Origin of the sequence: Mesorhizobium sp. C277A, from assembly GCF_040324395.1 — a bacterium.
Classification (GTDB): Bacteria; Pseudomonadota; Alphaproteobacteria; order Rhizobiales; family Rhizobiaceae; genus Mesorhizobium.
In genome coordinates, this window is the sequence record NZ_JAMYVW010000002.1 from 3,429,222 (window position 1) to 3,541,168 (window position 111,947).

The 111,947-nt window shown below is 62.8% G+C and carries 110 protein-coding genes and 1 pseudogene (2 of these 111 cut by a window edge); 65 read left to right on the top strand and 46 right to left on the bottom strand.

The window, feature by feature from the left end; translation table 11 throughout:
• Both NKK52_RS16970 and NKK52_RS16975 read left to right on the top strand, forming a co-directional pair.
• Positions 1-317, top strand: partial view of a hypothetical protein gene (locus NKK52_RS16970; RefSeq protein ID WP_348524866.1) — the 3' portion only. It extends 7 nt beyond the left edge of the window; the window shows 317 of its 324 coding nt (coding positions 8-324); its start codon lies beyond the left edge, outside the window; it ends in the stop codon at positions 315-317.
• 339 nt (positions 318-656) lie between these two features.
• Positions 657-1,628, top strand: a complete 972-nt coding sequence (locus NKK52_RS16975; protein WP_023683714.1) for a Bug family tripartite tricarboxylate transporter substrate binding protein — start codon at positions 657-659, stop codon at positions 1,626-1,628.
• A gap of 35 nt (positions 1,629-1,663) precedes the next feature.
• Here NKK52_RS16975 and NKK52_RS16980 read toward each other — a convergent pair whose 3' ends face one another.
• On the bottom strand, positions 1,664-2,536 hold the full coding sequence (locus tag NKK52_RS16980; protein WP_023683713.1) for an AraC family transcriptional regulator: 873 nt from the start codon (positions 2,534-2,536) through the stop codon (positions 1,664-1,666).
• 203 nt (positions 2,537-2,739) lie between these two features.
• Here NKK52_RS16980 and NKK52_RS16985 point away from each other — a divergent pair, with 203 nt between their 5' ends.
• Both NKK52_RS16985 and NKK52_RS16990 read left to right on the top strand, forming a co-directional pair.
• Positions 2,740-3,984: an MFS transporter gene (locus NKK52_RS16985; RefSeq protein WP_023683712.1), complete on the top strand. Its 1,245-nt coding sequence runs from the start codon at positions 2,740-2,742 to the stop codon at positions 3,982-3,984.
• Positions 3,985-4,124: 140 nt separating this feature from the next.
• A complete protein-coding gene (locus NKK52_RS16990; RefSeq protein WP_023683711.1) occupies positions 4,125-5,039 on the top strand; it encodes an alpha/beta fold hydrolase in 915 nt (304 codons plus the stop codon).
• Between the two features lie 98 nt (positions 5,040-5,137).
• Here NKK52_RS16990 and NKK52_RS16995 read toward each other — a convergent pair whose 3' ends face one another.
• Positions 5,138-5,980: an alpha/beta fold hydrolase gene (locus NKK52_RS16995; RefSeq protein WP_155924133.1), complete on the bottom strand. Its 843-nt coding sequence runs from the start codon at positions 5,978-5,980 to the stop codon at positions 5,138-5,140.
• A 151-nt stretch (positions 5,981-6,131) separates the two neighbouring features.
• Here NKK52_RS16995 and NKK52_RS17000 point away from each other — a divergent pair, with 151 nt between their 5' ends.
• Positions 6,132-6,563, top strand: a complete 432-nt coding sequence (locus NKK52_RS17000; RefSeq protein ID WP_023670043.1) for a MarR family winged helix-turn-helix transcriptional regulator — start codon at positions 6,132-6,134, stop codon at positions 6,561-6,563.
• 22 nt (positions 6,564-6,585) lie between these two features.
• Here the strand turns inward: NKK52_RS17000 and NKK52_RS17005 are convergent, their stop codons facing one another.
• The 4 genes from NKK52_RS17005 to NKK52_RS17020 form a co-directional block, all read right to left on the bottom strand.
• Entirely contained in the window at positions 6,586-7,347 is a 762-nt protein-coding gene (locus NKK52_RS17005) for a glutamine amidotransferase (protein ID WP_023683709.1), read from the bottom strand.
• Between the two features lie 79 nt (positions 7,348-7,426).
• Positions 7,427-8,428 carry a rhamnose ABC transporter substrate-binding protein gene (locus NKK52_RS17010; protein WP_031192988.1) on the bottom strand — a complete coding sequence of 334 codons (1,002 nt, stop codon included), beginning with the start codon at positions 8,426-8,428 and terminating at the stop codon, positions 7,427-7,429.
• Between the two features lie 46 nt (positions 8,429-8,474).
• Positions 8,475-9,464 (bottom strand): ABC transporter permease, encoded by a 990-nt coding sequence (locus NKK52_RS17015; RefSeq protein WP_023683707.1) that lies wholly within the window; start codon positions 9,462-9,464, stop codon positions 8,475-8,477.
• Complete coding sequence (locus NKK52_RS17020; protein WP_023683706.1) at positions 9,461-12,022, bottom strand: ATP-binding cassette domain-containing protein; 2,562 nt, start codon at positions 12,020-12,022, stop codon at positions 9,461-9,463. The genes NKK52_RS17015 and NKK52_RS17020 overlap by 4 nt, the downstream gene beginning before the upstream one ends.
• Positions 12,023-12,264: 242 nt before the next feature.
• Here NKK52_RS17020 and NKK52_RS17025 point away from each other — a divergent pair, with 242 nt between their 5' ends.
• From NKK52_RS17025 to NKK52_RS17045, 5 genes are all read left to right on the top strand, one after another.
• Positions 12,265-13,497: an ROK family transcriptional regulator gene (locus tag NKK52_RS17025; RefSeq protein ID WP_245263094.1), complete on the top strand. Its 1,233-nt coding sequence runs from the start codon at positions 12,265-12,267 to the stop codon at positions 13,495-13,497.
• Positions 13,498-13,760: 263 nt separating this feature from the next.
• The gene (locus NKK52_RS17030) at positions 13,761-14,405 is read left to right on the top strand and encodes a 50S ribosomal protein L25/general stress protein Ctc (protein WP_023683704.1); all 645 of its coding nucleotides are present in this window, start codon (positions 13,761-13,763) and stop codon (positions 14,403-14,405) included.
• 21 nt (positions 14,406-14,426) lie between these two features.
• Positions 14,427-15,167 carry an aminoacyl-tRNA hydrolase gene (gene pth, locus NKK52_RS17035; protein ID WP_023683703.1) on the top strand — a complete coding sequence of 247 codons (741 nt, stop codon included), beginning with the start codon at positions 14,427-14,429 and terminating at the stop codon, positions 15,165-15,167.
• Between the two features lie 95 nt (positions 15,168-15,262).
• Positions 15,263-16,366, top strand: coding sequence for a redox-regulated ATPase YchF (ychF, locus tag NKK52_RS17040; RefSeq protein WP_023683702.1), 1,104 nt, complete (start codon positions 15,263-15,265; stop codon positions 16,364-16,366).
• Positions 16,367-16,605: 239 nt separating this feature from the next.
• A complete protein-coding gene (locus tag NKK52_RS17045) occupies positions 16,606-17,532 on the top strand; it encodes a three-Cys-motif partner protein TcmP (protein WP_084627161.1) in 927 nt (308 codons plus the stop codon).
• On the opposite strand, the gene NKK52_RS17050 is transcribed toward NKK52_RS17045, so the two are convergent.
• Positions 17,487-18,239: a DUF5131 family protein gene (locus NKK52_RS17050; RefSeq protein WP_023683701.1), complete on the bottom strand. Its 753-nt coding sequence runs from the start codon at positions 18,237-18,239 to the stop codon at positions 17,487-17,489. The genes NKK52_RS17045 and NKK52_RS17050 overlap by 46 nt on opposite strands.
• Before the next feature lie 340 nt (positions 18,240-18,579).
• On the opposite strand from NKK52_RS17050, the gene corA reads away from it, so the two are divergent.
• The 3 genes from corA to NKK52_RS17065 all read left to right on the top strand — a co-directional run bounded on the left by corA (position 18,580) and on the right by NKK52_RS17065 (position 20,555).
• Positions 18,580-19,554 carry a magnesium/cobalt transporter CorA gene (corA, locus tag NKK52_RS17055; protein WP_023683700.1) on the top strand — a complete coding sequence of 325 codons (975 nt, stop codon included), beginning with the start codon at positions 18,580-18,582 and terminating at the stop codon, positions 19,552-19,554.
• A 78-nt stretch (positions 19,555-19,632) separates the two neighbouring features.
• Positions 19,633-20,094, top strand: coding sequence for a MaoC family dehydratase (locus NKK52_RS17060; protein WP_023683699.1), 462 nt, complete (start codon positions 19,633-19,635; stop codon positions 20,092-20,094).
• Positions 20,091-20,555, top strand: a complete 465-nt coding sequence (locus NKK52_RS17065) for a MaoC family dehydratase (protein ID WP_023683698.1) — start codon at positions 20,091-20,093, stop codon at positions 20,553-20,555. Before NKK52_RS17060 ends, NKK52_RS17065 begins: the two co-directional genes overlap by 4 nt.
• Positions 20,556-20,708: 153 nt before the next feature.
• Here the strand turns inward: NKK52_RS17065 and NKK52_RS17070 are convergent, their stop codons facing one another.
• The 5 genes from NKK52_RS17070 to petA form a co-directional block, all read right to left on the bottom strand.
• A complete protein-coding gene (locus tag NKK52_RS17070) occupies positions 20,709-21,254 on the bottom strand; it encodes an adenine phosphoribosyltransferase (RefSeq protein WP_013529989.1) in 546 nt (181 codons plus the stop codon).
• A 9-nt stretch (positions 21,255-21,263) separates the two neighbouring features.
• Positions 21,264-22,409 carry an alpha-hydroxy acid oxidase gene (locus tag NKK52_RS17075; protein ID WP_023670030.1) on the bottom strand — a complete coding sequence of 382 codons (1,146 nt, stop codon included), beginning with the start codon at positions 22,407-22,409 and terminating at the stop codon, positions 21,264-21,266.
• Between the two features lie 186 nt (positions 22,410-22,595).
• The gene (locus NKK52_RS17080) at positions 22,596-23,468 is read right to left on the bottom strand and encodes a cytochrome c1 (protein WP_023670029.1); all 873 of its coding nucleotides are present in this window, start codon (positions 23,466-23,468) and stop codon (positions 22,596-22,598) included.
• A gap of 23 nt (positions 23,469-23,491) precedes the next feature.
• A complete protein-coding gene (locus NKK52_RS17085; protein ID WP_023683697.1) occupies positions 23,492-24,835 on the bottom strand; it encodes a cytochrome b in 1,344 nt (447 codons plus the stop codon).
• A 16-nt stretch (positions 24,836-24,851) separates the two neighbouring features.
• On the bottom strand, positions 24,852-25,412 hold the full coding sequence (gene petA / locus NKK52_RS17090; protein ID WP_023670027.1) for a ubiquinol-cytochrome c reductase iron-sulfur subunit: 561 nt from the start codon (positions 25,410-25,412) through the stop codon (positions 24,852-24,854).
• A 259-nt stretch (positions 25,413-25,671) separates the two neighbouring features.
• On the opposite strand from petA, the gene NKK52_RS17095 reads away from it, so the two are divergent.
• Genes NKK52_RS17095 through NKK52_RS17105 form a run of 3 tightly spaced genes read left to right on the top strand, consistent with a single transcriptional unit; the run spans position 25,672 to position 26,720 of the window.
• Positions 25,672-25,947 carry a type II toxin-antitoxin system Phd/YefM family antitoxin gene (locus NKK52_RS17095; protein WP_023701566.1) on the top strand — a complete coding sequence of 92 codons (276 nt, stop codon included), beginning with the start codon at positions 25,672-25,674 and terminating at the stop codon, positions 25,945-25,947.
• The gene (locus NKK52_RS17100) at positions 25,948-26,370 is read left to right on the top strand and encodes a type II toxin-antitoxin system VapC family toxin (protein WP_023670025.1); all 423 of its coding nucleotides are present in this window, start codon (positions 25,948-25,950) and stop codon (positions 26,368-26,370) included.
• Positions 26,371-26,375: 5 nt separating this feature from the next.
• On the top strand, positions 26,376-26,720 hold the full coding sequence (locus NKK52_RS17105; protein WP_023683696.1) for a cupin domain-containing protein: 345 nt from the start codon (positions 26,376-26,378) through the stop codon (positions 26,718-26,720).
• 20 nt (positions 26,721-26,740) lie between these two features.
• Here NKK52_RS17105 and NKK52_RS17110 read toward each other — a convergent pair whose 3' ends face one another.
• The 5 genes from NKK52_RS17110 to NKK52_RS17130 are packed head-to-tail and all read right to left on the bottom strand — an operon-like array spanning position 26,741 to position 31,755.
• Positions 26,741-27,049, bottom strand: a complete 309-nt coding sequence (locus NKK52_RS17110; RefSeq protein ID WP_023683695.1) for a DUF6665 family protein — start codon at positions 27,047-27,049, stop codon at positions 26,741-26,743.
• A 1-nt stretch (position 27,050) separates the two neighbouring features.
• Complete coding sequence (locus tag NKK52_RS17115; protein ID WP_023683694.1) at positions 27,051-27,527, bottom strand: GNAT family N-acetyltransferase; 477 nt, start codon at positions 27,525-27,527, stop codon at positions 27,051-27,053.
• Between the two features lie 3 nt (positions 27,528-27,530).
• Positions 27,531-29,414, bottom strand: a complete 1,884-nt coding sequence (locus tag NKK52_RS17120; RefSeq protein ID WP_023683693.1) for an ABC transporter ATP-binding protein — start codon at positions 29,412-29,414, stop codon at positions 27,531-27,533.
• A gap of 10 nt (positions 29,415-29,424) precedes the next feature.
• The gene (locus tag NKK52_RS17125; protein WP_023683692.1) at positions 29,425-31,320 is read right to left on the bottom strand and encodes an ABC transporter ATP-binding protein; all 1,896 of its coding nucleotides are present in this window, start codon (positions 31,318-31,320) and stop codon (positions 29,425-29,427) included.
• A 27-nt stretch (positions 31,321-31,347) separates the two neighbouring features.
• Positions 31,348-31,755 (bottom strand): hypothetical protein, encoded by a 408-nt coding sequence (locus NKK52_RS17130; protein ID WP_023683691.1) that lies wholly within the window; start codon positions 31,753-31,755, stop codon positions 31,348-31,350.
• Positions 31,756-32,200: 445 nt separating this feature from the next.
• On the opposite strand from NKK52_RS17130, the gene NKK52_RS17135 reads away from it, so the two are divergent.
• Positions 32,201-32,659 (top strand): tRNA (cytidine(34)-2'-O)-methyltransferase, encoded by a 459-nt coding sequence (locus NKK52_RS17135; protein ID WP_023683690.1) that lies wholly within the window; start codon positions 32,201-32,203, stop codon positions 32,657-32,659.
• A gap of 146 nt (positions 32,660-32,805) precedes the next feature.
• Positions 32,806-33,252 (top strand): redox-sensitive transcriptional activator SoxR, encoded by a 447-nt coding sequence (soxR, locus tag NKK52_RS17140; RefSeq protein ID WP_023683689.1) that lies wholly within the window; start codon positions 32,806-32,808, stop codon positions 33,250-33,252.
• Here soxR and NKK52_RS17145 read toward each other — a convergent pair.
• Positions 33,249-33,506, bottom strand: coding sequence for a hypothetical protein (locus NKK52_RS17145; RefSeq protein ID WP_023683688.1), 258 nt, complete (start codon positions 33,504-33,506; stop codon positions 33,249-33,251). The two genes, soxR and NKK52_RS17145, sit on opposite strands and share 4 nt — an antisense overlap.
• Before the next feature lie 275 nt (positions 33,507-33,781).
• Between NKK52_RS17145 and hemF the strand changes: the two genes are divergently transcribed.
• The 3 genes from hemF to NKK52_RS17160 all read left to right on the top strand — a co-directional run bounded on the left by hemF (position 33,782) and on the right by NKK52_RS17160 (position 35,629).
• Positions 33,782-34,696: an oxygen-dependent coproporphyrinogen oxidase gene (gene hemF / locus NKK52_RS17150; protein WP_023683687.1), complete on the top strand. Its 915-nt coding sequence runs from the start codon at positions 33,782-33,784 to the stop codon at positions 34,694-34,696.
• A gap of 255 nt (positions 34,697-34,951) precedes the next feature.
• Entirely contained in the window at positions 34,952-35,212 is a 261-nt protein-coding gene (locus NKK52_RS17155; RefSeq protein WP_023683686.1) for a DUF1344 domain-containing protein, read from the top strand.
• Positions 35,213-35,443: 231 nt separating this feature from the next.
• Positions 35,444-35,629, top strand: coding sequence for a DUF1059 domain-containing protein (locus NKK52_RS17160; protein ID WP_023670013.1), 186 nt, complete (start codon positions 35,444-35,446; stop codon positions 35,627-35,629).
• A gap of 6 nt (positions 35,630-35,635) precedes the next feature.
• On the opposite strand, the gene NKK52_RS17165 is transcribed toward NKK52_RS17160, so the two are convergent.
• The 3 genes from NKK52_RS17165 to NKK52_RS17175 are packed head-to-tail and all read right to left on the bottom strand — an operon-like array spanning position 35,636 to position 38,165.
• Positions 35,636-36,907 carry a CCA tRNA nucleotidyltransferase gene (locus NKK52_RS17165; RefSeq protein ID WP_031197570.1) on the bottom strand — a complete coding sequence of 424 codons (1,272 nt, stop codon included), beginning with the start codon at positions 36,905-36,907 and terminating at the stop codon, positions 35,636-35,638.
• Positions 36,904-37,536, bottom strand: a complete 633-nt coding sequence (locus NKK52_RS17170) for a CoA pyrophosphatase (protein WP_023683684.1) — start codon at positions 37,534-37,536, stop codon at positions 36,904-36,906. Before NKK52_RS17170 ends, NKK52_RS17165 begins: the two co-directional genes overlap by 4 nt.
• The gene (locus NKK52_RS17175; protein WP_023670010.1) at positions 37,536-38,165 is read right to left on the bottom strand and encodes a DUF1285 domain-containing protein; all 630 of its coding nucleotides are present in this window, start codon (positions 38,163-38,165) and stop codon (positions 37,536-37,538) included. The genes NKK52_RS17170 and NKK52_RS17175 overlap by 1 nt, the downstream gene beginning before the upstream one ends.
• A gap of 144 nt (positions 38,166-38,309) precedes the next feature.
• Between NKK52_RS17175 and NKK52_RS17180 the strand changes: the two genes are divergently transcribed.
• The 4 genes from NKK52_RS17180 to NKK52_RS17195 all read left to right on the top strand — a co-directional run bounded on the left by NKK52_RS17180 (position 38,310) and on the right by NKK52_RS17195 (position 45,343).
• Positions 38,310-39,314: an AAA family ATPase gene (locus NKK52_RS17180; RefSeq protein WP_023670009.1), complete on the top strand. Its 1,005-nt coding sequence runs from the start codon at positions 38,310-38,312 to the stop codon at positions 39,312-39,314.
• Positions 39,314-40,228, top strand: a complete 915-nt coding sequence (locus tag NKK52_RS17185; protein WP_023683683.1) for a DUF58 domain-containing protein — start codon at positions 39,314-39,316, stop codon at positions 40,226-40,228. The genes NKK52_RS17180 and NKK52_RS17185 overlap by 1 nt, the downstream gene beginning before the upstream one ends.
• Entirely contained in the window at positions 40,225-43,050 is a 2,826-nt protein-coding gene (locus tag NKK52_RS17190; RefSeq protein ID WP_023683682.1) for a DUF4159 domain-containing protein, read from the top strand. Before NKK52_RS17185 ends, NKK52_RS17190 begins: the two co-directional genes overlap by 4 nt.
• A 211-nt stretch (positions 43,051-43,261) precedes the next feature.
• A complete protein-coding gene (locus NKK52_RS17195; RefSeq protein ID WP_023683681.1) occupies positions 43,262-45,343 on the top strand; it encodes a membrane protein in 2,082 nt (693 codons plus the stop codon).
• A 63-nt stretch (positions 45,344-45,406) separates the two neighbouring features.
• Here the strand turns inward: NKK52_RS17195 and NKK52_RS17200 are convergent, their stop codons facing one another.
• The 5 genes from NKK52_RS17200 to NKK52_RS17220 all read right to left on the bottom strand — a co-directional run bounded on the left by NKK52_RS17200 (position 45,407) and on the right by NKK52_RS17220 (position 48,237).
• Entirely contained in the window at positions 45,407-46,597 is a 1,191-nt protein-coding gene (locus NKK52_RS17200) for an integrase core domain-containing protein (RefSeq protein WP_023683680.1), read from the bottom strand.
• Positions 46,598-46,720: 123 nt separating this feature from the next.
• On the bottom strand, positions 46,721-47,026 hold the full coding sequence (clpS, locus tag NKK52_RS17205; RefSeq protein ID WP_023683679.1) for an ATP-dependent Clp protease adapter ClpS: 306 nt from the start codon (positions 47,024-47,026) through the stop codon (positions 46,721-46,723).
• Positions 47,027-47,159: 133 nt separating this feature from the next.
• A complete protein-coding gene (locus NKK52_RS17210) occupies positions 47,160-47,507 on the bottom strand; it encodes a hypothetical protein (protein ID WP_023683678.1) in 348 nt (115 codons plus the stop codon).
• 157 nt (positions 47,508-47,664) lie between these two features.
• Positions 47,665-47,895, bottom strand: a complete 231-nt coding sequence (locus NKK52_RS17215; RefSeq protein WP_023670004.1) for a hypothetical protein — start codon at positions 47,893-47,895, stop codon at positions 47,665-47,667.
• Positions 47,896-47,934: 39 nt separating this feature from the next.
• The gene (locus tag NKK52_RS17220; protein WP_023683677.1) at positions 47,935-48,237 is read right to left on the bottom strand and encodes a hypothetical protein; all 303 of its coding nucleotides are present in this window, start codon (positions 48,235-48,237) and stop codon (positions 47,935-47,937) included.
• 258 nt (positions 48,238-48,495) lie between these two features.
• Between NKK52_RS17220 and NKK52_RS17225 the strand changes: the two genes are divergently transcribed.
• From NKK52_RS17225 to NKK52_RS17235, 3 genes are all read left to right on the top strand, one after another.
• Positions 48,496-49,212 (top strand): response regulator, encoded by a 717-nt coding sequence (locus NKK52_RS17225; protein WP_023670002.1) that lies wholly within the window; start codon positions 48,496-48,498, stop codon positions 49,210-49,212.
• Positions 49,209-50,618, top strand: a complete 1,410-nt coding sequence (locus NKK52_RS17230) for an ATP-binding protein (protein WP_023683676.1) — start codon at positions 49,209-49,211, stop codon at positions 50,616-50,618. Before NKK52_RS17225 ends, NKK52_RS17230 begins: the two co-directional genes overlap by 4 nt.
• A gap of 93 nt (positions 50,619-50,711) precedes the next feature.
• Positions 50,712-51,116 carry a YciI family protein gene (locus NKK52_RS17235; protein ID WP_023683675.1) on the top strand — a complete coding sequence of 135 codons (405 nt, stop codon included), beginning with the start codon at positions 50,712-50,714 and terminating at the stop codon, positions 51,114-51,116.
• Positions 51,117-51,143: 27 nt separating this feature from the next.
• On the opposite strand, the gene NKK52_RS17240 is transcribed toward NKK52_RS17235, so the two are convergent.
• The gene (locus NKK52_RS17240; RefSeq protein WP_023683674.1) at positions 51,144-52,619 is read right to left on the bottom strand and encodes a pyridoxal phosphate-dependent decarboxylase family protein; all 1,476 of its coding nucleotides are present in this window, start codon (positions 52,617-52,619) and stop codon (positions 51,144-51,146) included.
• 19 nt (positions 52,620-52,638) lie between these two features.
• Complete coding sequence (locus NKK52_RS17245; protein WP_023683673.1) at positions 52,639-53,724, bottom strand: PLP-dependent cysteine synthase family protein; 1,086 nt, start codon at positions 53,722-53,724, stop codon at positions 52,639-52,641.
• A 202-nt stretch (positions 53,725-53,926) separates the two neighbouring features.
• Between NKK52_RS17245 and NKK52_RS17250 the strand changes: the two genes are divergently transcribed.
• Positions 53,927-55,957, top strand: a complete 2,031-nt coding sequence (locus NKK52_RS17250; protein ID WP_050591982.1) for a transcriptional regulator — start codon at positions 53,927-53,929, stop codon at positions 55,955-55,957.
• A gap of 97 nt (positions 55,958-56,054) precedes the next feature.
• On the opposite strand, the gene choV is transcribed toward NKK52_RS17250, so the two are convergent.
• The 3 genes from choV to NKK52_RS17265 form a co-directional block, all read right to left on the bottom strand.
• The gene (gene choV, locus NKK52_RS17255) at positions 56,055-57,236 is read right to left on the bottom strand and encodes a choline ABC transporter ATP-binding protein (RefSeq protein ID WP_023683671.1); all 1,182 of its coding nucleotides are present in this window, start codon (positions 57,234-57,236) and stop codon (positions 56,055-56,057) included.
• Positions 57,233-58,087 carry a choline ABC transporter permease subunit gene (gene choW, locus NKK52_RS17260; RefSeq protein WP_023669995.1) on the bottom strand — a complete coding sequence of 285 codons (855 nt, stop codon included), beginning with the start codon at positions 58,085-58,087 and terminating at the stop codon, positions 57,233-57,235. Before choW ends, choV begins: the two co-directional genes overlap by 4 nt.
• Positions 58,088-58,224: 137 nt before the next feature.
• Positions 58,225-59,160 (bottom strand): choline ABC transporter substrate-binding protein, encoded by a 936-nt coding sequence (locus NKK52_RS17265; protein WP_023686157.1) that lies wholly within the window; start codon positions 59,158-59,160, stop codon positions 58,225-58,227.
• A gap of 236 nt (positions 59,161-59,396) precedes the next feature.
• On the opposite strand from NKK52_RS17265, the gene NKK52_RS17270 reads away from it, so the two are divergent.
• From NKK52_RS17270 to NKK52_RS17310, 9 genes are all read left to right on the top strand, one after another.
• A complete protein-coding gene (locus NKK52_RS17270) occupies positions 59,397-60,008 on the top strand; it encodes a thymidine kinase (protein ID WP_023683669.1) in 612 nt (203 codons plus the stop codon).
• A gap of 14 nt (positions 60,009-60,022) precedes the next feature.
• The gene (locus NKK52_RS17275) at positions 60,023-61,201 is read left to right on the top strand and encodes a glycosyltransferase (protein ID WP_023683668.1); all 1,179 of its coding nucleotides are present in this window, start codon (positions 60,023-60,025) and stop codon (positions 61,199-61,201) included.
• Between the two features lie 85 nt (positions 61,202-61,286).
• On the top strand, positions 61,287-61,670 hold the full coding sequence (locus NKK52_RS17280; RefSeq protein WP_023683667.1) for a c-type cytochrome: 384 nt from the start codon (positions 61,287-61,289) through the stop codon (positions 61,668-61,670).
• A 321-nt stretch (positions 61,671-61,991) separates the two neighbouring features.
• Entirely contained in the window at positions 61,992-63,080 is a 1,089-nt protein-coding gene (locus NKK52_RS17285; protein ID WP_023669990.1) for a hypothetical protein, read from the top strand.
• 27 nt (positions 63,081-63,107) lie between these two features.
• Entirely contained in the window at positions 63,108-64,253 is a 1,146-nt protein-coding gene (locus NKK52_RS17290) for a hypothetical protein (protein WP_023683666.1), read from the top strand.
• A gap of 24 nt (positions 64,254-64,277) precedes the next feature.
• Positions 64,278-66,188: an ATP-binding protein gene (locus NKK52_RS17295; protein ID WP_023683665.1), complete on the top strand. Its 1,911-nt coding sequence runs from the start codon at positions 64,278-64,280 to the stop codon at positions 66,186-66,188.
• A 332-nt stretch (positions 66,189-66,520) separates the two neighbouring features.
• On the top strand, positions 66,521-67,825 hold the full coding sequence (locus tag NKK52_RS17300) for a DUF6638 family protein (RefSeq protein ID WP_023683664.1): 1,305 nt from the start codon (positions 66,521-66,523) through the stop codon (positions 67,823-67,825).
• A 16-nt stretch (positions 67,826-67,841) separates the two neighbouring features.
• Positions 67,842-68,966: a DUF2333 family protein gene (locus tag NKK52_RS17305; RefSeq protein ID WP_023705931.1), complete on the top strand. Its 1,125-nt coding sequence runs from the start codon at positions 67,842-67,844 to the stop codon at positions 68,964-68,966.
• Positions 68,967-69,278: 312 nt separating this feature from the next.
• The gene (locus tag NKK52_RS17310; protein WP_023683662.1) at positions 69,279-70,958 is read left to right on the top strand and encodes a formate--tetrahydrofolate ligase; all 1,680 of its coding nucleotides are present in this window, start codon (positions 69,279-69,281) and stop codon (positions 70,956-70,958) included.
• Between the two features lie 73 nt (positions 70,959-71,031).
• Here the strand turns inward: NKK52_RS17310 and NKK52_RS17315 are convergent, their stop codons facing one another.
• Positions 71,032-71,667: a cysteine hydrolase family protein gene (locus tag NKK52_RS17315; protein ID WP_023683661.1), complete on the bottom strand. Its 636-nt coding sequence runs from the start codon at positions 71,665-71,667 to the stop codon at positions 71,032-71,034.
• Between the two features lie 128 nt (positions 71,668-71,795).
• Between NKK52_RS17315 and NKK52_RS17320 the strand changes: the two genes are divergently transcribed.
• Positions 71,796-72,785, top strand: a complete 990-nt coding sequence (locus NKK52_RS17320) for a helix-turn-helix domain-containing protein (RefSeq protein ID WP_023683660.1) — start codon at positions 71,796-71,798, stop codon at positions 72,783-72,785.
• A 73-nt stretch (positions 72,786-72,858) separates the two neighbouring features.
• On the opposite strand, the gene NKK52_RS17325 is transcribed toward NKK52_RS17320, so the two are convergent.
• Positions 72,859-73,815 (bottom strand): SEL1-like repeat protein, encoded by a 957-nt coding sequence (locus NKK52_RS17325; RefSeq protein WP_023713957.1) that lies wholly within the window; start codon positions 73,813-73,815, stop codon positions 72,859-72,861.
• A gap of 226 nt (positions 73,816-74,041) precedes the next feature.
• On the bottom strand, positions 74,042-74,254 hold the full coding sequence (locus NKK52_RS17330; protein ID WP_156939272.1) for a hypothetical protein: 213 nt from the start codon (positions 74,252-74,254) through the stop codon (positions 74,042-74,044).
• Between the two features lie 179 nt (positions 74,255-74,433).
• Between NKK52_RS17330 and NKK52_RS17335 the strand changes: the two genes are divergently transcribed.
• Positions 74,434-75,039 (top strand): hypothetical protein, encoded by a 606-nt coding sequence (locus NKK52_RS17335; RefSeq protein ID WP_023683658.1) that lies wholly within the window; start codon positions 74,434-74,436, stop codon positions 75,037-75,039.
• Positions 75,040-75,538: 499 nt separating this feature from the next.
• Here the strand turns inward: NKK52_RS17335 and NKK52_RS17340 are convergent, their stop codons facing one another.
• Positions 75,539-76,096, bottom strand: coding sequence for a sugar O-acetyltransferase (locus tag NKK52_RS17340; RefSeq protein WP_023683657.1), 558 nt, complete (start codon positions 76,094-76,096; stop codon positions 75,539-75,541).
• A 154-nt stretch (positions 76,097-76,250) separates the two neighbouring features.
• Here NKK52_RS17340 and NKK52_RS17345 point away from each other — a divergent pair, with 154 nt between their 5' ends.
• The 4 genes from NKK52_RS17345 to NKK52_RS17360 all read left to right on the top strand — a co-directional run bounded on the left by NKK52_RS17345 (position 76,251) and on the right by NKK52_RS17360 (position 80,541).
• Complete coding sequence (locus tag NKK52_RS17345) at positions 76,251-76,712, top strand: membrane protein (RefSeq protein ID WP_023683656.1); 462 nt, start codon at positions 76,251-76,253, stop codon at positions 76,710-76,712.
• Positions 76,709-78,100, top strand: a complete 1,392-nt coding sequence (locus NKK52_RS17350; RefSeq protein WP_352629446.1) for an FAD-containing oxidoreductase — start codon at positions 76,709-76,711, stop codon at positions 78,098-78,100. The genes NKK52_RS17345 and NKK52_RS17350 overlap by 4 nt, the downstream gene beginning before the upstream one ends.
• A gap of 115 nt (positions 78,101-78,215) precedes the next feature.
• Entirely contained in the window at positions 78,216-79,394 is a 1,179-nt protein-coding gene (locus NKK52_RS17355) for an MFS transporter (protein ID WP_023683655.1), read from the top strand.
• A gap of 91 nt (positions 79,395-79,485) precedes the next feature.
• A complete protein-coding gene (locus NKK52_RS17360) occupies positions 79,486-80,541 on the top strand; it encodes a succinylglutamate desuccinylase/aspartoacylase family protein (protein WP_023683654.1) in 1,056 nt (351 codons plus the stop codon).
• Between the two features lies 1 nt (position 80,542).
• Here NKK52_RS17360 and NKK52_RS17365 read toward each other — a convergent pair whose 3' ends face one another.
• Complete coding sequence (locus NKK52_RS17365) at positions 80,543-81,313, bottom strand: isocitrate lyase/PEP mutase family protein (protein ID WP_023683653.1); 771 nt, start codon at positions 81,311-81,313, stop codon at positions 80,543-80,545.
• A 321-nt stretch (positions 81,314-81,634) separates the two neighbouring features.
• Here NKK52_RS17365 and NKK52_RS17370 point away from each other — a divergent pair, with 321 nt between their 5' ends.
• Positions 81,635-83,824 (top strand): anthranilate synthase, encoded by a 2,190-nt coding sequence (locus tag NKK52_RS17370; protein ID WP_023683652.1) that lies wholly within the window; start codon positions 81,635-81,637, stop codon positions 83,822-83,824.
• Positions 83,825-83,847: 23 nt separating this feature from the next.
• Positions 83,848-84,777: a cation diffusion facilitator family transporter gene (locus tag NKK52_RS17375; protein WP_196813681.1), complete on the top strand. Its 930-nt coding sequence runs from the start codon at positions 83,848-83,850 to the stop codon at positions 84,775-84,777.
• Positions 84,778-85,036: 259 nt separating this feature from the next.
• On the opposite strand, the gene NKK52_RS17380 is transcribed toward NKK52_RS17375, so the two are convergent.
• Complete coding sequence (locus NKK52_RS17380; RefSeq protein WP_245263093.1) at positions 85,037-85,747, bottom strand: DUF4272 domain-containing protein; 711 nt, start codon at positions 85,745-85,747, stop codon at positions 85,037-85,039.
• 23 nt (positions 85,748-85,770) lie between these two features.
• Complete coding sequence (locus NKK52_RS17385) at positions 85,771-86,868, bottom strand: hypothetical protein (protein WP_023683649.1); 1,098 nt, start codon at positions 86,866-86,868, stop codon at positions 85,771-85,773.
• A gap of 99 nt (positions 86,869-86,967) precedes the next feature.
• Here NKK52_RS17385 and NKK52_RS17390 point away from each other — a divergent pair, with 99 nt between their 5' ends.
• The 5 genes from NKK52_RS17390 (at position 86,968) to NKK52_RS17410 (ending at position 90,598) form a co-directional block, all read left to right on the top strand.
• Complete coding sequence (locus NKK52_RS17390) at positions 86,968-87,396, top strand: DsrE family protein (protein WP_023683648.1); 429 nt, start codon at positions 86,968-86,970, stop codon at positions 87,394-87,396.
• A gap of 73 nt (positions 87,397-87,469) precedes the next feature.
• A complete protein-coding gene (locus tag NKK52_RS17395; protein ID WP_023683647.1) occupies positions 87,470-88,249 on the top strand; it encodes an SDR family NAD(P)-dependent oxidoreductase in 780 nt (259 codons plus the stop codon).
• Between the two features lie 73 nt (positions 88,250-88,322).
• Positions 88,323-88,631, top strand: a complete 309-nt coding sequence (locus NKK52_RS17400) for a putative quinol monooxygenase (RefSeq protein WP_023683646.1) — start codon at positions 88,323-88,325, stop codon at positions 88,629-88,631.
• A gap of 80 nt (positions 88,632-88,711) precedes the next feature.
• Positions 88,712-89,800 (top strand): AbrB family transcriptional regulator, encoded by a 1,089-nt coding sequence (locus NKK52_RS17405; RefSeq protein ID WP_023683645.1) that lies wholly within the window; start codon positions 88,712-88,714, stop codon positions 89,798-89,800.
• A gap of 45 nt (positions 89,801-89,845) precedes the next feature.
• On the top strand, positions 89,846-90,598 hold the full coding sequence (locus NKK52_RS17410) for an SDR family NAD(P)-dependent oxidoreductase (RefSeq protein WP_023669968.1): 753 nt from the start codon (positions 89,846-89,848) through the stop codon (positions 90,596-90,598).
• A 56-nt stretch (positions 90,599-90,654) separates the two neighbouring features.
• On the opposite strand, the gene NKK52_RS17415 is transcribed toward NKK52_RS17410, so the two are convergent.
• Positions 90,655-91,551 carry a LysR family transcriptional regulator gene (locus NKK52_RS17415; RefSeq protein ID WP_023683644.1) on the bottom strand — a complete coding sequence of 299 codons (897 nt, stop codon included), beginning with the start codon at positions 91,549-91,551 and terminating at the stop codon, positions 90,655-90,657.
• A gap of 146 nt (positions 91,552-91,697) precedes the next feature.
• On the opposite strand from NKK52_RS17415, the pseudogene NKK52_RS17420 reads away from it, so the two are divergent.
• Positions 91,698-93,232, top strand: a pseudogene (locus NKK52_RS17420) (MFS transporter).
• Between the two features lie 10 nt (positions 93,233-93,242).
• Here the strand turns inward: NKK52_RS17420 and NKK52_RS17425 are convergent.
• Genes NKK52_RS17425 through NKK52_RS17435 form a run of 3 tightly spaced genes read right to left on the bottom strand, consistent with a single transcriptional unit; the run spans position 93,243 to position 95,505 of the window.
• A complete protein-coding gene (locus NKK52_RS17425; protein ID WP_031197571.1) occupies positions 93,243-93,557 on the bottom strand; it encodes a nuclear transport factor 2 family protein in 315 nt (104 codons plus the stop codon).
• Positions 93,557-94,333 carry an esterase family protein gene (locus NKK52_RS17430; RefSeq protein WP_023683642.1) on the bottom strand — a complete coding sequence of 259 codons (777 nt, stop codon included), beginning with the start codon at positions 94,331-94,333 and terminating at the stop codon, positions 93,557-93,559. The genes NKK52_RS17425 and NKK52_RS17430 overlap by 1 nt, the downstream gene beginning before the upstream one ends.
• A gap of 5 nt (positions 94,334-94,338) precedes the next feature.
• Positions 94,339-95,505 (bottom strand): ATP-grasp domain-containing protein, encoded by a 1,167-nt coding sequence (locus NKK52_RS17435; RefSeq protein ID WP_023683641.1) that lies wholly within the window; start codon positions 95,503-95,505, stop codon positions 94,339-94,341.
• Between the two features lie 482 nt (positions 95,506-95,987).
• Between NKK52_RS17435 and leuA the strand changes: the two genes are divergently transcribed.
• The 4 genes from leuA (at position 95,988) to NKK52_RS17455 (ending at position 101,236) form a co-directional block, all read left to right on the top strand.
• The gene (leuA, locus tag NKK52_RS17440) at positions 95,988-97,664 is read left to right on the top strand and encodes a 2-isopropylmalate synthase (RefSeq protein ID WP_023683640.1); all 1,677 of its coding nucleotides are present in this window, start codon (positions 95,988-95,990) and stop codon (positions 97,662-97,664) included.
• A gap of 193 nt (positions 97,665-97,857) precedes the next feature.
• Positions 97,858-99,627, top strand: a complete 1,770-nt coding sequence (locus NKK52_RS17445; protein WP_023683639.1) for a tetratricopeptide repeat protein — start codon at positions 97,858-97,860, stop codon at positions 99,625-99,627.
• Between the two features lie 103 nt (positions 99,628-99,730).
• On the top strand, positions 99,731-100,534 hold the full coding sequence (locus tag NKK52_RS17450) for an alpha/beta fold hydrolase (protein WP_023683638.1): 804 nt from the start codon (positions 99,731-99,733) through the stop codon (positions 100,532-100,534).
• Between the two features lie 84 nt (positions 100,535-100,618).
• The gene (locus tag NKK52_RS17455) at positions 100,619-101,236 is read left to right on the top strand and encodes a hypothetical protein (RefSeq protein WP_023683637.1); all 618 of its coding nucleotides are present in this window, start codon (positions 100,619-100,621) and stop codon (positions 101,234-101,236) included.
• Here the strand turns inward: NKK52_RS17455 and NKK52_RS17460 are convergent, their stop codons facing one another.
• Positions 101,237-102,163, bottom strand: a complete 927-nt coding sequence (locus tag NKK52_RS17460; protein ID WP_023683636.1) for a metallophosphoesterase family protein — start codon at positions 102,161-102,163, stop codon at positions 101,237-101,239. It lies immediately after the preceding gene.
• 71 nt (positions 102,164-102,234) lie between these two features.
• Here NKK52_RS17460 and NKK52_RS17465 point away from each other — a divergent pair, with 71 nt between their 5' ends.
• Positions 102,235-102,735 (top strand): NUDIX domain-containing protein, encoded by a 501-nt coding sequence (locus NKK52_RS17465; protein WP_031197573.1) that lies wholly within the window; start codon positions 102,235-102,237, stop codon positions 102,733-102,735.
• 16 nt (positions 102,736-102,751) lie between these two features.
• On the opposite strand, the gene NKK52_RS17470 is transcribed toward NKK52_RS17465, so the two are convergent.
• Complete coding sequence (locus NKK52_RS17470) at positions 102,752-103,738, bottom strand: glutathione S-transferase family protein (RefSeq protein WP_023683634.1); 987 nt, start codon at positions 103,736-103,738, stop codon at positions 102,752-102,754.
• Between the two features lie 271 nt (positions 103,739-104,009).
• On the opposite strand from NKK52_RS17470, the gene NKK52_RS17475 reads away from it, so the two are divergent.
• The 6 genes from NKK52_RS17475 to NKK52_RS17500 all read left to right on the top strand — a co-directional run bounded on the left by NKK52_RS17475 (position 104,010) and on the right by NKK52_RS17500 (position 108,751).
• Positions 104,010-104,546 carry a GNAT family N-acetyltransferase gene (locus NKK52_RS17475; protein ID WP_023683633.1) on the top strand — a complete coding sequence of 179 codons (537 nt, stop codon included), beginning with the start codon at positions 104,010-104,012 and terminating at the stop codon, positions 104,544-104,546.
• A 106-nt stretch (positions 104,547-104,652) separates the two neighbouring features.
• Positions 104,653-105,414 carry a 3-hydroxyacyl-CoA dehydrogenase gene (locus NKK52_RS17480; RefSeq protein ID WP_023683632.1) on the top strand — a complete coding sequence of 254 codons (762 nt, stop codon included), beginning with the start codon at positions 104,653-104,655 and terminating at the stop codon, positions 105,412-105,414.
• Positions 105,415-105,420: 6 nt separating this feature from the next.
• On the top strand, positions 105,421-106,587 hold the full coding sequence (locus tag NKK52_RS17485) for a CaiB/BaiF CoA transferase family protein (protein ID WP_023683631.1): 1,167 nt from the start codon (positions 105,421-105,423) through the stop codon (positions 106,585-106,587).
• A 35-nt stretch (positions 106,588-106,622) separates the two neighbouring features.
• On the top strand, positions 106,623-107,393 hold the full coding sequence (locus NKK52_RS17490; protein WP_023683630.1) for a HugZ family pyridoxamine 5'-phosphate oxidase: 771 nt from the start codon (positions 106,623-106,625) through the stop codon (positions 107,391-107,393).
• Between the two features lie 153 nt (positions 107,394-107,546).
• On the top strand, positions 107,547-107,885 hold the full coding sequence (locus tag NKK52_RS17495; RefSeq protein ID WP_023669951.1) for an ArsR/SmtB family transcription factor: 339 nt from the start codon (positions 107,547-107,549) through the stop codon (positions 107,883-107,885).
• A gap of 71 nt (positions 107,886-107,956) precedes the next feature.
• The gene (locus tag NKK52_RS17500; RefSeq protein WP_023683629.1) at positions 107,957-108,751 is read left to right on the top strand and encodes a TrmH family RNA methyltransferase; all 795 of its coding nucleotides are present in this window, start codon (positions 107,957-107,959) and stop codon (positions 108,749-108,751) included.
• Between the two features lie 38 nt (positions 108,752-108,789).
• Here NKK52_RS17500 and NKK52_RS17505 read toward each other — a convergent pair whose 3' ends face one another.
• A complete protein-coding gene (locus tag NKK52_RS17505) occupies positions 108,790-109,950 on the bottom strand; it encodes a coiled-coil domain-containing protein (RefSeq protein WP_023683628.1) in 1,161 nt (386 codons plus the stop codon).
• 155 nt (positions 109,951-110,105) lie between these two features.
• Positions 110,106-110,642 (bottom strand): DUF1134 domain-containing protein, encoded by a 537-nt coding sequence (locus NKK52_RS17510; protein ID WP_245259859.1) that lies wholly within the window; start codon positions 110,640-110,642, stop codon positions 110,106-110,108.
• 392 nt (positions 110,643-111,034) lie between these two features.
• On the opposite strand from NKK52_RS17510, the gene chpT reads away from it, so the two are divergent.
• Together chpT and NKK52_RS17520 are read left to right on the top strand one after the other, a co-directional pair.
• Complete coding sequence (gene chpT, locus NKK52_RS17515) at positions 111,035-111,664, top strand: histidine phosphotransferase ChpT (protein ID WP_023669947.1); 630 nt, start codon at positions 111,035-111,037, stop codon at positions 111,662-111,664.
• 243 nt (positions 111,665-111,907) lie between these two features.
• Positions 111,908-111,947: the start of a response regulator transcription factor gene (locus NKK52_RS17520; RefSeq protein ID WP_023669946.1), read on the top strand. The gene runs 329 nt beyond the window's last position; only the first 40 of its 369 coding nucleotides appear in the window; its start codon is at positions 111,908-111,910; its stop codon lies beyond the right edge, outside the window.

Sequence of the window (111,947 nt, forward strand, 5' to 3'; positions counted from 1 at the left end):
ATCGAATCAAGGCTGCAGGCATCGCAGGAATGCTTCTCGCAATCGGCATCGCCAGCGCGGCCTATGCGCCGACAATCGCTCCGGTTTCGACCGCGCAGGCGCAAACGGAATATCTTCCCACCGAAAAGGATTTCATCGGCAAATGGAGCATCGCAGGGTCCGCAATCCGGCCACCGCGTGATCTGAAAGAGCCGGCGAAGCCCGACCAGGATGCGGCTGCGACCGAATTTCAGCAGACTGTGACCGCCTTTTATGGCGCCTTCGACTATCTGGAGATCACGGCGGACGGCCGCTACAATTTTCACCCAACCGGGTGACCCGGCATCGGGGCCTTGCGTCTGGTGCGGGACATGGTCGTTCAAGAACGATTCCCTCTGGCTCGAACTGGACACGGCGCCCAGGCTCGACATCTACGCCGAGGGCGGCGACATGCAGATGACCTACACGGCCGAGCCTGAAGAGACGTCACGATACAAATGGCTTGTTTTCAGCTGGACCAAGGCTGATTGAACTGAGGGGTGAGGCGTTCTCGCGCACGCCAACCGAAGCATCGGTGTCAAGCCCGATCTCCTGAGGCGGGCAGTCAGTCCATGGTTGCATTGTGCGAGGAGTTCACCATGGCCATACTGCCCCTCCAATCAACGGAGGAGTAGCAGATGCGGCGTAGGACTTTGCTCGGGCTCGCGGTTTCCATCGCAGCCACCCTTTCAGCACCGGCGGCCTGGGCCGCCGATTTTCCGGACCGGACCATCACCATGGTTGTCCCCTTTTCCGCCGGTGGCTCGACGGATCTGGTCGCGCGCCTAGTCGCCAACAAGATGTCCGAAAAGCTGGGCCAGCAGATTGTCGTCGAAAATGTCGGCGGCGCCGGGGGCAGCATCGGCGCTGCCCAGGTCGCCCGAGCCGAACCGGACGGCTACACGATCCTGATGGGCACGGTCGCAACCCACGCGCTCAACCCGCTGATCCTGAAGACAAAGCCCTACGACGCGGAGAAGGATTTTGCGCCGATATCGTTGCTCGTGCTGGTGCCAAACGTCCTGGTCGTAAACCCTGAATTCCCCGCCAAGGACGTCAAGGAACTGATCGAGATGCTGAAGAAGGACCCGGACAAATATGCCTACGCCTCATCAGGCAATGGCACCCCGCTGCATCTCTCCGGCGAGCTTTTCAAGACGATGGCCGGCGTCAGTATGCAGCACATTCCCTACAAGGGCGCCGGACCGGCCTTGAACGACGTTATCGGCAATCAGGTGCCGATGATGTTCGACAACCTCCCCTCTTCATCGGGCCATATCAAGAGCGGGACGCTGAGAGCGCTTGGCGTCACCACCAAGGAGCGCGTTCCCTCCTTCCCCGACATACCGGCCATTGCCGAAACCATTCCCGGCTATGAAACCTACAGCTGGAACGCTCTGTTCGCGCCCGCAGGCACGCCGCCGGAGGTCGTCGCCGTTCTTCAGAAGGCGGCAGTTGAAGCCCTGAAAGACCCTGATGTGATCGCCCGCATGGCCCAGTTCAGCGCCTCGATCGTGGCCTCCACCCCGGAAGAGCTTGGAGTGCATGTGAAGGCCGAACTCGCCAAATGGGAACCGATCGTCAAGGCCAGCGGCGTTCAGCTGGACTAGGGCCTACGGCAAAGTACTGCGGGCTTTTCCTGGCGCTACGGCGCCGGGGCCTCAAGCCGAGGCTGAGCCCGCCGCATGCCTTCGTCGCGGGCGCCGCGCATATAGCCGCGCGGCGAGGCGCCGAGCATGCGCTTGAACATGGTTATGAATGCCGGCACGCTGTCATAACCGAGGTCGAGCGCCACCCTGGTGATTGGCTCGCCGTCGGCGAGCCTGGGAAGTGCCGCGAACAGGCAGGCCTGCTGGCGCCATGTCGACAAGGACAGTCCGGTCTGGCGGTGGAAGGCACGGGTGAAGGAGCGCCGGCTCATCCCCGCGGCATCGGCCCACTCGTCGATCGTGGCATGCGGCGACGGTGCCGAGACGAAGCGTCGGCAGAGCGCCGCCAGCCTGGGATCAGACGGGAACGGCAGGCCGAGCGGCCGTTCCGGCAAGGTCGGGATCTCGTGCAGCAAGAGGTTCATGATCAACCCGCCGCGGCCTTCCAGTTCGCCGCCTTGCGGCAGCTTTTCCGATTCGACGATCAGGCTGTGCATCAGTTCGGTGACGCCGACGACGCGCAAACCTTCCGGCAGGCCGGGGATCGCGCCCGGCATCACATAGACCGAGCGCATCGAGACATCGCCCAGCATTTCGACGGAATGCTCGGTGCCGGCCGGTATCCACATTGCATGGTCGGGCGGCACCATCCAGCGCCCGTACCTGGTCGTCACCAGCACGACACCGACCAGCGCATGCAGCAGCTGGCTGCGGCTGTGGCGGTGTTGCGGCACGAGGTAACCGTCCGGATATTCGGTCGGCAAAGCCACCGCCGGCCCGGAAACCTCCTCCAGCCACTGCCAGCGGCTTTCGTGCAATCGGCCGAGATCGGCATTGCCGGCGCGGAAGATGTCCCTGCCATGTGGCATCGGCTATGGCCCACTTGCGAAACTATTGGACCAAACCACGAAAGAAGTCGCCTCGCAAGCGGCTTATAAGGCAGCCATCCCCAGGGCGCTCCGCAGGGGCGTCGCCCAAGCGCTTCAGACGAGCGTCCTTAAGGCGGTCCGCGGGAGCGGCCGCCAAGCCTGCCCGCGGGCAAACACCCGCCAAAAAGACCTCGGAGCCTGCCTTGACCGATACGACAGCCACCAGCATTGCACCGCAGCCAAGCGCCAGCCTCCCTTCAGCCCAGGCGACCGCCTTCACCGTCATTCTGGCGGTGAGCTTTTGCCACGGCATTAACGACATCATGCAATCGCTGCTGCCGGCGATCTATCCGCTGCTGAAAGAGAACTACGGTCTCGATTTCTGGCAGATCGGTCTTTTGACCTTCACCTTCCAGGTCACGGCGTCGCTGCTGCAGCCGGTCATCGGCATGATCACCGACAAGCGGCCAATGCCCTATTCGCTGCCCTACGGAATGGCGTCCTCGCTGATTGGCCTGATCGTGCTCGCCTATGCCGGCCACTATGCGCTGCTTCTGGTCGGCGCCTCGCTGATCGGCATCGGCTCGGCGATCTTCCATCCGGAATCCTCGCGCATTGCCCGCTTTGCCTCCGGCGGCCGCTTTGGCCTGGCGCAATCTTTGTTCCAGGTCGGCGGCAATTTCGGCCAGTCGATGGGGCCGTTGCTCGCTGCCTTCATCGTCGTGCCCTTCGGCCAGACCAGCATTTCATGGTTCGCCGTCGGTTCTCTGATCGGCATCATCGTTTTGTCGCGGGTCGGCGGCTGGTACAGCCGGATGCGCGCCGCGCAGGGCAATCGCAAGGCGGCAAGCTTCGTCTCGCCCTTCCCGCGCAAGAAAGTGATGGGTGCGCTCATCGTCCTGACGCTGCTGGTGCTGACCAAGAATGCCTACATCGCCTCGCTCTCCAGCTACTACACCTTCTATTCCATCCATAAGTTCGGCGTGTCGGTGCAGATGAGCCAGGTCATGCTGTTCCTGTTCCTCGGCGCCTCGGCGCTGGGCATCCTGCTCGGCGGACCGTTCGGCGACCGCTACGGCCAGAAGGCGATGATCTGGTTCTCGATCGTCGGCGTGCTGCCGTTCACGCTGGCGCTGCCCTACGCCAATTTCGAATGGACGATGGTGCTGACGGTGCTGATCGGCCTGATCCTGTCCTCGGCCTTCTCCAACATCGTCGTGTTTGCGCAGGAGTTGGTGCCGGGACGTGTCGGCACCATCGCCGGGATCTTCTTCGGCTTCGCCTTCGGCATGGGCGGCATTGCAGCCGCCGTGCTCGGCGTCGTCGCCGACTTGAAGGGCATCGATTTCGTCTTCCAGATCTGCTCGTATCTGCCGCTGCTCGGCCTGCTGACGGTGTTCCTGCCCAACATGAAGGAAGCCAGGAAGGCGCAAGCGGCGGCCAGATAAAACCGGTCGATTTTGCGGATTTGGCGCAGGGCGCGGCATTGCTGCGCCCTCTGTGATTCTTTCACCATGCGCTGGTTGAAAAGCGGCTAGAGATAGTCATCAACGAAGGCTTGGGGCCTTCGACGTCTCTGGGGGATGACATGCGCAAGACCGTATTGGCCGTATTGGGTGTGCTTCTTGTTACCTTGCCGGCGACGGCACGCATCGTTCCTTTTCCGCCGGGTTTCAAGACGCAGTCCGTCGAAACCAACGGCACCAAACTCTATGTGCGCGTTGGCGGCAAGGGTCCCGCCGTCGTGATGCTGCACGGCTTTGCCGATACCGGAGACATGTGGGGCGCCGCGGCCATCGCCCTCGCAAAGGACCACACCGTCATCGTGCCGGACCTGCGCGGCATGGGTCTGTCGGCCCACCCGGAAGCGGGCTACGCCAAGAAGAACCAGGCCGTCGACATCGCCGGCGTGTTGGATGCCCTGAAGATCGACAAGGCAGATCTCGTCACCCACGACATCGGCAACATGGTCGGCTATGCGCTTGCCGCGCAATATCCCAAGCGCATCACCAAATGGGTCATCATCGATGCGCCGCTGCCCGGCATCGGCGATTGGGAAAAGATCAAGCAAAGCCCGCTGCTTTGGCACTTCAACTTCCGCGGCCCGGATATGGAGCGGCTGGTCGCAGGGCGCGAGCGCATCTATCTCGATCGCTTCTACAACGAACTGTCGGCAGACCCCAAGAAGATCGACGAGGCCACGCGCAAGCACTACGCCAGACTCTATGCCCGCCCGCATGCGATGCATGACGCTTTCGAGCAGTTCAAGGCGTTTGACCAGGACGCGATCGACAACCAGGCGATGCTCGCCGCCGGCGGCAAACTGACCATGCCGGTACTGGCTGTCGGCGGTGAAAAATCCGCTGGCACTACGCAGGCCGATCTCCTGCGGCTTGTTGCGACCGATGTCACGGGCGGCATCGTGCCCGCTTCCGGACACTGGATCATGGAGGAAAACCCCGACGACACCGTCAAACTGATCACTGGTTTTCTCGATAAATAGGCACTGTCCCGCTGACATTTCGACGAAAGCAAATGCACCCGCCCGGCGGCGGGTGCCTTGCCTATCCAACTGGACGATGTCTATTCAACTGAACGATTCTAGGCCTTGAAGAACGCCAGCAGGTCGACATTGATGACATCGGCATGGGTCGTCGCCATGCCGTGCGGGAAGCCCTTGTAGACCTTGAGCTCGCCCTTTTTGAGCAGCTTGACAGCCAGCAGCGCGGAGTCGGCGATCGGAACGATCTGGTCGTCGTCGCCATGCATCACCAGCACCGGCACGTCGATGGCCTTCAGATCGTCGGTGAAGTCGGTTTCCGAGAACGCCTTGATGCAATCGTAATGCGCCTTGGTGCCGCCCATCATGCCCTGGCGCCACCAATTCTCGACGACAGCCTGCGACACCTGGGCGCCGGGGCGGTTGAAGCCGTAGAACGGGCCGGCCGCAATATCGTGGAAAAACTGGGCGCGGTTGGCTGCCTGGGCGGAGCGGAAACCATCGAACACCTCGATCGGCAGGCCACCCGGATTGGCCGCCGTCTTCAGCATGATCGGCGGCACCGCGCCGAGCAGTGCGGCCTTGGCGACACGGCCACCGGAACCGTACTTCGCGACATAGCGGGCCACTTCGCCGCCACCGGTGGAATGGCCGACATGGATCGCGTCCTTGAGGTCGAGATGCGCCGCAAGCTCCGCGACATCAGCGGCGTAGGTGTCCATCTCGTTGCCGGTATCGGTCTGGGTGGAGCGGCCATGGCCGCGCCGGTCATGGGCAATGACGCGATAGCCCTTGGACAGGAAGAACAGCATCTGGGCGTCCCAGTCGTCGCTGCTCAGCGGCCAGCCGTGATGGAAGACGATGGGTTGTCCCGTTCCCCAATCCTTGTAGAAAATTTCGGTGCCGTCCTTGGTGGTGATCGTGCTGCTGCCGGGCTTGGTCATCTCGCTCTCCATTGATTGCTTCCGCGATAATCAATATCGCGATAACCATACGACTAGCGCAGGTCCAAATCCTTGTCTACAGAAAATATGTATCGCGATATCATTTTTCGTGGTACATATTGATGTGACTCAGTCGGCAAAGGAATGCCTCGTGCCTCTCCCGTTGGACAACCAGCTCTGCTTCACGCTTTACGCCACCAGCATGGCAATCAATCGCACCTACAAGCCCATGCTGGACGAGATGGGCATCACCTATCCGCAATATCTCGTGCTGAACGCACTTGCCGAAGCCGGCGGGATGTCGGTCGGCTCGATTGCGCACAGGCTCGCTTTGGAATCGAGCACCATCACGCCGCTGGTGAAGCGCATGGAACAGGCCGGTCTCGTCACCCGCCAGCGCAGCCAGACGGACGAGCGCCAAGTGCAGGTCGACCTGACGCCTGCCGGCCGCGCGCTGCTCGTCCAGTGCAACTGCCTCAACGAAACCCTGATCGAACGCTCGGGCATGACGATGGCTGATCTCGATGCCTTGAATCGGCGGATCCAGGCGCTGCGCGAAGCGTTGAGCAGCAAGCCGGACTAGCTGCCCTACAAACACGCCAGGCTTAATCCTTGCCGGCCAGCCAGCGCACGACGTTGCCCATCAGCTTGCCGTAGAGCGGCCAGCCGAGAAAGTCCTGCGACAGCCAGTGCGGGCCGATATCCGTCGCCCAGGCGACAGTGCGGCCGTGGCCAACGCTGCGAGCAGCAAGCAGCGGCCAGTCCGTGCCGCGATACTGGCAGGTCGCCAGAAGCTGGGACGAGCCGTCGCGCCTGAAATCGAGTTTGTTCATGCCGAGGATCGGCGGCAACGGACCCGCGACACCGGCAAGGATCGGATGCGACGCCTGAAGGATCGACGGCTGCAGGCCTTGCGGCACTTCCAGCCCGTCCGAGAATGGCAGGCAGCGCACGGGCAGCACGTCCTCGACCGGGGTGTCGTGGAAACGCGCCGTGCCGAACAGGCCTTGGAACCCCATATAGCCGCCGGCCAGCATCAGCCCGCCGCCGCCTTCGACATAGGCCTTGAGGACGTCGAGGCGGTTGACGCCGATGCGCCCGGCGCGGGCCTCCGGCGTGACCAGCAAGGTCAGCGCGCCGACATCGGAGATCACCACCGCCTGGTATTCGGCCAGCGCGTCGAGGTCATACGGAAATTCGGCCGCACAGCGATCGCCACCGATCTGCGTCACCGCTATGCGCTCTGCGGCAAGGGCGGCATTGAAGGCCGTCGCGCCATTCACCCATGTCGCACTTGTCAGAACGTCGCCGCCGGCAGCGACCGACGTCGTCGCCGCGAAGGTCTCGCCTGCCAGCAAGAGTTTCATCGTCGCCCTCACGCTTTTCGACTGACAATTGAACGAGCGGGCGCCGGCTTGAACCGGCGCCCGCCGGGCCTTGGGAGGCTTAGAACTTAAACTCGGCCAGGTTTTCCGGCGTCACGATCTTGGCCGGGCCAAGGATCAGTTCGCCGCTGGCGCCGATCGTGTACTCGCCGAGCCTGCCTGCCGTGAACTTCTCACCTTCCTTGCCGGTGATCTTGCACTGCGCCAGCGCCTGGGCCGCCTGATAGGTCAGGTAGCCGAGATCGGTGACATTCCACCAGATATCCTGGGCAGCGCCATCCTTGATGTATTTCGAAATCAAAGTGGCCGGCGCAAGGCCGGTCAGCTTGACCTTGCCGATCATGCCGGCTTCCTCGAGTGCGCGCGCGGCCGCCGGAAGGCCTATGCCTGCCGGCACGATGATCACCTTGAGATCCGGAAACGCCTGCACCAGCGCCAAGGCCTGCTGCTGGTTGACCTGCTCGCTCTCTTCGCCATAGGCGACCTGCACCAGTTTCATCTTGGCGTATTTCGGCTCTGCCGCCATCTTCGCCTTCATGAAGTCGATCCAGGCGTTCTGGTTGGTCGCCGTCGGCGTCGACGACAGGATGGCGAACTCGCCTTCGCCGCCGCTGAGGTTGAATGCGCTTTCCAGCATCATTTCGGCCAGACTGTCGCCCTTCACCTGGTTCACGAACACCGCGCGCGCATCGGCCGCGACGTCGGAATCGTACGAGATCACCCGGACGCCTTGCTGAACGGCGCGCTTCAGCGCAGGCGCAACGGCATTGGCGTCGTTGCCGGCGATAGCGATGACGCCGACCTTCTGCGACACAAGGCTGTTGATGAATTCGATCTGTGCCTCGGCCGTCGCCTGCGACGGGGCGACCTGGGTGGCGGTGCCGCCAATTTCCTTCGCAGCCTCCTCGGCGCCGCCGAAAGCCACCTTGAAGTAGGGATCGGTGTCGAGCTTGGGCAGGAAGCCGACGATCACCGGTTCCTTGGCGCATTCCTGGCTGTAGGCCAGCGAGGCCGGCGCAAGCAGAACCGCGGATGCGAGCAGGGCTATTCTAAACGCTTTCATTGTGTCTCCTCCGTCAGAATTCGGGCTTGAAGAAAGGGGCCCGAGATCACCCCTTGGTTTCGCGCAGGACGCGCGATCTTGACAGCCGCTCCTCCAGGGAGCGCCAGTAATTGCCGACCAGCAGCGAGCCGATCAGAAGCAGGCCGATGATCATGCCTTGAGCGTCGCCGCCGATCTGGTTGAGCGCCAGCACATTTCGGATGATGGCGATCAACAGCAGCGCCAGCATGACCCCCGTGAGCCGCCCCTTACCACCGAAGACGCTGACGCCGCCGAGCAGCACGATGGTGATGACATCGAGCTCCATGCCGAGCGCATTGTTGGCGCGGGCATTGGAAACGCGCGCGGTATAGACGATGCCGGCGATGGCTGCGACCATGCCCGAAACGACGAACAGCTTCAGCACCATTTTGCGCGTATCGATGCCGGAATAACGCGCCACTTCGGGGCTGCCGCCGAGCGCATAGATGCGCTTGCCGGTCGGCGTCTTCTGCAGCACCACCGCGAAGATCGGCGCCAGCAGCAGGAACGGCACGATGGTCCACGGGATTTGTGTGCCCGGCAGATTGCTGATGCCGAAATCGACAACCGCCGGCGGCAATATGTTGACCGAACCGGTGCCGAGCAGGATGTAGCCAATGCCCCGATACAGCGCCATGGTGCCGAGCGTCACCACCAGCGACTGCAACCCGAGGCCCGACACCAGATAGCCGTTGAAGGCGCCGAGCAGGCCGCCGAAGACGAGCGTCAGCGGAATGGCGGCCAGCGTCGGCACGCCGCCCTGGACGAGCAGGCCAAACACCACGGATGTCAGCGCCAGCACCGAGGCGATCGACAGGTCGATCTCGCGGGTGATGATGAGCAGCGTCATCGGCAGGATCAGCAACGCCTTTTCCGAGGCGCCTGCGGCCAATTGCGAGAGGTTGAAGCCGGAGACGAAATTCGGCACGAAGACCGCCGCATAGATAAAGACGGCGAGGCAGGCGGTCGCCAGCAGCAGATCCCAGAAGTCGATCGAGCGGATAAACTTTCTCATCTCGCCCTCGCCTGTCTTGCCTGTTCGGCACGCCGCGCGATGAAGGTGTCGATGCCGATGGCAACCAGGATCACCAGGCCATAGACGCCCTGCAGCCAGAGCGGGTCGACACGCACCAGCGTCAGCCCGTTCTTGATGACCAAGAGCGTGAGCGCGCCAAGGATGATGCCGAGCAGCGTGCCCGAGCCGCCGCGGATGGCGACGCCGCCGACCACCGCAGAGGCGATCACCGTGAGTTCGAAGCCGAGCGCGACGCGGGCATCGATGGTGGCGTAGCGCGAAGCCCACAGGGCGCCGCACAGGCCGCCTAGCAGGCCGGCCATGCCGAAGGCCAGCAGGATGCGCCGGTCGACCGGAATGCCGATCAGCCTTGCGCCGTCCGGGTTGGAACCGGTGGCAAACAGCTCGCGCCCGGTTGCGGTGCGATAGAGCAGCACATAGCCGGCGCACAGGATGACAATAGCGATGATGACGATCAGCGGCACGCCTGCGATCTTCAGCCCGGTCATGTCGAGCCAGGCTTGCGTGACTTCGTCGGCGCTGACCTGGTCGCCCGCCGCCCAGATCGAGTTGAAACCGCGGAAGATCGACATCGAAGCCAGCGTAACGACGATGGCCGGGATCTTTCCCCTGGTAACGACAAGGCCGTTGAGCAGTCCGGCAAAGCCGCCGACCGCGCAGGCGGTGATCAGGCCGATGCCGATGTCCAATCCGGGATAGGCCTGAACCATGCTGGCCGCCATATAGGCGGAGAGGCCGATCACAGCTGCGATCGACAGGTCGATGTTGCGGGTGATCAGCACCAGCATCTGCGCCAGTGCGGCGACAATCAGCAAGGCCGCGTCCATCGACACAGCGGTGAGGTTCGCCGCGCTCACCATGCGCGGGTTGATGATGGTGACCGGAATGGCGACGGCGAGCATCGCCGCAAGCAGGCCGAATTCCCGCCGCTTCAGAAAATCGAACGGTCCTTTTGCCTTTTCCTCCTCGGCGGCGCGTTCTATCTGCGCTGCCTGGCCGGCACGTTCATCGGTCCTGGTCGCCGCTTCCAGTACCTTTTCCTGCGTGGCTTGTCCGCGCGAAAACTCAGCAGTCTGGCGGCCTTCGCGCAGCACGATAATGCGGTCGCACATGCCGATCAGCTCGGGCATCTCTGACGAGATCAGCAGGATCGCCATGCCATGCGCGGCAAGGTCAGCGATCATTGCATGCACTTCCGCCTTGGTACCGACATCGATGCCTTGCGTCGGCTCGTCGAGGATGAGCACGCGCGGCTCGGTGCGCAGCCATTTGGCCAGCACCACCTTCTGCTGGTTGCCGCCGGATAACTCTTTCACCGGCTGCCCGTAGCCGGAAAAGCGCAGCTTCATGCGCTTCAGCCAGTCCGCCACCAGACCGATGGCGCGGTCGGTGCCGTAGAGACCGCGTTGTGCGGCCTTGTCGAGAACAGGTAGCACCGCATTGTCGAGGATGGAGAAATCCATCACCAGGCTCTGGCCCATGCGATCTTCCGACACATAGGCGATGCGCGCATCCATGGCGTCGCGCGCCGAGGCGAACTGCACGGGCTTGCCGTCGATCAGGATTTCGCCGGCGTCGGGCCGGTCGATACCGAACAGCACGCGCGCAATCTCGGTGCGTCCGCTGCCGACCAGGCCGCCAAGCCCCAGCACCTCGCCGGCGTGAAGCTTGAGGTCGATACCGGTAAAGCCGCCGGCGCGCGAAAGTCCCTTCCCCTCCAGCACCAGCGCGCCTGAGGCATGGCGCCGTTCGGGATAGAGGTCGGTGACTTCACGCCCGACCATCATGCTGATGGCGGCAGCACGGCCAAGCTCGGCCTTCGGCTTGACGCCGATCAGGCGCCCGTCGCGCAGCACCGCGATGCGGTCGGCGATGCGGAAGATCTCGTCCATACGGTGGCCGACGAACATCATCGCCACGCCGTGCAGCCTGAGATCGGCAACGACGGAAAACAGCCGCTCGACCTCGCGCTGCGACAGCGCCGCCGTCGGTTCGTCCATGATCAGCACGCGCGCATCCAGCGATAGCGCCCGGGCTATTTCGACCAGTTGCTGTTCTGAGGTACGCAGGGTTCCCAGCCGCGTTGCCGCCGGCACGTCGAGGCCGACGGTCGCCAGCACCTTGCGGGCGCCGGCCAGCATGGCGGCATTGTCGATGCCGCCAAAGCGGTCGCGCGGCATGTGGCCGAGATAGATGTTCTCCGCCACCGACAGATCGGGAAACAGGCCAGGATGCTGGTGCATGACCGCAATGCCGGCCGCCTGCGCGTCATGCGGCGAATGGAAGACGGCTGATTTGCCGTCAACCTCGACATGACCGCTGGTGGGAGAATGCACACCGGCCAGAAGCTTCACGCAGGTGCTCTTGCCGGCGCCGTTTTCGCCAAGCAGCGCCAGCACCTCGCCGGAGCGCAATTCGAAGGAGGCGTCCTTGAGCGCAATCGTGCCGCCGAAAGCCTTCGTCGCCTGAACCAGGGCAACAGGAACAGCCCGCACCACCGCAGCGTCGGCTTCGCTTTGTGTGCCCGAGTGCAGCACGTCTCCTCCCTGACTAGTTATTTTTTCAATTTGCTATATTAAATAGCGCAAAGGCGCAACGGCAAAATTGACTTCCATGGTTCCGACGCGCACTGTCGCCGCCAACATAGGCACCGCAGGGTGCGCTCGGCCGCAGGTGGTTTGCGGGCTTCGCGCCGGGAACGGGACATTTGGGGAGTGTGCGGGTTTTGTCAGGGAGAGGCAGCAATTCTGTCAAAGTTCGGCACTATAATGAGCGTTTCGTGCTCGACGCCATCCGTCGCCTCAAGGAAGCCTCCAAGTCCGATCTGGCGCGCGCGGCAAGCCTGACGCCGGCGGCCGTCGCTGCCATCGTCGACGGCCTGGAATCTTCCGGATTCGTAAAGCAAGTGGGAAAAAGGTTCGGGCAGCGCGGTTCGCCCTCCACGCTGTACCGGCTGACGCCGGAGCGCATCTACAGCGTCGGCATCAAGATCGGCCGGCGTGCGCTTGAAGCCGTTCTGGTCGACTTCGCCGGTGAAATCCGCGCAAGAGAGTCGCACGAATACCGCTTCCCCGATCCTGATTTGGTGCTGAAGGCCGGCAACATGGCGCTGGCCACCTTCGAAAAGCTGGTGGATGGGCTTGGCGATGCCAGCATCGTCGGCGTCGGCATTGCCTCACCCTATTTCCTCGGCGGCTGGAGCGAGGAACTCGGCTTTCCCGACGATCTCGGCAGCCGCTGGGAAGCGATCGACCTGACGACTTGCTTTGCCACGCCGGCGAAGACGCCGGTGTTCGTGGAAAACGACGCCACGTCGGCGGCGCTGGCCGAACTTGTCCAGGGCGCCGGCGCCCGCTTCCGCGATTTCATGCACATCTCGATCGACACTTTTGTCGGCGGCGGCCTGGTGCAAGGCGGCAGGGTCCACACCGGGCCGCATGGCAACAGCGCTGCCCTCGGACCCTTGCCGGTCTCGCCCTCAAGCCTCGATTCGGTGGCGGCGAAGCCTGCGCGCTACCAGAGCCTGCTGCATCGCGCCTCGATCTATGTGCTGGTCAATCACCTGAGGTCGCGCGGCGTGGTGATCAATCGTGTGCGGGAACTCGATCCGTTGCCAGCCGAAGCGCGCGTGCCGCTGTTCGAATGGATCGACGATTGTGCGAGCGCGCTGGTCGAGGCGATCATCGCCATCACCTCCATCATCGACATCGAGGCCATCGTTCTCGACTCGATCCTGCCCAGGCCGATCCATCTCGAACTGCTGGCAAGGGTGCAGACCCAGTTCAACCAGGCCAGCGCAATCGGCATCGTGGCGCCGGAGATCGTGCCGGGGCAATTCGGCCCCGAAGCGTCCTCGATCGGCGCCGCCATGCTGCCGTTCTCGGCGCTGCTGGCGCCCGACAGCGGCGTGCTCATGATCGGCAAGGACCGGACGAAACTGCTGAGCGCTCTGTCCACGCTCGGTGGCGCCAAGGGAAACGGATCAAATCCGCCCACCGACCTGCCGGCCTGAGCGCAATGCGGCGCCCAACGCAGGCATCGGCCACCCTTGCCCGCCATGGCTTGCACGCCTGCCCGCCTTCCGCTATAGAGCCGCCACCCGCGTAGACACCCTTGGAGGCAACGCGGCGGAAGGCTGCCTTCCCTTGTGATCCCGAACAAAGCTCCGCGTATGCGGTTTCTGGCATTCGGACATCAAGGCCTGGCGGCTTTCGACGTTTACGGTCCAGGCACACTGCCACCGCAAACGCTCCATAAAACGCGAAAGGAAATGCCATGAGCCACGATACTTACGAGCTCAAGGCCGAAGCGCGCGAACAGGTCGGTAAGGGGTCCGCCCGTGCAGTTCGCCGCAACGGTAAAGTGCCTGCAGTTATCTACGGCGACAGACAGCCTCCCCTGGCGATTGCGCTGAACTATAAGGACGTCTTCTACAAAATCCATGGCGGCGGGTTTTTGACCACGATCGCCACGATCGATGTCGACGGCAAGAAAATCCAGGTTCTGCCCAAGGATTTCCAGCTTGACCCGGTCAAGGATTTCCCGGTCCATGTCGACTTCCTGCGCATCGGCAAGGACACCGAGGTCAACGTCGACGTGCCTGTCCACTTCATCAATGAAGACAAGTCGCCCGGCATCAAACGCGGCGGCGTGCTCAACATCGTGCGTCATGAAGTCGAGTTCCACTGCCCGGCCAATGCGATCCCGGAATTCATCACCGTCGATCTCACCGGCGCCGACATTGGCGATTCGATCCACATCTCGGCGGTTACCTTGCCGGCCGGCGTCAAGCCGGTGATCTCCGATCGCGACTTCACCATCGCGACCATTGCCGGCTCCTCGGCGATGAAGCCGGAGACGGAAGAGACGACGGAAGCGGCAGCCCCCGAAGCGGCGGCTCCTGCTGCCGAAGAGAAGTAATTTTCGGGCCCGGAGTTCACGATGCTTGTCTTTGCAGGCCTCGGCAATCCGGGCGCGAAATACGCTGATAACCGGCACAATGTCGGCTTCATGGCGGCGGACGCAATTGCCCGCCGCCATTCGTTTTCGCCCTGGTCGAAGAAGTTCCAGGGCCTGATCGCCGAAGGCACGATTGCCGGCGAAAAGATTCTCCTGATCAAGCCGCAGACCTTCATGAACCTGTCGGGACAGCCGATCGGCGAAGCCTTGCGCTTCTACAAGCTCGGCCCCGAGGCGCTGACCGTCTTCTACGACGAGATCGACCTGCCGGCCGGCAAATTGCGGGTCAAAGTCGGCGGCGGCGCCGGCGGCCACAACGGCATCCGCTCGCTCGACCAGCATGTCGGCAAGAATTTTCGCCGCGTGCGCATCGGCGTCGGACACCCCGGCGTCCGGGAAATGGTGCATGGCCATGTTCTCGGCGACTTCGCCAAGGCCGATCGCGAGTGGCTGGACGTGCTGCTCGACACCATCGCCGACGATGCCGGGCTGCTGGCCAAGGGCGACGACAGTTCCTTCATGAACCGCATTACTCTGGCCCTGCGCGACAAGCTGGTGCCGACCAGCGACGACGACCGGCCGCCGCCCAAGGCGCCGAAGGCTGAAGGTCCAAAGGCTCAAAGCCACATCCGCCAGGCACGGCCACAGCAGGCGGCGGCCAAGCTGCCGGAAAGCGGCCCTATGGCCGCCATGCTGAAGAAACTGTTCGGCAAGAAGGACTGAGCGTCGATAGGATCGGGACCGCGGGGCTTGACGTTGCTCACCCCTATCGCCCATAGCCCTCATCAAATTTCTAGTTTCCCGATAGGACCGGACACATGGGTTTCAAATGCGGCATCGTTGGCTTGCCCAACGTCGGCAAGTCGACGCTTTTCAACGCGTTGACCAGGACGGCGGCGGCGCAGGCCGCCAACTATCCGTTCTGCACCATCGAACCGAACACCGGCGAGGTGGCGGTGCCCGATCCGCGGCTGCAGAAGATCGCCGCAATCGCCAAGTCTAAGGAGATCATCCCGACCCGCATCTCCTTCGTCGACATTGCCGGCCTGGTGCGCGGCGCCTCCAAGGGCGAAGGGCTGGGCAACCAGTTCCTCGCCAACATCCGTGAGGTCGACGCCATCGTGCATGTGCTGCGCTGTTTCGAGGATGACGACATCACCCATGTCGAGGGCAAGATCGACCCTGTCGCCGACGCCGATACGGTCGAGACCGAGCTGATGCTCGCCGACCTCGACAGCCTCGAGCGCCGCATCGTGCAGATCCGCAAGCGCGCCGGCAGCAAGGACAAGGAAGCAACCACCGTGCTGCCGATGATGGAGGCAGCACTCGAGCTCCTCCAGGCCGGCAAGCCGACCCGCATCCTGCTCAAGGGCATTTCAGCGGAAGACCTGCGCATCCTGCAGGGACTGAACCTCTTGACCTCGCACCCCGTGCTCTATGTATGCAACGTCGCCGAAGCCGACGCCGCCACCGGCAACGAGCACACCAGGGCCGTGGAAAAGATGGCGACCGCGCAGGGCGCCGGCACCGTGGTGATCTCAGCCGCGATCGAGGCCGAAGTCGCCCAGCTCTCCGACGAGGAAGAGATGGAGTTCCTGTCCTCGCTCGGCCTCGACGAACCTGGCCTCAACAAGGTCATCCGCGCCGGCTATGATCTGTTGCACCTGATCACCTATTTCACCGCCGGGCCGAAAGAGACGCGCGCCTGGACCATCCACAAGGGCGACAAGGCCCCGCAGGCCGCCGGCGTCATCCACACCGACTTCGAGCGCGGCTTCATCCGCGCCCAGACCATCGCCTATAACGACTACGTCACGCTGGGCGGCGAAGTGGCGGCCAAGGAGGCCGGCAAGGCGCGCGACGAAGGCAAGGAATATGTCGTCCAGGACGGCGACGTGCTGCTGTTCAAGTTCAACACCTGATTTGATGGAAATCGCGTCACCCATGGGGCGCGGCCATGTAGGCGAAGGCAGGCGCCTACACCCGCAGTGGGCACGAGATTGCAGGATGGCATCCCCGATACTGTAAAGCGCACCGATACGGCGGTCGATATCTGGGTAGACGAAATCATTCAGCCTCTATGCGCAATAAATACACCCCTATGACATAGTTCCTCCTAGACACTCCACTCATTCTGCGTATCGATGTACGAGGGTGGAGGATGACGACGATGGTAACACACGTCTTTGGGGGGCCAGACACCCCTAAAAAGCTCCGTTGCTTACAGGAATATCTCCAAGCCTTCGCTATCGCTTTGCGCGATCAGGATTTCGCTTGCGTTTACATCGACGCTTTTGCCGGCTCGGGGACCCGTACAGAAGTCCGCCCCGGTCTTCCTCTCTTCGGTTCAGAAATGGCAGAACCAGAAGAAGTAACCACACGGGGATCAGCCAGGATTGCAATCGAGGTCGACCCGCCGATGCATTCTATCGTGCTGATCGAACAAGATAATTCCCGTTTTGCGCAGCTCGAGGAGCTGATCTCTGAGTATCCCGATCGCAAGATAATTGCTCGAAACGGGGATGCTAACGATCTTGTCCAGCGCCTTTGCAAGCGCACAAATTGGCGCGGACCGGAGACTGTCGGCCGTGGAATTCGTGGCGTTGTCTTTCTCGATCCCTACGGCATGGAGGTTTCCTGGAACACGGTAAAGGCCATCGCAGCAACAGAAGCCTTAGACTGTTGGTATTTCTTTCCGTTATCAGGTCTCTACCGAAATGCTCCCCATGACCCAGCAAAGCTCGATCCGAGCAAGCAGGCAAGCCTGGATCGCGTTCTAGGAGCAACCGATTGGCGGGAGCGTTGGTATGGTCACGAAGGTGCGCGCCAAGACCTATTCGAAACGAACGGGCAAGCAGTTCGACGAGCGGATGTGAACGCTATCGAATCCTACGTGAAGGAGCGCCTGCGCACAGTATTCAAAGGGGCTGTTTTGGACCCAGTTCGCCTTCATCACAAAGGCGGCGCGCCACTGGCTTCACTTTTTTTCGCTGTGTCAAACACTAGTCCGGCCGCAGTCGCACTAGCGACAAAGATGGCCTCTCATATTCTCAAATCGGGAAGATCGTCCCAAAGCCGGTCACGATAGGTGCGGCCTGTCACCTTCTTGTTCTTGCCGCCCCACTGTTTGAAGAAGAACGCTGTGTCCGCATCGGTGCATTGGTCGAAAATCTCGTCCACCCATCGGGTGTCTAGCGGCCTAGCCTGCGGTCCGCTTTCGCCTCCGACGATTGCCCAGTGAATGCTTTTAAGATTGGCGCCGGCGACAGAGCCGATCAGGGGTTCGAATGAAACAAATCTCACGGCCGCAGGAACCGCCCGGAGTTCATCCAGCCTGTACAGCACACGACTATCTTCGACACTGGTGCCGAGCCAGACGTTCGGAAGCACATTAAACTCGGGGGAGGAAAGTACTTCCGACATCCTATCGGGCCGCTTTGTCAGAATTTGATAAGTGTGGCGAGGCGTAGCTGCCATGACCTGCCATATCTCAGCGATGAAGGCCGTTGGCACTTCCGCATGGAAGAGATCCGACATTGAGTTTACGAAGACACGCTTGGGTTTCTTCCATTCTTGCGGAACAGAAAGCGATGCGTGATCGAGCTTAATCTTGCCTGTCCATTTCGCTTTGCCGCCGGTTTTGCGTGTCACCCCCGCATACTTGTCGACTCCCATGGCCTCCAGCCGAGCAGCCATCCTCATCGCGTAGCAATTTGTACATCCGGCAGTGAGGATGGTGCAGCCGGCGACCGGGTTCCAGGTCGCATCTGTCCATTCGATTGATGTTTCGGCCATCAAATCACCTTCCGTGTTGATGGAAGAGTGGCATAGACATTGTAAACGTCACTCTAAGAAATACTCTAGGAATTTGTTCACAACGAGGCTTTTGGGTCGGCTGTACCACGACGAGCTTGGGGGAGATAGACCAGGTCCAACAGCGGCAACGGTATCAGCCCCTCGACAAGGGTTTTCAAGCGGCCGGAGCCCGTCCTGCCATTCGGTCGCCTGTCTTGATTTTGTCACCTCACAAGTCTAAGCGGCGGGCGCACGGTCGGCTCACGCGGCGAAGAGCCGTGCAATCTGACACGACGCGTCAATCTGAACGCACCCTTTAATCCGCCAAGGGAGACCGGCGATGATCAAGGCCTTCGTCGTCGACAATGATCGCCTGCGCCTCGCCGACGATCTCGTGGCCAATGGCGATCACGTCGTCTGGGCCGACCTTCTCAACCCGACCAAGGAAGAAGAAACAGCGATCGAGACCTGGCTCGGCGTTGCCATCCCGACGCGCGAGGAGATGGAGGAGATCGAGATTTCGAGCCGCCTCTACATCGAGGACGGCGCCTACTTCATGACCGCCACCTTGCCGGCGCAGACCGAAATCGATGATCCCTTGATGTCACCGGTTACCTTTGTGCTTGCCGGCCCGAGACTGGTCACCATCCGCTATCATGAGCCGAAGGCGTTCAAGACCTTTCCCCTGCGCGCCGAGAAGGTGGCGACAGGCTGCACCACCGGCAACACCATCCTGATCGGCCTGCTGGAGGCGATCGTCGATCGCCTAGCCGATATTCTCGAACGCGCCGGCCGTGACATCGAGACGATCTCGCGCGATATCTTCGAAGCGCGGTCGACCAAGGTGAACAAGCGCAATCGCGACTTCCAGGAACTGCTCAAGGCCATAGGCCGCAAGGAGGACATTGCCTCCTCGATCCGCGACAGCCTTATCTCGCTGCAGCGCCTCACCGGCTTCCTTGCCCATGTCGCGACCCAGATCAAGATGAGCAAGGACGTCCGCGCCCGCATCAAGACAGTATCGCGCGACGTGCTGTCGCTCGCCGACCACGCCACCTTCCTGTCGCAGAAGATCTCGTTCCTGCTCGACGCGACGCTCGGCATGATCTCGATCGAGCAGAACGCCATAATCAAGATCTTCTCGGTCGCCGCCGTCATCTTCCTGCCGCCGACGCTGGTGGCTTCGATCTACGGCATGAATTTCGACGTCATCCCGGAGCTGAAATGGGAGCTCGGCTATCCCTTCGCCATCGGCCTGATGATCCTGTCGGCGATCCTGCCGTTCTGGTATTTCCGCCGCCGCGGCTGGTTGTAGGCCCAATAGAATTCGCTTGACCAAACGCCGCCCGGACGGCATCCGGATGCCCGGTGATCGTACAACCGGATTGGGATCATGACCGCAAAAAGCTGGGCCTACGAGGATTTCACCGAGGGCGCATCGATCGACCTCGGCGCCAAGCAGGTGAGTGCGGCCGAAATCATCGAATTCGCCACCGAATTCGACCCGCAGCCGATGCATCTCGACGAAGCCGCCGGCAAGGCCAGCATCCTTGGCGGCTTGGCCGCCTCCGGCTGGCACACCTGCGCGATCTTCATGCGCATGCTGTGCGACGCCTTCCTGCTCGACTCGACCGCGCAAGGCGCGCCCGGCATCGACCAGGTCAAATGGAAGAAGCCGGTGCTGGCCGGCGACACGCTGGCCGGCAGCACCAGTGTGCTCGCCAGGCGCCTGTCGAAGTCACGCCCAACACTCGGCCTCGTCACCTTGCGCAGCGAACTGTTCAACCAGCGCGGTGAAAGCGTCTTCGAACTTGAGAACACTGTCATGTTCTTGACCCGCGAGGCCGGCGCATGAGCCTCGACGCGTTCTTCCGCATCGGCGATACCATCAACCTCGGTTCGCACACATTCGAAGCCGAGGCGATCAAGGCGTTCGCCTGCAAATACGATCCACAGGTCTTTCATGTCGACGAGGAGGCGGCGAAGAAAAGCGTGTTCGGCCGCCTCTGCGCCTCAGGCTGGCACACCGCGGCCACCTGGATGAAGCTCAATCTCAAAAATCCTATGGACGCTTCTCAATGGACCGGACCCGGCCCGGTACCAGAATTCGGCCCCTCCCCCGGCTTCAGGAACCTGAAATGGCCAAAGCCGGTCTATGCCGGAGAAACCGTCACCTTCATGCGCACGGCCCTGTCCCACCGCCCGCTCGCCAATCGCCCCGGCTGGCGGCTGCTCGCGCTGCGCTCGGAAGGACTCGATTCTACGGGCGACAAGGTGCTGGAGTTCGACAGCGCGGTGCTGGTGAAGGCTGGGTAGTGAATGGTGAGTAGTGAGTAGTGAGTAGTGAGTAGTGAGTAGTGAGTAGTGAGTAGTGAGTAGTGAGTAGTGAGTAGTGAGTAGTGAGTATTCAATATCAGAGTGTGTGAGTAAGCCTAGCGCCTGTCATTGAACGCTGACATTCACTATTCACTAATGCCCCTCAAACCCGATCAACGTCCGCACCGGCACGCCCAGCGCTTCGAGCTTCGCCCGTCCGCCGAGATCCGGCAGGTCGATGACGAAGCACGCGGCAAGAATATCGGCGCCGATCTGCCTCAGCAACTTGACCGCCGCCTCCGCCGTGCCGCCGGTCGCGATCAGGTCGTCGACCAGGATCACCTTCTCGCCCGGCGCAACGCCGTCCTTGTGCATCTCCATCTCGTCCAGCCCGTATTCCAGGCTGTAGGCGACGCGTACCGTCTCGTAAGGCAGCTTGCCCTTCTTGCGGATCGGCACGAAGCCGGCCGAAAGCTGGTGCGCGACCGCACCGCCGAGGATGAAGCCACGCGCCTCGATGCCGGCGATCTTGTCGATCTTCTGGCCGGCATAGGGATGCACCAGCTCGTCGATGGCGCGGCGGAAGGCGCGCGCATTGCCGAGCAAAGTGGTGATGTCGCGAAACAGGATACCGGGCTTGGGGTAGTCCGGAATGGTGCGGATCGCGGCGAGCAGCGTGTCTTCGAGCGAGGATTTCATGGGTCGAGATTACCTGAAACGGAGGTTGTTGCGCGACAATTGTTCGATCGAACTGCAGCCCATCAGCTTCATGCCGCGCTCGATCTCGATCCGCATCTGCTCCAGCGCCCGCTCGACGCCCGGCTGTCCGGCCGCCGCCAAGGGGAACAGATAGTAGCGGCCGACGCCAACAGCCTTGGCGCCGAGCGACAGCGCCTTCAGCACATGGGTGCCGCGCTGCACGCCGCCATCCATGATGACGTCTATTCTGTCGCCGACGGCATCGACGATCTCGGCCAGTTGGTCGAACGCCGCCCGCGAGCCGTCCAGCTGCCGGCCGCCATGGTTGGACAGCACAATGCCGCTGCAGCCGATCTCGACGGCGCGCTTGGCATCCTCCACCGACATGACGCCCTTGAGACAGAACGGACCTCCCCACAGTCTGACCATCTCGGCAACATCGTCCCAGGTCATCGACGGATCGAGCATCTCGGTGAAGTAGCGGCTGATCGACATCGTGCCGCCGCCCATGTCGACATGCTCGTCGAGCTGCGGCAGCTTGAACCCCTCATGGGTGAAATAGTTGATCGCCCAGCCCGGCTTCAGCGCGAACTGCAGCATGCCGGCAAGGTTGAGCTTGAAAGGGATGGCAAAGCCGGTGCGCTTGTCGCGCTCGCGGTTGCCTCCGGTGATGCTGTCGACGGTCAGCATCATCACTTCGACTCCAACCGCTTTCGCCCGCTGCATCATCGCCCGGTTGAGGCCGCGATCCCGGTGGAAATAGAACTGGTAGACCTGCGGGCTGCTGCTGATCTTGCGCGCTTCCTCAAGACTGACAGTGCCGAGCGAGGACACGCCGAACATCGTGCCGAATTTGGCCGAAGCCTTGGCCACCGCGCGCTCGCCTTGATGATGGAACAGCCGCTGCAAGGCGGTCGGCGAGCAATAGACGGGCATGGCCAGCTTCTGGCCCATCACCGTCACCGACATGTCGATCTCGCTTACCCCGCGCAGCACGTTGGGAACGAGGTCGCAGCGCTCGAAGCTCTCGGTGTTGCGGCGGTAGGTGACCTCATCGTCGGCCGCGCCATCGATGTAGTTGAAGATTGGCCCCGGCAACCGCTGCTGGGCCATGCGCCGGAAATCGGAAAAGTTGTGACAGTCGCGTAGCCGCATCATCGATCCCAAATGCCCCTTTAGCCGGCGATCCGCCGGGCGCGCGTGCAATACCAATCGCATGGCGGCGTGCCAACGGACTTCTTACTGGACGGCTGCTGCGCCAAGATGCGAACCATGTCCGGTTTGGCAAGCAAAAAGGGCGTCCGAAGACGCCCTTTCCATTTCCGAGGAATAAGATGCGGCTTAGTGCGCCACGCCTTCCCACACCTTGCGCTTGGTCAGATACATCAGCGCCCCGAACAGAAGCAGAAACACCAGCACGCGGAAGCCGGTCTTCTTGCGGTCTTCCATATGCGGCTCGGCCGCCCACATCAGGAACGCCGAGACGTCGCGCGAATACTGGTCGATCGTCTGCGGCGAACCGTCATCGTAGGTCACCTGGCCGTCGGAGAGCGGCTTGGGCATCTTCAGCGACACGCCGGACATGAAGTATGGATTATAGTGGGTGCCTTCGGGGATCACCATGCCGGCAGGTGGCGTCTCGTCGTAGCCGGTCAGCAGCGAATGGATGTAGTCCGGGCCGCCCTGCGCATATTGCGTGAAGATGTCGAAGACGAAGCGCGGGAAGCCGCGCTCGACGCCGCGCGCCTTGGCCAGCAGCGACATATCCGGTGGGGCAGCGCCGCCGTTGGAAGCGGCAGCCGCCTCCTCATTGGCGAACGGCGCCGGGAAATGGTCTGACGGCTTGCCCGGCCGATCGAACATGTCGCCGGCATCGTTGGGTCCATCATGGATGGTGTACTCGGCCGACAGCGACTTGATCTGCGCTTCCGAATAGCCGAGGTCCTCCAGCGTGCGGAACGCCACCAAATTCATCGAGTGGCAGGCCGAGCAGACTTCCTTGTAGACCTTCAGGCCACGCTGCAGCTGCGCCTTGTCGTAGGTGCCGAACGGACCGGCAAAAGTCCAGTCCATCTCCTTCGGCTCGTGGATCGGGAAATGCGTCGGTGCCGCCGCGTTGTGCGCCTCTTCAGCGGCGATCGCCACACTGCCGACGGCTCCGATGCCAGCGGCAAACACGCCTAGCAGGGCGAGCGAGGTGAGAATCTTTTTCATGCCAAATCCCCTTAGATTCTCACTCAGCCTTTGGTTTCCGGCGCCGCGGTCGCACCGGCCGGATGTCCCCCTCCGGCACCCTTGTTCTTCTCCAGCACCGCCTCGGTGATCGAATTCGGCAGTCTGCGTGGCGTCTCGATCAGGCCAAGCACCGGCAGGATGACGAGGAAGAAGGCGAAGTAGAACAGTGTCGCCGCTTGAGCGTAGCCAACGTAGTTGCCCGAGACCTCACCTATCAGGAGGGTCAACAGACCGCCGCCTTCCGCCGGCTGCGAGCCAAGCCAGCCAAGCAGGACAGCGTCTGCGACGAACAGCCAGAAGAACAGCTTGTACCAGGGCCGGTAGACCGCCGAGCGCACCTTGGAGGTGTCGAGCCACGGCACCAGGAACAGCATGACGATGGCGCCGAACATGCACAGCACGCCACCGAGCTTGGAGTTGATCGGCCCGATGTTGAAGGTGATCGCGCGCAGGATCGCGTAGAACGGCAGGAAGTACCATTCCGGCACGATGTGGGCCGGCGTCTTCAGCGGGTTGGCGATCGTGTAATTGTCCGGATGGCCGAGAAAGTTCGGCAGGTAGAAGACGAAATAGGCGAAGAAGAACAGGAACACGATCATGCCGAATGCATCCTTGATGGTCGCATAAGGCGTAAAGGCAACGGTGTCGGTCTTCGATTTCACCTCGATGCCGGTCGGGTTCGACTGGCCGACCACATGCAGCGCCCAGACGTGCAGCACGACGACGCCGGCAATCATGAACGGCAGCAAATAGTGCAGCGCAAAGAAGCGGTTGAGCGTCGGGTTGTCGACGGCGAAACCGCCGAGCAGCAGTTCCTGGATCCAGTTTCCGACCAGCGGAATGGCGCTGAAGAAGCCGGTGATGACGGTGGCGCCCCAGAAGCTCATCTGACCCCAGGGCAGCACATAGCCCATGAAGCCGGTCGCCATCATCAGCAGATAGATGATGCAGCCGAGGATCCACAGCAGCTCGCGCGGCGCCTTGTAGGAGCCGTAATAAAGCCCGCGGAAGATGTGGATGTAGACGGCGACGAAGAAGAACGAGGCGCCGTTGGAATGCATGTAGCGCAACAGCCAACCGGAATTGACGTCGCGCATGATCTTCTCGACCGAATTGAAGGCGAGATTGGTGTCGGCGGTATAGTGCATGGCGAGCACGATACCGGTCAGGATCTGCGCCACCAGCATGATCGTGAGGATGCCGCCGAAGGTCCACGCATAGTTGAGGTTGCGCGGCACCGGATAAGCGATGAAGCTGTCATAGATCATGCGCGGCAGCGGCATGCGGGCGTCGAACCAGCGTTCGATACCGGTCTTGGGCGTATAGGTCGAGTGTCCCTCGCTCATCGAAATATCCCCTGCCTCAACCGATAAGGATTTTGGTATCGGAAATGAACTTGAATACCGGCACGGCCATGTTTTCCGGCGCCGGGCCTTTACGGATGCGGCCGGCGGTATCGTACACCGAACCGTGGCACGGGCAGAACCAGCCGCCGAAATCGCCTTCCTGGCCAAGCGGAATGCAGCCCAGATGCGTGCAGACCTGCACCATCACCATCCAGGCTTCCTTGCCGGGCGTGGTGCGGTTGGCGTCAGTCGCCGGCGCATCGGCGGGCAGATTGGCGTTGCGGGCAATAGGATCCTTGAGATCGGCAAGGTTCACGGCCTCGCCGTCCTTCATCTCCTGCTCGGTGCGATTGCGCACCACGACCGGCTTGCCGCGCCATTTGACGATCAGCGACATGCCAGGCGTCAGCGAGGCGACATCGACCTCGACCGAGGCCAGCGCCAGCGTCGAGGCATCGGGGCGCATCTGGTCGATGAACGGCCAGGCGACGGCGCCTGCGCCAACCACTGCGGCCATGCCGGTGGCGACGTAGAGAAAATCACGACGGTTGGGATCCTGGGTGTCGGTTGCGCTCACGGGTGCCTGATCCTTTCGCCTCTTCCGAGCCGGCGGCCGAGCTTTGTCCCCGCTCCATCGCGCCGGCCCGACAGCGCATGGCGAACAAGCTAGCGAATTCCTCCGGCATTTGGATTTCGGTTTATGCGTGAAGCCCGTTTTTGTCCAGCGGGCTGAGGCCACAAGGGCAGATTGTCGCGGGCGTTCCGCACGAAGAGAAATTTGACGAGCTTGGCCGAATGTAGCAATATGTCTACATCTTCCGGATGGAGGTGTTGATATGAATATCTCGACGAAGACGATAACCATCATGTCGAGCCGTGAATTCAACCAGGACACGGCGCATGCCAAACGGGCAGCCAAGAACGGGCCGGTCATCATTACCGACCGCGGCAAGCCCTCCCATGTGCTGATGTCGATGGAGGAATATCAGCGTTTAGAGAAGAAGCCGAGAAGCCTCGCGGACGCGATTGCCGATGATCGCCCCGAAGCAGATTTCGACTGGGAACCACCTCGCCTGGAAGGACCGTTTTTCAAGATTCCCGAACTCGACTGAATGTTCATTCTTGACACCAATGTCGTTTCGAATCTGCGTCGTCGGGACAAGGCCGATCGCAACGTTTTGGCCTGGTCAGAGACCCACGACATCGCCAGCTTTTTCATGTCGGTCATTTCGATCCTGGAACTCGAAATCGGAACATTGCTCTTGTCGAGGAAGGATACTCGCCAGGCCACCATGTACCGTGAGTGGTTGGATCAGACACTCATTCCACAGTTTGACGACCGGATATTGAGCATAGACACGGCTGTTGTCGTGCGTTGCGCAAACCTCCACGTTCCCGATCCAAAGCCGGAGCGCGACGCCCTCATAGCCGCTACCGCGCTCGTCAAAAACTTGACAGTCGTGACCCGCAACACCAAGGATTTTGAAGGCACCGGCGTGAAGCTTTTCAACCCCTGGATACCGACGAAGGGTTAGAGGCTATGGCACACATCATCGACCGCGAGACCTGGACCAGGACGCCCGGCCGCTGGCAGGGCGAACTGCAATGCGGCGCCTACGACTCCAACTCCTGCCTGATTTTCAACTATCAGGAAGAGATTGGCGGCGGCCCGCGCCTGCACACGCATCCCTATTGTGAAATTTTCATCATTCGGCAAGGCACCGGCCTGTTCACGATCGGCGACCAGCAGATCGAGGCCACGGCCGGCCAGATCCTGATCGTGCCGCCTGATACGCCGCACAAATTCACCAATCTCGGCCCAGGCCCGCTCGAAACGACCGACATCCACGAAAACGGCAGCTTCATCACCGAATGGCTGGAATGATTGTTGCCGGCTGATGACCTCTAGCTTGCACCGAGCCTGACCAGCACGGCCCTTGGGATATCGTATTCGCGGATGACCGACTCATGCCGGCGCAGGCCGCAGAGTTCACGCTGGATGAAATAGGCGTGCACCGCTGCGGCAGCCTCCTTGAGCAGCCGCGGTCGCTGCTCCTCGTCGTCGTTGTTCTGACGGAGCTTGGCCAGCGTTTCCTCGACCCGTTGGCCGGCACGGCCGAGCGCTGCGGCCTTTTCAGCCAGTATCTCATGGCCGAGGGCGTCGAACGCGGCTTCGGCAGCCGAGGCGCCTAGGGATGGCGGACGCAGTGACATCTCAGCCTCCTTTTCTGTCTTGAGAGAGCATCATGCGGTGCGTGACGAATTCTTCGCCCACCACCGGCTGGAAGCCAAGCCGTTCATAGAACCCAAAGGCTTCTTGTGGCGCGCGGGTGTTCAGCACGGCAAAATGCTGACATGCCCTATCAATGACGGTCTCGACCAGCATGCGGCCAATGCCGCTGCGGCGATGACGCGCGCTGACGAACAGGTGCCTGACCCGGCCGTGGTCCCTGCCTTCGAAATAAGGATCGATGTTCAACCCGCACACACCAGCGAGTTCTCGGCCATGCCATGCGCCAAACAGCGCCTCGCCTCGTTTCAGGAACTTATTGCAGCCGCCTGCCCAGCCATCCGCCAGCCGCACCAGCATCCAGTAGCCCTCCAGCCGGCTCTCCTCCTTCAGCGCATCGAAGGCCGGCGCGGTTGGCCGCAGCCGCTTGAGGACGTAGCCGATATCAGGCGACGCTGCCATGCCCTACTCCGCCGGCCGTGTCTCTTCCAGCACGCTTTCCTCGTGGTAGAGGAAGCCGCCGGACTGCCGCTTCCACAGCCGCGCATAGAGCCCGTCGAGCGCCACCAGCTCGTCATGCGTGCCCTGTTCGATGATGCGGCCTCCGTCCAGCACCACAAGACGGTCGAGCGCGGCTATGGTCGACAGCCGATGGGCGATGGCGATGACCGTCTTGTTCTCCATCAGCCTGGCCAGATTCTCCTGGATCGCCGCCTCGATGTCGGAATCGAGCGCCGAGGTCGCCTCGTCGAGGATCAGGATCGGCGCATCCTTGAGGAAGACGCGGGCGATCGCGACGCGCTGGCGCTGGCCGCCCGACAGTTTCACGCCGCGCTCGCCGACAAAAGCCTCGTAGCCGGTACGGTCCCGGTTGTCGCGCAGGCCCAATATGAACTCGTGCGCCTCGGCCTTCTTCGCCGCCGCGATCACCTCGGCGTCAGTTGCATCCGGCATGCCGAGCTTGATGTTGTCGCGTAGCGAGCGGTGGAACAGCGCCGTCTCCTGGCTGACCACGCCGATATTGGCGCGCAGCGAGTTCTGCGTCACCTCGGCGACGTCTTGCCCGTCGACCAGGATTTTCCCGCTCTCGAGGTCGTAGAGGCGCAAGATGAGGTTGGCGAGCGTCGTCTTGCCCGCACCGGACGGCCCGACCAGCCCGACCTTCTCGCCAGGCTTGACCACAAGGTCGATGCCATTCAGCACGCCAAAACCCTTGCCGTAGTGGAACTCGACATTCTTCACCTCGATGCGGCCGCCGGCGACGACAAGCTCTTTCGCATCCGGCGCATCGACAAGGCCAAGCGGCTGCGAGATCAGCGCCTTGGAGTTTTCCAGGACGCCGAGATTTCGCAATATGCCGTTGAGCTGCATCATCACGCGCCCGAGCAGCATGTTGAGCCGCAAGACCAGCGACAGCGTGAACGCGACGGCGCCGACGGTGATCGACCCTTCGACCCAGAGATAGACGGCAAAGCAGCCAATCGCGGTGATCATGATGCCCGACAGCGTCGTCAGCGCCATGCGCACGCCGGTCAGCCGGCGGGTGAAGGGCCGTAATGCATCGAGATAGATGTCGAAGCCGTTCTTGATGTAGCGGTCGTCGCCGTCGGCCGAGAACAGCTTCAGCGTCTGCACGTTGGAATAGGAATCGATGATGCGCCCATTGATCATCGAGCCAGCTTCAGCCGTGGCCTCGGCATGCCTGCGGATCGAGGGCAGATAGAGCTTGGCCAGCCAGGCGAACGCGAGGATCCAGATCACCACCAGCACGGCCAGGCGCAGATCCAGCCCGGCGACCAGCGCCAAGGTCGTCACCGTATAGATGAGCATGAACCAGATGACCTCGATGAAGCTCTCCATCAGGTCGCCGGTCGCCTGCCCCGCCTGCCAGACTTTTGTCGCGATACGGCCGGCGAAATCGTTCTGGAAGAAGGTGTAGGACTGGCGCGATACGTGCCGGTGCGCCTGCCAGCGCACCAGATTGTAGAACCCCGGCGTGATCGTCTGTTCGTTGACCAGCGCCGACAGGCCGACGACGATGGTGCGGATGACCAGCACCACTGCGATCATGAAGACAAGCTCAGGCCCGGCGGCGGTCCACAGCGCGTCCCAGCTGCGCTCCCCGGGAAGCTGATCGAGAATATCGACCAGCCGCCCGACGAAGTAGAAAAGCCCGGCCTCGATCAGCGGCGCGATGCCGCCGATGACAAGCATGGCGAAGAAGGCGAACTTCGCCTGGCCGACATAGTGCCAGAGGAAGCCGCCGACGCTTGGCGGTGGCCGAAGGTCCGCCGGCTCCCTGAACGGATAGACCCAGTCCTCGAACCAGCGATAGACGGCTGTCATCATGCTGACGTCATCACTCTGCGGCTTCACCCTTCACGCCGATGTCGTTGGCAACAGCGTCATTGGCGGCATCGACCGGACCGTCATCGAGCAGGAACCCGCCCGACTGGCGCTGCCAGAGCTGCGCGTAGAGCCCGCCGCTGGCGACGAGTTCCTCGTGCGACCCCTCCTCGATGACACGGCCCTTGTCGAGGACGACGAGCCTGTCCATCGCCGCGATGGTCGACAGCCGGTGCGCAATGGCGATGACGGTCTTGCCTTGCATGGGCTTGTAGAGATTCTCCTGGATGGCGGCCTCGGCTTCGGAATCCAGCGCCGACGTCGCTTCGTCAAGGATAAGTATCGGTGCGTCCTTCAACATAACGCGAGCAATGGCGATGCGTTGCCGCTGGCCGCCGGACAATTTGACGCCGCGGTCGCCGACATGAGCGTCGAGCCCTTTACGTCCGGTGTGATCCGAAAGCCTGCCGATAAACTCCAGCGCCTCGGCCCGCCCGGCTGCCTCGACAAGCATTTCCTCCGTCGCATCGGGCCGCCCGTAAAGAATGTTGTCGCGCACCGAACGATGCAGCAGCGAAGTGTCCTGCGTCACCATGCCGATCTGCGCGCGCAGCGAATCCTGCGTCACCGAAGCGATCTCCTGGCCGTCGATCAGGATCCGGCCGTTCTCGAGGTCGTAGAACCGCAACAGGAGATTGACCAGCGTCGACTTGCCCGCACCCGAGCGCCCGACAATGCCGACTTTCTCGCCGGGCTTCACCGTCAGCGACAGGTTCTCGATGACGCCCTTCTGCTTGCCATAGTGGAAACGAATGTCGTCGAAGCGGATCTCGCCCTTGGTGACGGCAATGTCCTTCGCCCCCGGCCGGTCTTCGACCAGGCGCGGCAGCGAGATCGAGGCGATGCCGTCTTGCACCGTGCCGATGTTCTCGAACAGGCTCGACATTTCCCACATGATCCACTGCGACATGCCCCACATACGGAGCACGAGGCCGATGACCACGGCGACGGCACCGATCGTCACCGCCTGGCCGAGCCACAGCCACAGCGCCAGCGCCGTCACCGAAAACAGGAGCAGCGCGTTGAGGATATAGAGCAGCCCGTAAAGCACCGTCACCAGCCGCATCGACCGGTAGACCGTGTCGAGGAAGCCTGCCATGCCTTCTCTCGCGAACGTTGCTTCGCGCCGTGCATGGGAAAACAACTTGACCGTCTGGATGTTGGTGTAGCTGTCGACGACGCGGCCGGTCATCGTCGAGCGCGCATTGGCCTGCGCCTCGCCGACCTTGCCCAGCTTCGGGATGATATAGCGCAACAACCCGATATAGCCGAGCAGCCAGACGCCGAGAGGTGCCGCCAGCCGCAAGTCGGCCGAGCCGACGATGAACAGCATGCCGAGGAAATAGACGATGACGTAATTGAGCACCTCGATCACCTTGATGACGCATTCGCGCACGGCGAGTGCCGTCTGCATCAGCTTGGTGGCGATGCGGCCGGCAAATTCGTCCTGGTAGAAGCTCATCGACTGCTTCAAGAGATAACGATGCACCTGCCATCGGATGCGCATGGGGTAGTTGCCCATCAGCGTCTGCTGGTTGAGCAAAGAATGCAGCCATACCGTACCCGGCAGCGCGAACAGCACGACGAAGGCCATGCCGGCGAGCTTCCAGCTCTCGGTCTGCAGGAAGGTTTCGCGGTTCTGCCCGGACAGCCAGTCGACGATGTGGCCCATGAAGCCGAACATCCACACTTCCGCGATGGCAATCGCCGTCACCAGCACCGCATCGACGATGATGTATGGCCAGGCGCCGCGCGTATAATGCACGCAGAAGGCAACCAGCGTCTTCGGCGGCTCGACCGGTTCCGCTGCGGGGAACGGATCGAGCCTTCTTTCAAACCAGCTAAACATAGGGATGCTCACAAAACTGTTGTCCGCTCATGCGGCGCGGGAAAAATCCCCGGGGCGCTCCGCGTCCCCAGACCGTACGTCGGCGGGGACTGACGGCCCGGAATCACCCGGGCCATCGGTCCTGCTTCGCGCAATATAGGGACTTGCGGGCTTTTCACCGACAGAAGCGTTCGACTGAACTGACGGCACGCCGCCGCCAGTCCGGTTTTTCGCGCCCGGCCGGATCAGCCGGATGATCCGGCGCACCAGCGACGGCCGGCTGTGGTCGGGAACCGCACGCGAGAAATCGACATCCGGCAACATGCCGCGATGCGGACGCCGGCGCGTCTGCGCGTGAACCGCCGACGAATAGGTCTCGCCGACCAGCAACGCCCAGGTCGCCGTCTTGCGTTCGTGCAGGCTTCTTGAACCAGGTATCTTATAGGGATCGAACATCGGTCCGTCCTCCGTGTGAAAATAGACATAAAAAGGCGAAGCAATGTCGTGCGCCGGCATTCGGCCGGAGGCACGGATTGCATCCGTCGGGACACGAGGATAGGCCTCGGTCGCGACATGCTCAGCTGGGGCGCTTGGCCCCTTTAACCGGTTGAAAAACATCGCAGGATTCCTTCGAGAGCCGAAAATTGGGTTCGGCGGGAATCGGTGCGATCAGATCTAAGAAATCAGGTAAATCGTCGTACCGAAACCGCCGGAAGGCAGGTAAGCCCACGGGAGGGGCGCTGGATGTGCATGGTCATCATGAAATACCCCTCCATCGGTTCGGGTTGACAATGCGTGCGGTATAATCGACTTCGCAGAAAATGGCCACCCGCAGGTCCAGCAATTTCCAAAACCAGCCACCCGCTGTGGCCGATCTGCCACTTATTAGAAAGACGCGGAAATGAACCACCGTCTCCGCATCGCCCTCTACCAGCCTGACATCGCCGGCAACACCGGAACTATCCTGCGCTTCGCCGCCTGCCTCGGCCTTGGCGTCGACATCATCGAACCAGCCGGGTTTCCGCTCTCCGACAAAGCGCTCAAGCGTGCCGGGATGGACTACCTCGAAACGGCTGCCCTGACCCGCCATGTCGACTGGAACGCCTTCGAGGATTGGCGCAAGGGCGAAGCCTGCCGGCTGGTGCTGCTCACCACCAAAGCCGCGACCCCCTATGGGGGCTTCAGCTTCGCCCAAGGCGACATCCTGCTGTTCGGCCGCGAATCCGCCGGCGTGCCGGATCCTGTCCATCAGGCGGCGGATGCGCGGCTGACGATCCCGATGCAGCCGGGCACGCGCAGCATCAACGTCGCGCTGTCGGTCGCCATGGTCGCCGGTGAAGCCATCCGGCAGCTCGGCTAGACCCTTCAGCGCGTTGTCGTCATCGCCAACGGCCGTTGCGTCTTGCATCATTCTCACCCAGGCGCACATCGCCTTCTCCTCAATTGCCCTATCGACGTTTCCTGGCTACAAGCTTAACTTAAGTTGAGGTCAAGCGGAAAATCGAGATGGCTCCGGTAAAGGAATTGACGGTCGGCCAGGTGGCGATGCGCAGCGGCGTGGCGGTGTCGGCGCTGCATTTCTACGAGGCGCGCGGGCTGATCCGCAGCCACCGCACCTCGGGCAACCAGCGGCGCTATGGCCGCGACGTGCTGCGGCGGGTGGCGATCATCCGGATCGCCCAGGAGGTCGGCATTTCGCTGGCCGAGATCGGCGCCGCACTTGAATCGCTCCCAGAAGGCCGTACCCCGACGCGCGAGGACTGGAACCTGTTGTCGACCGGCTGGCGCGACGACCTCGATCGCAAGATCACTCAGCTAAAGAAGCTGCGCGACGGCCTGACCGACTGCATCGGCTGCGGCTGCATGTCGATCGACAAATGCCCGCTGCGAAACAGGGAAGATCGCTTGAGTGCGCAAGGGCCGGGCGCAAGGCGACTGCTGGTGGGGTCCTAATCCGCCGCCGGCAGCCGCCGTATCGTGAATTCTATGACGTCGCCCGGCCGTTCGAACCAGCTTTCGATCTCGGTCCAGTAGGCCTGCTTGGGAAAGCGTTCGAACCATTCCTTGGCTTTGAGCCGCGCATCGGGGCGCGGCAAGACAAAGGTCTCCCGCAAAAACCCGTCACGCGGCATGCGCTCGCGCTCGGCGCGTGAACGATCGAGCCTTTTCTTCAGGCCATGCAGCGGCGGTCTTGCCGGCGTGCGCATGAAAGAACTCCTGGGCCGAACCAGATGACACTTGACCCTTGCCCCTAAGAGATTAGGGATCGCGCCCGGAAAAGGCTAGTGCTCCGATTCCAACATTCGCCTTCCTAATCCCCAGTCGCCGTTGCGAAGGTTGGAATCACAAGGACCACTAGCAAGTTTATGTTTCTGGTGGAGTTCTCGAATTTGACATTTGCGCCGTGCCCTGCGCCACGCTGTGTGCAAATCTCAAATTCACTCCACTAGGTCCTTTGTCGGCTGCGACCGGAGACAGCATTTTGGAACGACCAGAAATACCGGCAGGCCTGCCAGCCGACATCGAACAGAAGAAAATGAAGGCCAGGCTCTGGTTCGAGACGCTGCGGGAGCGCATCTGCACCACCTTCGAGCAGATCGAGCAGGACTTGACCGGTCCGCTGGCCGAATGGTCGCCCGGCCGCTTCGAAAAGACGCCGTGGGAACGAGACCATGGCAAGGGCGGCGGCGGCGCCATGTCGATGATGCGCGGCCGCGTCTTCGAGAAGGTCGGCGTCCATACTTCGACCGTCTATGGCGAATTCTCGCCCGAATTCAGGAAGCAGATGCCCGGCGCCGAGGAAGACCCGAGCTTCTGGGCATCAGGCATTTCGTTGATCGCGCATCCCTGGAACCCCAACGTGCCGGCCGTGCACATGAACACCCGCATGGTCGTGACGTCGCGCCACTGGTTTGGCGGCGGCGCCGATCTGACGCCGGTGCTCGACCGCAACCGCACGGAAGATCACCCCGACACGGTCGCCTTCCATCGAGCCATGCAGTTCGCCTGCGAGAAGAACGCTGCGATCGCCGACCACCCCAAATTCAAGGCCTGGTGCGACGAGTATTTCTATCTGCCGCACCGCCACGAGCCGCGCGGCGTCGGCGGCATCTTTTTCGACTGGCTGCATTCGGGGGAGGAGAAAGGCGGCTGGAATGCCGATTTGAACTTCGTCCAGGATGTCGGGCGTTCTTTCCTTGTCGTCTACGGACACCTGGTTCGCGCCCATTTCAACGAGAACTGGACCGACGACGACCGCGACGAGCAGCTCATTCGCCGCGGCCGTTACGCAGAATTCAACTTGCTTCACGATCGCGGCACCATTTTCGGCCTGAAGACCGGGGGCAATGTCGCCTCGATCCTGTCCAGCCTGCCGCCGGAGGTCAGGTGGCCGTAAACTATCGGTGAGCGCAACGTGAGCCACAATGGCGTCCCATTCGCCGAATCTTGGGATGGAATGTGGCGCAGCGACTATCTTTTTCGTCTAATAGGCAGTTGGAATAAAACGACTATTTGTCGTTTCCGGGCCGGGAAGCGCCGGCGGTTCCCTTGAGAGCAATGAAGGGTGTCGCGACACGACGCTACCGGACGGCCCTGAACAAGGCGGAGCATTTTCCCAAACGAATGCCCGCATTTTCCAGGAGTACTTACCATGCGAAAGCTCATTGTATCGGCAACCGCCGCTGCACTTCTCGCTTCCGGCTCGATTGCCTTTGCCGCGGTCAAGCACACCACGGGCACGGTCAAGACCTATGATGGCACGGCCATGAGCCTTGTTCTGGACGATGGATCCACCTTCACGCTGCCCCAGACCTTCAAGGATCCAGGCTTGAAGGCCGGCGAAAAGGTCCGCGTTTCCTGGGACATGAGCGGCAAGAACAAGGTTGCCGAGTCCGTCAAGATCGTGAAGTGATGGGGACAAGACCGAACGGTCTTGCCTTGGCTTAGCCTGACAAGAGGGGGCGGAGCAGCGCTGCTCCGCCTTTTCGCACCCACGGCAACCAAAACCGTCGAACCGTGTTATGCTAGCTCCCCCGTGCGTGCCCCCGAAACCGACTGCTGTGACAGGGCGCGGAACAGAGATGGCGGAGCTTCGTGTGCCCATGAGAGGCACAGGCTCCAAGGAGGAAAAGGAGAAAACCCCATGAAGGAATTCCATTGCGGCTCGCTGGTTCCCGGCTGTGAGTGGCACACCCGTGCCGGTGAGGAAGCCGAGGTCATGCGCCGCGCCGTCGACCATATGCGCGAGACACATGGCGAAACGGTCATTCGCGAGACGATGATCGAGGCGATCCGCTCGCGCATCGAGAAAGTTCGCGACGCGGCCTGAGCAGTCCTATCTGGCCTTCAAGGCTTCCGCGGCGCGCTCCAGCAGCGCGTCGCGATCGAGCGCAAAGCCGGACCCGATCCATTCCTTTTCCAGGTTTTTCAGGATCGCACCGAGTATTGGCCCCGGCGACGCGCCAAGCGCCGTCAGATCGCCGCCCTTGACTGGGAACACCGGTTTTTCCCATTTCAGCGCAAAAGCGAGCAGGCGCGAAAACCCGCCGGCCTGAACCAGCGCGTCATTGTCCTCGAGAGCCCGCGCTCGCGCCGACGCCAGCGACAGCCGCAGGCGATCGAGAAAACCCTGGCGCTCGCCGGAATAGAGTTTCTTGGCCAGTTCCGCTTCGCTTGTCTTGGGCTCGACGGCAGCCGTCAGCGCCCAGTGGCGCAGGCGCTCCGCCTCAGTGGTCGAAAGTTTCAGCCGCTCGGCCAGTGTCTTCATCCGCGCCGCATCGGGCGGCACGATCGCCTCCAGCCTGAGCAGCGGCTCCGGCGCCCAGCCCAGATCCTTCTCTGTCTTGGTCAGCCCATGAATGGCATCGATGCCCCATTTCTCGCTTTCCGGCAGGGCGCTGGTGAGCACGCCGGCCTGGCGCATCCACAGCAAGGCGCGCGACGGATCTGGGGCCGATAACAACTTCTTCAGCTCGGACCAGATGCGTTCGGCCGAGAGATGGGCGAGACCGTCCTTGAGCCGGGCGCAGGCCTTCAATCCCTCGGCATCGGGCCGACCCTCGCCATACCAGGCGAAAAAGCGGAAGAAACGCAGGATGCGCAGATAGTCTTCGCGGATCCGCTGCTCGGCATCGCCAATGAAGCGCAGCCTTCGTGCCTCGATATCGCCGACGCCGCCGACCAGGTCCACGACCGTCCCGTCAGCCTCCGCATAGAGCGCGTTGATGGTGAAATCGCGCCGTTCGGCGTCGGCCTTCCAGTCGCGGCCGAACGACACTTTGGCGCGGCGGCCATCGGTCTCGATGTCGGCGCGCAGCGTGGTGACCTCATAGGGCGCGCCGCCGGCAATCACCGTGATCGTGCCGTGCTCGATGCCGGTCGGCACCGCCTTGAAGCCCGCCGCCTCGGCGCGGCGAACGGTTTCCTCGGGCAGGCAAGTGGTAGCAACGTCAATATCGGCGACCAGCTGCCCAATCAGCGCATTGCGCACCGCGCCGCCCGCGATGCGGGCTTCCTCGCCGCCCTGCGCCAGCACGGCAAGCAGCCGCTGCAGATGCTTTTCACCCAGCCAGTCGGCTCTGCCCGCCAGCGATATCGGATCACTCAAGCATAGAGCCTTTCATAGAGCGTGCGGATGATGCCGGCGGTGACGCCCCAGATGCGCTGGCCGCCATAGGGCATATCGTAGAAGAACCATTCCAGGTCGTTCCACATGCGGCTGTCCCTGGTGTGGTTGGCCGGATCCATCAGGAACGAAAGCGGCACTTCGAAGGCGGCGTCGACCTCGTCGGAATTGAGCGACAGCGTAAAACCGGGCTCGACGATCGCCAGCACCGGCGCGATGCGATAGCCGCTGCCGGCGACATAATCGGGCATGCGGCCGATGATCTCGATGCGGTCATGGCCGAGGCCGATCTCCTCGAAGGTCTCGCGCAAGGCCGCTGCTTCCGGGGTCGCATCGGTGGGATCAATGGTGCCGCCAGGAAAAGCCACCTGCCCGGAATGGCTGCGCAGTTTTTCCGCCCGCTTGGTCAAAAGCACGGTCGCATCGCGTCCATGATCGACGACCGGGATCAGCACCGCGGCGTCGCGCAGCGCTTTGAGCTGCGTCAACCGTGGATGGCCGGGGTTGAAGCGATGATCGCCATAATCGTCGCCGGCATGGGCTTCAGCTTGCGCGGCGACCCGCGCGCGAAAATCCGCTGTGGAAAACGGCGGCGGCCTCACCTGATCCATCATGCGCTCAGCCGCTTCAGTTTTTCCGCCGGCATGATCGGATAGATTTCGCCTTTCGAGCGCACGGCAAACATCGTCTTGCCGCCGATATCGATCTCCTCGCCATGCTCGACCAGTTCGTACATCACCGGCCGCGCCACCAGCGCTTCCAGCCTCCCGCGCACCAGCACATAGGGCTTCAGGCCGCCGGTCTCGTTCTCGTCGACGAAGCGCAGCGGATGGCCAGGTCCGGCCTCGACGACATCGCCGACATTGGTGCGGAAAGTGATGGTCTGCTCGGCGCCGGCGCCGGAAACATCCATTTCAACCGCGATGAAAGGCGCGTCCACGACGCGGATGCCGACCCGTTCGACCGGCGTCACCAGATAGGTCCTGCCATCCTCGTCCTTGCGCAGCACGCTGGAAAACAGCTGCACCAGCGGCATGCGGCCGATCGGCGTGCCGAGATAGAACCACGTTCCGTCTTGTTTGATCTCCATGTCGAGATCGCCGCAAAAGTCGGGATTCCAGCGCTCCACCGGCGCCGCGCCCTTGCCGGCGCGAGCCGCACGCGAGATCAACGCTTCGAGACCGCGCGCCTCGGTTGCGGCAGCAAGGCTGTGTTCGCGATGTTCGGAGCGTTCCGTCATGGTCACGAAATAGTCACTGTTGTTCCGCTTGTCAGCCTAAGTCTGTGATTTAAATTCATTCGTAGGCGCCAGGCGAAGCCGAATCGCGGCATTCTAAGGCTCTACAGTGCAAGCCGGTACTTCCAGCACAAGGATCGATGCGGCATGAGCGTAATGGTCAAGGAAAGCCCAATCAGCGAAAAGGACATGATCGCCCAGGCCGAGACGGCGCTGGCCGATATTTCCAGGGTGCGCGACGGCGTCGGCCGCGTCATTTTCGGCCAGGAAGTGGTGGTCGAGCGCACGCTGGTGGCGCTGCTTGCCGGCGGCCATGCACTGCTGGTCGGCGTGCCCGGCCTTGCCAAGACCAAGCTGGTCGAAACGCTCGGTGTCGTGCTCGGCCTCGATTCGCGCCGCATCCAGTTCACACCCGACCTGATGCCGTCGGACATTCTCGGCTCAGAGGTGATGGAACAGGACGAGGCCGGCAAGCGCTCCTTCCGCTTCATCTCCGGCCCGATCTTCGCGCAATTGCTGATGGCCGACGAGATCAACCGCGCCTCGCCGCGCACCCAGTCGGCGCTGCTGCAGGCGATGCAGGAATATCACGTCACCATCGCCGGCATTCGCCACGACCTGCCCGCGCCCTTCCATGTACTGGCGACGCAAAACCCGCTGGAGCAGGAAGGCACCTATCCCCTGCCCGAAGCGCAGCTCGACCGCTTCCTGATGCAGGTCGACATCCTTTATCCCGAAATCGAGGCCGAGCGGCGCATCCTGCTCGAAACCACCGGCATCGAGGACGCCAAGGCGCAAAACGTGCTGCAGCCGGCGCGGCTGAGGGAAATCCAGACGCTGATCCGCCGTATGCCGGTGCCCGAAAGCGTCGTCGACGCCATCCTCAAACTGGTGCGTTCGGCGCGTCCCGGCCAGGGCAATGCCGAGACCGACAAGCATGTCGCCTGGGGTCCCGGCCCGCGCGCCAGCCAGGCGCTGACGCTGTGCGCCCGTGCGCGCGCGCTTTATGACGGGCGGCTGGCGCCGTCGGTGGACGACATCCGCGCGCTGGCAGAACCGGTGCTGCAGCACCGCATGGCGCTGACCTTTGCCGCCCGCGCCGAGGGCACGACTGTGCGCGACGTGGTGGCGAAACTGGCCAAAGGAATCTGATGGCACGTATCGGCGAAGTCCAGGCACCGGCAGCGACGCGCGACGCGCTCGCCAGGGGCCGGTTGCGGGCTTCGCTGGTGCCGGACCTGCTGGTCGAGGCACGCCGTATCGTCAATACGGTAATTGCCGGCTGGCATGGCCGCCGCAAGCGCGGCATCGGCGAGAATTTCTGGCAGTTCCGCCCCTATGTCGAAGGCGATTCCTCGCGCATCGACTGGCGCCGTTCGGCCCGGGACGACCACACCTATGTGCGCGACCGCGAATGGGAAGCAGCCCACACGGTGTGGCTTTGGGCCGACCCATCGCCCTCCATGCTCTACAAATCGACTGGCGCCAGCGTTTCCAAGGAATCGCGCGCGCTGGTGCTGGCACTGGCCATGGCCGAATTGCTATCTCGCAGCGGCGAGCGCATCGCATGGCCCGGCCTGACAGATCCGTTCACCGCCCGCAACGGCGCCGAGCGCATCGCAGCGCAATTGATGCACGCCGCGGACCTGCCAGCAAAGCCTGACCTGTCCGCCATCCGCCGCTTCTGCGACATCGTCGTCGTGAGCGATTTCCTCGACCCGGTCGAGGAGACCATGGAATGGCTCGATGTGCTGGCGCGGCATGGCGTGCGTGCGCATCTGATCGAGGTTGCCGATCCGGCGGAGGAGACCTTTCCTTATGCCGGCCGCACCGAATTCACCGATCCCGAGACCGGCGACAAGTTGACCGCCGGCCGCGCCGAAATGCTCGGCGACGAATACCGCCTGCTCTACACCGCCCGCCGCCAGGAGATGGCCAGCTGGTGCAAGCGCCTCGGCTGGAGCTACACCGTCAACCACACCGATCGCCTCGCTTCCGAGGCGCTGGTGCGCATCCACATGGCGATGACCGCCGATGGCGCATTCGTGGGAAGGGCCGGCGCATGAGCTGGCTGCCGCTCTCCTTTGGCGCTCCCATGGTGTTGTGGGGCCTGCTCGCGCTGCCGGTGATCTGGTGGCTGCTCAGGCTCACACCGCCCAAGCCGCAGTCCGAAATGTTTCCGCCGCTGAAGATCCTCGCTCGCGTGCTGAAGCGCGAGGAAACGCCGCAGCAGAGCCCGTGGTGGCTGACGCTGCTGCGGCTGTTGATGGCAGCCCTTGTCGTCGCGGCATTAGCCGAACCCGTTTTCAATCCGCGCGAAAAATTGCCGGCCGAGGGCGCCGCCCTGGCGCTCGTCATCGACAATGACTGGGCGAGTGCCGCCGACTGGGGCAAGCGCGTCGCCACCGCCCAGAGGCTGATCGCCGATGCCGGTTCGAACGGCGTACCGGTCGTCATCGCCTTCACCGCCGAAAAGCCGAACGCCGAGATCGGCCCCTTCGATGCCGCGGCTGCCCTCGACCGGCTGCGCGCCGCCAAGCCGAGGCCGATCCCAACCGACCGACCCGCCGTCTATGCCCGCGTCGCCGGCGTGCTGGAAACCTTGCCCGGCGCCAGCGTTGCCGTTCTCGCCGACGGCCTTGCGGCAAAGGGCGACGAGGCCGCCTTCAACACACTGCTGTCGAAAAATGCCGCCCGTGTCGTCTGGGCCAATTCCGACCGGCTGGCGCTGACTGGGCTCACTGGCGCCGAAAATCAGGTCGACGGCTTCGCCCTGACCGCCATCCGCGCGCCCGGCGACCCGGCGCCGGCACAAGTCACCGCCGGCGCCTTCGACGACAAGGGCCGCCGCATCGCCGACGCGACGCTGACCTTCGCGCCGGGTGAGACTACCGCCAGCGGCACGATGGCGGTGCCGTTCGAACTGCGCAACGACTTCGCCTCGATCGCGCTCGACGGCGAACGCCAGGCAGGTGCGGTGCGCGTGCTCGACGAAAGCTCCAAGCGCCGCCGCGTCGGACTTTTATCGCAGGCCGAGGCCGACCAGGCGCAGCCGCTTCTGTCGCCGCTCTATTACATCAGGCGCGCGCTGCAGCCTTTCGCCGATCTGGTCGAACCGTCGAGCGTCGATCTCGCCGACGCCATCCCGCAGCTTCTCGACCAGAAGCCGGCGATGATCGTCATGGCCGATATCGGTACCATTCCGCCGCAGGTCCATCAGCGGCTGGTCGACTGGGTCGACAATGGCGGCACGCTGGTGCGCTTTGCCGGTTCGCGGCTGGCCGCCGCCGGCAATGACGATGATCTGTTGCCGGTCAGGCTGCGCACCGGCGAGCGCTCGCTTGGCGGCGCGCTGTCATGGACGACGCCGCAGGCGGTGACCGAATTCCCGAAGAACGGCCCGTTCGCCGACCTCGCACCGCCGGCCGAGGTCACGGTGAGCCGGCAGGTGCTGGCCGAACCGACGCCGGACATCGTCGAACGCACCTGGGCAACCCTTGCCGATGGCACCCCGCTGGTGACCGGGTTGAAGAAGGGCAAGGGCACGCTGGTTCTGTTCCACATCACCCCGGAAGCGACATGGTCGACGCTGCCGATCTCCGGCAGCTTCGTCGAGATGCTGCGGCGCATCGTGCAGCTGTCGCGCAACCAGGGTGCGGCGGTTGCCAACGCCGAAGCCGCTGCTACGTCGCTGGCACCTTATCGCATGATAGCCGCCGACGGCACTTTGGTGCCGCCGACGCCGGACGCGCGACCGCTGGTCCCCGGCGCCGGCACGCTGCCGGTGACGTTCGAGAACCCGCCCGGCCTCTACGGCTCGGAAACCGGCGTTTTCGCCCACAATCTGCTCGAACCGGCCACCGCCTTCGCGCCGCTGGTGCGCCCGCAATTCACAGTGCCGGTGACCAATATCCAGTACGCTTTCGATGAATCGCGCGACCTCAAGGGATCGCTGGTCACAGCGGCACTTGCGCTTATGCTGCTCGACACGCTGGCGGTGTTCTGGATGGGCGGGCTGATGTCGCGCCGACCGCGCCGCGGCCGATCGGCCGCAGCAACGACGGCTGCGCTGCTGCTTGGCCTCGGCATGCTGTTTGGCCATGCCGACCTCGCCCACGCCGACGACGCCAAGCCCGGCGATGCCGCGGCAATCGAGGATATTGCCAAGACCCGCATCGCCTATGTGCTGACCGGTGTGCCCGGTGACGATTCGATCAGCCGCGCCGGGCTCGAAGGCCTGACCCGCTTCCTGATCGAGAAGACCGCGCTCGAGCCGGGCGCGCCGGCGGGCGTCGATATCTCGAAGGACGAGCTTTCCTTCTATCCGCTGATCTACTGGCCGATCGATCCTTCCGCGCCGATGCCGAGCCAAGCCGCGATCGCCCGCATCGACGCCTATATGCAGCAGGGCGGCACGGTGCTGTTCGACACGCGCGACCAGTTCGCCAACGGCATCGGTGCGGATTCGGCGAGCCCGGCGACGGAACGGTTGCGCGACATTCTCGGCAATCTCAACGTGCCGCCGCTGGAGCCGGTGCCCGCCGACCATGTGCTGACCAAATCCTTCTTCATCCTGCCCGAATTTCCCGGCCGCTTCTTCGGCAGCCCGCTCTGGGTGGAAGCCTCGCTCGAGGCCAGCAATGCCGAGAATCGGCCGGTACGCGTCGGCGACGGCGTCTCGCCGATCCTGATCACCGCCAATGATTTTGCCGGCGCCTGGGCCGTCGACGGGAATGGTGACCCGCTTTTGCCGACCGTGCCATCGGATCCGATGCAGCGCATCTATGCGCTGCGCGCCGGCGTCAACATCATGATGTACATGCTGACCGGCAACTACAAATCCGACCAGGTGCACGTGCCCATCCTGCTCGAACGGTTGGGGCAATAGGATGGCAGTGTTGGCTAATTTCGTCTCGATCCTGTCTGGCGCCGGCGGCGCAGCCTCACCCTCACCCTCCCCCTTTTGGGGAGGGTCGGCTCGCTGTCGCAGCGAAGCGAAGACAGTGGGCCGGGGTGGGGGTGCAGCCAGCGCTCTGTCGCCTACCCCCACCCCGCTCCGCTACGCGGATCGACCCTCCCCACAAGAGGGAGGGTAAACGATGAACTGGTCGATTTCGTTCGAACCGCTGCTGTCCTGGCCCTTGCTGGCTTTGGTGCTCGCACCGCTGCTGGTGCTGGCCGCTGTCGGCTTGTGGTTTCGCCAGCGCGGCGCGATCTTCCGCTTCGCGGCGCTGATTGCGCTGGGCGCAGCACTCCTCAATCCGGTCTTCCTCGATGAGGAGCGCGAGGCGCTGAAGAGCGTCGTTGCCGTCATCGTCGACCGCAGCCAGAGCCAGGATATCGGCGACCGGACCAAACAGACCGACGAAGCGCTTGCCGGTTTGCAGCAGCGCCTTGGCCGCTTCAAGCAGTTCGACGTCCGCGTCGTCGAGGCCGGCAAGTCGGAAGCCGCCGACGAGCGCACCGAGACCAAGCTTTTTGCAGCGCTTGAAGGCGCCTTCCGCGACGTGCCGCCCTCGCGCATCGGTGGCGCCATCATGATCACCGATGGCGAGGTGCATGACGCACCGGCCGCCCCCGACTTCAATGCGCCGCTGCACGCGCTGATCACCGGCAACGAGCACGAGAAGGACCGCCGCATCCGCTTCGAGAACGCGCCGCGCTTCGGCCTCGTCGGCAAGCCGCTCGACATGACCTACCGCGTCATCGCCACCGACGGCGAAACCGGCCCGGTCGATGTCCGCGTCTCGGTCAATGGCGAGCAGGTCGCGGTCGAAGAGGCGACCATCGGCCAGGCGATGCCGCTGCAGGTGACCATCCCCGGCGCCGGCCGCAACATCGTCGAACTCTCCATTGACCGCGAGCCGGGCGAACTGACCGACGCCAACAACCGCGCCATCGCGCTGATCGACGGCATCCGCGAGAACTTGCGCGTGCTTTTGGTTTCCGGCGAACCGCATGCCGGCGAGCGCACCTGGCGCAATCTGCTGAAATCCGACGCCTCGGTCGATCTCGTCCATTTCACCATTCTGCGGCCGCCGGAAAAGCAGGACGGCACGCCGATCAACGAACTGTCGCTGATCGCCTTCCCGACCCGCGAGTTGTTCGTCGAGAAGATCAAGGATTTCGATCTCATCATATTCGACCGCTACCAGCACCGCGACGTGCTGCCGATCCTCTATTACGACTACATCTCCGAATACGTCGAAAAGGGCGGCGCGCTGCTGATCGCCGCCGGGCCAGAATATGCCGGCGACGCCTCGATTGCCCGCACCCCGCTAATGTCGTCGCTGCCGGCAATGCCGACCGGCGAAGTCATCGACAAGGCCTTCTATCCGCGCCTCACCGATCTCGGCCAGCGCCATCCGGTGACGCGCGGCCTCGACGGCTCGGCGACCGAGCCGCCGCGCTGGAGCCGCTGGTTCCGCACCATCGGCGTGCAGAACCCCGAAGGCGAAGTAGTGATGAAGGGCGCCGACAACCGCCCGCTGCTTCTGCTCGACCATAAGGGCGAAGGCCGCGTCGGCATGCTTCTGTCCGATCAGGGCTGGCTATGGGCGCGCGGCTTCGAGGGTGGCGGGCCGCATGTCCAGCTTTACCGCCGCATCGCCCACTGGCTGATGAAGGAACCTGAACTCGAGGAAGAGCGGCTGACCGCCGACGGCCGCGGCATGATGCTGGAAATCCGCCGCCAGACGATGAGCGACGATCCCGGCCCGGCGCAGGTGATCACCCCTTCGGGCAAGGCGCTGATCGTCAAGCTGGAGAAGTCCGAACCCGGCGTTTTCCTGGGCAGCATCGAGACCAAGGAGATCGGCCTCTACCAGATCGGCAATGGTGACCTGACCGCACTCGCCCATGTCGGCCCGGTCAACGCGCCGGAATTCTCCGACGTCGTCTCTACCGAGGACCGCTTGAAGGCTCCGACTGAGGCCACCGGCGGCAGCGTGCGCCGGCTGGCGGCCTCCACCCTTGGCCAGCTCACCGGCAGTGTCGCCCTGCCCTCCATCGTCCCGGTCCGCGCCTCCGGTGCGGCCTCGGGCGCAGACTGGATCGGCCTGCGCAGCACCGACGACAGCGTGCTCAAAGCCGTCTCGCGCGTACCCCTGTTCGGCGGCTTCCTCGGCCTTTTCCTGCTGCTGCTGGCCATGGGCGCGATGTGGTACAGAGAGGGACGGTAAGGATGTCCAGCCGATAGATGGGTAACACTTTGAACCGGATACATAGGTGACACTTCTCTCCCCCTATGCGTCCGCCGCAGCGCCAAGCGGATTGGTTGGCGCGGCGCTGCGGCGGACAAGCTTCATGTGCCGTGTGTCGATGAAGCCGAGCGGGTGGGCATGGAATGAGAGTGTCCATTGTCCGTCTTCGGTCTCCAACGCAGCGACCGGTTCGCCCGCCAGCGCTTGCGAGACATATATGAAGCCGCCATTCCATCGGATCTCGCCATTGTGGCGCACGCGGCGGACCGAGGCCTCGGCCGGATAGACGGGCTCGGGTGGTGTCCTGGGCATGGCGCGCTGTGAGGACCGGTAGTGCTGGGCGGGCGTATCCATGCCCAGCGCCTCATGGGGACGTTCCTCATTGTAGCTGTGGCGGAAGGTCTCGAAGGCCTGGCCCTGTGCCGTTCGGTCGGCTTCCGGTGCCTCGGCCATCGGCAGCATGGTCAGGTGAAAGCGCTCGTGACGTCCGTTCTGCTGTGGCCTGCCGGGTGCGATCCGCTCCAAGGTGATGCCGAGCTTGATGAAGCGCACGACAAGCGGCGTCAGCCCGGTGACGCCGGCCGATGCGAAGGGCGGGCCATTGTCGCTTCTGAAGCGATCCGGCAGGCCATGCTCTTCAAACAGCCGTTCGAACACCGGCCAGGCTTCGCTATCGGCCGTCGACCCCGTCGCTTCGAGCGCCAGAAGATAGCGGCTCGACGCATCCATCACCGTCAAGGGTTCGCAACGCCAGCCGTCGCGGGTCCGGAACCAGCCCTTGTGATCGCCAGTCCACACCGCGTTCGGTTCTTGCGGCTGTGGCCAGGGTCCATTGCCGCAGGCCCGCAGGCGGGGTCGCTTGCGGGCGCGGACAAGCCCATGCCGCGCAAGGATCGCGCCGACCGTCGAGGCTGAAGGCCACATGAACTCGGGAGCCGTGCGCCTGAGCCGTGCCACGATCTTCTTTGGACCCCAAAGCGGATGCAGCTCCTTGGCCGCCACAATCCGCTCAACCAGATCCTGAGCTGTCGCCCGGCCATGATTGAGCGGGGCTCGCGGCAGGTCGTGCAAACCCTCAGGCCCAAACGTCCGATAGCGTCCTAGCCATTTGTAGCCGTTCTTGCGTGAGATCCCGTAGGCCGCACCAAGCGCAACCATCGTCTCATCCCCAGAAAGACACTCCACAACAAACCGTAGCCGCTCGTCCATGATGCCAGTCTCTCGCCAAACCATCGCCGGTCCTCCGGCGGACAAGAAAACTGTCACCCATGCTATCGGTCCATTCTGTTACCTATCTATCCGGTTCGGACAAGGATCCCTTCTCCCCGTCACTATACGGGGAGAAAGACGCTCAACCTACTCCTCCGGCTCCGTCGTAAACAGCAGCGGGTACCCCTTGGCCTTGGCCGCGTCGATGGCCCGTGTCGCCTTGGTCTCGGCGACATCCCTGGTGAAGACGGCAACGACGCAAACGCCGAGCCGGTGCGCGGTGATCATCACCCGGTTAGCCTGGTCTTCGCTGAGCTTGAACTCGCCCTTCAGCACCGTCACCACGAATTCGCGCGGCGTAAAATCGTCATTGATGAGGATGACCTTGTAGAGCTTCGGTCGCTCGGTCTGCGGCTTGGTCTTGGTCCGGGGTTTGGAGCTGATTTCAGGCATCGGGAACCGGTATCGCGCGAGGGGTCGCTCTCACTTTGTCATGGGGGAAAGCCGTCGTCCATTTTGATCGGCGCGCCAAACCGGCTTCCCGGAAGTGCTGCCGTTCACAAATTTAGGAACTGTACGCTGCGGTTCAACGGCTCTGGCGATCGGCGACGCGACGAGCCTGGAATTGCCGTGCGCTGGATGCCGCATCCGGCCTTGATCCGGCCGCCTTGTATTCGACCCAGGCGACCGCGAGCCAGCCGAAGAAGCAGGCCAGCGCCGCGCCGGTGATCACGGTAAGCAGCAGGCTTTGCCATGGTGTGATGTATTGCCAGCTGCTGGAGATTGCCGGTGCAAACAGCGACGGCTCCGTGCGCCCGCTCACCGGATCGGGCACCGGGCTGGCGGTGAACTGGATCAGCACGCTGACCATTGCCGAGGCCACAAGGCCGCCGATGGCCATCGAGCGCAGAATGGATGAAAGCCGCTTCTTCATGCGGGCTATCCTACCGGACCGGCATTGCAAACGTGTTAAAGTCCTGGGTGGCCGGCACCCATCAACGGGTAATCATGCACTCACACGACAAGGCCGCTCCAGCCGGGGGGGGGTGCTGGAGCGGCCTTGTTACAGACAAGCCTGTTGGCTGTCTGGATCAGGCCTTCGGGGCGTCCGTCTTGACGACCTTCTTCGCCTTCTTGTGCTTCTTGACGGGCTTCTTGGCGACGACCTTCTTCACCGGGGGCTTGGCGGTCGTGGTCGCCGGAGCGGTGGTCGTGGAAGCAGCCGGAGCAGCGGTCGTGGTGGCAGCGGCATTGCCCAGAGCCGGCATTGCGAAAGCGAGAGCGACGGCGAGACCGGTGGCGGAGAGGATGGACTTTTTCATGGCTTCATTTCCTTCTTTGTGCGGGTCGAGTTTCGAGTGTCACTGAACCGGGTCGATCGGTGTCACTCCAAGCAGCTTCAAAGCGTTCGCGAGCATCCGGATACCCTGTGCCTGTTTCTTGTTGGCGCAGAACCGGTTTCCCTTTCTTTGCAGTGCTTTCGCCGCGGTGACCTGCGTTGCCGCGGCATGGGTTTCAAGGGCTTCGTCTACCTGGCGATTGAGATCGATGCAGCGCTCGCTCCTTGTGATCGGCGTCACCTTTGCGGTTGTGGCTCCGACCGCGGCTGTGACGAGCGGAATGCTGAGCAGCGCACCCATCAAGCTGATCGTGAACCTGTGCATTGGTGATGTCCGTTACTCCGGAGACTTCGCGTCGCAGCCGATGTCCTGACCGCCACGGCACCCTTTATGCCCTTGATTTTTTTCGGGAGTTTTTCCGGACTATAGAATTTTGTTTCTGAATTGTTTCTGGCAAATCGGCTTTGCGGGCGATCATCGCCGCTGGCCAACATGTGGCCAGAATTCTATCGTGTGGGTGACGCCACAGAAGCAGACTCAGAAGGCAGCCGCCGACCGGCCGCCAGCAATGACAGGATCGCCGTGAAATCCGATGCGCACATACTGATCGTCGACGACGACAAGGGCATTCGCGACCTGCTTCAGGAATTCTTCCAGAAGCGCGGCCTGCGCACCACGGTTGCCGCCGACGGCGTCGAGATGGAAGACATACTGCGCCGCACGCAGGTAGACCTGATCGTGCTTGATGTGATGCTGCCAGGAAAGAGCGGGCTGGAGCTCTGCCGCGACCTGCGCGCCAGCTACTCGACGCCGATCATCATGCTGACGGCGGTGACCGAGACCACCGACCGCGTCGTCGGCCTGGAGATGGGCGCCGACGACTATGTGCCCAAACCCTTCGATCCGCGCGAGCTGCTGGCCCGCATCCGCGCCGTTTTGAGGCGCAATGGTGCTGCTGAGCCGAAGCGCGCCACCACCAAGCAAATCTACCATTTCGCCGGCTGGACGATGGACTGCTCGCGCCGGCGGCTGATGGCGCCGGGCGATGTCAGGGTCGAGCTGACGATGGCGGAGTTCAACCTGTTGCAGACCTTCGTCAAAAGCGCGCAGCGCGTGCTCACCCGCGACCAGCTCATCGAGCTTTCCGGCGGTGACAGCGACTATTCCTTCGATCGCAGTATCGACATACTGGTCAGCCGTCTCAGGCGCAAGATGGAAGACGACCCCAAGACGCCGAAACTGATCCTGACTGTGCGCAGCGGCGGCTACCAGTTCCTGCCCGAGACCACCTCCGAATGAGACGTTTCCTGCCGCAAACCCTGCCGGTCTGGGTTTTGCTCATCGTCATTGCCGGCCTGCTGATCAGCCAGGTCGCCACGCTCTACATCGTCTCGCGTGATCGTGCCGTCGCCAATGACGAGGTCGATCTCTACCGGCTTAACGACCGCGCCTATTCGCTGGTGCAGCTGATGCATGACGACACGCCGGAGCAGCGCAAGCTGACGGCCTCCGGTCTGTTCAACGCCACCTATGCGCTCACCGTTTCGGACACGCCCGCGGTCACCTCGTCGATCGCCGGCGACGACGAACTGGCCGAGCTCGAGGACATTCTGGTCGGGCGGCTGTCGAAATTCGGCATCACCGACGCCCGCGTCCGGCGCGATCCGGCAACCCAGGCAGCCAACGCGCCTGGCGGTGTGGCCGTGACCAAGGATGTTGGCGCGGTGGAGCGCGACCTGTTATCGCTGGCGGCCAGCTTCGCCCAAAGCGACAAGCTGACGGCCTCTGTCCGCTTCGCCGACGGCCAATGGCTGAATTTCACCGAGCCCAACACGCCGGTCGGACCGATATTGAGCTTCGACAGCCTGCCGCTCTATTCGCTGATCGCGGCCCTGGTGGTGATCATGTCGATCTGGTCGCTGCGCCGGCTGACGGCGCCCTATCGGATGATGGAAACGGCGGTCAACCGGATCGGCACGGATCTGAAGAGCCCGCCGATCGCCGAGACCGGCAGCCGCGAAATCCGCGCCGCGGCCAAAGCCGTCAACGCCATGCAGGTCCGGCTGCGCGACTATGTCGAGGACCGCGAACATCTGGCCGCCGCGCTCGCCCACGATCTGCGCACGCCGCTGACCCGCATGCGGCTGCGCCTCGAACTGTTGCGCAGATCGACCGCGCGCGAGGCGCTGGCCCACGACCTCGCCGACATCGAGAGCATCGCCAGCTCCGTCATCGACTTCGCCACCTTCGAAGTCACCGAGGAGAAGAGCGAGCGGATCGATTTCTGGTCGCTGGTGGAATCGATCGCCGACAGTTTCGAGGACGTCACGTTCGACCATGACGGCGCCAGGCCGCGTGGCATGATCTGCATCGCGCGACCGGTGGCGCTGAAGCGCTGCGTCAACAATCTGGTCCAGAATGCCGTGACCTACGGCAAGAAAGCCCATGTCAGCCTGCGGCAGTCGGACGGCACGGTCACGCTGGTCATCCGCGACGAGGGGCCGGGCATACCGCAGGCGCAGCTCGACCAGGTGTTCGGTTCCTTCGTGCGGCTGGAGCAATCGCGCAACCGCCAGACCGGCGGTCTCGGCCTCGGCCTGACCATTGCCCGCAACATTGCGCGTGCCGCCGGCGGCGATGTCAACCTGTCCAACCGTCCCCGCGGCGGCCTGCTGACGGAGCTCAGCCTGCCGCTGGCGGCATGAGGCAGCAGACTAGCGTCTCGATGGGCACCGGGGGTGGATCAGCCAACCCAACCTTGCAATAGTGCAGCCGCTCGAACAGGAGGAGATCGCCGCATGTTTTACGCCATCCTGGCCTATCACGTCGAACAGACCATCCAGTCCCTGACGCCGCAGCAGGATGCGGCGCTGATGCACGACCTGCTCGAAGTCAACGCCAGGCTGACCCGCGAAGGCAAGCTCGGGCCGGCGGCAAGACTGGGCGCGACCGCCGACGCCGTCACGCTGCGTGGTCCGGGAGACGGCATCGTCATCGACGGGCCGTTTGCCGAGACCAAGGAACAATTGCTGGGTCTTTATGTCCTCGACTGCGCCACGCAGGAGGCGGCGATTGCGGCTGCGCGCGACTTGCGCCGCGTGAATCCCTCGGCAGTCTACGAAATCCGGCCGATCACATTTTACCTTCCCGGCCTGGCGTTCCCCGTGACGAAGGGCGATTTCCAGGAGGCCGCCAGCGGCTGAGAGCCGCTTGCCCTACCCCATGGCCGGTCAGGCGGAAGCGATCTCGTTGCCCAGGCGGACCGTTTCGGCGACGAGAAGGTCGAGATCCTCGCGCCGGGTCCGGTGGTTGTTGATCGCCACCCTGAGGCAATGCTGGCCTTGCACCGTGGTATCGGAAATGGCGGCGATGCCCTCTTCCTGCAGCCTCAGCATGATCTCGGTGTTGAGCGCTTTCGCGCGCTCGCCATCGAGACCATCCGCGCGATAGCGGAAGCAGACGATGTTGATGCTGGTCGGCGCCGTCAGTTCGAGCGCTGGTTCGGCCGCGATTAGCCCTGAGAGATACTGCCCCTGCGCAATGTTCTGGTCGATCAGGCGGCCGAATTTTTCGACGCCGTGTTCTCGCAACGCCATCCACACTTTGAGTGCCTTGAAGCCGCGTGACGTCTGCAGGCCATAATCGTGCAGCCATTGGCCGGAGGCGAGGCCGCGCGGTGTCGATTCCAGATATTCCGGCGTCACCGCGAAGGTCTTGCGATGCGCCGAGGCATCCCTGACCAGCGCGCAGCCTGCCTCGAACGGAGCGTGCAGCCATTTGTGGGGGTCGAGCGCGATGGAATCGGCCCATTCGATGCCGGCGACGCGATGTGCATTCTGAGGCGCGATCGCGATCAGCGCGCCGATGCAGCCGTCGACATGGAACCAGAGGTCCTCCTCATGCGCCAGCTTGGCCAGCGCCTGCAGATCGTCGATGGCGCCGGTGTTGACAGTGCCGGCGTTGCCGATGATGCAGGCCGGCTTGAACCCGGCCGCGCGATCTTCCGATATCGCAGTCCTCAAACCTTCAATGTCGATGCGCAGGCCGGCGTCGCTGGCAATGCGGCGCAGCGCCTTGTTGCCGAGACCGAGCGCTTCCATCCCCTTGCGGTGACAGGAATGGACCTGGTCCGAGCCATAGAAACGCAAAGGCTTTTCGATTGCTCCAACGCCGTGCTCGCGCACGTCGATGCCGGCCTTGGTGTTGCGCGCCACGGTGAGCCCGATGATGTTGGCCATCGAGCCGCCGCTGACCAGCGTGCCGCTGGCCGAAGCCGGCATGCCCATCATCTGCTTGCACCAGTCGACCACCTGGCCGTCCATCAGGGCGGCGGCATGGTTGCCGCCGCCGAGATTGGAGCCCTGGATTGCCGCCAGGAAATCGCCGATCGCGCCGGTAAAATTGCTCGACCCCATATACCAGGACCAGAAGCGCGGATGGATGTTGCCCATCGGATAGGGCATCACCTTGTCCACGACATCGCCATAGATGTCGGCGAGCGGGGTCGGCGATTGCGGCAGCGAGGCGGTGAAGAAATCCCTCACATCTCCAGGCATCTCCTGCCACACCGGCCGTTGCCTGACATCGCGCAGGTAAGCGACGGCATCGTCAACGATCCGATGCGACAGGCTTTGCACATCGGCCCAGTCCGAGGGGTCAAGCGTTTCCTCGGTACTGGTAGCCGAGTGTCCAGGCATCGCGTCCATGCAATTTGCTCCCGCGTCATCATGCCGGGAACTGGCAACCGGGCGTCGAGCGCGAGAGAGCAAGCTCTTCCGCATTCATCTCGGCCTCGATGCCATCGAACAGCGGTGTCGACATATAGCGTTCGCTGGTATCGGGAAGCATGCACAGGATCACCGAACCGGCCGGCGCCGTGCCGGCGATCTGGCGTGCCACGGCAAAAGCCGAACCGCCGGAAATGCCGGTGAAGATGCCTTCCTGCTGCGCCAGCGCCTTGGCCCATTTCATGCCCTCCGGCCCGGCGATCGGCATCACCTCGTCATAGAAGTTGCCAGCGATGGCCTCCTGCAGGACGTGCGGGATGAAATCCGGCGTCCAGCCCTGGATCGGGTGCGGTTCGAAAGCCGGATGGCTGGCGGCCGGCGCTCCGCCGGCGCCACGCATCTGCGGCTTGCCGCTACCGACAAGCTGCGCATTGGCCGGTTCGGTGAGCACGATCCGGGTCTCAGGCCTCTCGCGGCGCAGCACCCGCGCCACGCCGGCGACGGTGCCGCCGGTGCCGTAACCGGTGACGAAATAGTCGAGCCGCGAGCCGGCGAAATCGTTGACGATCTCGCGTCCCGTGGTTGCTTCATGGATGTCGGCGTTGGCCTTGGTCTCGAACTGGCGGGCCAGGAACCAGCCATTGGCTTCGGCCAATTCCACCGCCTTCTTGTACATGCCGAAGCCTTTCTCGGCGCGCGGCGTCAGCACCACCTTGGCGCCCAGCATCCGCATCAGCTTGCGGCGCTCGACCGAGAAACTGTCGGCCATCGTCACCACCAGCTTGTAGCCCTTCTGCGCACAGACCATGGCAAGACCGATGCCGGTGTTGCCGCTGGTCGCCTCGACAATGGTCTGTCCAGGCTTGAGCGCGCCGGTGCGTTCACCTTCCTCGATGATGTTGAGCGCCAGCCGGTCCTTCACCGACGCCGCCGGATTGAAGAACTCGGCCTTGACGTAGATGGTGGCGTGCGCCGGTCCGAGATTATTGACGCGGATGACCGGCGTGTCGCCGATGGTGTCGAGAATGCTGTCGAACAGGCGGCCGCGGCCGGCCGTGGTTCTGATTTTCTGCTGATGCAACATGGTAGACTCCTGGTTCTTGCTCACGGGCCGGTTACACACCGGCGGTTTGGGCGGCGAGATTTCGACACCTTGCCGCACTACAGGTCCTTGACGTGCGGCAGTGTGGTAAACACCACATTCGGCGCACAAATTTTGCGAGCCGGGTGCACTTTGTCGTGCTCGGTGGTAAAGCAGGGGTCGGCAGGTCAGCGTGGGAGCAGGCGTGGTATCTGGCGTGGAATCGAGCCTGGCGAGCAGCCATCAAGGTGTTGTCGTGCGCCTGTTTGGGCCGCCGACGATTGCGCGCGACGGCGTCCCGGTGGTCTTGCCGGCATCGCGCAAGCTGCGCGCGCTGCTGGCCTATCTGGCGCTGGCGCCCCATCCGGTCGGACGTGGCAAGCTCTGCGAGTTGCTGTGGGATGTTCCAAATGATCCCAGGGGTGAGCTTCGCTGGTGCCTGAGCAAGCTGCGGGCCGCGCTCGACGAACCGGGCCGCCGCAGGATCGAAACATCGGGCGATACGATCGCGCTCGACCTCGACGGCATCTCAGTCGACGTTCTGGATGTCGCGGCGGCGGCTGCCGCAGGCATCGAAACGCTCGAGCCGACGCGACTGCAGTTGCTCTCCGACCTGTTCGTCGGCGACTTCCTCGAAGGGCTGGGGATCGACCGCAGCCCTCTCTTCAACAGCTGGCTGACCGCGCAGCGCCGCCGTTTCGGTTCCTGCCAAGCTGCTATACTGGAACATTTGGTCAAGACGCTGCCGGCCGATTCCGAAGACGTCTCCGCCCATCTCGAAAAATGGCTGGAATTGACCCCGTTCGACAGCAGCGCCCATGTCGCACTCCTGGTGAGGCTGGCGAGGCGCGGCCAGTTCGGTGCCTGCGAAGACCATCTTGCCGCTGCGGCGCAGTTGTTCCAGTCGGAAGAGCTGGATTTCGGCCCGGTGCGCGAGGCGTGGCTGTCCATCCGCAGCGAACGGCCCTGCGCGATTTTGCCGGCACAACCGGCAGCTCCGCCCGGGCCGAACCAGGCGTCAGTCATGCTTGCCGGTTCGGAAGCCGCGACGCCGCACAAGGCTTCGCTGGCCGTGATGCCATTTGCCGAAGACGCCGGTAGCGGCGTTCGTGGCGGGCTGGCCGATGGCTTGACCCACGACATCATTACCCGCCTCGCCAAGCTCAGGGACTTCTTTGTCATCGCCCGGGGCTCGGTCTTTGCGCTGGCGGAAAGGAACATCGCGCCGGAAGATGCCGGTCGAAGGCTGAATGTCGACTATGTCGCCACCGGCACGGTGCGCAGCGCGACGGGCCGCCTGATCATCACCGTCGAGCTCGTCGAGGTCCGCACAGCCAGGATCGTCTGGGCCGAGACCTTCGAGCGCAAGCCCGACGATCTTTTCGCCGTGCTTGACGATATCGGCAACAGCATCGTGGCCTCGGTCTCATCCGAGATCGAGACCGTCGAGCGCAACCGCGCCATGCTGAAAGCGCCCAATTCACTTAACGCCTGGGAGGCCTACCATCGCGGCCTCTGGCACATGTGTCGCTTCACCCGCAGCGAGAACGACCTCGCACGGCATTTCTTCGACATTGCTGTCAGGCAGGATCCGACCTTCACCCGCGCCTATGCCGGCCTCTCCTTCACCCATTGGCAGAGCGCCTTCCAGCGCTGGGGCGACCGCGACCAGGACAGCGTGCTTGCCTTTGAGGCGGCCGGCCAGAGCCTTTTGGTCGACGATCATAATCCCGCCGCGCACTGGGCGATGGGCCGGGCGCTGTGGCTGCGCGGCGAGGGTGACGCGTCCGTGCTCGAACTGCAAAGAGCCGTCGACCTCAGCCCGAACTTCGCGCTTGGCCACTATGCGCTGTCGTTCGTGCATTCGCAGTCGGGCGACCCGCAAGCGGCGATCGGGTCGTCGGATCATTCGCGCCATCTGTCGCCGTTCGACCCGATGCTGTTCGGCATGCTGGGCGCACGCGCCATGGCGCATGTCCGCCTCGGCCAGTTCGACGAGGCAGCCGATTGGGCACTGAAGGCGGCCGCCCGCCCCAACGCCCATGTCATCATCCTGTCGATCGCCGCTCACTGCCTGGCGTTGGCGGCGCGGCTGGACGAGGCGAAAACTTTCGCCGCCGCCATCCGCAAGACGCTTCCGGATTACCGAGCCGACGACTTCATCGACACCTTCCGCTTCGACCGGGATGCCACAGCCCTGTTCAAGCTCGGCGCCACGCGCATCGGTCTGGCTTAGAGCATGATCCCAAAAAGTGGGTACCGGTTTTTGGAAAAGATCATGCTCCAACAAAGGGCTAGATCATGATGAGATTTCAACCAAATCTCATCATGATCTAGCGCCGCAACACCGCGCTCAGCACATCGCGTATCCCGATCGCGCCGACAAAGCGCGACTGGTCGTCGAACAGCGCCACGGGTGCCGTCTGCGAGCGGTGCATGGCCAGCATCACCGTCTTCAGCGACGTGCCGGGGTTGGCCCAGAACACTTGCGCCGTCTCCTCCGGCTGCGCCTCGACATCGGCGCATGAAACCCATACCGCCGGTTTGCCGTCGCGTTCCGCCGCCGCCACCAGCCCGTGCTCGTCGATCTTAAAGCGCGTCGTCTTGCGCCGGTCGAGCCACACCCAGCCATTATCGCCGTGCTGGAGGTCGCGGCTGTCGCGCATGACGTTCCAGGCGGTCAGCACCGACAACGGATTCACATTGGCGATGAAGTCGCGGACATAGTCATTGGCGGGCTTGAGCACGATGTCTTCCGGCGCCCCGGTCTGCACGATGCGACCGCCCTCCATGATGGTGATGTGGGTGCCGATCTTCAGCGCCTCTTCCAGATCATGGCTGACGAAGATGATGGTCTTCTTCAGCTCCGCCTGCAGCTGCAGCAATTCGTCCTGCAGCTTGGTGCGGATCAGCGGATCGAGCGCAGAGAACGGCTCGTCCATCAGCAGGATCGGCGCCTCGGTGGCGAAGGCACGGGCCAGGCCGACGCGCTGCTGCATGCCGCCGGACAGCTCATGCGCGTATTTCTTCGACCACTGGTCGAGATTGACCAGTTTCAGCTGGCGTTGCACGCGCTCCTTGCGCTCTTGCTCCGGCACGCCGGCGAGTTCGAGGCCGAGGCCGACATTCTCCTCCACCGTACGCCAAGGCAGCAGGCCGAACTGCTGGAACACCATCGCCACCTGCTTCTGGCGCAGCCGCCGCAGCGTCGCCTGATCGCAGGTCACGACATCGACGATATTGTCGCCGTCCTTGACCAGCACCTGGCCGCGCGACACCACGTTGAGCCGGTTGACCGCCCGCAGCAGCGTCGACTTGCCCGAGCCGGACAGGCCCATCAGCACCGAGATTTCGCCCTCATGCACGGTCAGGCTGGCGCCGGCGCAACCCAGCACATTGCCGGTCTTTTCGAGGATTTCGGCGCGCGTGGCGCCGCCGTCGATCAGCGCCAGCGAACCGGCCTGGTCGGACCCGAAGACGATATCGACATTCTTGAAGTCAACGGCGACGGTCATTTCTTGCCTCCAACGCCGATACGCGTCATCCGGTCGAGCACGATGGCGAGTACGACAATCGCCAGACCCGCCTCGAGCCCGAGATCGATGCGGCGCGAGCCGAGCGCGCGGTTGATTTCAGTGCCGAGGCCGCCGGCGCCGATGAGGGCTGCAAACACCACCATCGACAGCGACAGCATGATCGATTGCGTCAGCCCGGCCATGATGGTCGGCAGCGCTGAGGGCAATTCGACCTTCCACAGCAGCTGCTGCTTGGTGGCGCCAAACGCCTCGCCGGCCTCGATGATCGACTTCGGCACCGAGACGACGCCGAGATGGGTGAGCCGGACCGCGGTCGGGATGACGAAGATGATGGTGACGATGAGGCCGGGCGCGTTGCCGAGACCGAACAGGGTCAGGACCGGGATCAGGTAGACGAAGGTCGGCAGCGTCTGCATCAGGTCGAGCACCGGCAGCATGATGCGGTAGACCTTCGGCTTGTGCGCGGCCCAGATGCCGAGCGGCACGCCGATGGCCATCGCCATGGCGGCGGCGGCCACGACCAGCACCAGCGTCTGCACCGTCTGCTTCCAGAGGTTCTGGTTGATGATGAAGATCAGGCCGAGAAAGACGCCTATGGCCAGCGGGCGCGAGCGCTGCAGCAGCCAGGCGATGATGGCGATGATCAGCGCCAGCAGCACCGGCGGCACCATCAAAAGGATGCCAACCAGCCCGTCGAGCAGGAAATTGAGGCCATTCGAGAAGGCCCTGAACACGGTGTCGAAATTGTCGGTGAGGAAACCGAAGAACGCCTTTCCCCAGGCGCCGATCGGTATCTTGTGATCGACCATGAATTTCGAAATCGGATCCATATCGCCCCTCTCATGCGAGAGACCGCCTGCTTCCGGCCTCCGCTGTCGTTAGGTCATCTTCTCACAGGATATGAAAAAGGGCAGCCTTTTTTAGATTGGCTGCCCTTCCTGGTTCGGCTTTGCCGAATTCAGTCGGCTCAGCTTCCGAGCGCGGTCTTGACCGCCGCTGCCGCATCGCCGCCATCGAAGGTGGTGACGCCGGCAATCCACGGCGCAACCGCGTCAGGGTGCTTCTTCAGCCAGTCGGCTGCGACCGTGTTGGCGTCGCCGCCCTTCAGGATCGCGTCCATCATCTCGCCTTCCATGTCCAGGTTGAACTTCAGGTTGGCGATGAACTTGCCGGCATTCGGGCATTCGGTGGTGTAGCCCTTGCGCACATTGGTGTAGACGGTGGCGGCGCCGAAGCCGCTGTCGCCCATGCCGTCGAGATAGGTGAGCTTCATGGCGCCCATCACCGGATGCGGCGTCCAGCCGAGGAACGCGATCCACTCATTGTTCTTGATCGACTGCTCGGCCTGCGTCAGCATGCCGGCTTCCGAGGACTCGACCAGCTCGAAGCCTTCGAGATTGTCCTTCGGATTCTTGATCATGTCGAGGATGATGCGGTTGCCGTCATTGCCCGCCTCGATGCCATAGATCTTGCCGTTGAACTTGTCCTTAAACTTGCCGATGTCGGTCAGCGACTTGACGCCGGCCTCCGCGACATAGGTCGGTACGACGATGCCGTAGCCGGCGCCGGTCAGGTTGGTGCCGATCGTCTCGACCGAACCATCGGCGGTGTAGTCCTTGATGTCGTTGGTCATCGACGGCATCCAGTTGCCGAGGAAGACGTCGAGATCCTTGTTTTTCAGCGACGCCATGGTCACCGGTACCGATAGCTGGATCGTCTGCGGCTCGTAGCCGAGCGCGGTGAGCAGCACCGAAGCGACGCCGGTGGTTGCCTGGATGTCGGTCCAGCCGACATCGGAAAGGCGCACCGCCTTGCAGCTCTCCGGATCGCCGGCAAGTGCAGCGCTCGTGGACAGAAAAGTCGCCAGGCCGAGGCCGGCGACGAAGGTGTTCATACGCGACATTGGCAGTCTCCCATTGTGATTCTTGGCGAAGCGTAGTTACGGTTTCTCTGCCCGCCTTGTTTCGTCAGCCAAACACCATTCTGGTGTGGTTTCAAGCGCTAAGACAATCACGATCAACGGCGCGGACTGGCCAAACAGCGACACGCCCGCCGCTTTTTCGATGGCAGACGGCTTTTCCCATGAAATGCAGCGGTGCCCTCTCCCCGCGCCGCGCCAACTCGGCTTAAAAGGACGGCATGGCCAAGCTCTACTTCCACTATGCGACGATGAATGCCGGCAAAACGACAATGCTGCTGCAGGCGTCCTACAATTATCGCGAACGCGGTATGACGACGATGCTGTTCGTCGCCGGCCACTACAGAAAGGGCGACACCGGGCTGATCTCGTCGCGCATCGGCCTGGAGACGGAGGCCGAGATGTTCCGCGACGGCGACGATCTCTACGCTCGCGTCGCCGAGCATCACGAACATACGACGGTGCATTGCATCTTTGTCGACGAGGCGCAATTTCTCGAGGAAGAGCAGGTCTGGCAGCTCGCCCGTATCGCCGACCGGCTGAACATCCCGGTGATGTGCTACGGCCTGCGCACCGATTTCCAGGGCAATCTGTTTTCCGGTTCGCGAGCGCTTCTGGCCATCGCCGACGATCTGCGCGAAGTGCGCACCATCTGCCGCTGCGGCCGCAAGGCGACGATGGTCGTGCGTCTCGGCGCTGACGGCAAGGTGGCCAGACAAGGCGAACAGGTGGCGATCGGCAAGGACGTCTATATCTCGCTCTGCCGCCGCCACTGGGAAGAGGAAATGGGCCGCGCCGCGCCCGACGATTTCATTGGCTTCACCAGAGGCTGAACGGCCGGGACAACATGAAAATTCTGCAGTTCACAGTCGATTGCCCGTTTCCGCCGGTCTCCGGCGGAGAGATCCGGAACGCCGCCAATGCACGCGCTTTGGCATCGATTGGCGAGGTCCTGACGGTAAGCCTGACTGGCGCCCCGGCACCCTCCACACCGCCGAACATCCGTCACCGGATCATCGAGGCAGCGCGCGGCAGGGCGCCTTGGGGCAGGCGCAGCCCGCACCCGACCGTGCATATGATGCCGGACGACGAGCTGGCCGAAGCCGACGCCATCTGGAGGGAATTCGCGCCCGATCTCGTGGTGATCGAGGAGATCGTGCTTTCGCAGCTGCTGACGCTGGCGCCGAAGCATCGCGCGCGCACCGTCCTTGACCAGCACAACATCGATTCCCGGACGGTGTCCGACCGGATCGCCGGCCTGACGCTGTGGCAGCAAATACGAGACTGGCGCCAAAACAGGCGAAGGAAGGCAGAGGCGCGCGAAGCCGACAGGTGTGCGGCTGCCCTGGCCGACCAGATCTGGGTTTGTTCGCGGGCCGACGAAGCGCTTCTGTCCGCTCTCGGCCCCGTCAACGACGTCAGGTTCGTCGCCAACCCCATTCCAGACGAGAGCGTGCTTTCCCTGCCGATTGCTGCCGAGCGCTTCAGTGAGCTCAGCCTGTGCTTCATCGGGCATCTCGGCTATTTCCCCAACATCGACGCCGTCAAGCAGATCGGCCGCGCGATGGCGCCGCGCCTCGCCGCTTCCGGCCGGCCCTGGTCGATCACCGTCGCCGGCAGAAACCCGCGCGATGTCGTGCGCGGTCTATGCACCAGGCATGGTCTGCGGTTGATCGAGAACCCGCCGCATCTGCCGGAATTGCTTGGCCGCGCCGGCTATGCGCCGATCCCGCTGCGCTTCGGCGGCGGAACCCGCATCAAGGTGCTGGAGGCGATGGCGGCGGGCTTGGTCGTCGCCGCCACCGAAAAGGCCGTCGAAGGGCTTGGGCTGCAGGCGGGCAGGCATTTCCTGTCCAGCGACGATGCCGGCAAGTTGGCATCGAAAATCATCGATCTCGCGACACGCCCGCAAGCGGCCGCCGAGATGGCGGAGATCGGCCGCGCTTTCGTGCGCGATAACCATTCGTCGGCGGCGATTGAAAAGCAAGTCAAGCAGGCGGCTGCGGCGATCCCGCGCACGGATTGAGCCCGGTCCGCTATCAGCCGCCATACTGCGTTTGTTAAGGCCTGCTGCCTATTTTGCCCTCAGCAAGAGCCAGCCGGGAACCGCCATGCTTCGAGCCATTTCATCAGCCCTTGTCATTTACTTGGCCGGTATCCTCGCCGCGCAGGCCGACGGCGATGCAGCACTTGGCAAGAATGTATTCTACCGCTGCATGGCCTGTCACGAGGCGGCAAGCGACCGCGACAAGGTCGGCCCGCATCTCCTCGGTATCGTCGGCCGCACCGCCGGCACCGCCCAGAATTTCAACTATTCGCAGGCCATGAAGGACGCCGGCGCGGCCGGCCTGGTCTGGGACGAAGCCAACCTCAAAGCCTATCTTGGCGCTCCCAAGCTGAAAGTACCCGGCAACAGGATGGGCTTCTCCGGCCTGAGCAGCGACGAGGACATCGCCAACGTCATCGCCTATCTGAAGGCCGATCCGAAGCCTTAAACGTCGCGATGGGTAGCGTGATGGCGACGGCTTCCGCCAGCTGTCTCGCGCTTGCAACTCATTGAGCCTTCTGTCGAATTCAGCACACCCACACTGTCCGAGATCGACTTCTTCGCAGCCGTCAAAGTTCAATGACAATTGAACAATACTTGGCCGGCTGGTTAATCACGCCATGACCCCGCCTTCATTGCCTTTCAAGACGACCAGGCAATTTTTTGTTTTCGGGGCGGGTCTTGTCTTGCGTCTTTCAATCCCCTGATACCCCACATATATTCGCCGCTGTTCGCAGCCAGCGACCGGAAGCCGAAGCGGGAGGCCCCTATGGCGACATTGCAGAATTTCGATGCCGAAATTGCCAAGACCAGGCAGGTCGTGCAGGACATGCGCTCCAAGATCGAGCAGTCGGGCACGGTGCTTGATACGCTGGCCACCGCCGACAAGAAGATCGGCGACGCCAATTTCGACATCGAGAATGCCCGCATCGAGGACGTGCTGAAGCAGCAGAAGGTGATGGAAGGCAACATTGCCGACCTGATCATCGGGCTGGAAGACGCCACCAACGTCTTCGGCACCGAATTCGAGAGCATGAAGAACTACACCGGCTGGGAAAGCTTCGTCGGCGTCTTCTCGGCGCAACGCAAGCAGCGCATGCGCACCGACCGCGTCCGCAACATGTCGCTGGCCGGCAATCTGCAGGAGCTTCTGGTCAAGTCCGACACCATCGTCGGCATCCTGAAAGCGCAGAAAGAGGTCCTCGACCAGCGCTACAAGACCTCGGAAAACAGCCTGTCGCAGGTGATCGAGCGCCGCAAGGTCACCATGACCAACCTCGAGGCGGTGCAGAAGCGCATTGAGGAGGTCAATCCGCTGCTGCTCGACATCGAAAACAAGATCGCCGCTTCTACCAGTCAGAAGGAGCGCACGCAGCTTGAGGGCGAGCGCTCGAAACTGGCGACCGAATACAATGAAAAGCAGGCCAAGGAGCAGGAGCTTCTGGCCGAAAGCCAGACGCTGGAACGCTACACCTCGATGTTCCAGACCTTCGTCGATTCGCTCAACAATCAGATCGCAGCGCAGTCGACGCTGATCAACAAGCTGACCATCGATACCGAGCAGCGCATCGTGCTCTACAAGGCACTGGAAGATTCCTTGAAGACCGCCGCCCAGCAGGATGTCGCCCACAAGATCAACACGCTGGGCAGCCAGGTTGACAACACCGCCGAAGAGACCATGGCCGGCATTGGCGCCGCCTCGCAAAAGCACATCGGCGATCTCCTCGAAATGCACGAGAAGAACATGGTCGCCAGCTCCGACATCCAGCGCCGCAAGAAGCTCGCCGACGACGCCTTCGCCCGCCGTTTCGACGACGTGATGAAGAAGCACAATTCGGCCAACTACGTGCAGTCGTAAGGAGCGGCTGCACGCGGGCACACCGGCATGACTCCCGAAAACGAAGCGGCGGCGCGCTATTTTTCCGCCATCACGGCGGCACTCAGCGGCCTCGAAGTGTTCATGCGCGACGACCGCTCGCCGCTTTACCGGCACGGCATCGTCGCCAAGATTGTCGCCGAATACATTGCCCGGCTGGACAAATCGTTTTCCTGCTGGCGCAACCGGCTCGGCTTCATGGACACGTTCCGCATTTCGCGCGCCGACAGCGGCTATCCCGTCTTCCAGAACCTGCTCGAACTGGAAAACGACCGCCGCCAGGCCGAGGCGCGGCTGGCCAACATTCCGCTGGCCGGCGAATTGCGCGAGGAAATGGCCGACTTCATCCTGCGCCACAAGGAATTCCCCGAAGCGCTGCAGAAGTCGATGGCCGAGCGGCTCTATCTCGAGGACGTCAAGAGCGAACAGACTTTTGGCCCGTTCTCGCTGGCGCAGACGGCCAAGGTCTCGGTCAATCCAAAGACCGGGCGCCCCTATTACCTCGTGCACTGGGCGAGCTTCGACGGCAGCGCCAACCTGCCGCTCGTCTACATGGTGACGGTGGAGGATTCTTCCGAAAGCATGATCCGGCAGCTCGTTGACAGCAACGGCAAGCTCAATGAACGGGTCGACATCCCGCTGCCGGTGGACGGCCTGCTCAACCCCGAACTCGCCCATCGCTTCGACGATTTCACCGAGAAGAATTCCGCCTACACGCTTTCGCCCGCAACGATTGCGGTCAATCTCGACAAGGATTTCGAGCCGCTGCACCCTAAGCAGCTGCGCCGCGTCGTGCTCGGCCCCTTTTATTCCGCAGGCATTACGGACAACAATTCGACCGTGACCGAGGTGCTGGCCAAGGTGCGCAAACCGGAAAATGCCTGGCTGCTCACCTGGACCATCCAGGAGGTCTACTCCAAGGGCGAGAAACCCGGCCGCAAGGGCCTGTTTTCGAGCGAGAAGACCACGCAGGAATTCTTTATCAACACCGACGATCTCGAAGCCGCGCGCCAGGGTGTGTCGAGCTACGAGAACCACGCCCTGATCCCGCACGAAGCCTATCAAGCACTCTACGCCGCCGGCGAAGCTCAAAAGATCTTTTCCGGTTACAAGGTTCACATCCTGTCAAATGGGCAGGTGATTTCAGATGTCTGACCGTCACATCGCGGAGCATCCTTCATGGACACCGGCCTGACCACCATTCCGGAAGCGGCTATCGAAAAGCACCGCGCAACCGCGCAAAGCTTCATCACTCGCGTCGTCGTGCTGGAGGATCCTTCACGCGAATCCGGCACCGCGCTTGCCGGCACCAACCGCCGCTTCGTCTCCACCGTCTCGGTCGGCTCGGTGCGCCGCACACGCGAGGTCGAGCTGACCAAGACCGTGGCCGCAATCCATCCCGACGACCAGCTGATGAGCATCCCCCAGCACACGATGTTGTTCCGCGCCCGCCGCGGCCTGGCGATTGCGCTCGCCATCTCCGACGTCTTCGCCGAGGGCTCCGACCTCGAAAGCCTCCAGGCCAAGAACACCCGCGCGCCTCTTGAGGGCGATGAGGCGGCGACCTTCAAGAAGCTTCTGTCAGCCTCGGCTTACGTTTCAGCCTTCAGCCTCGCCTCTTACCTGTTCCAGCTGATCGACAGCGACGGCGAGGCTCCCAACGATATCCCCGAACCGGACTTCCTGTTCGACACGCCGCAGGACGCGGTGAAGTCGATCGTCGCCGGGTTGGACAAGGCGATTGCAGGCTCCAAGGACGATGGCGACCTGACGACGCGCGCGCGAGCTTTTGCACGGGTCGCCATTGATGGGCTGCTGGCCCGCAAAGGCCGCTTCGACGGCATCGGTCCGTTCGAGAACGCCCATATCCGCATCGACGCCGACGATTTCACCCTCGACGGCTTCGACGTCGCGCCCGGCAAGCGTTCGAAACCGCTGGTGATGACCTTCAAGAAGCCCGAAGAGGTCGTCGGCAACCACATCGCCAAATACCAGTCGGTCAAGCTCGCCAAGATGCTGATGGCCTATGATTTCGAGCGCGAGCTGAACCCGTTCGTCGAGCTCGGCGGCTTCCTCTTCACCTTCATCGGCGATGGCGCGCCGGGCACCGGCAAGACGACGCTGATCCAGATGATCGCCGGCCTCGTCAACAATTATTGCCAGGTTGCCGGCTATCCCTTCGCCTATGAGAATTTCGGCGTCGACCAGATCTCGTCCTACCAAGGCAAATCCGGCCAGAATTGCCGCCAGTTCATCAACAATGTCTTGAACCCACGTGTCATCGGTTTCGGCACCGTCGACGACATCGACCAGGTGGCGGCCCGCCGCTCCGACGACCGCGCCTCGGCCGGCCAACAGGAAATCACCGGCGTCTTGATGGACGCCTTTGCCGGCGCCGGCACGGTGGTGCGCGGCAATTGCTCGTTCGGCATGTTTTCCAACTATCCCGAAAATGTCGACGATGCGCTGCGCCAGCGCGCCGGGGCCCGCTGGCTGGTCGACGGCCCACAGAGCCGCGACGACTATATCGACATCTTCGTCCTGCTTGCCGGCAAGAACCACAAGATCCCACTCGGCGACCACAAGCTCTACGCCGCGCAGGAGATCCAGCGCGCGGTGACCGAAGCCTATGAGGAGCACGAGAAGCCTCAGGAAGACGGGCTGATGAAGGTCTATGAGCGCTACATGAAGGAGAATGGCGCGCCGAAATCGATGGCCGACATCGGCACCTATCTGCACCTGATCAAGGATGCCGAGCCGCGCTTCACCGGCCGAGCCATCAAGAACGTCACCGACGCCATCAAGATGCGCGCCATGGACATCGAGCTGCCCGACGACTGGTTCGAGAAGCCGGAAGCCTTCATGCACAAGGGCTACGACGAGAAGAAAGCCATGATCGAGGAACTGCGTGGGCCGTTCTCGATGGACATGGTCATGCAGGAGATCAACCGCTACGCCGACTCGGAGTTCCGCTATTCCGACAAATCCGACGACGCCGCGGTGGAGAAGCTGCTGCGCGACGCACGCCTGCGCGAACGGGCGGGGCGCGAGATGGAGGAGATGAAGAAGAAGGGGCTCTGGAATGCGTGAACTTCCTTCGCTGCCCGCAGGTGCTGAAAGGCTTGGCGCTAACGCTGACGCCCCCCTCTCCCCGTCCCTCACGGGGAGAGGGCAAGGGTGAGGGGCGGCGCATGCGTGGACCAGAGATCGCTACGACCATACTGGCGCTATCGAACAGCGCCTCGATCGGCACATCCGGACCCATGATCTTCGATTTATTGCCGCCAATGGCCATGGGGAGACATGTCCTTGAATGCTAGCGCTGCCCCTCACCCTTACCCTCTCCCCGTGAAGAACGGGGAGAGGGAGGCGTCAGCGTTGGCGCTTCGCCACAACAGGCAACGCCGCTCGGAACGTTCTGCATGAGCCACGCCAAAAAGCCCGACCTTCTCCGCGACAATGAGCTGATCTACGGTCGCTTGCTCACCGTCGACGAGTCGCACCTCATCCAGCGCTACAACAAGGCGCTTGTTGCCTTCGGCCTCAAGCCCACCAAGCTGAAGAGCTTCCAGATCGACCGCACCGGCTTCTCGCCCGAAGTGGCCGAGGAATGCGGCGATTACGATTATCTCGACCCCAATGAGGTCAACCGCCGCTTCATCATCCTGACGCCTTCGCAGATCGATCTGCCGGTGGTGCACACCGCCTTTTCCAACACCTCGCAGCTGATGTTCGAGTTCATGTCCAAGAACCAGCGCGCCATCGATGCGCTGACCATCAAGGATGTCATCTACGGCGAGATCGAGGATTCCGTTCCCCTGGTCAACGACATCGAGGATCTGCTGTCGATCAGCCAGGTCGAGTTCCGGGTGCTTTCGGCCGAGGACGTGCTGGGCAAGGCCGCCGAACTCGGCAAGCTGGTCGACCGGCTGAAGCAGGAGCCCGATGCCTGGCGCGACAACACCATGCTGAGCCGTATGGTGGAGCTGGCGAAGGTCTGCGGCGATATCCGTGAGAATGCGCTGGTGCCCGACCAGGTGATCTTCCGCCACAACGCCTACTGGACCAGCCATTTCGGCGGCGTCTACGTCTTCGTCGATCCTGATATGACCACCGTCATCGGCGACCCGGCCGCCCCCGGCTTTCGCCGTTCGCGGCCCTGGCAGGTCAGCTATCTCTCGATCAACGATGCCGACAAGGTGTTCAAGTTCCTGGCCAGCACCGGCCGCATCGAATTGCCGCGCGCGTCATGGGTCGAAAGCTCGGGCTATCTCGAGCATCGCGCCGAGATGGTGGTGCGCTCTCTCATCCGCGACACAGAGCCGAACCGCAATTTGACCGAGGTCGACAAGGTCTGGCTGCAGACCTGGATCCATGGCCATGCCGATCTGATCACCAAGGACGGCAATTTCCCCTTTCTCAACGCCGCCAAGCGTGAGATCGCCCAGCTCGGCCATCTCAAGATCGAGGATGTGTTTCCGCAACAGCGCTTCCTGGTCGTGCGTGGCAAGCCCGACCATCCCGACGCCTGGCTGACCAACCAGCTGATCTCGGATTTCGTGCCGCAGGACTTTGTCTCGCGTTACGTCTTCAACAAGCCGGGCTTCTACAAGGACTATGACGGCTACAGCGACGCCTGGCGGTCGCATGTTGTGGACGTTCTGAAAACCACATATTTGAAAGACAAAGTGGCGTTTCGCACGCGCCTTTACGGCCTGACTGACTGAGGGGTGAACGAGAGCCATGCTTGATCCGATCGTGAATTTCTTCACCCGCATCTTCCAATGGATCGGCCGCGGCATCGGCCTCGTCATCGGCGCGATCCTGTGGCCGTTCCTCTGGGCTGGGCGCTGGTATACGCAGCGCGGCTGGATCCTGAAGGCTGTGGTCGGCCTCGCGCTTCTGGTATTGATCGGCCTCTACGCCAATTTCTTCTACGCCACCCAGTGGTGGAACAAGTTCGATCCCAACTACGTCGACAAATACACCTTCGAGAACCGCAACATTTCCGCCGGCGAACAGGTCGCCGCCGGCGCCGGCACCGACACCGCCAAGACCTGCGGCAATTCGGGCATCGCCCAGGTGGCGGCCGACCTGACGGACTTCAACGTCAACCAGAATGCCTGGATCTCGTCGATGATCCTCTACAAACTCGGCCTGTTCGGCATCGACTGGGACAACACGCCGTTCATGGACAACAAGGCCTCGTTCCAGCGCGGCATCAACCAGGCGGTGCGGCGTACCGCCACCGAGCTTGCCGACAATCTCGGCCGTGTTCGCACCACATCGCAGATCGACGGCGACCTGCAGGATGCGCGCGGCAATCTGCAGTTCGACGAGGAGACCTGGTATTTCGGCATCAACCCGTTCGGCCCCAAGACGCCGACGCCGAGCTATTATCGCGATGCCGTCACCAAGCTGCGCTCCTTCAACGCCCGCCTCGGCATCTGCCAGGCGACGTTCGATGCCCGCGCCGACAATCTGAAGCAGTATATCGACCGCATCTCCTCCGACATCGGTTCCACCTCCGCGATCCTCAAGGAGCGCGCCGAAAACCACAACAATGGTTGGTTCGACTTCCGCGCCGATGACCGCTTCTGGTTCGCCTATGGCCAGCTCTATGCCTATTACGGCCTGATGAAAGGCGCCCAGGCCGACTTCGAGGACGTCATCAAGGAAAAGCATCTCGGCAATCTGTGGGACACGATGGATGCGCAATTCGTCTCGGCGCTGCGCATCCAGCCCTTCATCATCGCCAATGGCCGCGAGGATGGCTGGATCATGCCGACGCACCTGACGACGATGGGTTTCTACGTGCTTCGCGTGCGCTCCAACATGGTCGAGATCAGCAACGTCCTGACTCAGTAGCGTCTACAGCTTTCCCGGCGAGCGATGGCGAATTTGCGCCGTCGCCTCTGTCGCATTCCGTGCATTGGGCGGCTGTTTTGAGACGGCGGAACGTCGCGTCCTCTGGCTTCTATACGGCGCGGCAACGGAGCCAGGAAGAACCGGCGACAGGTCGGCCGGCCGCGGAGACACTTTCTTCATAGGAAACATAGTTGCATGCAAGTTGACGCCGCGGGAGCGACAGGGTTAGAACATGCCCGCGCCCGGGTTCAACATGCCTGCGAGTGAGATCAAACCCGTCCCCTCCACCGTCTAATCCGAAGGAAAGCCGTCATGGCCGAAGTGAAGTCCGACATCGAGATCGCGCGCGGCGCCAAGAAAAAGCAAATCCAGGAGATCGGCGCCAAGATCGGCATCCCGACCGAGCACCTTTTGCCCTACGGCCACGACAAGGCGAAGATTTCGGCCGAATTCATCAAATCGGTGAAGGGCAACAAGGACGGCAAGCTGATCCTCGTCACCGCCATCAACCCGACGCCGGCCGGCGAAGGCAAGACGACCACCACCGTCGGCCTTGGTGACGGTCTGAACCGCATCGGCAAGAAGGCGATCGTCTGCATCCGCGAGGCTTCGCTCGGCCCGAATTTCGGCGTCAAGGGCGGTGCTGCCGGCGGCGGCTACGCGCAGGTCGTGCCGATGGAGGACATGAACCTCCACTTCACCGGCGACTTCCACGCCATCACCACGGCGCACAACCTTCTGTCAGCGCTGATCGACAACCACATCTACTGGGGCAATGAGCTCGGCATCGACACCCGCCGCGTCGCCTGGCGCCGCGTCATGGACATGAACGACCGGGCGCTGCGCGAAATCATCTGCTCGCTCGGCGGCGTCGCCAACGGTTATCCGCGCGAGGCCGGCTTCGACATCACCGTCGCCTCGGAAGTCATGGCTATCCTGTGCCTTTCCACCGACCTCAAGGATCTGGAAAAGCGCCTTGGCGACATCATCGTCGCCTACCGCCGCGACAAGACGCCGGTCTATGCCCGCGACCTCAAGGCCGACGGCGCCATGGCGGTGCTGCTGAAGGACGCCATGCAGCCAAACCTGGTGCAGACGCTGGAAAACAACCCGGCCTTCGTCCATGGCGGTCCGTTCGCCAACATCGCCCATGGCTGCAACTCGGTGGTCGCCACCACCACGGCGCTGAAGCTCGCCGACTACGTCGTCACCGAAGCCGGCTTCGGCGCCGACCTCGGAGCCGAAAAATTCTTCGACATCAAGTGCCGCAAGGCGGGTTTGAAGCCGGCGGCTGCCGTCATCGTCGCCACCGTGCGCGCCATGAAGATGAATGGCGGCGTCAAGAAGGAAGACCTCGGCAAGGAAAACATCGAGGCAGTCAAGAAGGGCTGCCTCAATCTGGGCCGCCACATCGAGAATGTGAAACAGTTCGGCGTGCCTGCGATCGTGGCGATCAATCATTTCACCACCGATACCGAGGTGGAAATCCAGGCGATGAAGGATTTCGTCGCCTCGCTCGGCGCCGAGGCGATCCTGTGCAAGCATTGGGCCAATGGCTCTGCCGGCATTGAGGAGTTGGCGCGCAAGGTCGTCGAGATCGCCGAATCCGGCGCCTCGCAGTTCGCGCCGCTCTATCCCGACGCAATGCCGCTGTTCGAGAAGATCAACACCATCGTCCAGCGCATCTATCGCGGCGACGAGGCGATCGCCGACAAGTCGGTGCGCGACCAGCTGCATGCCTGGGAGCAGGCCGGCTACGGGCACCTGCCGGTCTGCATGGCCAAGACCCAATATTCCTTCTCGACCGACCCGAACCTGCGCGGCGCGCCGACCGGGCACACCGTGCCGGTACGCGAGGTCAGGCTTTCGGCGGGCGCCGGCTTCGTCGTCGTCATCTGCGGTGAGGTCATGACCATGCCCGGCCTGCCCAAGGCGCCGTCCTCGGAAAAGATCTTCCTCAACGAGGCCGGCCAGATCGAAGGCCTGTTCTGAAAATTTCGAGATCGTTGCGAGATCCAAGAAGGGCGGCCACTGGCCGCCCTTTTGCTTTTCGGGCGCAGATTGCCTATGCAGCGTTGCGCGCCAGCGCGCGCTGGTTGGACGCATAAGGCGTGTCGCGTTCGGGCAAAGCACCGGTCTTCAGGCAATCGATCCATTCGGCGGTCTTGAGCACGGCCGCAAAGCGCGACTGCAGGATGATGGACACCACGCGGTGGATCTCCTCGGCCGAGGCGTAGCCGGCGCTGTTGGCGTAAGGCAGCGAACCGGTGGCGTCGGACAGGAACTCGACCGCAAAGCCGACATGCGCAGCGTGGATGATGGTCGACAGGTCGCAATTATGCGTCATGTAGCCGATCACCGTTATCGTATCGATGGTATTGGCGCGCAGCCACGCCTCGAGGTCGGTGCCGGCAAAGGCGCTAGGCAGTGACTTCTCGACATAGTGGTCGCGGCTTCGCCGGGCGATCTCGGGATGCAGTTCGCCGCCATGGCTGCCCTTGGCGAAGACTGGCGAGGTCTCGGGCGCCATCTGCTTGACGACCACCACCTTCACGCCGGCCGCAGCGGCGGCATCCATGGCGCGCGCGACATTGACGACGCTGTCGCGGAACGGCGGATACTGGATGGCGAGGTTGCCGCCGTCATAGTCGTTCTGGACATCGATGACGATGAGCGCGCGGCGCGGGGTGTTGGCGGACATGGTGTTTTCCTCTCAGGCTTGAATGGGACGGGCCGAAACTAGCCGGATCGCCCTGTTGCCAAAAGTGTCCCGATTGACATCATTCGAAAGAATTGGGACAATTGTCCCTTCCTTGCTGGATACTTCTCATGACCGATCCGATCATTGCCGTTCTCGCCTTTGACGGCATCAGCCCGTTCCACCTCTCCGTGCCGTGCGTGGTGTTCGGCACCGACCGCACCAAGCTTGGCCTGCCGCGTTTCGACTTTCGCGTCTGCGCACTCGACGATGGAGCGATCCACACCGATGCCGGGCTGACCATCGCGGTGCCGTATGGCCTTTCCGCATTCGACGATGCCGACATCGTCATCATTCCGAGCTGGAAGGATCTCGAGGCCCCACTTCCGCCGCCGCTCCTGGCAGCGCTCACCCACGCGCACGGGCGCGGTGCGGTGATCGTCGGCCTCTGTCTCGGCACCTTCGCCATTGCCGCCGCCGGGCTGCTTGCGGGCCGGCGTGCGACGACACATTGGGCCTCCACCGACCGGCTGCAGACATTATACCCGGACATCGAAGTCGACGCCGACGTGCTCTATGTCGACGACGGCGACATCGTCACCTCGGCCGGCGTCGCCGCCGGGCTCGATTGCTGCCTGCACATTGTGCGCGCCCGCTATGGCGCAGAGGTAGCGCTGCGCCTGGCCAGGCACATCGTGCTGTCGCCGCACCGGCAGGGTGGGCAAGCGCAGTTCATCGAGCGCCCGCTGGCGAAAACCCCAGCCACCGACCGCTTCACCCTGGCGCTCGACACGGTGCGGGCAACGCTCGGACAAACCCACAACCTCGACCGCGTCGCCGAGGCCGCCGGCTTGAGCCGGCGCACGTTCACCCGCCGTTTCCAGAAATCGATGGGCACCAGCTTTGGCGAGTGGCTGGCCGGCCAGCGCATCGAACTGGCGCAACGGCTGCTGGAGGCGACCGAGAAATCGATGGACATGGTGGCTTTCGAGGCCGGCTTCGGCAGCGCCACCTCGCTGCGCCAACATTTTGCCGCACGACTGCGGACCTCGCCGGCGCAGTACCGGCGCGAATTCTCCAGGCGGACCGGCGAGCAGGCGATGTCCGCCCTGTCTCATTGATCATCGGCGGACACGTATTCAACAGGTGTTGCCCACCAGTTATGAGCTTCGAAATTCTCAGAAATAGCGAATCTTAGGCCTTTTTTGCCGGCGGATCCAACTTGATAAGATTGGCCTTGGCAGTGGAATCTCCTCGATCAGCGGCCTTGCGAATCAAAATGAGAGCTTGGGCAGTATCCTGCTTCACACCATGGCCATCCAGGTAAGCTACTCCAAGACTATTCTCGGCTTTAGCGTTCCCTTGGTCGGCAGACTTCCGCAGCCAGGCAACGGCCTGCACATAGTCTAAAGGAACCCCTAGCCCTTTGTAGTACGAAACACCTAGGTCGTACTCAGCACCAGCATTCCCCTGGTCCGCAGCCTTCTGGAACCACGAGTCGGCTTGCGCATAGTCAAGCGTAACTCCGAGACCCTCCGCATAAGCCACGCCAAGATCATGCTGCGCCAGTGCGTTTCCCTGCTCTGCCCCTTTGCGATACCATGCGATTGCCTCGGCATAATCCTGGGCGACGCCCTGACCTTTGGCGTAAGCCAAACCCAGAAAGTATTGGGCAATGGGCGTTCCTTGGCCGGCGGCCTCACGGAACCACGTGGCAGCTTCTCTATAGTCCTGCGGGACGCCTCTTCCATCTCTGTACAGCAGCCCGAGATTGGTCTGAGCGACCGCTAATCCTTGACCGGCAGCTTTACGAAACCAAATTGCAGCTTCGGCATAGTCCTGCTTGACGCCTAGCCCACGGTCGTAAAGAGAGCCGAGATTGTGCTCTGCTTGAGCATCGCCCTGGTCCGCTGCCCTACGATACCAGGCGACAGCTTGAACGTAATCCTGGACGACACCATGCCCTTCGGCGTAAGCGGTGCCAAGATTGTCCTCCGCCTGGGCATCACCGGTCTTAGCCATGACGCTCCACAATTCGACAGCCGTTGCGTAATCTCCTCTTTTATAGGCCTGTTCCGCTTGTCCAGCATGGGCGACGCCGGCCATAAGCATGCCGGAGACGAAACAAAGCGACTTCGAAAACCTCTGCATTGTGGGCCTCCGATTTAAGGATTCAACCATTCTTTGATTCCCTTCACTCCGATCCGAATCCTCTCGGAAAAAGGTCTCTCATTCAGCTTGGCTCTAATAAATCTTCCCTGTGCACGGGCCATTCTCGTATTAAACTTTGCCAAAAGATACGAATCCCAAATTATCAAAATAATTCCGGGAGCAAAAACAACTTTGTCCGGCAGTAAAATTATCTTTGATAATATCACTAGTACGACAACGGAGAAAAGCAATTATATATGACAAAGATGCCATCTTTCCACATACGATTTCGTGGGAGGTATTGTGTCATCCAAGGCATAATGAACGGGTTATCATCCCAGAATTGATCGATAGTAATGGTACCATGCGTAATACCGTCGGTCTTGGTAACTTCAGCCCCAGCCTCAGCAGGATTATTCGGACTGACCTCTTCAGCCATTCCTTCCTCCATTTCTCGTGATTAGAAGGAACTTGCTTCGCCTCTTTGAAGTCAATCCAAGATGGAGATCAACTTTGCGTTAGCGGAGGGGCGATGTGCCGACTGGATGCGGTCTGTTCCTGTTGTCAGTCGATTTAGCGAACGCTAATATCTGGACATGGAGAGAACAGGAAGGCGATATGGACCCTGTGACTGAAATCGAACTTCGGGCCATTCATGCGTTCGTTTCGGCCCGCATTCCTTATACGTCCAGAGTCGCCCGGCTTATGCGGACCACCACAGAGGCCTTTCACTTCTCTGGACGGTATTATGCGAGCACGCTCGCAAAGGGCATCAACCTGACAATAAGTCGGCATGCAGCAGAGTTGATGGCTGTTTCCAATAGGGCAGAATTCAGCAAGGGAACCATCTTGGAGCACATGCTCCCGCTGAAAGCGATGTATGCCGAAATGCTCACGTTGGGTAGCCAGGTGAGCTTTGAGCAGATTGTGTCATACTTCACCGACACGCTTCAGAAGTGCCCCCTGGTCACGGTGACCAAGGAGGAAGACCGCCGGCTTCGCAACGACTTGCCGCATCCTGAGCGCTACCCTGCCGCCGGCATCGAAATCGGATCTCTGGACGCAATGACGTTTGGTTCGATGCCGAGGTGGACTCCTTTGAAAAGGGAGGACCTTATTGTGCCTGGCAATCCCGAGGTCGAGGGCGAAGCCGATTTCGAGCCGGTTCAGGCAGCTCGAAGAGGGCATTTGAGCTGGGGTGCCGGAGACCTCGAATTCGAGTAGCTCGACATAGCTGCCAAACCACGGGAGGACAGAGGATGGGGCAAATTTCTGAAGCGCACTATGCCAAGATGAAAACGAAGTTTCGCTTAGACGTGGCCAGTTCCTCGCCGCAGTGGCAACAGGGAAGGGGACAATCACCTACGGCGAACTTTCCAGAAAGTTCGGCGTGGCTACAAGAGGCTGGGGCGACATTCTCGGCGGCATAGCGATTTGGTGTTATGAAGTAGGGCATCCATTGCTCCCTGTGATCGTTGTGAAGGCTTCCACCAAGATGCCCTCAGAAGCGGCCGTTCTGTACTCCGATCTCGGCTTGCGGTCTGACGCCCTGATTATCCAGGAGCAGCAGAAATGCTTTCTGACCGATTGGGAAGCAACGCCCCTCAAAGCCAGCGGCTTAGCTCCGTCGAGCGGTAACTGTGGAGAATTCTCGTCCGCAACTCCGCCCGGCGCTGTCGCTCGATCCGTCGATAAACTCCCAAAATAACAATTGGCCACAAACTCAGCCGTGCCTGACCATCCGCGCCGGATTGCCGACCACCGTGGTGTTGTCAGGCACGTCGCGCGTCACCACCGCGCCGGCGCCGACTATGGCGCCATCGCCGATGCTGATGCCGCCGAGGATGATGGCGCTGCCGCCGATCCAGGCGTCATTGCCGATGGTGACCGGCCGGGCAATCTCCAGTCCCGACTGACGGCCCGCGGCCTCCTTGTGGTGCTCGGCGCAGTAGATCTGCACATTGGGGCCGAGAAGCGTCCGCCTGCCGATACGCACCGGCGCGGGGTCGAGGATGGTGCAGCCGGCATTGAGGAAGGCGCCGTCGCCGAGATGGATGTTGAAACCGTAGGCGCAGTGGAAAGGCGCCTCGATCCGGGAGCCTGCGCCCGCGCTGCCGAGCAGCGCCAATAGCGTCGGGCCGATATTGCCGCGTTGCTGGGGCGGCAGCGCGTTGTGCTCGAACACCGCATCGAGCGCGATCACGCGGAGCGCCTCCAGTTCGTCGTCGATGCAGGTGTACCATTCGCCTGCAATCATCCTTGTGCGTTCGCTTCCGGCCATCACAGCGACTCCGTCCCTTCGTCGTGTTCGACTGTTTACCAAAGTACAATGCTCACTGATGGAAGAAGCACCATCGCCTACTCTCGTCAAACGCAGGACCTATGCTAGCTTGCCCTCGTGGGCCAGTCCCGGGCCTGCTTTCGAGGGGATCTACATGCTCTATTTGCTTGCACTTCTGATCGGCGTCATTGCCGGTCTTCGCGCCATGACCGCGCCGGCCGCGATCGCCTGGGGCGCGTATCTCGGCTGGCTGCCGGTGGCCGGCAACTGGGCAAGTTTCATGGGCCATTGGGCCGCCGTCGGTATCTTCACCATCCTCGCCATCGTCGAACTGGTCACCGACCAGCTGCCCTCGACGCCGAGCCGCAAGGTGCCGCAGCAATTCGGCGCCCGCATCCTGCTTGGCGCCTTCAGCGGCGCCGTGATCGGCGCCACCGCCGGTTCCACCATTGGCGGCCTGATTGCCGGCGCCATCGGTGCTGTCATCGGCACCTATGGCGGCGCCGAAGCGCGCGGCCGGTTGGCCGCCGCCTTCGGCAAGGATTTGCCTGCCGCCCTCATCGAGGACGCGGTGGCGATCATCGGCGGCCTGCTGATCGTGGCGGCGGTGGTATGACTGCCCAAGCCTCAGACGCCAAGACATACGACGCCATCATCATCGGCGCCGGACAGGCCGGCCCTCCTCTCGCCGGCCGGCTGACGTCAGCCGGCATGAGCGTGGCGCTGATCGAGCGCAAGCTGGTCGGCGGCACCTGCGTCAACACCGGCTGCATGCCGACCAAGACCATGGTCGCCAGCGCCTATGCGGCGCATCTGGCGCGGCGTGCCGCGGACTACGGCGTGACGTTCTCAGGCCCTGTCGGCGTGGACTACAAGAGGATCAAGGCGCGCAAGGACAAGGTCACCAACGACTCCCGCAGCAATCTGGAGACGTGGATCGCCGGCATGAAGGGCTGCACGCTTTATCGCGGCCACGCCCGCTTCGAATCCGCCAACACCGTGCGCGTCGGCGACGACCTTCTGACCGCCGAAAAGATCTTCCTCAACACCGGCGGCCGCGCCTCGGTGCCCGACCTGCCCGGCGTCAACGACGTCGACTACCTCACCAACTCCTCGATGATGGACCTCGACGTTTTGCCGCGCCATCTCATCGTCGTCGGCGGCAGCTACATCTCTCTTGAATTCGCGCAGATGTTTCGCCGCTTCGGCTCTGAAGTCACCGTCATCGAGAAGAGTTCGCGCCTGACCGGCCGCGAGGACGAGGACGTGTCGGCGGCCATCCTATCGATCCTCCAAAACGAAGCCATAGAAGTCCATGTCGGCGCCGACGACATCCGCTTTGCCAGACAGGGCAAGGACATCGCCGTGACCTTCTCGTCCGGCAAGCCGCCGGCGGTCGGCTCGCATGTGCTTCTGGCACTCGGCCGCACCCCCAACACCGACGATCTCGGTCTCGACAAGACCGGCATCGCGGTCGATCTGCGCGGCTTCGTCACCGTCGACGACCAGTTGCGCACCAGCGTGCCCGGCATCTGGGCGATGGGCGACTGCAACGGCAAGGGCGCCTTCACCCACACCTCCTACAACGACTATGAGATCGTCGCCGCCAATCTGCTCGACGACGATCCGCGCAAGGTCAGCGACCGCATCGAGGCCTATGCGCTCTACATCGATCCGCCGCTCGGCCGCTGCGGCATGACCGAGGCGGCGGTGAAGAAATCCGGGCGCAAGGCGCTGGTCGGCCAGCGGCCAATGACCCGCGTCGGCCGCGCCATCGAAAAGGGCGAGACGCAAGGTTTCATGAAGATCCTGGTCGATGCCGACACCAGGCAAATCCTCGGCTGCTCCGTGCTCGGCCCCGGCGGCGACGAGGCGGTGCACTGCGTGCTCGACCTGATGTACGCCAAGGCGCCGGTCGATACGCTGGCGCGCGCCGTGCATATCCACCCCAACGTCTCGGAGCTGTTGCCAACCATCGCCCAGGAGCTGAAGCCGCTCGCCTGACATAGCCCCGCGTCAAGCTCGGCGCTTTCTGCATTGGTGCGTTGCAGCAATGTGCATTGCGCGCGGCAAGGCTTCTCGTTCAGTCTGAATTGAACCGATTCAGTCTGGATTTTCCATGCCTTTGCCGATCCTTGCGCTTGCCATTGCGTCTTTTTGCATCGGCACCACCGAATTCGTCATCATGGGCCTGTTGCCGGAGGTTGCGGCCGATCTCGGCGTGTCGATCCCCTCGGCCGGCCTGCTGGTTACCGGCTATGCGCTGGGCGTCGTCTTCGGCGCACCCATCGTCGCCATGGCCACCGCGCATCTGCCGCGCAAGCCAGTGCTGGTCGCGCTGACGGCGATGTTCGTCGTCGGCAATCTGCTCTGCGCCATTGCGCCCAATTACTGGCTTCTGATGGCCGCGCGCGTCTTCACCGCGTTCGGTCATGGCGCCTTTTTCGGCATTGGTTCCGTCGTTGCCGCCAGCCTGGTGCCGCGCAACAAGCGCGCCAGCGCCATGGCGATGATGTTCGCGGGATTGACGCTCTCCAACATTCTCGGTGTTCCTGCCGGCACCGCGCTTGGCGAAGCCTTCGGCTGGCGCTCCACCTTCTTTGCCGTCGTTGGCATCGGCCTGATCTCTGTTGCGGCCATCGCCTGGCTGGTGCCATCCAATGTCGCCGAACCGAGCGGCGGCGGCCTGCGCAGCGAACTGCGCGTGCTGGGCAAGCTGCAAGTCTGGCTCGCCATGCTGATCGCCTCGCTGGCCTCGGCCAGCCTGTTTGCCGTCTTCACCTACATCAAGCCCTACCTTGCCGATGTCTCCGGCCTGTCGACCTCCGCGGTCACCTGGGTCCTGCTGCTGTTCGGCGCCGGCATGACCATAGGCAACATCATCGGCGGCCGGCTGGCCGACTGGAAATTGATGCCGACGGTGATCGGCACGCTGCTTTTGATGGCGGTTCTGTTTGTCGGCTTCATGCAGTTCGGCGCTATCGCCAGCGTCGCCATCGGCGTCGTCTTCTTGTGGGGACTGCTGATCTTCGTCGTCGTGCCGCCGCTGCAGATCCGCGTCGTCGAAGCGGCTTCGGAAGGGCCGAACCTCGCCGCCACGCTCAACCAGGGCGCATTCAATATCGGCAATGCCAGCGGGGCCTGGATCGGCGGCGTGGCTCTGTCGGCCGGCGTTTCCTATGCTCATTTGCCGCTGGTCGGCGCGGTGCTGGCCCTGCTGGCGGTCAGCGTAGCCGTTGTCTCGCAGGCGCTCGAAGGATCGGCGCCGATAACGACGGTTCCGGCCGCCGCCGAATAATTCCATTGCGCCCATGGCGGCGCGAACTGGACCAATCGACAGCCCTTCGGCAAAAGTGCATGTGTTCTGCCTCTTATCCTGGAGGCATCCCATGCAGAAATCGATCGAACGCATCGCCGGCGACACCGAAGGCGTTTCCTACGAATTCCCGGTGTTCCGCTTCGCCGGCACTGATAAGGCCGCACCCTCGGCCTATCTGCAGGCGGCACTCCACGCCGGCGAACTGCCTGGTGTCGTCGCCATCGACGCCTCGATGCCGGCGCTGAACAAGGCCGAAGCTGAAGGCCGCATCAATGGCAACATCACGGTCGTGCCCTGGGCCAATCCGATCGGCCGCGCGCAATATCATTTCGGCGAGCACGAGGGCCGCTTTCATCTCGGCACCCGCAACAATTTCAACCGCGGCTTTCCGTTGCTCGCAGCACCGGACGCCAAGCTTTTGCCCGACACCACGCTTGGCACCCCCGACCAGCGATTGAAGACCCGTTTGGTGCAGCTGTCGCTCGGCCACGACATCGTGCTCGACCTGCATTGCGACGACGAGGGCCTGGCCTATCTCTACGTCCACACCAGCCTGTGGCCGGCGATGGCCGATTGCGCCGCCGCCATGGGCATCGACGCGGTGGTGTTGTGGAGCGAGGACACGGACGGCACCTTCGAGGGCGCCACGATCATGCCCTACCAGAACGTCCCCGCCAACGTGGCGAAGCTCGACCGCCGCGTTGCCACCACGGTAGAATACCGTGGCATGCTGGATGTCGACGGCACGCTGGCAAATTCCGATGCCGAAGGCCTCTACCGGCTGCTGGTAGCGCGCGGCGTGATCGCCGATGCCGCCCTTCCCGAACCCGGCCCGTTCAAGGGCCTCGTCGCGCCGCTGGAGAACATCGACATGATGCCGGCGCCCCGGGCCGGCGCCATCCTCTACGACGTCAAGCCCGGCGACCGCGTCGCCAAGGGCGCGCGCCTCGCCACCATCGTCCACACACCGGGCGAGGCCGGCGGCCGCACCGAAGTGCTGGCGCCGCAGGACGGCGTCATCCTGACCCGCCGCTCGCGCCGCATCATCCGCGCCGGCGAGGATCTCTTGAAGCTGGTCGGCGACAAGAAGAGCGCCGACGCGAGGTCAGGCACGCTGGAGGACTGAGCTAACCCGAAATCGCCAGCCGCGCCTTGGCCTCCAGCCATTCGGCCATCTGCCGGTACGGCACCGGGCCGTGGCTGACACGGGCGACACCAAGCTCGGCCAGGCGCTGGCGCGGCGGCACATGCGCCAGCGCGATGATGTTGACCGGCAATGCCGTCGCCTTGCACAGCGCCTCGATCAGACCCTCGTCGCCGAGCCCCGGCGCAAAGAAGCCGCTCGCTCCTGCCTTTTCATAAGCGTGCGCCCGCTCGATGGCCTGGTCGAGCAGCACGCTGTCATGCGCATCCGGCTTGGCCTTGAGGAAAATGTCGGTACGGGCGTTGATAAAGGCGGGAATGCCGGAAGCCTTCACCGCCGCCGCTGCCGCCTCGATGCGCTTCACCTGTATGGCGATGTCGTGCAGACCGGCGCCGCCGACGATCTGGTCCTCGAAATTGAAACCGATGGCGCCGGCCTGCAGGGCACGTGTCACCGTCTGGGCGACAGTCTCCGGCTCGACGCCGTAGCCGCCTTCGAGGTCCATGGTCACCGGCAGGTCGACTGCCGCCACGATGCGCCTGATGTTGTCCAGCGCTAGCTCCAGCGGAATTTTCTCGCCATCGGCATAACCAAAAGCAGCCGCGACCGGCCAGCTTCCGGTGGCGATCGCCTTGGCGCCCGCCTTCTCGACGATCTTGGCCGAGCCCGGATCCCAGGCATTGTAGAGAACGATCGGGTTGCCCCTGACGTGGAGCGCATGGAACCTGCGTGCGCGCTCGATCTGCTCGGTCATTGCTGTCTTCCCGTCTTTCCGATGTTGGACGAACAGTCTAGGCAGGACCCCAAGCCTTGGCGATGTGCCATGGGCTGCGGAAGCGGCGGCCACAAACAGGCCTTTCAAACCTGTTGCGCATCCGGCTTTTCGCCGCTATGGATTTCGCCCATGAACATGCGCTCGATCAAGACCATTTGGTGGTGGGCTCGCTGACAGCGGCCTGTTCGAACGCGTGCGCGTGAAAATAGAGGGTGGCCGCAACGGAATGTCCGGGCGGCCATTTGTTTTTTCAAAGCCAGTCCCGGGTCCGTTGCCCCAACAAGCCATATGGAGACGGCAATGACGATCAAGGCTCTGGAAAACGGCGCGGAAAGCTTCGTGACCGCAGGTGGTGTCACCATCACCCGCGAACGCCACGACAAGCCTTACGCCGGTGCGATCGATGCCTATGTCGATGGCTTGAACTCGCGCCGTGGTGCGGTGTTTTCCTCGAATTACGAATATCCGGGCCGCTACACACGCTGGGATACGGCCATCATCGATCCGCCGCTGGTGATTTCCGCGCGTGGCCGCGCCATGCGCATCGAGGCGCTGAATGGCCGTGGCGAAGTGCTGCTGCCGGTGATCGGCAAGACGCTGGCCGGCGTTGCCGAGGTGACGATTGCTGAAACCTCGAAAAAGCTGATCCGCCTCGATGTCGCCAAGCCCGGCCGCGTCTTCACCGAGGAAGAGCGCAGCCGCGTCCCCTCTGTGTTTACTGTGCTGCGCGCCATCACCGCTTTGTTCAAGACCGATGAAGACGCCAATCTCGGCCTTTACGGCGCCTTCGGTTACGACCTCGCCTTCCAGTTCGATCCAGTCGACTACAAGCTCGAGCGCAAACAGAGCCAGCGCGATCTCGTGCTGTTCCTGCCTGACGAGATCCTGGTCGTCGACCATTATTCGACCAAGGCCTGGACCGACCGCTACGACTATTCCGGCGACGGTTTTTCAACCGAGGGGCTGCCGCGGGACGAAATTGCCGAACCGTTCAAGACCGCCGACCGCATCCCGCCGCGCGGCGACCATGAGCCGGGCGAATATGCCAATCTGGTGCGCAAGGCGATGGACAGTTTCAAGCGCGGCGACCTGTTCGAGGTCGTGCCCGGGCAGATGTTCTACGAACGCTGCGAGACGCAGCCTTCCGAAATCTCGCGCAAGCTGAAGTCGATCAACCCGTCGCCCTATTCCTTCTTCATCAATCTCGGCGAAAACGAGTATCTGATCGGCGCCTCGCCCGAAATGTTCGTGCGCGTCAATGGCCGCCGCGTCGAGACCTGCCCGATATCCGGCACCATCAAGCGCGGCGAGGACGCCATTTCCGATAGCGAGCAAATCCTGAAGCTGCTCAACTCCAAGAAGGATGAATCCGAGCTGACAATGTGCTCGGACGTCGACCGCAACGACAAGTCCAGGGTCTGCGATCCGGGCTCGGTGCGCGTCATCGGCCGCCGCCAGATCGAAATGTATTCGCGCCTGATCCACACCGTCGATCACATCGAAGGGCGCCTGCGCGAAGGCATGGATGCCTTCGACGCCTTCCTGTCGCATGCCTGGGCGGTCACCGTCACCGGCGCGCCGAAACTGTGGGCCATGCGCTTCATCGAGCAGAACGAAAAGAGCCCGCGAGCCTGGTATGGCGGCGCCATCGGCATGGTCAATTTCAACGGCGACATGAACACCGGCCTGACGCTCCGCACCATCCGCATCAAGGACGGCATTGCCGAGGTGCGAGCAGGCGCCACGTTGCTCTTCGACAGCATCCCCGAGGAAGAAGAAGCCGAAACCGAACTGAAGGCATCCGCCATGCTCTCCGCCATTCGCGACGCCAAATTGGGCAATGCCGCAGGCGCCGAACGCACCACCGCGCGCGTCGGCGACGGCGTCAACATCCTGCTCGTCGACCACGAGGACTCCTTTGTCCACACACTGGCCAACTATTTCCGCCAGACCGGTGCCAATGTCTCGACCGTGCGTTCGCCGGTGCCGGAAGAAGTCTTCGAACGGCTGAAGCCCGATCTCGTCGTGCTGTCGCCCGGACCGGGCACGCCGAAGGATTTCGACTGCGCCGCGACCATCAAGAACGCCCGCGCCCGCGACCTGCCGATCTTCGGTGTCTGCCTTGGCCTGCAGGCGCTGGCCGAGGCCTATGGCGGCGAACTCAGGCAGTTGCACGTGCCGATGCACGGCAAGCCGTCGCGCATCCGCGTCTCCAAGCCCGGAATCATCTTCTCCGGCCTGCCCAAGGAAGTGACCGTCGGCCGCTACCACTCGATCTTTGCCGATCCGGTGCGGCTGCCCGACGATTTCATCGTCACCGCCGAGACCGAGGATGGCATCATCATGGCCTTCGAACACCGCAAGGAGCCGATCGCCGCCGTCCAGTTCCATCCGGAATCGATCATGACGCTCGGCCACAATGCCGGCATGCGCATCATCGAAAACATCGTTGCGCATCTGCCGCGCAAGGCCAAGGAAAAGGCCGCTTAGAAACGATGGCGGCGACGGACAACATGGCGGCGATCGCAGCGAAGGCAGCGGCCAGGCAAAGGATCGCCAGCCTTGCCTTCTGGTCGATTGTCATCGCCTGCGTGGTGCTCGCGCTCAAGCTTGCCGCATGGTACGTCACCGGCTCCGTTGCGCTCTATTCGGATGCGCTGGAGTCGATCGTCAACGTCATAGCCTCGGCCGCCGCCTATTGGGCGGTCCTGGTCAGCTACAAGCCGGCCGACCAGGACCATCCGTTCGGCCACCACAAGGCCGAGTATTTTTCGGCGGTGCTGGAAGGCGTGCTGATCGTGCTCGCCGCGCTTTTGATCCTCAACGAGGTCTGGCGCTCCTGGCAGACGCCGACCCCGCTCGAACAACCTTGGGAGGGCCTGGCGATCAACGGTGTCGCCACCGTCATCAACGCCTTCTGGGCCTGGACGCTGATCCGCGCCGGGCGCAGCGCAAAATCACCGGCGCTGGTCGCCGACGGCCGGCACATCATGACCGACGTCGTGACCTCGGTCGGCGTCTTCGGCGGCCTCGTCGGCGCTATCCTGACCGGTTGGCAGATCCTTGATCCGGCGCTTGCCGTCATCGTCGCGCTCAACATCCTGTGGCAGGGCTGGCACGTCATCGGCTCGTCGATGAACGGGCTGATGGACCGCGCAGTGGACACGACCGAACACATGCACATTCGCGACATCATCTCGGCCAATTGCAAGGGCGCGCTGGAGGTTCATGACCTCAAGACCCGCATCGCCGGCCGCGCCACCTTCATCGAGTTCCACCTGGTCGTCGACGCCGACATGACGGTCGGCGCCAGCCACGTCATTTGCGACCGCATCGAGGACGCGCTGAAGGCCGAAATCCCCTCGGTGCGCGTCACCATCCATGTCGAACCGGACGACGAGGCGAAGCTGCCGAAAGGCACCACTGCTGTGCCGTTTGCTTGAGGAAAAACTCAGGGCATCATCCTCGGGCGAGGATCTGCCGACCTCGCCGGATCGATTGCGCCATTACCGCCATGTGGGGTAGCCCGCCAATGGCTACATCCAGGCGTTGATTGCCTCCAAATCGGGCAGCGCCTGCTGCTCAAGCGCGCGCCAGCTCGGCCTCGGCAAAAGCGTAGTCAGGCGAACCGTCTAAGTTCGTCAAATCCAAACTCGGCAAGCGAAGTCCGATCCAAGGTAGCACCCGCTTGCGATCGGCTCATCATGTGTCGGTCGAGATGTCATCCCATTCCTGCCCCATATACCCAATCAGCCAATTGAGCGCGTAATGACGTTCGACAACCACGTCTCGTTCCAATCCTGCCGGCGCGGCTTTCCCATTCACCCGCGCATCCATCACAGCCCAATTGTACCGATAGATCAGATCGGCAGCATCGAGAAGCTCGCTTTGCGGGCGCAAATTGGCCCGCTTGAGCAGCCCTTCCGTGTCGAGGTCACGCAACATCGAAACCAATTGTGACACATCGCAAGGCTTGTCTGGACGCCCAAGGTTTTTGAAGACTTGCAACGCCCACAACATTACGAAAGCCCCTTCATAGCGCCAGCTAAAATTTGCGCGATCTTGCTCGGTTGCAACGGGGTTACCGACAAACGCTTGCTCTTTGGGCGTAAAAAACCCTTCGGCTCCAAACTGGCTGATCAAGTTGCTTACAAGATTTCGATCATTGGTCTCCGCTGTGACGGCCACGATTACCAGTGCGATGGCGCGTTTAACCACCTCGTCCTTCGTTCGTCGCCGACTTTCGGCTGCGGTTTCGATCGCCGGCAAATGGTCGATGAACGGCACGCCCTCCTTCTTCAACTGTGCTATTGAGGCAGCCTTGCGAGCCTCAGCCTCGCCTTCAGCGTTGGCGGAACCGATGAAGGCCAAGGAAGTCAGAAAACCAAGAAAGCTGCGACGCATCATATTCATTGTCAAATGGCTGCTAAGAGTGACTAAGGCGCACAAGCCGATTGCGGCATTGGCTCCAGCCTGTAGATCTTATCATCCGACTCCGTCTTGCCGCCAGCTTCCTTCGAGCACAGATCAACGATGGCCAGGCTGCTGTTGGGGTTGGCGAGCATCATGGTGCCATTGGCGCCGCGCTTGAGGTAGATTTCCTTCTGGCTGATGTCGCAGGCAAAGTTGCTCATCTTGGAACTCGCCGCACAACGCCACTGGTCCGCCTCGCCCTGGCAGGAATAGGTCTGCGTGACCTTGGCCCCGTTCTCCCTGGTTGTCACGGAAACGCCGATGTCGGCGCCGTCGGGCCAGTTGGCGACATCGCCGCCTGAGGCAAAGGAGGCCAGTTCCACCGGCCCGCGAAAGACACGGATCGACTGAGTCACCTGGTCGGGATGCGAGGAGAGATGCGCAGCATCGTAGTCGCGCCCATAGCAGAATGGCTGGTCCGACTTCAGCTGCTCGCGCAGTGGCGCGCCGAGAGCCGGATCGATCGGGTCGATCTTGGCGAACTCAGCCTGGCAGGTTGCGGCCGGCATCGGGTCGAGGCGGAAATTATCGTCCTCCGAGCCCAGCGCCTGCCGGTCATATTCGGCTTCGCCCAGTTCGTCTTCCGATCCGGCGTCGAGATAGAGATCGGACGAGACGTCGGTGAGGATCAGGCGGCCTTTGTCGTCGAGCTTCAGCGACGCCATGGTGCGGTCGCAGTCCATGCCGCAGCGGACCGGACCTGACTTGCCGTCCTCGGACTCGTGATTGCACCAGCCGCCGGCCCATTGCGGCGCCTTGGCGCCGCGCACCGTGGTGGTGAGAAAACCGTTGTAGGAGGTGTCGGCGTTTGCCGTCGGCTCCTCGTTCGGATGGCTCACCGGATCATGGCCAAAGAGGAAGAAAATCCGCGCCACCTTCTGCTTTGGATGCGCCTTGAGGTGCGCCGCATCATAGACGCGGCCGAAACACGCATCGGCGCCATTCGGGCTGAGTTCGGGTAATTTAAGCGCATCGCCGGCAAGGGCCGAACTTGCAAGCGCGCCGAGCAGCACGCAGCCAAATCCAGCACTGGCAACAACCTTCCACTTCCTGAACGCCATGTGACGCCTCCTCGCATCGACAGGACGTAACGTCAAGTTATGCTAGTATCATGGCCGCAGCCACGCAATCTGCGGGGAGCGCCAAGCCGAGAGGATGCCATGCGTCGACGCGACATGTTCCGGGCCAGCCTTGCCGGTGCCGCCGGCCTGTTCGGGCTGAGCCGGGCCGCCGCCGCTGAAGACAGACCGAAGGTCGCTTATCACCTCAGCGACCTCGATAAGGTCAACTTCGTGCTCGGCAACATCAAGAACCACTATGAAGGCACCGGCGGCAATGTCGACATCGTGTTGGTCGTGCATGGTCCGGCCCTTGCCGGCTTCAAGTCGAAAGGCCTATCGGCGGCGATCTCGGGACGCTTTGCCGGCCTTGTCCAACAGGGCCTTGAGCCGCATGCCTGCGGCAACACCATGCAAGGCATGGAGATCACGCTTGCCGACCTGCTCGAGGGCTTCCACGCCGCCGACAAGGGCGGCGTCGTCAAGCTCGCCGAACTGCAGCGCCAGGGCTACGCCTATCTCCGGCCCTGAGCCGCCACGGGCTTGAACGTGAAGGCCATGAGAGCCTACGAAGGGTGGCCAAACAGCCCGAAGGAAAGTGCTCATGACCGCGACCACCCTCGTCATCCCCGATCTTGCCGGCAAGGCGGTGCTGGTCACCGGCGCTTCGACCGGCATCGGTGCCGCCCTTGCACTGGCCTACGCCGCCCAGAAATGCCGGGTCGCGCTGCACTACAATTCGAGCCGGAAGGCCGCAGAAACGCTGGCCAAAACCATCCGCGACAGCGGCGGTGAGGTGTTCCTGACACAGGGCGACTTCTCACAGGCAGCCGATGTCGAGCGGGTAGTCGAGGAGAGCGCCGAAACATTCGGCCGGCTCGACGGGCTGGTCAACAATGCCGGCGGCATGCTCGGCCGCGTGCCCTATGCTGAGCAGACCGAGGCGCACTACGACGCGGTGATGGACCTCAACGCCCGCTCGGTGCTGACGGCCTCGCGCAAGGCGATGCCATGGCTGAAGAAGCAGGGCGGCTTCATCGTCAACACCTCGTCGATCGCGGCGCGCAATGGCGCTGGCGGCGGCGCCGGGCTGTACGGTTCGGCCAAGGCCTTTGTCTCCAATGTGACGCGCGGCATGGCCAAGGAACTGATCGGCTTCGGCATCCGCGTCAACGCAGTGGCGCCGGGCACCATCGCGACACCCTTCCACGAGCGCTACTCCACCGACGATCAGATGAAGGGCATGGTCGCCACCATTCCTCAAGGACGCGCCGGCACCGCTGAAGACTGCGTCGGTGCCTATCTCTTCCTGTCGTCAGATCTCCTGAGCGGCTACATCACCGGCCAGATTATCGAGGTGAACGGCGGCCAGTTGATGCCGTGAGCGAGCAATTGCATACTGCGTCTCGCAACCATGCAGTCGTGCGAGCGTTTTCTGAGGTTTGGAGGGGAAGGCAATGTATGGACTGATCGGCAAGATGCGGGCGGCGCGCGGCCAGCGTGACGCGATCATGGATGTCCTGCTCGCCTCGACCGGCGCCATGCCGGGCTGCCTGAGTTATGTCATCGCTCGTGATCCCGCCGATGCCGACGCGATCTGGGTGACCGAAGTGTGGACCGACGCCGCGAGTCACAAGGCTTCGCTGCAGCTGCCCGAAGTCCAGGCGGCGATTGCCAAGGCGCGGCCGATCATCGCCGGCTTCGAATTCCAGGTCGAGACCCATCCGGCCGGCGGTTTCGGCCTGCCCCCCATCAAGAACGAGTGACATCCCAACGCGGGGTCGGGGTCGTTAATTTCTTCCGAGACAGCGTTCGCATTTTTCTCTTCCAGGTCTAAGACCCAAACATGGACTCTTCGCCAGACCAACCGGCCGTCGAACGCATGGCGCGCATGCTTCCAGTCCGACAATGGCTGGTGCTGCTGATCGTCTCGCTGCTGTTCGCCGGCGCGCTGGAATACGCCGCGCTGCCGGCGGCCCTGCTGATCGGCCCGATGCTGGCGGCGATCCTTGCCGGCACCAACGGCGCCACGGTGCGCGTGCCGCGGCCGCTGTTCGCCGCCGCCCAGGCCTTGGTCGGCTGTCTGGTCGCGGCGTCGATCTCCACCGACATTTTTTCGGTGTTCTACAAGGAATGGCCGCTGGTCCTTGTCGTGGTGCTGGCGACCCTTGCGGCGTCCAGCCTGCTTGGCTGGCTGATCAGCCGCTGGCGCATCCTGCCCGGCACCACCGCGGTCTGGGGCTCGTCGCCGGGTGCTGCCACCGCCATGGTGCTGATGGCCGGTGCCTTCGGCGCCGATCAGCGCCTCGTCGCCTTCATGCAGTATCTGCGCGTCATCTTCGTCTCAATGACGGCGGCGCTCGTCGCCAAGATGTGGGTCGACACGTCGGGGATCGAGGTACCAGCCATCGTCTGGTTCCCGCTGATCGAACCGGCAGCCTTTGCCGCCACGCTCGGCGTGGCGCTGGTCGGCGGCCTGCTTGGCCGGTTGTGCCGGCTGCCTTCACCCTTCTTCCTCGGCACTTTCGTCTTTGGCACCATCGTCCATCTCGGCTTCGGCGCGGCGATGCAATTGCCGCCATGGCTGCTGGCGCTCTCCTATGCGATGGTCGGCTGGTCGATAGGGCTGAACTTTACCCGGGCGATCCTGCGCCATGCGACACGGGCGCTGCCGCAGATCGTCGGCTCTATCGTCGTGCTGATCGCCTTTTGCGGCGGGCTTGCCTGGCTGATCAGCCACGTCCTCGGCATCGATCCGCTGACCGCCTATCTCGCGACCAGCCCCGGCGGCATGGACAGCGTCGCCATCATTGCCGCCGCCGCGCAGAACGTCGACATATCCTTCGTCATGGCCTTGCAGTCGACCCGCTTCCTGGTCGTGCTCATCGCCGGGCCGAGCATAGCGCGGCTGGTGGCGAGAGCCGTCAGGGACTGAGATTCAAATATCCAGGGAAGAGGAAAAGTGCCCATGAAACGTCGTGTGAATGCCGTCGATCTCTCAGGCCGGGTCGCCGTGGTGACCGGCGGCGCGCAAGGCATCGGCCTTGCTGTCGCCCGGCGACTGCTGTCATCGGGCGCCAGCGTCGCCATCTGGGATGTGGACGAGACCGCCATGGCGAAGGCCGTTTCCGAACTCGCCCCGCTCGGCCGGGTCGAGGGTTTGCTGTGCGATCAATCGCTGATGGAGGCCGTCGACAGCGCCGCGACCGAAACCGAGCGCTCGCTTGGTCCGGTCGATCTGCTGGTAAACAATGCCGGCATCGCCGGACCGGCAGCGACGGTGGCGGATTATGATCCTGCCGCCTGGCGCCAGATAATCGACATCGACCTCAACGGCGTCTTCTACTGCTGCAAGCGCCTGGTGCCCGGCATGATCGCGCGCAGCTACGGCCGCATCGTCAACATCGCCTCGGTCGCAGGCAAGGAAGGCAATCCGAATGCCGCCGCCTATTCCGCCGCCAAGGCCGGCGTGCTCGCGCTGACAAAATCGCTCGGTAAGGAACTGGCCGGCCACGACATCGCCGTCAACGCGCTGACCCCATCGCCCGCCCGCACCCGCATCCTCGAACAGCTCACTGAGGCCCAGGTCGCCTACATGCTGGGCAAGGTGCCGCGAGGCCGGTTCGTCGAAGTCGAAGAGGCGGCTGCGATGATCGCCTTCATGCTATCGGACGAAAATTCCTTCACCACCGGCGCGACCTTCGACCTGTCCGGCGGCCGCGCCACCTACTGAGAAGCAGAGCTATTCCTCGCTGTCTTCGTTATCGCCGTCGGCCGCGAAGGACTAATTCAAGAGCCGCTCAGCGTCGCGGCAAGCCGGTCGGGAAGGAAATCGACGAAGGCGCGAACCTTCGGCGACAAATGACGATTGGACGGCCACAACAACCGGAACTGGCCGCGGCCGTCGACATGGTCGTCCAGCACCGTGCGCAGCAGGCCGTCACGCAGCGCCTCGCGGACCAGGAAATCGGGCATCGAGCTGATGCCGAGCCCGGCCATCGTGGCGCCCTTCAGCGCCTCCGTGTTGTTGCAGGTCAGCATCGAGCGGACCTGCGGCTCGGCGCTGCCGCCGATGAACGGCCAGCCTTGCAGCTTGCCGCTGTTGGGAAAGCGGAAGCGGATGCCGTAATGGTTCACGAGATCGTCCGGGAGGCTCGGGTTGCCGTGCTGCTCGATATAGGAGGGTGCCGCACACAACAGCAGCCGGAAGGGTGCAAGCGGCCGCGCCACCAGGCGCGAATCCGGCAGGTCGCCGCTGCGGATCGCGATGTCGACGCCTTCGTCGATGAGGTCGACGATGCGGTCGTTAAAGTCGATGTCGAGTTCGATTTCGGGATAGCGCGCCATGAACTCCGACAGCACCGGAAACAGCAGGTGATAGGTCACGATCGGCGTCGAAACGCGCAGCCGCCCATGCGGTGTTTCGCGGCTCCGCGACAGCATCGCCTCGGCATCGCCGATGTCGTCGAGGATGCGCCGCACCCGCTCGTTGAACAGCTTGCCCTCTTCGGTCAGGCCGATGCGGCGCGTGCTGCGCTGAAGCAACCTTACGCCGAGATCCTGCTCGAGCCTGGCGACGCTCTTGCCGACGGCCGATGCCGAGATTCCGAGCGTGCGGCCCGCAGCGATGAAGCTGCCGAACTCAGCCGTGCGGGCAAAGGCCAGGAGCCCATTGAGGCGTTCCATCGCATCTCTCCATTCGAGCGTTTCAGTCCGGTATATCTGGATATTTAACACTATTTTTCTCGAAGTGTCGCGGGCCTATCTTCCCGTTACGACTGGCGCAGCAAGCTTGCGGCAGGCCGGCGGATCCTGGTTCAGATAGGAAAATTATGACCCCGAAGACCACAAACGGCGCGGTCGCGCCATGGCTTGTCCTGTTGTCGGTATGCCTTGCCGCCATGACAATGCCCTTGACCTTCACCGGCCCGGCCGTCGCGCTTTCCCGCATTGCGGCCGACCTCGGGGCAGCCCGATCGCGCTCAACTGGGTGACAAACGCCTTCATGCTGACCTTCGCCGCCACCTTGATGGCATCAGGCGCGCTGGCCGACAATCATGGCCGCAAGCGGCTCTTCCTTGTTGGCCTCGCCACCTATGTGCTGGCATCGCTGGGATCGATGTTTGCCCCTGGTATCGTCTGGTTCGATGTGCTCAGGGCTGCGCAAGGGCTCGGCGGTGCCGCCGCCTTTGCCGACGGCGCCTCCGCTCTTGCCCAGGAATTCGATGGGCCATTGCGGCTGCGCGCCTTCTCCTTCCTCGGCACCAGTTTCGGCATCGGCCTCGCTTTTGGGCCGATCGCGTTGGGCCTGCTCATAGATGCCTTCGGCTGGCGATCGATCTTCGTCTTGGTGGCAGTGCTCGCGATTGCAGCCGCTTTGCTCGGCCTGCGCACCATCAGGGAATCGCGCGATCCGGATGCGACCGGCCTCGACTGGGCGGGAGCCGGCACCTTTACGATCGCGCTGGCATCGCTGACCTACGGCATGCTGCAAGCGCCGCAGAGCGGCTGGACCGATCCCCTGGTGATCGCGCTTCTCGTGGCGGCCGCCCTTTGCTTTGCCGCTTTCGTCGTCGTCGAGCGGCGCGTGCGCCGGCCGATGCTCGATCTCTCGCTGTTCCGCTTTCCCCGCTTCGTCGGCGTCCAGTTCCTGGCGGCCGCTCCCGCCTATGGCTTCGTCGTCCTGCTGGTGCTGCTGCCGATCCGCTTCATCGGCATCGAGGGGATGAGCGAGATCAAGGCGGGGCAGTTGATGATCTGCCTGTCGGGACCGCTGTTGATCCTGCCACTGCTCGCCGGCCAGGTAGCGCGCTGGATCGCTCCGGCAACGATCTGCGGTGTCGGCCTGCTTGTGGCCGCCGGCGGCCTTGTCTGGCTGAGCCTGACACCGCCTGTCGTCGCAGCGCTGGTGGCGCCGCTGATCCTCATCGGCGTCGGCATCGCCCTGCCCTGGGGGCTGATGGACGGACTTGCCGTCGGCGTCGTGCCGAAAGAGCGTGCCGGCATGGCGGTCGGCATCTTCAACACCACCCGCGTCGCTTGCGAAGGCGTGGCGCTGGCGATCGTCATGGCAGTCCTGTCGGGTTTCACGGCAGCCCAACTGGCGGCTCAGGGAACGGCATCTTCCCTGGATGCAACCGCCGCCGCGCAACTGCTGGTGACCGGCAACATCGGCGAAGCGGCAGCCCACTTGCCGGGTGCCGGAGCCACGGTCCTGGTCCAGGCCTATGAGATCGCGTTCGACAGGCTGCTGATCGTGCTGGCGGCAATCACCATCGTCACCGCCCTTGTCGTCTTTCTCGGCTTGCGCCGTGGATCGGCGGTGGAACACGAGACCATTGCTCTGCCGGTTTGCCAGGAAGGGTAGCTGAGCCGCGTCAGGAGATGGCGAGGCTCGCTATGCGGTGGCCGTCCAGCACGAAGGTCATGTCACCCTCGCCGTTGAAGCCATTGCCTTTCACGGCAATGCGGACGCGGTAGCTGCCCTCGACCTCGGCGATGCGGACAATGCGAAGATTGGACTTCACGCCGATATTGTCCGACTGGTTCCAGCGCGCGATCTGCTGGCGGCCTTGGAAGGACCGCCCCCAGTCGGTCAGGGACGCGTCGGCTGTGAACGTGTCGAGAACGGCTTCGCTATCACCCGCATTGGTGGCCTCGATAAAGCGGCGGATAGGTTCGGGTGTGGCCATCAATCGAGCCGGTGCATCAGATCGTCATCCAGCCAGCGGCCGAAGAAATAGACCAGCTGCTTGTGCCACCATGGCCAGTCATGACTGGCATCGCCGCCCCAATAGTCGACCCAGGCGGGAATGGATTTGTCGCGCAGGATCTGTTCCAGCCTGCGCGTCTCGACCAGCATCCGCTCTTCCCAGGCGCCCTGCCCGCAGCAGAAGATCATCCTCAGCGACTTCAGCCGGGCAAGCAGCTTTGGGTCTACGGTGCCGGGCAGATAGTCGAGCGGTGAATTGTAGAAGATATCACCTTCCAGCGCCTTGCCGAAGAAGTCGCCCGCCGAATAGACGCCCGACAGCGCGATGACGCCGCTGGCGAGTTCGGGAAAGCGAAAGACGAAGTTCGAGGAATGATAACCGCCCATCGAACAGCCGGTGAACAGCGGCTTTAATTTGCGCCCGCCATTGGCTTGCTCAGCGGTCGCCAGAAACTCCGGCAGCGCCTCCTCGCGCACATATCGGAAATAAGCCTCGTGGCGACCGATACGGTGGGCGGCGCCGGCATGCTTGTTGAAGAACGATTCCGAATCGACGCCGTCGACCGCAAACAGCTGGATGCGGCCGGTATCGATGAATTCGGCCAGCGCTCCAACCCCGCCGGAATCCTCGAACTGGTAGAACCGCCCCTGCGACGTCGGGAACACCACCACCGGCCGGCCGGCATGGCCGTAGCGCTTGTATTCCATGTCGCGGCCGAGATTGCCGGAGAAACCCTTGTGATAGGAGATGTCCATCGCGTCTAAGCCTTTTCCGCGTGGATGTAGGCGACGGCCGCGCGCAGTGCTGCTTCGTCTTTCGAGCGCATCTGGTAGGCGTAATTTCCCATGGCGCGGCTGAAAACCTCTTCAATTGGCTGATGATGGACGATCTTGTCGCGATGCGCGGCTATCACGTCCTCATGGCTGTGCAAATAGTCGAGGCGCCGCTTGCGGCTGGCATAAGCGGTGAAATACTTGCCCTCATAAGGACCACCGGCGGCATCCTTCACCACCATGTCCGCCCAGGCCGCGTAGACGTCGATGTCGAACGTGTAGTTGATCGCATCGGTCATCCAGGCGCCGGGCGGCCGCATGTTGACCTCAAGCGCGATGACGCGGTCGTCCTTGGTTTCGAACAGCTCGATGTGGAAGAAGCGCTCGCGCACGTCGAACGCTTTGAGGATTTTGCGGCCGGCCTCTTCGATCGCCGGTCGGACCTTGGGAAAGCAGGTGTAGCTCATGTGGCGATCCTTGTTGACCACTTCCATGATGCTCTGGTCGTAGCGGTGGCTGGCCGCCAGCACCACCTCGCCGTCACGGTTGACCAGCCCATCGAAGGTCACCACCAGCCCCTCGATGAACTGCTCCATGACGAAGGTCACGTCCTCGGGCTTGTCTCTGAAAAACTGGTCAAGCTCCCTGGCGTTGGAAATCTTGAAGGTGTTCGAGGCGCCGGACCCGGAATCGGGCTTCACCACCACGGGATAGCCGACGCGGCGGATGAAGGTCATGGCGCCGGCCCGGTCGGAGCATTTGCGCTGGGCGATGGTGTCGACGCCGCTCTTGCGGAAGAATGCACGCATGCGGCTCTTGCGCTTCAAATTCTTCACGAAATCGAGCTTGGTGCCGTAGATGTTGAAGTCGGTGCGGATGTTGGCTTCCAGCTCCAGCCAATGCTCGTTGAGTGACTCGAAGCGCTCGATCCGGCCCCATTCGTGAATGAAATGACCCATGGCCCGGAACACCGGATCGTAATCCTCCATGTCAGCGATGCGGTAATATTCCGACAGGGCCACCTTCAGCTTCCCGTCCAGCGCCTCATAAGGCGCATCGCCAATGCCCAGCACCGTAGCGCCGGCCTTTTTCAGCCGGTCGCAGAAATCGGCGCCGTTGGCGGGAAAATGCGGCGAGAAGAAAACAAAATTCACGGATGATCCCTCCGACGGCGAAGCATTGCGGCCTCGGCCACACGCAAGTCTGGCGCATTTGCCGCGCATGGGGAAGAGTGCTCGCGAGTGGTGGAATGGCAGCCCACTTGCCTGTCCATGGCGGCTCCTGTATGAAACCCGCCATGAACACGCGCGTCTCCTCCGTCGCTTCCCGTCCGACCGGCTTTGCCGGCGAGACCGTGCGCGCGCTGGCATCGACCCTGCTTCTTCTCGGCCTTATCGGCGATCGCCGGGTTCGCTGAAGGAGCGCCCGGCGGTCGAACCGCCGCTTACGCGCACGCTCCTTGGCCAGTTCAGAAATTGGCAATTCACATCAAGCGAACGAAAATCTGATAAGGCGCTGCTCGCCCTGGAATCCGTCCGAAGACCGATCCGCGAGCCGCCGGGAGAACAAGACGATGAACGCAGGAGAAGACATCCGCGCCGGCGAAGCCGAAAGCGTAAAACGCGCGGCCGGCCACATGCCGGGCGCGGCCCGAAAATACCAGCCCTACCCGACGGTCGGTCTCACCGACCGCACCTGGCCCAACAAGGTCATCGACAAGGCACCGGTCTGGTGCTCGGTCGATTTGCGCGACGGCAACCAGGCGCTGATCGATCCGATGGGTCATGAGCGCAAGGCGCGCATGTTCGCCCTGCTGCTCGACATGGGTTTCAAGGAGATCGAGATCGGTTTCCCCTCGGCCTCGCAGACCGATTTCGATTTCGCCCGCTGGTGCATCGAGGAAGGCAATGTGCCGGCTGATGTTTCGCTACAGGTGCTGGTGCAGTGCCGTCCCGAACTCATCACCCGCACCTTCGAATCTCTGAAGGGCGCCACCAACCCGATCGTGCATTTCTACAATTCGACCAGCGAGTTGCAGCGTCGCGTCGTCTTCGAGAAGGATGTCGGCGGTATCAAGCGCATCGCCACCGACGCGGCCAAGATGATCACCGACATGGCGGCCAAGGCCGGCGGCGGTTATCGCTTCGAATATTCGCCCGAAAGCTTTACCGGCACCGAGCTCGAAGTCGCGCTGGAGATATGCAACGCCGTCACCGAGATCGTGAAGCCGACAGCCGACAACAGACTGATCATCAACCTGCCGTCGACGGTCGAGATGTCGACGCCCAACATCTATGCCGACCGGATCGAATGGATGTGCCGCAACCTGGACGACCGCGAGAACCTGCTGATCTCGCTGCACCCCCACAACGATCGCGGCACCGGCATCGCCACCACCGAGCTCGGCCTGATGGCGGGTGCGGACCGCGTCGAAGGCACGCTGTTCGGCAATGGCGAGCGCACCGGAAATGTCGACATCGTGACGCTGGCGCTCAACATGTACACGCAAGGCGTCGATCCCCATCTGGATTGCTCCGACATCAACCGGATGAAGGACGTCTACGAATATTCCAACCAGCTGAAGATCTCCGAGCGCCATCCCTATGTCGGCGAACTCGTCTACACCGCCTTTTCCGGCTCGCACCAGGACGCCATCAACAAGGGCATGAAGGCCTTGAAGAAGGCCAACACGCCGGTCTGGGAAGTGCCCTATCTGCCGATCGATCCGGCCGATGTCGGACGCAGCTACGAGGCGATCATCCGCATCAACTCGCAGTCGGGCAAAGGCGGCATCGCCTATGTACTGCAGGCCGATTACGGCCTCAATCTGCCGCGCAACCTGCAGATCGAGTTCAGCCAGGAGATCCAGGCGATCACCGACGCCGAAGGCAAGGAAGTGCCGGCAAAACGCATCCATGACCGCTTTATTGAAACCTATGTCGACCAGCCCGGCGCACGACTGAAGTTCCTCGACCATCACACCTATCCCGATACCGAGAAAAAGGGCCGGCGCGTGGTCGAGGCGGTGATCCTCGACAACGGCAAGGAGACGACAATCGCCGGCTCCGGCACCGGCCCGATCGACGGCTTCGTCGATGCGCTGTCGCGTCATGTTGGCGTCGACATGTCGGTGCTTGATTATTCCGAACATTCGCTCCAGCGCGGCTCGAACGCCTCGGCGATTTCCTATGTCGAGATGGAATATCCCGGCGGCAAGCTGTTCGGCGCCGGCATCAACACCAACATCGTCGCCGCCTCGCTGGAAGCCGTTGTTTCGGCCGCCAACCGGATAATCGGCCGCAAGGCCGGCTGATATTTTCCCGGGCGCCGAATGTCCGCGGCGCCCGGAAATCCCCCATTTGCCGAGGGAAATTCCGGCCTTTTGTGTCAACCACCGGCAACTATCCGGTGTGTTACGCGATCGCATAACATAAGCATGCTTGTATGGAAGTGCAGGCTCTATATGATTGCGCCTCAACCTGTGCCGACTTCGAGAGGATCGACACTTGCAGCATGCCACGCCTGCCGCCCCCGCAGTGCGCGAGACACTGGAGCGACTGCTCGCCAGCGAAACGTTCGGACGTTCCGAGCGCGCGCGCAAGTTGCTGCGCTATCTTGTTGAGCGCGAGCAGGCCGGCGAAGCCGACAGGCTCAAGGGTTTCTCCATCGCCATGGACGTCTTCGGCAAGGACGGCGATTTCGATTCGTCGACCGACGCCGTTGTCCGGGTGCAGGCAGGCCGGCTGCGCGAACTTCTCCAGCATTATTTCGCCAATGAAGGCATAGCCGAACCGGTTCGCATTGCCATTCCGCGCGGCGGCTACGTGCCGTCCTATGAGCTCAACGCCATACGCCTGCCGGTTGGGCAGGAGCCGCTTGCGGCGGCGGTAGCCGCCTTGCCCGGATCGCCCGACCAGGCGGCTCTTGACGCCGTTCCCGCTGCCGCGACAGCTTCGGGGGTTACAGAACCTGGGCCTTCGCTGGCGCGCCATCTCCAGTTCTTCTGGGTCGCCATGACGCTGGTCATTCTCATGCTGGGCGTGCTCATCCTGCGCCAGGGCAGCGGCGCATTGCTTGCCAGCAGCGATCCTACCGCGGTGGTCGAGACCGCGGGCGTAACGAGCAGCATCGCATCGCCGTCGATGGAGGCCCTGCCCCTCGTCTACATCGCGGTGAAGGCCACCGGCCCCGAGGCCGGCCGCGTCGCCGCTTCGCTGCGCGCCGGCCTTGCCGCTTTCGACACGATCGACTTCATCGGCCGCGACGCCGACAGCAAGCGCGATCCGAGCACCGACCCGACCAGCTTCGTTTTCGATGTCCTGCCGGGACCAATGGCAGGTGACGTGACGCTCGAACTGCAGAGCGTGGCGACCGGCCGCGTGCTTTTGTCCCGCAGTCTGACGGCCGCCGACAGCGCACCTGGCACCGTCGAGGATCGTATCGCCGCCATCCTCAGCTCGACCGTTCCCGCCTCCGGCCCGCTCTACAGCTACATCGAACAGAACGGCATTCAGACCGGGCTGACGAGCTGCCTGATCCTCAACGACAGATACTATCTCGACCAGAGCACCAGGACGCACGAGGCCGCCTATCGCTGCCTGGACAACCTCGCCGGCCAGGGTGCGAAATCGTCGTTGGTCTATTCGGAACTGGCCTCCCTGACCCTTGAGGCCGCCACCGATCATTACGCCTATCCGCCTGGCGCGACGGTCGAACAAGCAATGTCTTTCGCCCATCGCGCCATCCAGATGGGACCGACCAGCCCCTATGCGCACCGCGCCTATGGCTACCTCAATTCGCGCCTCGGCAACACCGAGGAATCGATCCGCTGGATGCGCAAGGCCTATGAGCTCAACCCCTACGACCTCGGCATGGCTGCCGCTTACGGCTATGGCCTGATCTTTGCCGGCAAATATGCCGAGGGAACACCCATCCTGACCCATGCCGTCGAGACGTTCAGCGGCCATCCGACATGGTGGGATTTTGGGCTTTTCGCCGGGCAATTCATGCTGGGCGACATGAACAAGGCCGCGATAGCCAGCGAGTCGCTGCGCACGACGGCGATGAAATCGCATTATCTGGCGGCGCGGCTGATCGGCGCCAAGGCTGCCGGCCGCGAACAGCTGGCAGCCAAGCTTCTGGATGAGCTGACCACCAAATTCCCGAAATTCGCCGCCGATCCGCGCGCGGCCTTCGCCGAGCGCAAATATCCCGCCGATCTGACCGACCGGCTGGTTGAGGCGCTGCGCGCCGCGGGCCTCGGCAACGCCAGCTAGTCTTTCCGGATCGCGAAAACTTTACTGGCCATCGGTCTGGACTGGGAGCAATCCAGCCTCGATTCGAATTTCCTCTCCAGTCTTGCAATAATCGCACATTTTCATGGTCTCATCCCTCTATGTTGCCGAGCGGGGCGCCGGGCCGAAGACGGTCGTCCTGCTGCATGGCTTCGGTGGTTGCCATGATATCTGGCGCGAGGTGACCGCGTCGCTAGGGCCCGATGTCAGGACCTTGGCCTACGATCTTCCGGGACACGGACTGTCTCTCGAATTTCCTGGCAGCGGCCCGGCCAAAACAGCGGCGCGAGCGGTTCTCGCCGATATCGCCGCACGCGGGATAGCAAGGGTGCATGTCGCCGGTCATTCGATGGGCGGCGCGGTCGCCTCCCTGATGGCGCTTGCCGAGCCTGAAAGGATAGCCTCGCTGACGCATCTGGCGCCGGGCGGTGTTGGCCCCGAGATCAACGGACCGCTGTTGCGCCGCTACGCCGCGGCCGCCGACAGACGGGAAATCCGCGCCTGCCTTGCCGCCATGTCGGGACCGCAAAGCCCGCCGCCCGAACGCATCGTTGGCGTCCTGGCGGACCTACGCCGTCGCCCCGGCCAGTTGCGCAAGCTGATTGAGATATCGGCCGTCATGACCAGGAACGAGCGGCAGGGGGTCATACCCCGCGAACAGCTGGACACCCTCGACATGCCGGTGATGGTGGTTTGGGGAACGGACGATCCGGTGCTGCCCTTTACCCAGGCTGATTGTCTGCCGGCGCATTTTCATATTCATCACGTGCTCGATGCCGGCCATATGCTGGTCGAGGAAGTGCCTGATGTGGTCGCCCAGGCCGTGCGCCGAAACATGGCACGCCGGGGCAGGCGCCTGCGTCCGACATTCGAGGCCGCGGCGAGCTAACTTACTTGCGCCCCGCATCTCGCCAGTGCATTTTGCCGCCGCCTGTGTTAACTCGCAATTAACCATATCAGCGAGGCGACGCCGATGAAGGACACTGGCGAAAACATCACCCCCATCGACACCTCCCGCAAACTGTCCGACGCCGTTCGCGATGTGAAAAATGCCTTCGCCGATCGCGACGATGTCGTGGTCGACATGCGCGAGGCGCACCGGATGCGGCTTGATCTGCTCGCCGCCGAGCTCGCCCCGGTCTTTGCCGACGTGCCCGCCGACATGGACAATTTCGACTTCGTCGTCTCCTCCGGCCTGCAGCCCCGCCTGTGGATCGACGCCGTCAGCCATGTCGCCATGGGGCGCGACCGCCGCACCTACCGCTTTCTCAGGGATACCCGCATCGGCCGCGTCGTGCTCGCCGAATCGACCGATATGAAACCGGTCGCCGATCAGGTCACGCGCTATGTGGCGGAGCGTATCGTCGAGCGCCAGCGCATGATGGAGGGCGGTGTCGAGCCGGCCGTCGCCGACCTGAAACGCGCCGCCGTGCCGGAAGCTGAGCCGCCCTTGCAAGCAGCCGTGCCCCGCAAGGGCTGGTCGACGTTCCTTTCCGGTCTCGGCTTGGTCGCCGCCGGCGCGCTTGTTGGCCTGGCGGTGGCGGCCGCGCTGTTTTGGGATCGCCTGATGGCGATGAAGATCAGCTTCTGATCAACGATCTGGAGGCCTCGGTGTCTGCGCGCCGAGTTCAATGACCTGCAGGTCCGATGGCGGCAAGGCCGGCCCTGTCAGGCCGCGCCGCGTCAGGCGAATCAGCCAATTGCCCTTCTCCCCGTCAATATCGAGCAGATTGTACTGTGCCGCCGGGTTCTTGCTGCCTGGCGACTGCCCGGCGGCGGCGACGCCGACGACCGGAATCCTGGCGCCGCGCCCGCCAATGAAGAACAGCGACGGCAGATGCGAATGGCCGTGCAGCACGAGTTCGGCGCCATGCCTATGAACGGTCTTGTGGAAGCGGGAGATGCCGAACAGGCGCTTTTGCTGGGCGACGGCGCCGCGCACCGGCGGATGATGGATCATGATCACCCGCAACAGGCCGCGTTTGTTCGTTGCGTCGAGCACTGTCGCCAGCCTTTGCGCCTGACCTTCGAGGAAGAAGCCGTTGGCCATGAACGGCGCCGTGGCGCGCGCCGTCGAAACGCCGATCAGCGCGACATTGCCGCGTACGCGCAGATAGGGAAAAGCGTTGCGGTCGATCGGCGCAGTCACGCCGTCGCCGCTCATCCACGCCGCCCAGGAGCGGCAGACCTTGTCGAAGGCGCCCGGCACATAGGCGTCGTGGTTGCCCGGCACCACCGAGACATCCTCCGGCGAACCCAGCGTCTCAAGCCAGTGCTTGGCCATCTCGATCTCGCCGTCGAGCGCCAGATTGACCAGATCGCCGGTAACGGTGAGGTGGTCGGGTGTGCTCGCCTTCATGTCGGCGACGATGGTGTCGATGACGGCATCGTGCATATGGCGGCGGCGGTTGCGCTGCCAGTTGACGTAGCCGACGACGCGCTTGGACGCGAGTTCGCGATAGGTTACACCGGGAAGCGGCCCCAGATGGACATCGGAAATATGCGCGAGCCTGAACATCCTTCCTTCATAGGCGACGCGCTCCCCGCTTTCCACTCACTGTTTCCTGCCCATCCACGGTTTCGCTAGTCATGGCTATATCGGACCCGGAGCAGGCGTTTCGCCAGACCGGCTGGGCAGGCCTCAGGGCAAGGCTGTTCCATCTCTATTTCCTGCTGCGGCGGCCGATGACGCTGGGCGTGCGCGGCCTGATCCACGATCGCGCCTCGAACACCGTCTTCCTCATCCGCCACACCTATGTCCCCGGCTGGCAATTGCCGGGCGGCGGCGTCGAGGTCGGCGAAACGCTTGGCGAAGCGCTAGCGCGGGAACTGGCCGAGGAAGGCAATATCGCGCTCACCGCCCCGCCGGTGCTGAAGTCGATGCATTTCAACCGCCGCTCCAGCCGCCGCGACCATGTCGGCCTCTATCTCATCGAAACCTTCAACCAGACCGCGCCGAAACTGCCGGACCACGAGATCGCCGAAGCAGGCTTCTTTCCGCTCGACCGCTTGCCGCATGGCACGACGCCGGCGACGCTGCGGCGGCTTGCCGAGGTTTTTGAAGGCCAGCCGGTATCGCCGTACTGGTAGGCTGTCAATCCGATGCTCACGCCGCCTGCCTGAACCGCGCCCGGTCGTGCGGCGCGCCATAGTCGAGCCCAGGCCCGACCGGCACGATGCGCGTCGGGTTGATGCTCTCGTGGCTGCCGTAATAGTGCATTTTGATGTGGTGCAGGTTCACCGTGCCGGCGATACCAGGCACCTGGTAGAGGTCACGCAGATAGTTCGAAAGGTTCGGATAGTCGGCTATACGGCGCAGATTGCATTTGAAATGGCCGAAATAGACCGGGTCGAAACGCACCAGCGTGGTGAACAGCCGCCAATCGGCCTCGGTGACACGCTCGCCAGTGAGATAGCGCTGTTTTGACAGTCGGCCCTCCAGCGTGTCGAGCGCCGCGAACAGCTCGCCGAACGCCTCTTCATAGGCCGCTTGCGTGGTGGCAAAGCCGGCGCGGTAGACGCCGTTGTTGACGGCGGGAAAGACCAGCGCATTGACCTTGTCGATCTCGCCGCGCAGGCTTGGCGGATAGGAATCGAGAGCGGCATCGCCCCACTCGTCGAAGGCCGAATTGAGCATGCGGATGATTTCGGCGGATTCGTTGGAGACGATGGTCTCTTCCTTCTTGTCCCACAGCACCGGCACCGAAACCCGGCCCGAATAGGCTGGATCGGCCTTGGTGTAGATTTGGTGCAGGAAGTCGAGGCCGTAGAGCGTGTCGCCGGTGGCGCCATCCTCGGCCAAAAACGTCCAGCCCTCAGCACCGAGGAAATGATGCACGACTGAAACCGGGATGATGTCTTCTAGCTTCTTCAGCGCGCGAAAGATCAGCGTGCGGTGCGCCCACGGACAGGCGAGCGAGACATAAAGATGGTAGCGTCCGGGCTCGGCCTTGAAGCCGCGCGTACAACCTTGCGCCGGCGCGCCGTCGCGCGTGATCCAGTCACGCCACTGCGTCTCGGCGCGGATGAACCTGCCGCTGCTATCGACATTGGCCGGACGGTCCTGCCATTTGCCTTCGACCAGCAATCCCATACGAAATCTCCTTGCGTGCCTTGGCCAATGTAGTCGCAAGGCGGCAATGCCGAAGCCGTCATCTGCTGAACAGAGCGTCACTCGTATGAAACGCCGGATGAAAACAGCCGATTGCAGCCGCCGGAAATTGATGCTAGCGGACACTCCGCATGTTCGATCTTGGCTTGATCCGGTTTGACCGACGACGAAAGGGCGCCCGCGCTTAGAAAGCGCTGACTGGCGAACGCTGCCGCTTGCAGCAACCTTTCCTCTTTATCGGACCGCGAAGACCATGAGCCTTGCCGACGTGAAATACCTGCCGGAAACTCCGGCGCATGATCCCGAAATCGAAGCCATCAACGACGAAGCCTTTGGCCCCGGCCGTTTCGTGCTGGCCGCCTACAAGATTCGCGAGACCGGCGGCCACGAGCGCTCGCTATCCTTTGTCGCCATGAATGGCGACATCGTCGTTGCTTCGGTGCGCATGACCCGCATCGCCGCCGGCGCCGGACGCGCGCTGATGCTCGGGCCGCTCGCCGTGCGGCCCGCCTTCAAGAATCTCGGTATCGGCCGCCGGCTCGTGGCGATCGCGCTGGAGGCGGCCGCCAAGGCCGGCGCGCCGGCGGTGATCCTTGTCGGCGACGAGCCTTATTACGGCCCGCTCGGCTTCAGAAAGATCCCCCGCGGCCAGATCTCCATGCCGCGCCCGGTCGACCTCGACCGGCTGCTGTCGCACGAGATCGTGCCCGGTGCCGTGGCGCGGCTCTCCGGCGAGGTCGGCCATGCCAGCCTTGCCAGGATCGCGGAGCAGGCACCAGTGATGGCCTGAGCTCCAGGATCGGTCGCGGCACCGGTCGCGATGGATCCCCATTGGTCAGGTTGCACCATGGCGGCGACCTCCGTAGCATGACCCGGAACAGCACGGAGCATGCAGCATGAACCCGAACGGCCAGATTGCGATCGTAACCGGCGGCGGCTCCGGCCTCGGCGAGGCAACCGCCCGCGCGCTGGCCGACAAGGGCGCGCGCGTCGCCATTTTCGATATCGGCATCGACAGGGCATCGAAGGTGGCGGGCGACATTGGCGGCGCCGCTATCCAGTGCGATGTGAGCAGCGCCGACAGCGGTGCGGCCGCGGTCGCCGAGGTGGAAAAGAGACTTGGGCCAGCGCGCATCCTGGTCAATTGCGCGGGCATTGCCATCGGCGTGAAGACGATCGGCAAGGATGGTCCACATCCGCTCGACCAGTACCGCAAGGTGATCGAGATCAATTTGATCGGCACCTTCAACATGATCCGCCTCGTCGCCGACCGTGCCGCCAAACTCGAACCGCTGCAGGGCGGCGAGCGCGGCGTCATCGTCAACACCGCGTCGGTGGCCGCTTATGATGGCCAGATCGGCCAGGCCGCCTATGCCGCATCCAAGGGCGGCGTCGTCGGCATGACGCTGCCGGTTGCCCGCGACCTGGCGCGCTCCGGCATTCGCGTCTGCACCATCGCGCCCGGCATCTTCAAGACGCCAATGATGGCCGGCATGCCGCAGGAGGTGCAGGATTCGCTCGGCGCGGCCGTGCCGTTCCCGTCCCGCCTCGGCGAGCCGTCCGAATATGCCGCGCTCGCCCTGCATATCGTCGAAAACCAGATGCTGAACGGCGAAACCATCCGCCTCGATGGGGCAATCCGCATGGCGCCGAAATAGACGGCCATGGCGGCCGGCGCAGTGAAGACCGGTCCGCTGGCCGGCCTGAAAGTCATCGAGATGGCTGGGCTCGGCCCGGTGCCTCTGGCCGGGCTGATGCTGTCGGAGATGGGCGCCGAGGTGCTGCGCATCGAGCGCACCGGTTCGGACCAACCCCTGCTGCCCCTCTCCGATGCGTACAATCTCGACCGTCACGGCCGCTCCATCCTGCGCGTCGACCTCAAGCAGGCCAAAGGAACGGAACTGCTGCTGCGCCTTGCCGAAAAGGCCGATCTGTTTGTCGAAGGCTTTCGCCCCGGTGTGATGGAGCGGCTTGGTCTCGGCGCGGATGCTGCATTGGCGCGGAATCCGGCGCTGATTTACGGCCGCATGACCGGCTTCGGCCAGGACGGGCCGCTCGCAGGTCGTGCCGGCCACGACATCACCTACCTCGCCTATTCGGGTGTGTTGCATGCCATCGGCCGGGAGGAAGGTCGGCCGGTGCCGCCGCTGAATCTGATCGCCGACAATGGCGGCGGCGCCATGATGCTGATCGCCGGGGTGCTTGCAGCGCTGTTCGAGCGCTCGCGCTCCGGCAAAGGCCAGGTGATCGACGCGGCGATGGTCGAGGGCGCTTCGATGCTGGCGGCCCCCATACACGCCTTCATGTCGGCAGGTCTGTGGAGCGACCGGCGCGGCGCCAACCTGCTCGATTCCGGTGCGCCCTTCTACGACACCTATGAGACGGCGGACGCACGCCACGTTGCGGTCGGCTGCCTTGAGCCGCGCTTCTTCGCCGCATTCGCAAGGCTGCTGCCGCTCGGCGAGGATTTTGTCCGCGGCCAATACGACAAGGCGTTGTGGCCGGACATGCGCGCGGCCATTGCCGACCGGTTCCGGCAGAAGACACGCGACGACTGGGACGCGCTGTTTGCCGCAAGCGATGCCTGCGTGGCGCCGGTTCTGTCGCTGGCCGAAGCCAGGGATCATCCGCACAACCGGACGCGTCACGCATTTGTGAAGGCCGGTGCGCTCGAGCGCCCCGCGCCCGCGCCACGCTTTTCGGCCTCGCAGCCGGCGCTTGCCGGCATGTCTGAAGATGACGATCAGCTGCCCCAGACTGTGCTGGCGCGCTTCGGCTTTTCGACAGCCGAGATCAAAGCGCTTGTCAAAGCCGGCATGATTGGCCAGTAACTGGATTTAGAAAATCAACTTACCTGGTGAGCATTTTGGACCAGCCGAAGAAGGACGTCATTCGCGCGACGGACGCCGAGGCGATCAGGCTGGCCGCAACGCTGATCCGCAGCGCCCGTTTCGGCGCCCTCGCGGTGATCGAGCCGTCGACCGGCGCACCGCTGGCCTCCAGGGTCGGAGTCGCCACCGACATCGATGGCACGCCTCTGATCCTTGTCTCGGCGCTGTCAGCCCATACCGGCGCCATCCTTGCCGAGCCGCGCTGCTCGCTGCTTGTCGGCGAACCCGGCAAGGGCGATCCGCTGGCGCATCCCAGGATAACGCTGGTCTGCCGGGCGCAGCCGCTGGAACGCGGGTCGAGCGCGCATGCCCGCGCCGAGCGGCGCTATCTCAACCGCAATCCCAAGGCAAAGCTCTATGCCGGGCTCGGCGATTTCTCGATCTTTCGCCTCGAGCCGGAGCGCGCCAGCCTGAATGGCGGCTTCGGCAAGGCCTACCTGCTCGACCGTGCCGATCTCATCACCGAGGGGCCGATCGTCGACGAGCTGGCCGCCAGCGAACAATCCGCTCTCGACCACATGAATGCCGACCATCTCGACGCCATCGCCGTCTATGCCCATCATTTCGCCAGGGTTGAAGGTGATGGTTGGACCATCACCGGCTTCGATGCCGATGGCATGGACCTGGCATCGGGCGACACCGTTTGCAGGGTCAATTTTCCGCAGCCATTGAAGACCGCGCGCGACCTGCAGCCGGTTCTGGTCGACCTGGCCAAAGCCGGTCGTGCGCCAGCTACGCAAGGATAATCGTCATGAATCAAAAGCACGTCTTGAGATTTGGGCGAAATGATCTACGATTCAGGCGACGCTGAATCAGCAGCGTGATCCATAGCTGAATTATAGCAGCCAACGCTATTTGCCCCCATAGCGTTTGGATGAGCAGGAAAACATGGGGCATCGATGGTCTCGACCAAACTAATCGCCAATGCCGAATCGGCGGCGACATTTCTGACCCTTATGGGCAACGAAAAGCGGCTCTTGATCATGAGCTATCTGGCCGACGGTGAAATGTCGGTCGGCGCCATCGCCGAAAAGGTGATGCTCAGCCAGTCCGCTTTGTCGCAACATCTGGCCAAGCTCAGGGCGCTCGATCTTGTCGAGACCCGCCGCGACCGGCAGATGATCTACTATTCCTGCAAGTCCGAAGCCGTGCGCGAACTGTTGCGCATGCTGGACGGCATTTTCGGGATAGGCGACTTGTCCCAAATGGCAACGCGTCTGCGCCGCGCCGGGACTTGACCTGCGGGGCTTGACTGGCGGCTCCGATCGCTTCTTACCTCGCTGACGATTTTTCGCCGGCCGAGGTATTGATGGATCCGATCCAGATCGACGACGCGCGCGATCCGCGGGTCGCCGCCTATCTCGACATCCGCGAGCGCGATCTCACCGGCCGCCATGGCCGGTTCGTTGCCGAAGGCAAGGTGGTGCTGGACGTCCTGCTGTCAGCCGGACGCTTTGCTGCGGAGTCGGTCCTGGTCCTCGAAAACCGGCTGGCCGGGCTCGACGACATCCTGCGCAAGGCCCCTGCCGACCTGCCGGTCTACGTTGCGGCAAGCGCCGTCATGGACAGGATCGCCGGCTTCCACATGCATCGCGGTATATTGGCGATCGGCAGCAAGGGCACGCCACAGCCCGCCGAGGCCTTGCTCGACACCTTGCCTGCCGAAGCGTTGATCGTCGTTCTCATCGGCATCGCCAACCATGACAATATCGGATCGATCTTCCGCAATGCCGCCGCCTTCGGCGCCGATGCCGTCTTCGTCGACGCCACCTGTTGCGACCCACTGTATCGCAAGGCGATCCGCGTCTCCGTCGGCGCCGCGTTGAAGGTGCCCTTTGCGTCCTTCGGCGACACTGAAGCCTTCATCGCGAAGCTCGGCGAGTTGGGCTTCGGCCAGGTCGCTTTGTCGCCGCGTGGTGAGGCTGACATTCGCGATGCCGCGCGACCGAAACGACTGGCGCTCTATCTCGGTACCGAAGGCGAGGGCCTCCCGGAGAGCCTGCTTGCCCGCCTGCGGACGGTGCGGATCGCGATGTCGGAAGGGTTCGACAGCCTGAATGTTGCTGCCGCGTCAGCCATTGCGCTGCACCATTTTTCGCCCTGATAGGCGTAGTCAGGCAATTCCAAGCCGGGGCTTGAAACTCAGCTCGGCAAATCTGCCTTCTGCAACGCCCGGACGCGATCGGCCAGGCTGGTGGTTCCTGACCGCGTTTCCTGCGGCGCCGCCAGCGCCTTGGCGATCGGTGAATCAGGTCCTTCGAGCTTGGCCGTCAAATGGACGACCTCAGCCGCCAGATTGTTCATCTGTTCGCGCAAGGCAGAACCGGCATCATTGCCATTGCCGGGGCCATTCCCGGGCTTCGCGGATCCAGAACCGCCAAGCTCCGCCTTCATCCGCTTGTTTTCGCGGGCCAGCGTCGTCAGCCTGGCTTCGAGCCGCTCTCGGTCGCCTTCGAGCTTGGCGAGCGTCTTGTCGATGTCCTCGTTCCTGGCGCGGGCACTGTCTTGCGCACCAACCAGGCCAGCAGCCGCGGCGCCTCCTGTAGCCTCGCCCTTCACCCGCTCGCGAAGCCGGGCCAGTTCCTTTTCTCGGCGATCGAGCTTGTCCTCGCGATCGGCAAGCGTGGCGAGCAGGCGCTCGAGCTTTCTGTCGAGGTCGGCGGTTCTTTTCTTTTCGGCCTTCAAGGCATCGCGCGTGGCCTTGCCTTCGGCGACGACTTCCTGATGGCGCTTGTCGGCCTCCTTCCGCTGGCCGCGCAGCACTGAAATGTCGTTGGCAAGTTTTTCCAGCTCGGATTCGCGAGCCACCAGTTCGATCTGACGATTGCTGGAGGAGAAGGACGCGTCGTCGTACATATGTTCGAGCTTTTCCAGCTCGAGCGCGCGCTTTTCCATCATGCGCTCTGTTTGTGCAAGCCTGTCCGACAGCTGTTGTATGTGCTGCTCGCGATGCAGCAGCAATTCGTTTTTTTCCCCGAGCTCCGAAAGCGCCTGCTTCTTGTCCTTGCGCTCGACCGCCAGGCCCTTCAGCGCCTCGCGGCCGCGATTGATTTCGACGAGTTGCTCATTCGCCTGCTCACGCAGCGTCTTGATGCTGATTTCGAGCCGGCGCGTCGTCATGGCGAACTCGGCCCGCAAGCTGTCCTTGTCGGCCTGGATCTCGGCCAGCGTTCGCGGCACCGACGCCTCGACACGCTTGCGTGTCAGCGCGACCGCCCGCCGCCAGATGGCCGGCGCGACCAGCAGCGCCAGAAAGCCTGCGCACAGAAAGCCGAGGGCGAAGAACAGGATCGACTGAACCAAGGTGACTACCCGTTACGGGCGGGCCGCTATCCGGCAACCGCCAAGTCTGGACTTTGCCATGTTCGCATGACGCAAATCCAGCGCTGCGGCAAGGGTTTGCCGCAGCTGCACCGGGTCAGAATCTGTTGATCGGGTCGAAGTGTGGTCGGAATCGCTCAGAAAGGATTCCAGGTCGGCCTCTGCGTCAGCTTCAGATAGCCGAGATTGACGCCAAGCCGCGCGCCGACGCCGGTGCGGATCGGCACCAGCAGCACCCTGTTGTTCTGCAGCACGTTGAAGCCGACGCCGGCCACGACATAGGCCGAACCGGCAACGCCGCCGAACCGATTGTAGAGATTGCTGACGTCGTCGAGGTTATAGACGAGCATCATCACCCGCGATCCCTCGCCGCCGAAATCCCAACCGAGCGAAGGCCCTTGCCAGAACACCTTATGGTCGCCGGCATTCTTGGTGTAGAGCGTACCTTCGCCATAGGTCAGGCCCCCGATCAGCGCGCCGGATCCCTCTTCGCCGAGCAGATAGCCATTGGGCAGGCCGTAGGAGGCAAAAATCTTCTCGACGACGGTTGCGAGACCGCCCGACGTCGCGCCGAAGAACTTGTGACCGGAATCGACGATCTCCTGAGCGGTGTATTCCTGTGCCCGCGACGCAGAGGTTGAGAAAGCGAGAGCGCCCATGAGGGCAATCGCCATGAAGAAGACGCGGACAAACGTCCGGTCGTAGAATCGGGAAACCATGCTTCCAATCTCCGTCAGGGAGCACTTTCGCCGACGCCTCGCACCCCGTCCGGCTCTTTAGGCGGCCGTTAAGGATGACTGTTACGGGCAAACTATGCCGTAATCCTTTTTCAACCATTAACCTCCCACATGAACATGGCGGTTCGAAGGCTGTTTCTGACTGTCTGCACGGGCTCCCATCCTGTGCAAAGATGCCGTTTTTCTCACAAGAATTGTGGATTGTTGCTGCACGCTCGGGCGCTGTGTATTCAGAATGCCTGGGGGGGAGAGAGCGTGATTCGGGTGGTGAGCGTGGCTGTCGGCCGCGCGGCCACCAGGATGTGAATTTTAGCAGGGATTTTTCGCCGATGGCTGAGCTTTTCTCTCTCTCCGCACCCGATCTCGCAGCCTTGTTGTGCAGCCGAGTCTGCCACGACATCATTTCGCCGGTCGGCGCCATCAACAACGGCCTCGAACTCCTGGACGAGGGCGGCGCCGACGAAGACGCCATGAAACTGATCCGGCAGAGCGCCAGAAACGCTTCGGCCCGCCTGCAATTCGCCCGCATCGCCTTCGGTGCCGCCGGTTCGGCGGGCATGATGATCGACACCGGCGATGCCGAGTCCGTCGCCATCGCCTTCCTGAAGAACGAGAAGCCGGAATTGATCTGGAACGGGGTTCGCGCCCTGCTGCCCAAGAACAAGGTCAAGCTGCTGCTCAATTTGCTGCTCGTCGCCAATGCTGCCATCCCGCGCGGTGGCAGATTGGTGGTCACGCTGGAAAACCTCGACACCGAGCCGCGCTTTGCGCTTGCCGCAAGCGGCCCGATGCTGCGCGTGCCGCCGAAATTCCTCGAGCTCCATTCCGGCAACAAGCCCGAGGAGCCTATCGACGCCCATACCGTCCAGCCCTACTACACGCTGCTGCTGGCGCGTGAGGCCAACATGACGATCTCGATTCATGCGACCGCCGAAGAGATCGTGCTGTCCGCGGCTTGAGCGAAGCCGTTCGGCAGGACGCCGAGCATCAAGAACAATCAAGTATCTTTTCCCGCTGATATTTGCGGCAATTCAGAACAGGCAAGTTTCACCGCCGGCAACGCCCCTGCCGAATGGGGCTGCAAACGACATGTTTGTAAAAACTTTACCTAACGGCTTTTCTGCTTCTTTACCAGATCGGCCTAGTGTGCATCCCGATACCCGGATGCCGCCGGTTCGCCCCATGGCAAAGAGGACCCGGAAATGAAGCGCTGCATGTTTGTCGACGATTCGAGCGTCATCA

Excerpts from the sequence above, each read along its gene's own strand:
- NKK52_RS16975 (WP_023683714.1), top strand. The coding sequence starts at position 657 with ATGCGGCGTAGGACTTTGCTCGGGCTCGCGGTTTCCATCGCAGCCACC.
- NKK52_RS16980 (WP_023683713.1), bottom strand. The coding sequence starts at position 2,536 with ATGCCACATGGCAGGGACATCTTCCGCGCCGGCAATGCCGATCTCGGC.
- NKK52_RS16990 (WP_023683711.1), top strand. The coding sequence starts at position 4,125 with ATGCGCAAGACCGTATTGGCCGTATTGGGTGTGCTTCTTGTTACCTTG.
- NKK52_RS16995 (WP_155924133.1), bottom strand. The coding sequence starts at position 5,980 with ATGACCAAGCCCGGCAGCAGCACGATCACCACCAAGGACGGCACCGAA.
- NKK52_RS17005 (WP_023683709.1), bottom strand. The coding sequence starts at position 7,347 with ATGAAACTCTTGCTGGCAGGCGAGACCTTCGCGGCGACGACGTCGGTC.
- NKK52_RS17010 (WP_031192988.1), bottom strand. The coding sequence starts at position 8,428 with ATGAAAGCGTTTAGAATAGCCCTGCTCGCATCCGCGGTTCTGCTTGCG.
- NKK52_RS17015 (WP_023683707.1), bottom strand. The coding sequence starts at position 9,464 with ATGAGAAAGTTTATCCGCTCGATCGACTTCTGGGATCTGCTGCTGGCG.
- NKK52_RS17030 (WP_023683704.1), top strand. The coding sequence starts at position 13,761 with ATGAGCCACGATACTTACGAGCTCAAGGCCGAAGCGCGCGAACAGGTC.
- pth (WP_023683703.1), top strand. The coding sequence starts at position 14,427 with ATGCTTGTCTTTGCAGGCCTCGGCAATCCGGGCGCGAAATACGCTGAT.
- ychF (WP_023683702.1), top strand. The coding sequence starts at position 15,263 with ATGGGTTTCAAATGCGGCATCGTTGGCTTGCCCAACGTCGGCAAGTCG.
- NKK52_RS17045 (WP_084627161.1), top strand. The coding sequence starts at position 16,606 with ATGACGACGATGGTAACACACGTCTTTGGGGGGCCAGACACCCCTAAA.
- NKK52_RS17050 (WP_023683701.1), bottom strand. The coding sequence starts at position 18,239 with ATGGCCGAAACATCAATCGAATGGACAGATGCGACCTGGAACCCGGTC.
- corA (WP_023683700.1), top strand. The coding sequence starts at position 18,580 with ATGATCAAGGCCTTCGTCGTCGACAATGATCGCCTGCGCCTCGCCGAC.
- NKK52_RS17060 (WP_023683699.1), top strand. The coding sequence starts at position 19,633 with ATGACCGCAAAAAGCTGGGCCTACGAGGATTTCACCGAGGGCGCATCG.
- NKK52_RS17065 (WP_023683698.1), top strand. The coding sequence starts at position 20,091 with ATGAGCCTCGACGCGTTCTTCCGCATCGGCGATACCATCAACCTCGGT.
- NKK52_RS17070 (WP_013529989.1), bottom strand. The coding sequence starts at position 21,254 with ATGAAATCCTCGCTCGAAGACACGCTGCTCGCCGCGATCCGCACCATT.
- NKK52_RS17075 (WP_023670030.1), bottom strand. The coding sequence starts at position 22,409 with ATGCGGCTACGCGACTGTCACAACTTTTCCGATTTCCGGCGCATGGCC.
- NKK52_RS17080 (WP_023670029.1), bottom strand. The coding sequence starts at position 23,468 with ATGAAAAAGATTCTCACCTCGCTCGCCCTGCTAGGCGTGTTTGCCGCT.
- NKK52_RS17085 (WP_023683697.1), bottom strand. The coding sequence starts at position 24,835 with ATGAGCGAGGGACACTCGACCTATACGCCCAAGACCGGTATCGAACGC.
- NKK52_RS17095 (WP_023701566.1), top strand. The coding sequence starts at position 25,672 with ATGAATATCTCGACGAAGACGATAACCATCATGTCGAGCCGTGAATTC.
- NKK52_RS17100 (WP_023670025.1), top strand. The coding sequence starts at position 25,948 with ATGTTCATTCTTGACACCAATGTCGTTTCGAATCTGCGTCGTCGGGAC.
- NKK52_RS17105 (WP_023683696.1), top strand. The coding sequence starts at position 26,376 with ATGGCACACATCATCGACCGCGAGACCTGGACCAGGACGCCCGGCCGC.
- NKK52_RS17110 (WP_023683695.1), bottom strand. The coding sequence starts at position 27,049 with ATGTCACTGCGTCCGCCATCCCTAGGCGCCTCGGCTGCCGAAGCCGCG.
- NKK52_RS17115 (WP_023683694.1), bottom strand. The coding sequence starts at position 27,527 with ATGGCAGCGTCGCCTGATATCGGCTACGTCCTCAAGCGGCTGCGGCCA.
- NKK52_RS17120 (WP_023683693.1), bottom strand. The coding sequence starts at position 29,414 with ATGATGACAGCCGTCTATCGCTGGTTCGAGGACTGGGTCTATCCGTTC.
- NKK52_RS17125 (WP_023683692.1), bottom strand. The coding sequence starts at position 31,320 with ATGTTTAGCTGGTTTGAAAGAAGGCTCGATCCGTTCCCCGCAGCGGAA.
- NKK52_RS17130 (WP_023683691.1), bottom strand. The coding sequence starts at position 31,755 with ATGTTCGATCCCTATAAGATACCTGGTTCAAGAAGCCTGCACGAACGC.
- NKK52_RS17135 (WP_023683690.1), top strand. The coding sequence starts at position 32,201 with ATGAACCACCGTCTCCGCATCGCCCTCTACCAGCCTGACATCGCCGGC.
- soxR (WP_023683689.1), top strand. The coding sequence starts at position 32,806 with ATGGCTCCGGTAAAGGAATTGACGGTCGGCCAGGTGGCGATGCGCAGC.
- NKK52_RS17145 (WP_023683688.1), bottom strand. The coding sequence starts at position 33,506 with ATGCGCACGCCGGCAAGACCGCCGCTGCATGGCCTGAAGAAAAGGCTC.
- NKK52_RS17155 (WP_023683686.1), top strand. The coding sequence starts at position 34,952 with ATGCGAAAGCTCATTGTATCGGCAACCGCCGCTGCACTTCTCGCTTCC.
- NKK52_RS17160 (WP_023670013.1), top strand. The coding sequence starts at position 35,444 with ATGAAGGAATTCCATTGCGGCTCGCTGGTTCCCGGCTGTGAGTGGCAC.
- NKK52_RS17170 (WP_023683684.1), bottom strand. The coding sequence starts at position 37,536 with ATGGATCAGGTGAGGCCGCCGCCGTTTTCCACAGCGGATTTTCGCGCG.
- NKK52_RS17175 (WP_023670010.1), bottom strand. The coding sequence starts at position 38,165 with ATGACGGAACGCTCCGAACATCGCGAACACAGCCTTGCTGCCGCAACC.
- NKK52_RS17180 (WP_023670009.1), top strand. The coding sequence starts at position 38,310 with ATGAGCGTAATGGTCAAGGAAAGCCCAATCAGCGAAAAGGACATGATC.
- NKK52_RS17185 (WP_023683683.1), top strand. The coding sequence starts at position 39,314 with ATGGCACGTATCGGCGAAGTCCAGGCACCGGCAGCGACGCGCGACGCG.
- NKK52_RS17190 (WP_023683682.1), top strand. The coding sequence starts at position 40,225 with ATGAGCTGGCTGCCGCTCTCCTTTGGCGCTCCCATGGTGTTGTGGGGC.
- NKK52_RS17195 (WP_023683681.1), top strand. The coding sequence starts at position 43,262 with ATGAACTGGTCGATTTCGTTCGAACCGCTGCTGTCCTGGCCCTTGCTG.
- NKK52_RS17200 (WP_023683680.1), bottom strand. The coding sequence starts at position 46,597 with ATGGTTTGGCGAGAGACTGGCATCATGGACGAGCGGCTACGGTTTGTT.
- clpS (WP_023683679.1), bottom strand. The coding sequence starts at position 47,026 with ATGCCTGAAATCAGCTCCAAACCCCGGACCAAGACCAAGCCGCAGACC.
- NKK52_RS17210 (WP_023683678.1), bottom strand. The coding sequence starts at position 47,507 with ATGAAGAAGCGGCTTTCATCCATTCTGCGCTCGATGGCCATCGGCGGC.
- NKK52_RS17215 (WP_023670004.1), bottom strand. The coding sequence starts at position 47,895 with ATGAAAAAGTCCATCCTCTCCGCCACCGGTCTCGCCGTCGCTCTCGCT.
- NKK52_RS17220 (WP_023683677.1), bottom strand. The coding sequence starts at position 48,237 with ATGCACAGGTTCACGATCAGCTTGATGGGTGCGCTGCTCAGCATTCCG.
- NKK52_RS17230 (WP_023683676.1), top strand. The coding sequence starts at position 49,209 with ATGAGACGTTTCCTGCCGCAAACCCTGCCGGTCTGGGTTTTGCTCATC.
- NKK52_RS17235 (WP_023683675.1), top strand. The coding sequence starts at position 50,712 with ATGTTTTACGCCATCCTGGCCTATCACGTCGAACAGACCATCCAGTCC.
- NKK52_RS17240 (WP_023683674.1), bottom strand. The coding sequence starts at position 52,619 with ATGGACGCGATGCCTGGACACTCGGCTACCAGTACCGAGGAAACGCTT.
- NKK52_RS17245 (WP_023683673.1), bottom strand. The coding sequence starts at position 53,724 with ATGTTGCATCAGCAGAAAATCAGAACCACGGCCGGCCGCGGCCGCCTG.
- choV (WP_023683671.1), bottom strand. The coding sequence starts at position 57,236 with ATGACCGTCGCCGTTGACTTCAAGAATGTCGATATCGTCTTCGGGTCC.
- choW (WP_023669995.1), bottom strand. The coding sequence starts at position 58,087 with ATGGATCCGATTTCGAAATTCATGGTCGATCACAAGATACCGATCGGC.
- NKK52_RS17265 (WP_023686157.1), bottom strand. The coding sequence starts at position 59,160 with ATGTCGCGTATGAACACCTTCGTCGCCGGCCTCGGCCTGGCGACTTTT.
- NKK52_RS17270 (WP_023683669.1), top strand. The coding sequence starts at position 59,397 with ATGGCCAAGCTCTACTTCCACTATGCGACGATGAATGCCGGCAAAACG.
- NKK52_RS17275 (WP_023683668.1), top strand. The coding sequence starts at position 60,023 with ATGAAAATTCTGCAGTTCACAGTCGATTGCCCGTTTCCGCCGGTCTCC.
- NKK52_RS17280 (WP_023683667.1), top strand. The coding sequence starts at position 61,287 with ATGCTTCGAGCCATTTCATCAGCCCTTGTCATTTACTTGGCCGGTATC.
- NKK52_RS17285 (WP_023669990.1), top strand. The coding sequence starts at position 61,992 with ATGGCGACATTGCAGAATTTCGATGCCGAAATTGCCAAGACCAGGCAG.
- NKK52_RS17290 (WP_023683666.1), top strand. The coding sequence starts at position 63,108 with ATGACTCCCGAAAACGAAGCGGCGGCGCGCTATTTTTCCGCCATCACG.
- NKK52_RS17295 (WP_023683665.1), top strand. The coding sequence starts at position 64,278 with ATGGACACCGGCCTGACCACCATTCCGGAAGCGGCTATCGAAAAGCAC.
- NKK52_RS17300 (WP_023683664.1), top strand. The coding sequence starts at position 66,521 with ATGAGCCACGCCAAAAAGCCCGACCTTCTCCGCGACAATGAGCTGATC.
- NKK52_RS17305 (WP_023705931.1), top strand. The coding sequence starts at position 67,842 with ATGCTTGATCCGATCGTGAATTTCTTCACCCGCATCTTCCAATGGATC.
- NKK52_RS17310 (WP_023683662.1), top strand. The coding sequence starts at position 69,279 with ATGGCCGAAGTGAAGTCCGACATCGAGATCGCGCGCGGCGCCAAGAAA.
- NKK52_RS17315 (WP_023683661.1), bottom strand. The coding sequence starts at position 71,667 with ATGTCCGCCAACACCCCGCGCCGCGCGCTCATCGTCATCGATGTCCAG.
- NKK52_RS17320 (WP_023683660.1), top strand. The coding sequence starts at position 71,796 with ATGACCGATCCGATCATTGCCGTTCTCGCCTTTGACGGCATCAGCCCG.
- NKK52_RS17325 (WP_023713957.1), bottom strand. The coding sequence starts at position 73,815 with ATGCAGAGGTTTTCGAAGTCGCTTTGTTTCGTCTCCGGCATGCTTATG.
- NKK52_RS17330 (WP_156939272.1), bottom strand. The coding sequence starts at position 74,254 with ATGGCTGAAGAGGTCAGTCCGAATAATCCTGCTGAGGCTGGGGCTGAA.
- NKK52_RS17335 (WP_023683658.1), top strand. The coding sequence starts at position 74,434 with ATGGACCCTGTGACTGAAATCGAACTTCGGGCCATTCATGCGTTCGTT.
- NKK52_RS17340 (WP_023683657.1), bottom strand. The coding sequence starts at position 76,096 with ATGGCCGGAAGCGAACGCACAAGGATGATTGCAGGCGAATGGTACACC.
- NKK52_RS17345 (WP_023683656.1), top strand. The coding sequence starts at position 76,251 with ATGCTCTATTTGCTTGCACTTCTGATCGGCGTCATTGCCGGTCTTCGC.
- NKK52_RS17350 (WP_352629446.1), top strand. The coding sequence starts at position 76,709 with ATGACTGCCCAAGCCTCAGACGCCAAGACATACGACGCCATCATCATC.
- NKK52_RS17355 (WP_023683655.1), top strand. The coding sequence starts at position 78,216 with ATGCCTTTGCCGATCCTTGCGCTTGCCATTGCGTCTTTTTGCATCGGC.
- NKK52_RS17360 (WP_023683654.1), top strand. The coding sequence starts at position 79,486 with ATGCAGAAATCGATCGAACGCATCGCCGGCGACACCGAAGGCGTTTCC.
- NKK52_RS17365 (WP_023683653.1), bottom strand. The coding sequence starts at position 81,313 with ATGACCGAGCAGATCGAGCGCGCACGCAGGTTCCATGCGCTCCACGTC.
- NKK52_RS17370 (WP_023683652.1), top strand. The coding sequence starts at position 81,635 with ATGACGATCAAGGCTCTGGAAAACGGCGCGGAAAGCTTCGTGACCGCA.
- NKK52_RS17375 (WP_196813681.1), top strand. The coding sequence starts at position 83,848 with ATGGCGGCGATCGCAGCGAAGGCAGCGGCCAGGCAAAGGATCGCCAGC.
- NKK52_RS17380 (WP_245263093.1), bottom strand. The coding sequence starts at position 85,747 with ATGAATATGATGCGTCGCAGCTTTCTTGGTTTTCTGACTTCCTTGGCC.
- NKK52_RS17385 (WP_023683649.1), bottom strand. The coding sequence starts at position 86,868 with ATGGCGTTCAGGAAGTGGAAGGTTGTTGCCAGTGCTGGATTTGGCTGC.
- NKK52_RS17390 (WP_023683648.1), top strand. The coding sequence starts at position 86,968 with ATGCGTCGACGCGACATGTTCCGGGCCAGCCTTGCCGGTGCCGCCGGC.
- NKK52_RS17395 (WP_023683647.1), top strand. The coding sequence starts at position 87,470 with ATGACCGCGACCACCCTCGTCATCCCCGATCTTGCCGGCAAGGCGGTG.
- NKK52_RS17400 (WP_023683646.1), top strand. The coding sequence starts at position 88,323 with ATGTATGGACTGATCGGCAAGATGCGGGCGGCGCGCGGCCAGCGTGAC.
- NKK52_RS17405 (WP_023683645.1), top strand. The coding sequence starts at position 88,712 with ATGGACTCTTCGCCAGACCAACCGGCCGTCGAACGCATGGCGCGCATG.
- NKK52_RS17415 (WP_023683644.1), bottom strand. The coding sequence starts at position 91,551 with ATGGAACGCCTCAATGGGCTCCTGGCCTTTGCCCGCACGGCTGAGTTC.
- NKK52_RS17425 (WP_031197571.1), bottom strand. The coding sequence starts at position 93,557 with ATGGCCACACCCGAACCTATCCGCCGCTTTATCGAGGCCACCAATGCG.
- NKK52_RS17430 (WP_023683642.1), bottom strand. The coding sequence starts at position 94,333 with ATGGACATCTCCTATCACAAGGGTTTCTCCGGCAATCTCGGCCGCGAC.
- leuA (WP_023683640.1), top strand. The coding sequence starts at position 95,988 with ATGCCGGGCGCGGCCCGAAAATACCAGCCCTACCCGACGGTCGGTCTC.
- NKK52_RS17450 (WP_023683638.1), top strand. The coding sequence starts at position 99,731 with ATGGTCTCATCCCTCTATGTTGCCGAGCGGGGCGCCGGGCCGAAGACG.
- NKK52_RS17455 (WP_023683637.1), top strand. The coding sequence starts at position 100,619 with ATGAAGGACACTGGCGAAAACATCACCCCCATCGACACCTCCCGCAAA.
- NKK52_RS17460 (WP_023683636.1), bottom strand. The coding sequence starts at position 102,163 with ATGTTCAGGCTCGCGCATATTTCCGATGTCCATCTGGGGCCGCTTCCC.
- NKK52_RS17465 (WP_031197573.1), top strand. The coding sequence starts at position 102,235 with ATGGCTATATCGGACCCGGAGCAGGCGTTTCGCCAGACCGGCTGGGCA.
- NKK52_RS17470 (WP_023683634.1), bottom strand. The coding sequence starts at position 103,738 with ATGGGATTGCTGGTCGAAGGCAAATGGCAGGACCGTCCGGCCAATGTC.
- NKK52_RS17475 (WP_023683633.1), top strand. The coding sequence starts at position 104,010 with ATGAGCCTTGCCGACGTGAAATACCTGCCGGAAACTCCGGCGCATGAT.
- NKK52_RS17480 (WP_023683632.1), top strand. The coding sequence starts at position 104,653 with ATGAACCCGAACGGCCAGATTGCGATCGTAACCGGCGGCGGCTCCGGC.
- NKK52_RS17485 (WP_023683631.1), top strand. The coding sequence starts at position 105,421 with ATGGCGGCCGGCGCAGTGAAGACCGGTCCGCTGGCCGGCCTGAAAGTC.
- NKK52_RS17495 (WP_023669951.1), top strand. The coding sequence starts at position 107,547 with ATGGTCTCGACCAAACTAATCGCCAATGCCGAATCGGCGGCGACATTT.
- NKK52_RS17500 (WP_023683629.1), top strand. The coding sequence starts at position 107,957 with ATGGATCCGATCCAGATCGACGACGCGCGCGATCCGCGGGTCGCCGCC.
- NKK52_RS17510 (WP_245259859.1), bottom strand. The coding sequence starts at position 110,642 with ATGGCGATTGCCCTCATGGGCGCTCTCGCTTTCTCAACCTCTGCGTCG.
- chpT (WP_023669947.1), top strand. The coding sequence starts at position 111,035 with ATGGCTGAGCTTTTCTCTCTCTCCGCACCCGATCTCGCAGCCTTGTTG.